Source organism: Methylovulum miyakonense HT12, assembly GCF_000384075.1.
Classification (GTDB): domain Bacteria; phylum Pseudomonadota; class Gammaproteobacteria; order Methylococcales; family Methylomonadaceae; genus Methylovulum; species Methylovulum miyakonense.
This window is the reverse complement of the sequence record NZ_KB913025.1, coordinates 3,576,159-3,691,501: the sequence shown is the minus strand read 5'-3', so window position 1 is coordinate 3,691,501 and position 115,343 is coordinate 3,576,159. Positions and strand designations below refer to the sequence as shown.

General features: G+C 51.0%; 103 protein-coding genes, 1 tRNA gene and 1 CRISPR repeat array (2 of these 105 cut by a window edge). Of the genes, 53 read left to right on the top strand and 51 right to left on the bottom strand.

Annotated elements, in window-relative coordinates; translation table 11 throughout:
- The 8 genes from METMI_RS0118170 to METMI_RS0118130 all read left to right on the top strand — a co-directional run.
- Positions 1-837, top strand: partial view of a catalase gene (locus tag METMI_RS0118170; RefSeq protein WP_019867729.1) — the 3' end only. The gene continues 1,254 nt to the left of window position 1, outside the view; the window shows 837 of its 2,091 coding nt (coding positions 1,255-2,091); its start codon lies beyond the left edge, outside the window; the stop codon is at positions 835-837.
- A 41-nt stretch (positions 838-878) separates the two neighbouring features.
- The gene (locus METMI_RS0118165) at positions 879-3,434 is read left to right on the top strand and encodes a hybrid sensor histidine kinase/response regulator (RefSeq protein ID WP_019867728.1); all 2,556 of its coding nucleotides are present in this window, start codon (positions 879-881) and stop codon (positions 3,432-3,434) included.
- Entirely contained in the window at positions 3,431-4,495 is a 1,065-nt protein-coding gene (locus METMI_RS0118160) for an HD domain-containing phosphohydrolase (RefSeq protein WP_019867727.1), read from the top strand. The genes METMI_RS0118165 and METMI_RS0118160 overlap by 4 nt, the downstream gene beginning before the upstream one ends.
- Positions 4,496-5,062: 567 nt before the next feature.
- Positions 5,063-5,260 carry a DUF883 family protein gene (locus METMI_RS0118150; RefSeq protein WP_019867726.1) on the top strand — a complete coding sequence of 66 codons (198 nt, stop codon included), beginning with the start codon at positions 5,063-5,065 and terminating at the stop codon, positions 5,258-5,260.
- 142 nt (positions 5,261-5,402) lie between these two features.
- Complete coding sequence (locus METMI_RS0118145) at positions 5,403-5,810, top strand: BON domain-containing protein (protein WP_029151789.1); 408 nt, start codon at positions 5,403-5,405, stop codon at positions 5,808-5,810.
- Positions 5,811-5,827: 17 nt separating this feature from the next.
- A complete protein-coding gene (locus METMI_RS0118140; RefSeq protein ID WP_019867724.1) occupies positions 5,828-6,349 on the top strand; it encodes a hypothetical protein in 522 nt (173 codons plus the stop codon).
- A gap of 51 nt (positions 6,350-6,400) precedes the next feature.
- Entirely contained in the window at positions 6,401-6,841 is a 441-nt protein-coding gene (locus METMI_RS0118135) for a DUF2383 domain-containing protein (RefSeq protein ID WP_019867723.1), read from the top strand.
- A 200-nt stretch (positions 6,842-7,041) separates the two neighbouring features.
- Positions 7,042-7,560 (top strand): peroxiredoxin, encoded by a 519-nt coding sequence (locus tag METMI_RS0118130; protein ID WP_019867722.1) that lies wholly within the window; start codon positions 7,042-7,044, stop codon positions 7,558-7,560.
- 28 nt (positions 7,561-7,588) lie between these two features.
- On the opposite strand, the gene METMI_RS0118125 is transcribed toward METMI_RS0118130, so the two are convergent.
- The 7 genes from METMI_RS0118125 to METMI_RS0118095 form a co-directional block, all read right to left on the bottom strand.
- Positions 7,589-8,566, bottom strand: coding sequence for a hypothetical protein (locus METMI_RS0118125; protein ID WP_019867721.1), 978 nt, complete (start codon positions 8,564-8,566; stop codon positions 7,589-7,591).
- 478 nt (positions 8,567-9,044) lie between these two features.
- A complete protein-coding gene (locus tag METMI_RS0118120; protein WP_019867720.1) occupies positions 9,045-9,551 on the bottom strand; it encodes a hypothetical protein in 507 nt (168 codons plus the stop codon).
- 465 nt (positions 9,552-10,016) lie between these two features.
- Entirely contained in the window at positions 10,017-10,223 is a 207-nt protein-coding gene (locus tag METMI_RS0118115) for a DUF1289 domain-containing protein (RefSeq protein WP_029151788.1), read from the bottom strand.
- 231 nt (positions 10,224-10,454) lie between these two features.
- Positions 10,455-11,060: a WG repeat-containing protein gene (locus tag METMI_RS25700; protein ID WP_019867718.1), complete on the bottom strand. Its 606-nt coding sequence runs from the start codon at positions 11,058-11,060 to the stop codon at positions 10,455-10,457.
- Positions 11,057-12,046, bottom strand: coding sequence for a magnesium/cobalt transporter CorA (gene corA / locus METMI_RS0118105; RefSeq protein ID WP_019867717.1), 990 nt, complete (start codon positions 12,044-12,046; stop codon positions 11,057-11,059). Before corA ends, METMI_RS25700 begins: the two co-directional genes overlap by 4 nt.
- 99 nt (positions 12,047-12,145) lie before the next feature.
- Positions 12,146-13,498, bottom strand: coding sequence for a CorA family divalent cation transporter (locus METMI_RS0118100; RefSeq protein WP_019867716.1), 1,353 nt, complete (start codon positions 13,496-13,498; stop codon positions 12,146-12,148).
- Positions 13,499-13,640: 142 nt separating this feature from the next.
- On the bottom strand, positions 13,641-14,672 hold the full coding sequence (locus METMI_RS0118095) for a hypothetical protein (RefSeq protein ID WP_019867715.1): 1,032 nt from the start codon (positions 14,670-14,672) through the stop codon (positions 13,641-13,643).
- Positions 14,673-14,823: 151 nt separating this feature from the next.
- Here METMI_RS0118095 and METMI_RS0118090 point away from each other — a divergent pair, with 151 nt between their 5' ends.
- From METMI_RS0118090 to METMI_RS0118070, 5 genes are all read left to right on the top strand, one after another.
- Entirely contained in the window at positions 14,824-16,056 is a 1,233-nt protein-coding gene (locus METMI_RS0118090) for a multifunctional CCA addition/repair protein (protein WP_019867714.1), read from the top strand.
- A gap of 140 nt (positions 16,057-16,196) precedes the next feature.
- Positions 16,197-16,679 (top strand): YajQ family cyclic di-GMP-binding protein, encoded by a 483-nt coding sequence (locus METMI_RS0118085; protein WP_019867713.1) that lies wholly within the window; start codon positions 16,197-16,199, stop codon positions 16,677-16,679.
- Between the two features lie 340 nt (positions 16,680-17,019).
- A complete protein-coding gene (locus METMI_RS0118080) occupies positions 17,020-17,550 on the top strand; it encodes a M48 metallopeptidase family protein (protein WP_019867712.1) in 531 nt (176 codons plus the stop codon).
- A 91-nt stretch (positions 17,551-17,641) separates the two neighbouring features.
- Entirely contained in the window at positions 17,642-18,817 is a 1,176-nt protein-coding gene (locus METMI_RS0118075; RefSeq protein ID WP_019867711.1) for a YcjF family protein, read from the top strand.
- Between the two features lie 2 nt (positions 18,818-18,819).
- Positions 18,820-20,352 carry a GTPase family protein gene (locus METMI_RS0118070; RefSeq protein WP_019867710.1) on the top strand — a complete coding sequence of 511 codons (1,533 nt, stop codon included), beginning with the start codon at positions 18,820-18,822 and terminating at the stop codon, positions 20,350-20,352.
- A gap of 86 nt (positions 20,353-20,438) precedes the next feature.
- Here METMI_RS0118070 and METMI_RS0118065 read toward each other — a convergent pair whose 3' ends face one another.
- From METMI_RS0118065 to METMI_RS0118045, 5 genes are all read right to left on the bottom strand, one after another.
- Positions 20,439-22,721, bottom strand: a complete 2,283-nt coding sequence (locus tag METMI_RS0118065; RefSeq protein ID WP_019867709.1) for an ATP-binding protein — start codon at positions 22,719-22,721, stop codon at positions 20,439-20,441.
- A gap of 16 nt (positions 22,722-22,737) precedes the next feature.
- The gene (locus METMI_RS0118060; protein WP_019867708.1) at positions 22,738-23,526 is read right to left on the bottom strand and encodes a substrate-binding periplasmic protein; all 789 of its coding nucleotides are present in this window, start codon (positions 23,524-23,526) and stop codon (positions 22,738-22,740) included.
- 13 nt (positions 23,527-23,539) lie between these two features.
- Positions 23,540-24,373, bottom strand: coding sequence for a substrate-binding periplasmic protein (locus tag METMI_RS0118055; RefSeq protein WP_019867707.1), 834 nt, complete (start codon positions 24,371-24,373; stop codon positions 23,540-23,542).
- A 14-nt stretch (positions 24,374-24,387) separates the two neighbouring features.
- On the bottom strand, positions 24,388-25,713 hold the full coding sequence (locus METMI_RS0118050) for a serine hydrolase domain-containing protein (protein WP_019867706.1): 1,326 nt from the start codon (positions 25,711-25,713) through the stop codon (positions 24,388-24,390).
- Between the two features lie 111 nt (positions 25,714-25,824).
- Complete coding sequence (locus tag METMI_RS0118045; protein WP_029151785.1) at positions 25,825-26,874, bottom strand: response regulator; 1,050 nt, start codon at positions 26,872-26,874, stop codon at positions 25,825-25,827.
- A gap of 575 nt (positions 26,875-27,449) precedes the next feature.
- On the opposite strand from METMI_RS0118045, the gene METMI_RS0118030 reads away from it, so the two are divergent.
- The 4 genes from METMI_RS0118030 to METMI_RS0118015 all read left to right on the top strand — a co-directional run bounded on the left by METMI_RS0118030 (position 27,450) and on the right by METMI_RS0118015 (position 38,461).
- Positions 27,450-28,418, top strand: a complete 969-nt coding sequence (locus METMI_RS0118030) for an MASE1 domain-containing protein (RefSeq protein ID WP_198007942.1) — start codon at positions 27,450-27,452, stop codon at positions 28,416-28,418.
- Positions 28,419-28,430: 12 nt separating this feature from the next.
- Positions 28,431-35,888 carry a Rossmann-fold NAD(P)-binding domain-containing protein gene (locus METMI_RS0118025; RefSeq protein WP_019867701.1) on the top strand — a complete coding sequence of 2,486 codons (7,458 nt, stop codon included), beginning with the start codon at positions 28,431-28,433 and terminating at the stop codon, positions 35,886-35,888.
- Positions 35,872-37,365 carry a hypothetical protein gene (locus tag METMI_RS0118020; protein WP_019867700.1) on the top strand — a complete coding sequence of 498 codons (1,494 nt, stop codon included), beginning with the start codon at positions 35,872-35,874 and terminating at the stop codon, positions 37,363-37,365. Before METMI_RS0118025 ends, METMI_RS0118020 begins: the two co-directional genes overlap by 17 nt.
- A gap of 85 nt (positions 37,366-37,450) precedes the next feature.
- A complete protein-coding gene (locus tag METMI_RS0118015) occupies positions 37,451-38,461 on the top strand; it encodes a mevalonate kinase family protein (RefSeq protein WP_019867699.1) in 1,011 nt (336 codons plus the stop codon).
- A 69-nt stretch (positions 38,462-38,530) separates the two neighbouring features.
- Here the strand turns inward: METMI_RS0118015 and METMI_RS24540 are convergent, their stop codons facing one another.
- Complete coding sequence (locus tag METMI_RS24540) at positions 38,531-39,100, bottom strand: bacteriohemerythrin (RefSeq protein WP_019867698.1); 570 nt, start codon at positions 39,098-39,100, stop codon at positions 38,531-38,533.
- A 275-nt stretch (positions 39,101-39,375) separates the two neighbouring features.
- On the opposite strand from METMI_RS24540, the gene METMI_RS0118005 reads away from it, so the two are divergent.
- Together METMI_RS0118005 and METMI_RS0117995 are read left to right on the top strand one after the other, a co-directional pair.
- Complete coding sequence (locus METMI_RS0118005) at positions 39,376-40,605, top strand: nucleoside recognition domain-containing protein (RefSeq protein WP_019867697.1); 1,230 nt, start codon at positions 39,376-39,378, stop codon at positions 40,603-40,605.
- A gap of 371 nt (positions 40,606-40,976) precedes the next feature.
- A complete protein-coding gene (locus METMI_RS0117995; RefSeq protein ID WP_232215250.1) occupies positions 40,977-43,577 on the top strand; it encodes a putative bifunctional diguanylate cyclase/phosphodiesterase in 2,601 nt (866 codons plus the stop codon).
- On the opposite strand, the gene METMI_RS0117990 is transcribed toward METMI_RS0117995, so the two are convergent.
- From METMI_RS0117990 to hflD, 4 genes are read right to left on the bottom strand one after another with little or no spacing between them, the layout of a single operon-like run.
- Entirely contained in the window at positions 43,524-44,804 is a 1,281-nt protein-coding gene (locus METMI_RS0117990) for a GldG family protein (protein WP_019867694.1), read from the bottom strand. The genes METMI_RS0117995 and METMI_RS0117990 overlap by 54 nt on opposite strands.
- Positions 44,801-45,553, bottom strand: coding sequence for an ABC transporter permease (locus tag METMI_RS0117985; protein ID WP_019867693.1), 753 nt, complete (start codon positions 45,551-45,553; stop codon positions 44,801-44,803). The genes METMI_RS0117990 and METMI_RS0117985 overlap by 4 nt, the downstream gene beginning before the upstream one ends.
- Positions 45,550-46,476: an ABC transporter ATP-binding protein gene (locus tag METMI_RS0117980; RefSeq protein ID WP_019867692.1), complete on the bottom strand. Its 927-nt coding sequence runs from the start codon at positions 46,474-46,476 to the stop codon at positions 45,550-45,552. Before METMI_RS0117980 ends, METMI_RS0117985 begins: the two co-directional genes overlap by 4 nt.
- A gap of 6 nt (positions 46,477-46,482) precedes the next feature.
- Entirely contained in the window at positions 46,483-47,106 is a 624-nt protein-coding gene (gene hflD, locus METMI_RS0117975) for a high frequency lysogenization protein HflD (RefSeq protein ID WP_019867691.1), read from the bottom strand.
- A gap of 164 nt (positions 47,107-47,270) precedes the next feature.
- Here hflD and METMI_RS0117970 point away from each other — a divergent pair, with 164 nt between their 5' ends.
- From METMI_RS0117970 to ttcA, 11 genes are all read left to right on the top strand, one after another.
- Positions 47,271-47,486, top strand: a complete 216-nt coding sequence (locus tag METMI_RS0117970; protein ID WP_019867690.1) for a heavy-metal-associated domain-containing protein — start codon at positions 47,271-47,273, stop codon at positions 47,484-47,486.
- Between the two features lie 19 nt (positions 47,487-47,505).
- On the top strand, positions 47,506-49,737 hold the full coding sequence (locus tag METMI_RS0117965) for a heavy metal translocating P-type ATPase (RefSeq protein WP_019867689.1): 2,232 nt from the start codon (positions 47,506-47,508) through the stop codon (positions 49,735-49,737).
- 175 nt (positions 49,738-49,912) lie between these two features.
- The gene (gene pssA / locus METMI_RS0117960; RefSeq protein WP_029151783.1) at positions 49,913-50,653 is read left to right on the top strand and encodes a CDP-diacylglycerol--serine O-phosphatidyltransferase; all 741 of its coding nucleotides are present in this window, start codon (positions 49,913-49,915) and stop codon (positions 50,651-50,653) included.
- A 221-nt stretch (positions 50,654-50,874) separates the two neighbouring features.
- Positions 50,875-51,357, top strand: coding sequence for a DUF6169 family protein (locus tag METMI_RS0117950; protein WP_019867687.1), 483 nt, complete (start codon positions 50,875-50,877; stop codon positions 51,355-51,357).
- Between the two features lie 162 nt (positions 51,358-51,519).
- Positions 51,520-53,064: a 2-isopropylmalate synthase gene (locus METMI_RS0117945; protein WP_019867686.1), complete on the top strand. Its 1,545-nt coding sequence runs from the start codon at positions 51,520-51,522 to the stop codon at positions 53,062-53,064.
- Between the two features lie 11 nt (positions 53,065-53,075).
- On the top strand, positions 53,076-53,756 hold the full coding sequence (locus tag METMI_RS0117940) for a uracil-DNA glycosylase (protein ID WP_019867685.1): 681 nt from the start codon (positions 53,076-53,078) through the stop codon (positions 53,754-53,756).
- 19 nt (positions 53,757-53,775) lie between these two features.
- On the top strand, positions 53,776-54,315 hold the full coding sequence (gene rimI, locus METMI_RS0117935) for a ribosomal protein S18-alanine N-acetyltransferase (protein ID WP_019867684.1): 540 nt from the start codon (positions 53,776-53,778) through the stop codon (positions 54,313-54,315).
- Positions 54,316-54,520: 205 nt separating this feature from the next.
- Positions 54,521-56,434, top strand: a complete 1,914-nt coding sequence (locus METMI_RS0117930) for a transglycosylase SLT domain-containing protein (RefSeq protein ID WP_019867683.1) — start codon at positions 54,521-54,523, stop codon at positions 56,432-56,434.
- A gap of 85 nt (positions 56,435-56,519) precedes the next feature.
- Positions 56,520-57,035, top strand: a complete 516-nt coding sequence (gene fabA / locus METMI_RS0117925) for a 3-hydroxyacyl-[acyl-carrier-protein] dehydratase FabA (RefSeq protein WP_019867682.1) — start codon at positions 56,520-56,522, stop codon at positions 57,033-57,035.
- Between the two features lie 11 nt (positions 57,036-57,046).
- Complete coding sequence (fabB, locus tag METMI_RS0117920) at positions 57,047-58,267, top strand: beta-ketoacyl-ACP synthase I (protein WP_019867681.1); 1,221 nt, start codon at positions 57,047-57,049, stop codon at positions 58,265-58,267.
- Positions 58,268-58,356: 89 nt separating this feature from the next.
- Positions 58,357-59,220, top strand: a complete 864-nt coding sequence (gene ttcA, locus METMI_RS0117915; RefSeq protein ID WP_019867680.1) for a tRNA 2-thiocytidine(32) synthetase TtcA — start codon at positions 58,357-58,359, stop codon at positions 59,218-59,220.
- A 39-nt stretch (positions 59,221-59,259) separates the two neighbouring features.
- On the opposite strand, the gene METMI_RS24535 is transcribed toward ttcA, so the two are convergent.
- On the bottom strand, positions 59,260-59,577 hold the full coding sequence (locus tag METMI_RS24535; RefSeq protein WP_019867679.1) for a GIY-YIG nuclease family protein: 318 nt from the start codon (positions 59,575-59,577) through the stop codon (positions 59,260-59,262).
- Positions 59,578-59,604: 27 nt separating this feature from the next.
- On the opposite strand from METMI_RS24535, the gene METMI_RS0117905 reads away from it, so the two are divergent.
- A complete protein-coding gene (locus METMI_RS0117905) occupies positions 59,605-60,063 on the top strand; it encodes an ATP-dependent zinc protease family protein (RefSeq protein WP_019867678.1) in 459 nt (152 codons plus the stop codon).
- A 54-nt stretch (positions 60,064-60,117) separates the two neighbouring features.
- Here the strand turns inward: METMI_RS0117905 and nhaD are convergent, their stop codons facing one another.
- On the bottom strand, positions 60,118-61,494 hold the full coding sequence (nhaD, locus tag METMI_RS0117900) for a sodium:proton antiporter NhaD (RefSeq protein ID WP_232215248.1): 1,377 nt from the start codon (positions 61,492-61,494) through the stop codon (positions 60,118-60,120).
- Between the two features lie 787 nt (positions 61,495-62,281).
- Here nhaD and METMI_RS25695 point away from each other — a divergent pair.
- The 7 genes from METMI_RS25695 to METMI_RS0117865 all read left to right on the top strand — a co-directional run bounded on the left by METMI_RS25695 (position 62,282) and on the right by METMI_RS0117865 (position 68,809).
- Positions 62,282-63,022: a class I SAM-dependent methyltransferase gene (locus tag METMI_RS25695; RefSeq protein ID WP_019867675.1), complete on the top strand. Its 741-nt coding sequence runs from the start codon at positions 62,282-62,284 to the stop codon at positions 63,020-63,022.
- Between the two features lie 52 nt (positions 63,023-63,074).
- Positions 63,075-64,010 carry an NAD-dependent epimerase/dehydratase family protein gene (locus tag METMI_RS0117890; RefSeq protein WP_029151780.1) on the top strand — a complete coding sequence of 312 codons (936 nt, stop codon included), beginning with the start codon at positions 63,075-63,077 and terminating at the stop codon, positions 64,008-64,010.
- A 50-nt stretch (positions 64,011-64,060) separates the two neighbouring features.
- On the top strand, positions 64,061-65,320 hold the full coding sequence (locus METMI_RS0117885; RefSeq protein ID WP_019867673.1) for a glycosyltransferase: 1,260 nt from the start codon (positions 64,061-64,063) through the stop codon (positions 65,318-65,320).
- A gap of 82 nt (positions 65,321-65,402) precedes the next feature.
- Positions 65,403-66,029, top strand: coding sequence for a paraquat-inducible protein A (locus METMI_RS0117880; RefSeq protein ID WP_019867672.1), 627 nt, complete (start codon positions 65,403-65,405; stop codon positions 66,027-66,029).
- Entirely contained in the window at positions 66,016-66,636 is a 621-nt protein-coding gene (locus METMI_RS0117875) for a paraquat-inducible protein A (RefSeq protein WP_019867671.1), read from the top strand. Before METMI_RS0117880 ends, METMI_RS0117875 begins: the two co-directional genes overlap by 14 nt.
- Positions 66,633-68,225, top strand: coding sequence for a PqiB family protein (locus METMI_RS0117870; protein ID WP_019867670.1), 1,593 nt, complete (start codon positions 66,633-66,635; stop codon positions 68,223-68,225). The genes METMI_RS0117875 and METMI_RS0117870 overlap by 4 nt, the downstream gene beginning before the upstream one ends.
- Positions 68,226-68,227: 2 nt before the next feature.
- A complete protein-coding gene (locus tag METMI_RS0117865; protein ID WP_019867669.1) occupies positions 68,228-68,809 on the top strand; it encodes a PqiC family protein in 582 nt (193 codons plus the stop codon).
- Between the two features lie 132 nt (positions 68,810-68,941).
- Here METMI_RS0117865 and pntB read toward each other — a convergent pair whose 3' ends face one another.
- The 3 genes from pntB to METMI_RS0117850 form a co-directional block, all read right to left on the bottom strand.
- The gene (gene pntB, locus METMI_RS0117860) at positions 68,942-70,366 is read right to left on the bottom strand and encodes a Re/Si-specific NAD(P)(+) transhydrogenase subunit beta (RefSeq protein ID WP_019867668.1); all 1,425 of its coding nucleotides are present in this window, start codon (positions 70,364-70,366) and stop codon (positions 68,942-68,944) included.
- 13 nt (positions 70,367-70,379) lie between these two features.
- Positions 70,380-71,927, bottom strand: coding sequence for a Re/Si-specific NAD(P)(+) transhydrogenase subunit alpha (locus tag METMI_RS0117855; protein ID WP_019867667.1), 1,548 nt, complete (start codon positions 71,925-71,927; stop codon positions 70,380-70,382).
- A 121-nt stretch (positions 71,928-72,048) separates the two neighbouring features.
- Positions 72,049-72,834 (bottom strand): DUF5765 domain-containing protein, encoded by a 786-nt coding sequence (locus tag METMI_RS0117850; RefSeq protein ID WP_019867666.1) that lies wholly within the window; start codon positions 72,832-72,834, stop codon positions 72,049-72,051.
- Between the two features lie 346 nt (positions 72,835-73,180).
- Between METMI_RS0117850 and METMI_RS0117845 the strand changes: the two genes are divergently transcribed.
- The 3 genes from METMI_RS0117845 to rsfS are packed head-to-tail and all read left to right on the top strand — an operon-like array spanning position 73,181 to position 75,481.
- Positions 73,181-74,437, top strand: coding sequence for a glutamate-5-semialdehyde dehydrogenase (locus METMI_RS0117845; protein WP_029151779.1), 1,257 nt, complete (start codon positions 73,181-73,183; stop codon positions 74,435-74,437).
- The gene (nadD, locus tag METMI_RS0117840; RefSeq protein WP_019867664.1) at positions 74,437-75,075 is read left to right on the top strand and encodes a nicotinate-nucleotide adenylyltransferase; all 639 of its coding nucleotides are present in this window, start codon (positions 74,437-74,439) and stop codon (positions 75,073-75,075) included. Before METMI_RS0117845 ends, nadD begins: the two co-directional genes overlap by 1 nt.
- 52 nt (positions 75,076-75,127) lie before the next feature.
- On the top strand, positions 75,128-75,481 hold the full coding sequence (gene rsfS, locus METMI_RS0117835; protein WP_019867663.1) for a ribosome silencing factor: 354 nt from the start codon (positions 75,128-75,130) through the stop codon (positions 75,479-75,481).
- A 162-nt stretch (positions 75,482-75,643) separates the two neighbouring features.
- Here rsfS and ntrC read toward each other — a convergent pair whose 3' ends face one another.
- From ntrC to METMI_RS0117770, 12 genes are all read right to left on the bottom strand, one after another.
- Positions 75,644-77,053: a nitrogen regulation protein NR(I) gene (ntrC, locus tag METMI_RS0117830; RefSeq protein WP_019867662.1), complete on the bottom strand. Its 1,410-nt coding sequence runs from the start codon at positions 77,051-77,053 to the stop codon at positions 75,644-75,646.
- Entirely contained in the window at positions 77,046-78,095 is a 1,050-nt protein-coding gene (gene glnL, locus METMI_RS0117825) for a nitrogen regulation protein NR(II) (protein ID WP_029151778.1), read from the bottom strand. Before glnL ends, ntrC begins: the two co-directional genes overlap by 8 nt.
- Positions 78,096-78,548: 453 nt before the next feature.
- Positions 78,549-79,265, bottom strand: coding sequence for a YebC/PmpR family DNA-binding transcriptional regulator (locus tag METMI_RS0117820; RefSeq protein WP_019867660.1), 717 nt, complete (start codon positions 79,263-79,265; stop codon positions 78,549-78,551).
- 393 nt (positions 79,266-79,658) lie between these two features.
- Positions 79,659-80,258 (bottom strand): hypothetical protein, encoded by a 600-nt coding sequence (locus tag METMI_RS0117810; RefSeq protein ID WP_019867658.1) that lies wholly within the window; start codon positions 80,256-80,258, stop codon positions 79,659-79,661.
- Positions 80,259-80,349: 91 nt separating this feature from the next.
- Complete coding sequence (locus METMI_RS0117805) at positions 80,350-80,577, bottom strand: helix-turn-helix domain-containing protein (protein WP_019867657.1); 228 nt, start codon at positions 80,575-80,577, stop codon at positions 80,350-80,352.
- A complete protein-coding gene (locus tag METMI_RS0117800; RefSeq protein WP_019867656.1) occupies positions 80,561-80,860 on the bottom strand; it encodes a Mor transcription activator family protein in 300 nt (99 codons plus the stop codon). The genes METMI_RS0117805 and METMI_RS0117800 overlap by 17 nt, the downstream gene beginning before the upstream one ends.
- Before the next feature lie 761 nt (positions 80,861-81,621).
- The gene (locus METMI_RS0117790) at positions 81,622-82,359 is read right to left on the bottom strand and encodes an HIRAN domain-containing protein (RefSeq protein ID WP_029151776.1); all 738 of its coding nucleotides are present in this window, start codon (positions 82,357-82,359) and stop codon (positions 81,622-81,624) included.
- Positions 82,356-83,261: a HipA domain-containing protein gene (locus METMI_RS0117785; RefSeq protein ID WP_019867652.1), complete on the bottom strand. Its 906-nt coding sequence runs from the start codon at positions 83,259-83,261 to the stop codon at positions 82,356-82,358. Before METMI_RS0117785 ends, METMI_RS0117790 begins: the two co-directional genes overlap by 4 nt.
- Before the next feature lie 41 nt (positions 83,262-83,302).
- Positions 83,303-84,910, bottom strand: coding sequence for a type ISP restriction/modification enzyme (locus METMI_RS27525; protein ID WP_083930389.1), 1,608 nt, complete (start codon positions 84,908-84,910; stop codon positions 83,303-83,305).
- Positions 84,873-85,037, bottom strand: a complete 165-nt coding sequence (locus METMI_RS27520; protein WP_019867651.1) for a hypothetical protein — start codon at positions 85,035-85,037, stop codon at positions 84,873-84,875. Before METMI_RS27520 ends, METMI_RS27525 begins: the two co-directional genes overlap by 38 nt.
- Before the next feature lie 12 nt (positions 85,038-85,049).
- Positions 85,050-88,292 carry a restriction endonuclease gene (locus METMI_RS27515; protein ID WP_019867650.1) on the bottom strand — a complete coding sequence of 1,081 codons (3,243 nt, stop codon included), beginning with the start codon at positions 88,290-88,292 and terminating at the stop codon, positions 85,050-85,052.
- Between the two features lie 946 nt (positions 88,293-89,238).
- Positions 89,239-89,577 (bottom strand): hypothetical protein, encoded by a 339-nt coding sequence (locus tag METMI_RS0117770; RefSeq protein WP_019867648.1) that lies wholly within the window; start codon positions 89,575-89,577, stop codon positions 89,239-89,241.
- Between the two features lie 127 nt (positions 89,578-89,704).
- Here METMI_RS0117770 and METMI_RS0117765 point away from each other — a divergent pair, with 127 nt between their 5' ends.
- Positions 89,705-90,454, top strand: coding sequence for a hypothetical protein (locus METMI_RS0117765; protein WP_156829890.1), 750 nt, complete (start codon positions 89,705-89,707; stop codon positions 90,452-90,454).
- A 179-nt stretch (positions 90,455-90,633) separates the two neighbouring features.
- Complete coding sequence (locus tag METMI_RS25690; RefSeq protein WP_019867646.1) at positions 90,634-91,374, top strand: hypothetical protein; 741 nt, start codon at positions 90,634-90,636, stop codon at positions 91,372-91,374.
- A gap of 754 nt (positions 91,375-92,128) precedes the next feature.
- Here the strand turns inward: METMI_RS25690 and METMI_RS0117745 are convergent.
- From METMI_RS0117745 to glnA, 11 genes are all read right to left on the bottom strand, one after another.
- Positions 92,129-92,410, bottom strand: a complete 282-nt coding sequence (locus METMI_RS0117745; protein ID WP_019867643.1) for a hypothetical protein — start codon at positions 92,408-92,410, stop codon at positions 92,129-92,131.
- On the bottom strand, positions 92,407-92,739 hold the full coding sequence (locus METMI_RS0117740) for a hypothetical protein (protein ID WP_019867642.1): 333 nt from the start codon (positions 92,737-92,739) through the stop codon (positions 92,407-92,409). Before METMI_RS0117740 ends, METMI_RS0117745 begins: the two co-directional genes overlap by 4 nt.
- Complete coding sequence (locus METMI_RS24515; RefSeq protein ID WP_019867641.1) at positions 92,736-94,655, bottom strand: hypothetical protein; 1,920 nt, start codon at positions 94,653-94,655, stop codon at positions 92,736-92,738. Before METMI_RS24515 ends, METMI_RS0117740 begins: the two co-directional genes overlap by 4 nt.
- Entirely contained in the window at positions 94,652-95,500 is an 849-nt protein-coding gene (locus tag METMI_RS0117730; protein WP_019867640.1) for a toprim domain-containing protein, read from the bottom strand. Before METMI_RS0117730 ends, METMI_RS24515 begins: the two co-directional genes overlap by 4 nt.
- A gap of 145 nt (positions 95,501-95,645) precedes the next feature.
- Positions 95,646-96,614 (bottom strand): IS1595 family transposase, encoded by a 969-nt coding sequence (locus tag METMI_RS0117725; protein WP_019867639.1) that lies wholly within the window; start codon positions 96,612-96,614, stop codon positions 95,646-95,648.
- Positions 96,615-96,678: 64 nt separating this feature from the next.
- Positions 96,679-96,918 (bottom strand): hypothetical protein, encoded by a 240-nt coding sequence (locus METMI_RS0117720; protein WP_019867638.1) that lies wholly within the window; start codon positions 96,916-96,918, stop codon positions 96,679-96,681.
- On the bottom strand, positions 96,915-97,436 hold the full coding sequence (locus METMI_RS0117715) for a hypothetical protein (RefSeq protein ID WP_019867637.1): 522 nt from the start codon (positions 97,434-97,436) through the stop codon (positions 96,915-96,917). The genes METMI_RS0117720 and METMI_RS0117715 overlap by 4 nt, the downstream gene beginning before the upstream one ends.
- A complete protein-coding gene (locus tag METMI_RS0117710; protein ID WP_019867636.1) occupies positions 97,436-97,699 on the bottom strand; it encodes a helix-turn-helix transcriptional regulator in 264 nt (87 codons plus the stop codon). The genes METMI_RS0117715 and METMI_RS0117710 overlap by 1 nt, the downstream gene beginning before the upstream one ends.
- 105 nt (positions 97,700-97,804) lie before the next feature.
- A complete protein-coding gene (locus tag METMI_RS0117705) occupies positions 97,805-98,338 on the bottom strand; it encodes a hypothetical protein (RefSeq protein WP_019867635.1) in 534 nt (177 codons plus the stop codon).
- A gap of 96 nt (positions 98,339-98,434) precedes the next feature.
- Positions 98,435-99,718 (bottom strand): tyrosine-type recombinase/integrase, encoded by a 1,284-nt coding sequence (locus METMI_RS0117700; RefSeq protein ID WP_019867634.1) that lies wholly within the window; start codon positions 99,716-99,718, stop codon positions 98,435-98,437.
- A gap of 188 nt (positions 99,719-99,906) precedes the next feature.
- The gene (gene glnA, locus METMI_RS0117695; RefSeq protein ID WP_019867633.1) at positions 99,907-101,316 is read right to left on the bottom strand and encodes a glutamate--ammonia ligase; all 1,410 of its coding nucleotides are present in this window, start codon (positions 101,314-101,316) and stop codon (positions 99,907-99,909) included.
- Positions 101,317-101,807: 491 nt separating this feature from the next.
- Here glnA and METMI_RS0117685 point away from each other — a divergent pair, with 491 nt between their 5' ends.
- Positions 101,808-103,169 carry a porin gene (locus tag METMI_RS0117685; protein WP_019867631.1) on the top strand — a complete coding sequence of 454 codons (1,362 nt, stop codon included), beginning with the start codon at positions 101,808-101,810 and terminating at the stop codon, positions 103,167-103,169.
- 122 nt (positions 103,170-103,291) lie between these two features.
- Here the strand turns inward: METMI_RS0117685 and METMI_RS0117680 are convergent, their stop codons facing one another.
- Complete coding sequence (locus METMI_RS0117680) at positions 103,292-103,558, bottom strand: hypothetical protein (protein WP_019867630.1); 267 nt, start codon at positions 103,556-103,558, stop codon at positions 103,292-103,294.
- A gap of 235 nt (positions 103,559-103,793) precedes the next feature.
- On the opposite strand from METMI_RS0117680, the gene METMI_RS0117675 reads away from it, so the two are divergent.
- The 7 genes from METMI_RS0117675 to METMI_RS0117640 all read left to right on the top strand — a co-directional run bounded on the left by METMI_RS0117675 (position 103,794) and on the right by METMI_RS0117640 (position 109,692).
- Complete coding sequence (locus METMI_RS0117675; RefSeq protein ID WP_019867629.1) at positions 103,794-104,132, top strand: P-II family nitrogen regulator; 339 nt, start codon at positions 103,794-103,796, stop codon at positions 104,130-104,132.
- A 14-nt stretch (positions 104,133-104,146) separates the two neighbouring features.
- On the top strand, positions 104,147-105,550 hold the full coding sequence (locus METMI_RS0117670) for an ammonium transporter (RefSeq protein ID WP_019867628.1): 1,404 nt from the start codon (positions 104,147-104,149) through the stop codon (positions 105,548-105,550).
- Positions 105,551-105,960: 410 nt separating this feature from the next.
- Positions 105,961-106,050, top strand: a tRNA-Ser gene (locus METMI_RS0117665).
- A 246-nt stretch (positions 106,051-106,296) separates the two neighbouring features.
- Positions 106,297-106,626, top strand: coding sequence for an Arm DNA-binding domain-containing protein (locus tag METMI_RS28240; protein WP_019867627.1), 330 nt, complete (start codon positions 106,297-106,299; stop codon positions 106,624-106,626).
- Between the two features lie 20 nt (positions 106,627-106,646).
- The gene (locus METMI_RS0117655) at positions 106,647-108,230 is read left to right on the top strand and encodes an HD domain-containing phosphohydrolase (protein WP_019867626.1); all 1,584 of its coding nucleotides are present in this window, start codon (positions 106,647-106,649) and stop codon (positions 108,228-108,230) included.
- Positions 108,231-108,354: 124 nt separating this feature from the next.
- Positions 108,355-108,717, top strand: coding sequence for a Crp/Fnr family transcriptional regulator (locus METMI_RS0117650; protein ID WP_019867625.1), 363 nt, complete (start codon positions 108,355-108,357; stop codon positions 108,715-108,717).
- 468 nt (positions 108,718-109,185) lie between these two features.
- The gene (locus METMI_RS0117640; RefSeq protein WP_019867623.1) at positions 109,186-109,692 is read left to right on the top strand and encodes a hypothetical protein; all 507 of its coding nucleotides are present in this window, start codon (positions 109,186-109,188) and stop codon (positions 109,690-109,692) included.
- A gap of 204 nt (positions 109,693-109,896) precedes the next feature.
- On the opposite strand, the gene METMI_RS0117635 is transcribed toward METMI_RS0117640, so the two are convergent.
- The 3 genes from METMI_RS0117635 to METMI_RS0117625 form a co-directional block, all read right to left on the bottom strand.
- Entirely contained in the window at positions 109,897-111,234 is a 1,338-nt protein-coding gene (locus METMI_RS0117635; RefSeq protein ID WP_019867622.1) for a leucine-rich repeat-containing protein kinase family protein, read from the bottom strand.
- A 77-nt stretch (positions 111,235-111,311) separates the two neighbouring features.
- On the bottom strand, positions 111,312-111,854 hold the full coding sequence (locus tag METMI_RS25685; protein WP_019867621.1) for a RebB family R body protein: 543 nt from the start codon (positions 111,852-111,854) through the stop codon (positions 111,312-111,314).
- A 354-nt stretch (positions 111,855-112,208) separates the two neighbouring features.
- On the bottom strand, positions 112,209-113,087 hold the full coding sequence (locus METMI_RS0117625) for an AraC family transcriptional regulator (protein WP_083930387.1): 879 nt from the start codon (positions 113,085-113,087) through the stop codon (positions 112,209-112,211).
- A gap of 749 nt (positions 113,088-113,836) precedes the next feature.
- Between METMI_RS0117625 and METMI_RS28195 the strand changes: the two genes are divergently transcribed.
- Both METMI_RS28195 and METMI_RS28190 read left to right on the top strand, forming a co-directional pair.
- Entirely contained in the window at positions 113,837-114,034 is a 198-nt protein-coding gene (locus METMI_RS28195) for a Uma2 family endonuclease (protein ID WP_269634463.1), read from the top strand.
- Positions 114,035-114,080: 46 nt separating this feature from the next.
- Complete coding sequence (locus METMI_RS28190) at positions 114,081-114,407, top strand: Uma2 family endonuclease (RefSeq protein ID WP_269634462.1); 327 nt, start codon at positions 114,081-114,083, stop codon at positions 114,405-114,407.
- Between the two features lie 76 nt (positions 114,408-114,483).
- Positions 114,484-114,783: a CRISPR direct-repeat array (repeat unit 36 nt; unit sequence GTTGTGATTTGTGGGTAAGCCTTAGTCGGTTACACT).
- Between the two features lie 69 nt (positions 114,784-114,852).
- Here the strand turns inward: METMI_RS28190 and cas2 are convergent.
- Together cas2 and cas1 are read right to left on the bottom strand one after the other, a co-directional pair.
- Positions 114,853-115,140 (bottom strand): CRISPR-associated endonuclease Cas2, encoded by a 288-nt coding sequence (gene cas2 / locus METMI_RS0117610; protein WP_029151774.1) that lies wholly within the window; start codon positions 115,138-115,140, stop codon positions 114,853-114,855.
- A gap of 20 nt (positions 115,141-115,160) precedes the next feature.
- Positions 115,161-115,343, bottom strand: partial view of a type II CRISPR-associated endonuclease Cas1 gene (gene cas1, locus METMI_RS0117605; protein WP_019867617.1) — the end only. 717 nt of this gene lie beyond the right edge of the window; 183 of the gene's 900 nt are visible here — the last part of the coding sequence; the start codon falls outside the window, past its right edge; its stop codon occupies positions 115,161-115,163.

Genomic DNA, 115,343 nt, shown 5'->3' with positions numbered 1-115,343 from the left:
AATACCTTGGCGGCGGATTCCCCACACGAACAACCGGCCCTGGGGTTCCATAGCGCGGAGGTGGGGGAAACTGGCGCGAAGGGGCGCATTCGTGCAGAGAGTTTTGCCGACCATTACAGCCAGGCGCGGCAGTTTTATCTGAGCCAAAGCGCTTACGAACAGGCGCATTTGGCCTCCGCCTTGGTGTTTGAATTGTCAAAAGTCGAGCATCCGCATATCCGTGTGGCCATGGTCGGTCACTTGCGCCATATCAACGAAAACCTTGCCATACGGGTTGCTTCCGGGCTTGGTATTAAAGAACTGCCGCCCGCGCCCTTGGTGGCTATGGCCGTACAAGATTTAGAGCTATCCCCCGCATTGCAACTCATCGGCAAAATGAAAGCCACGCTTGAAGGCCGTGCCGTCGCGATACTGATTGCGGATGGCTCAGACGCGGCAAGCATCGTTGCGGTCAAAAAGGCGGTCACTGCCGCCGGTGCAAAAGTGAAAATGGTTGCAGCGAAAATAGGCAACGCGATACTTGCCGATGGTTCGGTTTTGCCAGTCGATAGCCAATTGGCTGGCACGCCGTCAGTCCTGTTCGATGCGGTCGCCGTCATCCTTTCCGAAGAAGCCGCCACTTTATTGGGTAAGGAAGCGGCCGCCATTGATTTCGTGCGTGATGCTTTCGGCCATCTGAAAGCCATTGCGGTTGATAAAGGCGGCGCGGCTTTACTGAAGCTAGCGGGTACCCAACAGGATGCGGGGGTCATTGCAATTGACATCTTAGGTAGTTTCGTTACCGCAGCAAAGACGCGCCAATGGGGTAGGGAAGCGGGCGTCAGGGGGCTTGCTTGATCCGTCACCAGATTTTTTTACGATTTGCACGAAGGTAAGCCATGTTCAAAAATATCCTTAAGCCTTCCTTTCTTAACCCTACTGGCACACCTGAGGGCAGCGTTGAACTGCGCCGCCAAGAGGCATTACTTAAAGCGGGGGCTTTGCAGGACGCCATCCTCAACAGCCAAAATTTTTCTAGTATCGCCACTGACGAAAAAGGGGTCATCCAGTTATTCAATGTAGGTGCCGAGCGTATGCTGGGCTACGAAGCCGATGAGGTCGTGAACAAAATTACCCCGGCCGACATTTCCGATCCGCAGGAAGTGGTCGCCCGCGCCGAAGCGTTGAGCATAGAACTGGGAACCCCGATCACGCCGGGCTTTGAGGCTTTGGTGTTCAAGGCCTCACGCGGTATTGAAGACATTTACGAGCTGACCTACTTCCGTAAGGATGGCAGCCGCTTCCCGGCGGTGGTGTCGGTCACCGCGTTGCGTGACGCGCAAGACGCCATCATCGGTTACTTGCTGATCGGCACGGACAACACCGCCCGCAAGCAAGCGGAAGAGGCCCTGCTCAAGGCCGGGGCTTTGCAGAATGCGATTTTCAATAGCGCCAATTTCTCAAGCATCGCCACCGACGCGAAAGGCGTCATCCAAATTTTCAATGTCGGTGCTGAGCGTATGCTGGGGTACTTGGCTGACGATGTGATGAACAAGATCACCCCCGCCGACATTTCTGATCCGTTGGAAGTTGTCGTCCGTGCCAAGGCCTTGAGCGCCGAGCTCGGAACGCCGATCACGCCGGGCTTTGAGGCTTTGGTGTTCAAGGCCTCACGCGGCATCGAGGACATTTACGAACTGACCTATATCCGCAAGGATGGCAGCCGTTTTCCGGCCATTGTGTCGGTCACGGCGCTACGCGACGATCAGGACGCCATTATCGGCTACCTGCTGATCGGCACGGACAACACCGCCCGCAAGCAGGTCGAAGAAGAGCAGAAAAAGCTCGACCAGCGTTTGCGCGACCAGCAGTTTTACACGCGCTCGCTCATTGAGTCCAACATCGACGCGATCATGACCACCGATCCGGCCGGCATCATCACCGATGTCAACAAGCAGATGGAGGCGCTCACCGATTGCACTCGCGACGAGTTGATCGGGGCGCCGTTCAAAAATTACTTCACCGACCCTGAACGGGCCGAGACGGGCATCAAGCGGGTGCTCAGCGAAAAGAAAATCACCAACTACGAACTCACGGTACGAGCCAGGGACGGTATGGAAACCGTGGTGTCCTACAATGCGACCACCTTTTATGACCGGGACCGCAAGCTACAGGGCGTGTTCGCCGCCGCCCGCGATGTCACCGAACGCAAACGCCTGGACCAGGTGTTGCAGGAAAAGAATGTCGAACTGGAAATTGCCAAGTCTGTGGCGGAAAAAGCCAATCTCGCCAAGTCTGAATTCCTGTCCAGCATGAGCCATGAATTGCGCAGCCCGCTCAATGCCATACTTGGCTTCTCGCAACTCATGGAATCCGATTCCCCGCCGCCGACCACCAGCCAAAAGGAAAGCATTGCCAAGATCCTTCAGGCGGGCTGGCATCTGCTGAAGTTGATTGATGAAATCCTCGACCTCGCCAAAGTCGAGTCCGGGCATGTGCCGCTGTCGCAGGAGCCGGTGTCGCTGGCCGAGGTCATGCTCGAATGCCAGGGCATGATCGAACCGCAGGCGCAACAGCGCGACATCCAGATGACTTTCCCCCCGCCCGACATCCCCTATTTTGTCCGTGCCGATAGGACCCGGGTGAAGCAAGTCCTCATCAACCTACTTTCCAACGCGATTAAATACAACATCATGCACGGGACAGTCGGGGTGGAATGCACCCAAAATTCGCCCGGACACATCCGGGTGAGCATCAGGGACACGGGCGGGGGGTTGGCTCCGGAGAAGCTGGCGCAGCTGTTCCAGCCCTTCAACCGGCTTGGGCAAGAGAACGGCGTGGAGGAGGGCACGGGTATCGGCCTAGTGGTCGCCAAGCGGCTGGTCGAACTGATGGGCGGGGTCATCGGGGTGGAAAGCGCCGTCGGGGTGGGCAGCGTGTTCTGGTTTGAGTTGCTCGCGATTGCCGGCCCCCACCTTTCCGAAGTGGACAGCGAGGCGGAGGCATTGGCGCAGCAACCATCGCCAATCCGCAGGGAGCGGCACCATACCTTGCTTTATGTTGAGGACAACCCCGCCAACCTCAATCTGGTCGAACAAATCATCGCCCGCCACCCTGATATTCGCCTGCTGACTGCTGTAAACGGGAGGAGCGGCATCGACATTGCCTGCTCATCCCAGCCTGATACGATCCTGATGGACATTAATTTGCCCGGCATCAATGGCTTCGAGGCATTGAAAATCCTGCGCTCAGACCCCGCCACGGCACACATCCCGGTCATCGCCCTCAGTGCCAATGCCATGCCGCTTGACATTGATAATGGCCTGAAGGCAGGGTTTTTCCGCTATATCACCAAGCCAATCAAAGTCAAAGAGTTTATGGAAGCGATAGATATGGCAATGGCGTCTGCAGGAAAACCATCTGAAGGCACAAACAAGGTAACGGAATACCCATGATAAATTCATCTGACATTCTTCAAGGCAAAATCCTGATTGTCGACGACCAGGAGGCTAATGTCCTTTTGCTCAAACAGATACTGCACGGGGCCGGCTATGTTGCCATCACCTCCACGATGGATCCGGCCGAGGTCTGCGAACTTCACCGCAAGCACCGTTACGACCTGATCCTGCTCGACCTTAAGATGCCCGGACTGGACGGGTTCCAAGTGATGGAAGGCCTAAAGGAAATCGAAACGGTTGATTACCTGCCGGTCATCGTGATAACTGCCCAACCGGACCAAAAGTTGCCTGCACTGAAAGCCGGAGCCAAGGATTTCATCAGCAAGCCGTTTGAACTGTCCGAAGTGCTGTTACGGGCACGCAATATGCTGGAGGTGCGCTTGTTGCACAAGGAGTTGCACCATTCCAACGACATGCTGGAACAACGCGTACAGGAGCGGACCGCCGATCTTCAGGGTAGCTATATGGAAACTATTTTCACATTGACCCGCGCGGCCGAGCACAAGGATGAAGACACGGGATCCCATGTCCAACGCATCAGTTATTACAGTTGCGAACTGGCCAAAATGCTGGGTCTGGATGATGCCTTTATCGACAAGATTTTTTTTGCCAGCCCCATGCATGACATAGGCAAAATAGGCATCCCTGACCATATCCTGCTCAAACCCGGCAGCTTCACGCCCGATGAATGGGAGATCATGAAGGGGCATGCCGCCATGGGTGCAAAGATCCTTGGTAACAGCAAGTCGCCCTACCTCATGATGGGGGCTGAAATCGCGCTCAACCACCACGAGTGTTGGGATGGCAGTGGCTATCCTCATGGCAAACGGGGTGAAGCCATCCCATTGGCGGCGCGTATCATGAGCATCTGCGATGTTTATGACGCCCTACGCAGCAAGCGGCCCTACAAGCCCGCTTTCGAGCATTTGAAGGCGGTGGACATCATCACGCATGGCGATGGGCGCACCTGGCCAGCGCATTTTGACCCGTTCGTTCTTACGGCTTTCGCGCAAAACCACCAAACATTCCGCAATATTTTCGAAAGATACGCGGCATAGGTTTTGATGGTGGCGGATTAGGTTTGTAATTTTATCTGTGGGCAATGCTGTTCTGCCCACCGTTTTATCTGGCCTTAAGGTTTCAACATATCTATAGGCGCTCAAAATATTACGGAACAGGTTGCAAACCCGTTCCGGCTGTGGGCCGCTTATTCGAAGTTGTTATGGCTGAAAGACCTGTATCAAAAAATGGATTGAGTCCAGTCAATTAAAACCATTTATCACCTACGTGCGACACCGTACCGATCTTAAGCCGCTTTTTCGGTATGCTCCTTATCAACTTACATCCAGAAACAATTGACGGCTGTTTTGAATGTAAGCCGATGCCTATAAAAGGCAATTATTATAAGGATACATAAGCGGTGAGGTGTCATGGGTAAGTATTTCATAGGCTGGCTGATGGGTGTGCCAGTGATCGTCCTGGCCATCATTTATATATTTTTCAACCATTAATTGTTCATACCTTAGGTTGTTTTGGCAAATACTGCGGTGGTTTTTGTCGTTGGTGTTTTTTAACCATAGCCTGTTCAAATTTACCTAAGACTTATTTTTCAAAGGAAACCAAATATGAAAACAAAAGATAAATTAGCCCATGCAAGCAGTCAGGCAGTAGACCTGTTCAGTGAAAAAACCGGGCAACTAAAAAATGCCGAACAGCATTTAGTGGACAACTGCCGTGGTTATGTCCACGACAACCCGCTTATTTCGTTAGGTATAGCCGTAGGGTTGGGCTTTCTTTTTAGCCGGTTATTGGGTAACCGTTAGCCACTCCGTTTTACTGCACAAAAAATTAAGCCCACTTCCCATTAATGTTAGATACATAGCCTAGTTATTGTGGGTTTAGAACCGTAAAACAGGCATGGACGCCGTTTGATTATGTTGAAAAAACTCACTTGAGGAGACCACTATGTCTACACGCTTAGGATTAATTATGTTCACGTTAGCTGGCAGTTTACTAATAACCGCTGGCATTGCCCGTGCCAACCATGATACCGCCATTTATTTGGCGGGTAGCTCGGCATTGGAAAATACCCGGATCAACATCCGCGATAAGGATGGCACGACTTTAACCCCGGAAGAACAGAAAGAAACCAAGACGGATATAAAAATCACAGCACATATCCGTAAAACCTTGGTTAAAGATGAGTCACTCTCAACTGATGCGCAGAATGTAAAAATCATCACCCGTAATGGGGTGGTGACTTTGCGCGGGCCTGTTAAAAGTGAAGCTGAAAGCATGAATCTGCAAAAAATCGCCCAGAAAACGCATGGCGTAACGCGGGTGGACAACCAACTTGAATTTAACACGCCATAAAGGCCTAGGAGAACGTCATGACTAAAGCAGTTTTTTGTATCACCCAAACTATGGATCAGACAGAAATTATTGTTAACCATCTGAAGATGGCTGATTTTTCAAACAATGACATCTCAGTGCTGTTCCCCGACAAATCCACCAGCCAAGATTTCGCCCATGAAAAGCATACCAAAGCCCCCGAAGGGGCTGCCATTGGCGGGACGGTGGGTTTAGGTGCGGGTGCTGTGTTCGGCTGGTTAGCGGGGATAGGCAGTTTGGCTATCCCTGGTGTCGGCCCGTTTATCGCCGCAGGGCCCATTATGGGTGCATTGAGCGGCGCGGCGGTCGGTGCCGCTACGGGAGGTTTGACAGGCGCATTGATCGGGATTGGAATCCCCGAATATGAAGCCAAACGTTATGAAGGGAAAATCAAGGGCGGCAGCGCCTTGATTTCGGTACGTGCGACAACCAGCGATGAGCGTGATATCGCGAAAAAAATCTTCGAGCGGGCCCACGCAGAAGACATTTCCATTACCGGGGAAGCCTCAATCAGCGCTTAAGCCTGATGATGCCATTACCTGTATACAAACCAATCACAGAGGAATTTTGTTATGCATCACATTGAACAAATAGAAAAATTGCTGAAAGACGAATTGTCAGCAACCGAAACCTACCTACAGGCTTTAGATAAATTTAAGGAAGATGTCGGACTAGGTGAAGCGGAGCATTTAATACCCATTTATGAAGACCATAAAGATGCCGTTTCCAGTTTACAGGCACTGACCCTTCGGTTGGGAGGGACGCCTGCTGAAGATTCAGGTGCGTGGGGGGCTTGGGCGAAAATAATCCTGGGTGGTGCGAGCATGCTGGGTAAGGAATCTGTATTACGGACTTTACAGGAAGGCGAAATAAATGGTGCCGAGGATTATCGGCGGGCGTTAGAGGATACCGAGTTGCTTGCTGATATTCGTGCTTTGATAGAAACGCAACTGTTGCCCGCCCAACAAGGGCATATCAATGCTTTAGAACGGCTGTTAGCTGTCGAAGCTTAGGCTTTTTCTATAGCATGTAAATTTTTGATTGATGACAGTATGGGTCTTCAGAGGAACATACTGTCATTTTTTCCAGCGCTACCCAATTCGACCGCCCTGTTACCATTCCCTTAACCCGCTTCTACTGATGGCCGCACCACGCGTCCGCCAGTGTTTTCCCATCAACTTACATCCTAACCGATATACCTAGGAGATCCGACATGGTTTCAACTGTACCAGACGTCATTTTTAAAACGCGGGCCCGCGATGAAAGTATCCCGGGCGATAACCCCTTCCGTTGGCAGGATGTCAGCACCGATGATGTTTTTAAAGGGAAAAAAATTATTGTTTTGTCCCTTCCAGGCGCGTACACACCGACTTGCTCAAACAAACATTTGCCTGGCTTTGAAGCCAAGTATCAGGAGTTTATTGATCAAGGTGTCGATGAGGTTTATTGCGTGAGCGTTAATGATGCTTTTGTCATGTATCAATGGGGCAAGCATTTAGGCATTAAGCATGTAAAGATGCTGCCCGATGGCAATGGCGATTTTACAAGGGCTATGGGCATGTTAGTGGAAAAAAGGAATGTTGGTTTTGGTAGCCGGTCATGGCGTTATTCGATGCTTGTCGATGATAAAAAAATCCTCCAAATATTCAGCGAACCCGGCCAAGCTGATAATAGCCCTAACGATCCCTTTACGGTAAGCGATGCCGACACTATGTTGAATTATTTGGGTTAAACGGGATTTGCGCCAAGGCCCGTTGAAATCAAGTCGGCAAAAAAATGCCTTTCAATTCTTCTGGCACTAGCGCGTAATTTCTCCAGATACGTTCCACATCTTCTTGATGATGCAGCCCAAAGCGGTCCGGGAATTTTTTTAGCAAGGCCACACCATTGGCCACTTGTGCCCGATGCAAAGACGCAACCGCTTGGATCACCAGCAACAAATTGTCATCAGCGATGGGCGCGTCCCGTTCCAAATAATCATTAACCATAGCGGCAAGCTCGATTGACGGCATTTGCACGGGGAGGAAAAGCAGCCATTTTTCGATTTCATGGTCTGATGTGGTGCGCATCACATCGGCCAGTATTTTGTACATGGGTTTTTCGCACCGGGAATAAGCCCAAATATAATTGAGCACCCAACCCCTGTCCTCATCCGTCAAGTTGCCCAAGTGTAAAATGGGTTCCGCTTGGCGGAGCAGTTCGTCAGATAGCTCGGTGAGTTGATATTTGCCGATAAAGTCACTGGCAAGGTATTTCAAATTCTTATGGCTTTTGGGTTCTATCCAAGTGCCGAGGATTTTGACGATTTCTTTGGGCTGCATTTTTACCAGCGTGTCGAAAAAGTCCATACTTTCGGTAAATGTGCATTCGCCGCTATTGGGCCGTGCCGGATATAGCAGGGTAGGGGTCTGGTCAATTTGGCTGGCTATTTCTTTCAATAAGCGGAAAACTTCAACGGGCGTGAGCACGTTATAGGCCTTGAGGGCTTGGTAAACCTGCTCTTGGCTCTCGTGCAGCAAGTTTTTAAGGATCTCTTCGCGAAAAAGGTGTGAGGTGTACTCATACGTCAAACCGATGACCACGGCAACAATCAAGGCAATTGACAAGTGTTCGGCCCAATTTTGCAAAATATCAGGAAGCATGGGTTGGAAATACTTCAAGAAAAAGGCGGTTGTCAAAATTATCCCGAAGATCAAAAAGGGGATGGCGGCATAATTCTTGGTTTTTGGGTGTGGCATAGTTTTAATCCAAAAGGCGCCGGATATGAAGGGAGGGGCTGCCTCACTGCCATTAAGTTAATAATTTAATGTAAATTTAAACAATGTATTACGAATTCGTAGGTCGGGTTAGCGTCAGCGTAACCCGACATTTTGGGTGCTGGCAGCGTCGGGTTACGCTATCGCTAACCCGACCTACGATTGACGTGTGCTAGAGATTGGAGGAACGGTCAAGTCTTCGGCTTTTACAATCCACGGTAGGGTACGCTGTGCGTACCCTACCTAAAAACCGAAAACTTGACCGTTCACAGCATAGGCTCTTAGCCAATCTGATGTAAAAACGTTAGCCAACAAGAGGAGCGTGTAGGTGTCCCTATTTTCCTGGACGGTTACCCGTAAGGACGCGCACGAATTAAGCTTGGCAATTTAAAAACCCTTTGAAGCACAACCTAAATTTGTACTTCTGGCCTACGGGACTTTACGGGCCTTATGCTTGGATTTAATACCCGCCCAAGTTATTGATCACTTCCGTCACTATGCCCGTCCCGATAGTAATCAATAAAATATCGGAGGCAACCCGCACTAAACGATAACCTGGAGGCGGTGGCCCGAGGGTAGTCAGCATTTCCGGAGGTAAATCGTAGAACACCACGTTCCTGGGTAAAGGTTGCCCCATAACCCATCTTTTAGCTTGTCCTGGAGGCATGCACCCGTTGTGTTTTTTTACCAAACCTGGAGGGCAACGGCCGGATTGATATTTATTGACATAGTAGTCCCGGACAATTGTCCGATGTTGGTCGTTGATGAAATACCTGTTGCCAGGGTTATGTCCGTCCCCATCGCGGTCATGGTTGTCGTCACTATTGTTCCGTTGGTCATTGTGCTCTTGGTGGTGCCCTTTATGCCCATTATTGTTGTCTTTGTCGGCAATTGCCGACCCCGCCGTAAAAATCACCACGGCGCTTAAAACAAGCTTGGCGATTAGTGAAGCTTTAAATTGTGTCATATCTTGCCGCCTTTTATTATTGGATTATTGGGGTAATTATGAAAGCTCTAAGTAGGGCGTTTTTTGCCGGAAAATTAGCTAGGTAGAATGCTTTGCTTTGTATACAGACCTAAGGTGTAACCGCTTTTCATGGCGACCTATTTCCAAGTCCTGAAAGAAAATATAGTGGAGTTCCCGCTAACTGTCTGTTCGATACCGTACAAACTTATTGTGCAAGTGCCTAATCTGTCGGAAATTAGGTGGGGATTGGGTACGGATGGCGCTCGGGTGGGTGGCGGCCAGAAAACCCTTCGTCCTCATAGGTTACCCGTATAAAAATTGTGCAGGTACCTATGCCCCACCGCCTTTGTCCAAAGGGGAATTGCTGCTGGACAAAGGCCTCTCCATGCCCTTTGAGTTGTGCGTGGGGAATGGTCGCCTTTGCGTAACCTCGGCGACAAGGCCTGGCAAACACAACCATCGGGATCAGGTGGTTTTCAACAATTTCTTACGTACCTTCTTGCTGACCATATCAATGAAATCATCGCTGTTTTCATATTCTTGGGCTTTGATAAAATCAACAATCGACGCCACCAGCGCTTTAGTTTTGGCTATTTCTTCATGTGAGCGCCCACAGCCTTCGCAATGGGTGCCATCTTTTGTGCATAAGTCAGCACAAGGGTTAAATCTCATAGGTTTTCTCAGGTTGGTTTGGTTTAGGCTTCCAAATGAGGCCTTGCGGCCTGCAATTATAAAACCGATATTATGTGGCCCATAATTTTTACAATTCAATAGGGACGCCTGGTTGGCCTTAATGGATGCCCAGGTACGCAATGCAAAACCGGTGTGCTATGTTGACTTTGCTGGGAAACCACGGCCACCAGGGCTTGCTGGCGCGACCAATCGCTAGGTACGGCGGCGCTTTTATCTCTGGAGCCCGTCTTTAACCAAAGGCCTAATCTCCTCGGCAGGATATTTAAGGTCGTATTTGATGTTACCCAACGGATCCACCGCTCCCCACAGCCCCCCAACCCACATTTTATGCTCCCCGTCCGGCTGCTCCACGCAACCCTTACAAACAATGGCGTAACCGCCGTCAAATGGGAAGCCAAAATCATAGAGGGGGGGAATGACGATTTTTAGCGATTTATCGATATAGCCTATTTTTCCGTTTTTCCGGATCCGGGCAAGGCCTTCGGCAAAAACATCAGGGCCATTATCGTAGCTAAGGGTTTTTCTGGCATAACCGTCGCTGGTCACATATAAAAAACTGTCTTGTGTCCGGACATAAGCTAGGCCGTCGGCATCATAGGCCAATCCAATGGCCACTTTTTTATTGATGAGCGCCTCATCTTGCAAGCCGCCCCCGCCCAAAAAAAGCAGGCATTGATTTTCATGCGCCTCATCATTTCCTGTGCTTGGGAAATACCAGCATTCGGTAAAATCATTTGCTGAAGAGAAGCCTGGGACAGCCAATAAGAGGAAAAACAGCCAACGGTAAAAACCCAATTTTTGGGTATGCCCACTCATAACCACCCCGCACGTTTTAAACGAAGATATAAAAGCGCACTGCCGAAAATCACCCCGCCAACGACCAGCGGGTAACTGTATTCCCAGTTCAATTCAGGCATGTGTTTGAAATTCATACCGTACCAACTAAACACCATGGTGGGGATGGCGAGTATCGCCCCCCAACCTGCCAGACGTTTGACCACTTCGTTTTGCCTGACGGTCTCGAAGGTCAAATGGACGTGCATCGCTGAGATCAGCATTTCCCGGGTGCTGTCTATGGCTTGGTCCACGCGTTTGATATGGTCGGCTATGTCACGGAAATACACCCGCACGTCTTTGGGGATAATGCCGTTGTGGAAGCGCATCAACTCATTGCAAATATCAATCACTGGCATGATCGCGCCTTTCAGCAACAACAGTTCGCGTTTGAGCTCGTACAAATCTTCCATTGTCTTACGGCTGGGCCGGTTCTCAAAAATGGCCAATTCCAACAATTCGAAACGTTCCTGCAAGCCGTCAATGACAGGCACATAATTATCGACAATAAAGTCCATGATGGCATACAGCACAAAGCCGGGGCCTTTGGCCAGCTGATGGGGCATGGATTCGCAGCGCGCCCTGATCTTGCGGTGGTCCAGCGCCGAACCATGCCTAACCGTAACCACGAACTGGCTGCCGACAAAAATATGGGTTTCGCCAAAATCGACGCTGTCTTCGCTTAAGGCGGCGGTGTGCAAGACCATAAACAAGGACTCGCCGTATTCTTCCAATTTAGGCCGCTGGTGGGCGGCGCAAGCGTCTTCAATGGACAATTCATGCAGGCCAAATTCTTCCTGGATCTTCAGCAATAGTTCGGTGTCCGCCTCACGTAGGCCCAGCCAAACAAAGGTTTCAGGGTGTTTAAGCACTTCGCTGATGTCTTCAATGGTGACATCGCCAAGGCTGATGCCGTGTTTATAAGCCACACATTTCATAACCATGCTGGTGTCGGTTTCCAAGCTCAAAAAGCCTCCTTATGATGTTGTTTAAAAACGCCGCCAACCCATGGGCCGTATTCCGGGCCGGATGCGCATGAGGAAAAAGGGACTAAGCAGGTTTGTGCCTCAGGGAATGCCGGTTTTGGGCTGGCGCTTGTCGGATTTTTGGTGTTCGTGGTTTTCAAGGATCCGTAAGATGATAAACGTGAGCCAGCCGACAATGACCAAACCCAGGGTGAAAATGCTATAAGAGATGGGCCAAGGTATGTTTTTTGTCATCATTGAAAATTCGGACATGCCGCCGATGCCCGCCAAGACATTGAGCGGCATAAACACCACGCTGACCACGGTCAAGCGTTTGACGACCTTGTTTTGGTTGATGTTGATGAAACCCACCGACGCGTCCATCAAAAAGTTGATTTTGTCGAACAGGAATGCGGTGTGGCCGTCCAGCGATTCGATGTCACGCAGAATCTGCTGTGAGTATTCCAGCTGGTCTTTGGCAAGGAATTTGCCACGCATCAGGAATGAAACCGCCCGCCGCGTATCCATCACATTACGGCGTATCCGCCCGTTCAGATCCTCCTCATTGGCGATGTCAACCAATATCTTGGCGGCTTCTTCATCGCTCATGGGTTTGCTCAGCACATGGGTGCCGACCACTTCCAACGCCAGATAGACATCTTCCAGCGCGTCAGCCGAATACTCGGCGTTGGCGGCATACAAATCTAGCAAAATATCCCTGGCGTTGGCGACAAAATCCGGTTGGCTCAGGGCCCGCAAACGCTGGAGCCGGAACACCGGCAGCTCTTCCTTGCGTATCGAGAACAGGATGTCCTGGTACAGGATAAAGGCGACGGCGATGTTGCGGGACACGTCATCCTTGTCGAGCAAGAAATCCGAATGCAAGTGGATTTCACCGTTTTCTTCCACATAGAAGCGCGCGCTGGATTCCAGATCACTCAATTTGTCCGGGTCAGGGAATTCGATGCCAAAAATATCGCCGACCCAGATCCGGTCTTCAAAGGTTGGCGCCACCAAGTCTATCCAAATGGGTTTGGCTTTACGCAAGTCTTTGGGGGTATCCAGCGTAATTTCGTGCAACCGGCCTTCCCGTAAATCAAAGGCTTTGATCCGGGATTTTTCAGTTTTGTAATCTTGTTTGCCCAGTATTTGCAAAACAGAAATCGGGGCTTCCAGCAAAATGGGCTGTTTATGCTCGTCATCCAGTTGCTCCCAAATGAGCAGCTGGTCTTCTAACGGCAAACCTTCCAAAATATGGGCGATTTCCGCAGAAGGCAAATGGTTGAGTATCTGCTGCAATTGCGCCATGTTTTCTTTGCGCACCAGCGACTCCACCAGGTCATGGTGGGGCATATCCTGTTTATGCACCAAATCTGCAATCAGCTTTTGCTTGAGCAATATATCCAATACGGCTTGCTGGCTATTACGGTATTTGGCTGATGGCTCTTTTTGCATGTCAGAAAGTGAGGGTAGAGTGTTAAATGAACCGGGCGGGAGACCGTAATTGTGAAGCCCATGCAATTTTACCAAAGGTTTGTATGATACGCTGTTGCCCTAAACCATTTCATACAAACCTTTTGATAGGGTTAGGCCCTGGTCAATTTCCCTGCACAAACACAGGCTGGAAACTAAACACATCCGGGTTGTTAATGTCCACCGACACCTTGACCCAATGCAAATTCGGGCTACCGAAAGTTTCTATGCGGGTGAGGTTTTTTATTAAATGGGCTTGGTCAATCAAGGGTTTGTCGACTTTATAAAAATGCGTGTCGCCATGCACCAACAACACTTGGCCATTAAATGCCGTGGTTTCTGCGACCAAGGCCGCCAAAAAGTTGTCGTAACCATCAAAACCGGCTTTTTTCCTTTCATTATCCGCCTCGGTTTCCGGTAAGTCGAAGCCAGGGTCGGCCTGCATGACCACCGCCAACCCCACCGCCTGTTGCTGTTTGGCGATGTGGAAAGACTCACGCAGAAACGCGGTGTTAGCGGCATCACGGGCCAGGTATTCGGCGTTATCCGCAGCACAATCGGCTAGTGTGCGGGCGCTTTTATCGTTGAGGCAACGGCCGTCATGGACTTTATTGTTGTTGCTGCCAGGCACGTTCAAGCCTACAAAAACCACGCCGCCTTTCAGCCAACGGACATTTTCCGCATACAGCCCCCGCGCCGGGCCTTGGCGGTGCAAGGGCATTTTGGTTTGGCCAAAACTAAAACCGTCAGCAAACAAGGTCTTACGCAAATAATCCAGCCGTTCCAATGCGTTATAGCCGCCGTTGTTCAGGCGATGGCAATCCGCCCATTCATTGTCGCCCGGCACATAAACTGTGGGCGCTTTGATTTTGTTGAACAAATCCATCGTTTCTTGGCCAATCGCATTGTCCGTGCAGGGTGAGGAGCCATCCTTGGTGTCGCCATCAAACACGGTAAAAGCCAGCTCCACCGCGTTCATGCTGGCAACCAGACGGGCCATTTTTTCACCGTCTTTGGCGCCGTCGCCATTCCTGGCATAGGGCATGTCGCCCCAAAGGGCAAATGAATAGGTGTGGCGGTTTGCCAGCATTACCGCCGAAAATGCGGCGGCTAAAACCAGCATTAGTAGGCCTGTCAATTTTAAGGCTTTAGTCATGGGTATGTCCTTGGGTCAGAAAATGGCCAGCCCAGCTTATCACATGGATGGAAGGGGATTGCTGTTGAATTTATAGCCCCACGCAGACCCAAAAAATCGGCAAAAGCTATGTTATCCTAAGCCCCACCCCTTAATCAGCCAAGATCAAACCATGGAAATATATCTCGTCGGCGGTGCAGTGCGTGATAAGTTGCTGGGCCTTCCCGTGACCGAACAGGATTGGGTGGTGCTGGGCGAAACCCCGGACAGCTTGCTGAAACAAGGCTTCCGCCCGGTCGGCAAGGATTTCCCGGTGTTTTTGCATCCACAAACCCAAGAGGAATACGCGCTGGCGCGGACGGAGCGGAAAACCACGCATGGTTACAAAGGTTTTAGTATCTACAGTGCGCCGGATGTGACGCTGGAAGAAGACCTGATCCGCCGTGACCTGACCATCAATGCGATGGCGATGGCGCCGGACGGCCGTGTCATCGACCCTTACCACGGCCAACGGGATTTGCAGCAGCGTATATTCCGCCATGTCTCGCCCGCGTTTGCCGAAGACCCCGTGCGGATCCTCCGGGTGGCGCGGTTTGCCGCCCGTTACGGTGCCATGGGCTTTACCTTGGCGGAGGAAACCCTAGGGCTGATGCAGGCCATGGTGGGCGCGGGCGAAGTGGATTATTTGGTGTCCGAGCGGGTGTGGGCGGAATTGGCCAAAGCCCTTAACGAGAAGACACCAGCGGCTTTTTTCACGACCCTAAAAGCCTGTGGCGCGTTAGCGAAGATTTTCCCTGAGTTGGACAACCTGTTCGGGGTACCGCAGCCTGCGCAATACCATCCTGAGATTGACACGGGCATCCATAGCCTGATGTGCCTGGAGCAGGCGGCTGCGTTGTCCGCCAGCCCCGAAGTGCGTTTTGCCGCTTTGGTGCATGACTTGGGCAAGGCGCTCTCGCCGAAAGATAATTTGCCGCATCATTACGGGCATGAAACCAGTGGCTTGCCGCTTTTGGAAGCGATGTGCGGACGCTTGCGGATCCCCAACAGTTTTAAGGCCTTGGCGCAACATGTCATGCAGTACCACACGCATTGCCACAAAGCCGCCGATTTGCGCCCGTCCACCTTGACTGACACCCTGGCGGCCTTGGGTGCGTTTAAACCCGCCAATACCTTGGAAAGCTTTTTGCTGGCTTGCGAAGCCGATGCGCGGGGGCGGACGGGGTTTGAAAACCGCCCTTATCCGCAAGCGGGATTGTTCAGGGCGGCGGCTAAGGCGGCGGTATCCATTGACATTTCCACCATCGTCAACGGCAAGCTGCAGGGTGCAAAAATCGGTGAGGCGATACGCCAATTACGGATACTAGCGGTCACTGACGCTATCAATACTTACAAATCGTTGTAAAATAACGGCGAACCTTATCCGTTTAACAACCCGCAAAGCACACGAAGGCCACGAAGTTTTATGCAATGCTTCGTGGCCTTCGTGTTCTTCGAGATGTTAAAAAAACCACACAAACCATTTATTTGCCAAAACCTAACGCTATGCCAACCTTTGATATTGTTTCTGAATTTGATAAACACGAAGTAAAAAACGCCATTGACCAAGCCAGCAAAGAAGTGGACACCCGCTTTGATTTTAAAGGCACGGATTCCTCGGTGGAGCTGACCGATGAAAAAATTGTGATGGTTTCCGGGTCCAACTTCCAATTGCAGCAAATTTTCAGCATCGTCTGCGCCAAGTTGAGCCGGCGCGGGATAGACATCGCCTGTATGGAAGTCGGCGAAGCCAAAGGCAGCGGCAAGTCCCTACGCCAGGAAATTACCTTAAAGCAAGGCTTGGATTCGGCGATGGCCAAAAAAATCGTCAAATTGATCAAAGACAAAAAATTGAAGGTGCAAGCGGCGATACAAGGCGAACAAGTCCGCGTGACCGGCAAAAAACGCGATGATTTACAGGAAGTGATCCAAATGCTGCGCGAAGAAAAACTGGAAAGGCCCTTGCAGTTTGAGAATTTCCGGGATTGACCCGCTTGATGATGCCTAGGGCAGGATGGGGATTGAAACCAATGCCGTTAAATTAATAAATAAGATAATAAAATCATTCTGTTGTTAGATTATGTAGGTTGGGTTAGCAATAGCGTAACCCAACGGTTGCCGCTCGGATGTTGTCGGGTTACGTTACCGCTACCAACAGTTGGCGCATTTAGGCGACCTGACCTACCCGAAAAATATCTACATAAATAGGCCGTAAGTGTCGTAGGCTGGATGAAGCGATAGCGCAATCCCAGCACCACAAGCCACTCTGCTGGGTGTCATAATGAGAATTGCTTGATGATGCCCGCTTTCCCCCATAAAGGCCGCACCTATGGCCTTTGGCTCCGGTATTGAAAATATGGACACCTTAAAATATTTGGCCGGATACCCGGCCAATGTCACAGACCAAGTGCAAGGGCTGCTGGACAGCGATAAATTGGCTGGCCTGTTGTTAAAAAAATATCCGGTTGTCCATGATGTCAGGACAGACAAAGCCTTATACAACTATACGGTGGAGCTGAAAAACCAGTTCCTCCGGCAATCCAACCCGTTGAGCAAGGTGGCCTACGACGACAAGCTGGATGTGCTGCACCAGGCCTTAGGCATGCATACCTTTGTATCCAGGGTGCAGGGCGGTAATTTGAAAGCGAAACATGAAATCCGTGTCGGTTCGGTTTTTAAACAGTCGCCACCTGAATTTCTGAGGATGATCGTCGTGCATGAATTGGCGCATTTACGCGAAAAGCAGCACAACAAGGCGTTTTATAACTTATGCAAGTATATGGAACCCGGCTACCATCAATTGGAATTTGATATGCGGCTGTATCTGACTTACCTGGATTTGGTGGGGAAGCTTTATTGAAATACCCTCCGTTTTACTTAACCCCAAAGCTATCAGGCGGGTAGCCGCTTGCCGCTACTGTTTCCAAATATCACCTGTTAAAGCAACCAGTATGAATATGATCGGCAATTGGACGTGGAAAGGTTTAAGCGACGCGCTTTTTAGCCCAAAAGCCAGCGGCGTGGATCCGAAAATCAACGAAGTCAGGCAACGCTTGCCGATTCCGGTGTTTTGGTTATTGGGCAAAACCCAATCGGGGAAAACCTCGTTGATCCGCGCCTTGACGGGCAATGGGGCGGCGGAAATTGGCAATGGTTTCCAGGCCTGTACGAAACGCTCGCAATTTTATGATTTTCCATCGGCTAGCCATCCGATGCTGCGTTTTCTGGACACGCGCGGCTTAGGCGAAACGGCTTATGACCCTGGCGAAGATTTGGCTTGGTGCGCCCGGCAGGCGCATTTATTGGTCGTGGTGCTCCGCGCTTTGGACATGAACCAGGCCGGGGTGGTCGATAGCGTGCTGGGCATCCACAAGCAACACCCGGACTGGCCCATCATCGTGGTGCAAACCGTTTTGCATGAAGGCTATGCCCGGGGTGCCGGGCATTTGCAACCTTATCCTTTTCAACAATCCCCGTTCCCGCCGCAAGTGCCCCATGCCTTGGCACAAGCGCTGTTGCATCAGCGTGATTGGTTTAAAACCGTGCCGGCACATTTTGTCCCTGTCGATTTCACTTTGCCCGACGATGGTTTTGAACCTGCCGATTATGGCCTGGATGCCTTATGGGACGCGGTTGAAAACGCGTTGCCCATAGGCGTGATCGGCTTATTGCGCGGGACTGAACACCACAAGGCCTTGCTGGATTTTCATGCCAGGCAAGCCCATCCGCATCTGATCGGTTATGCCGTGTTGAATGTCGGTTTGGGTGCAGTCCCTTTGGCAGGTTTGCCTTTGGTGCTGGCGGTGCAAGCGAAACTGTTCCATAGCATCGCGTCCATTTATGGTTTGGAATTGACCCGCAGGCTGTACGCCGAATTCACCAGCCTGATCGGTGTCAGTGCTGGCTTTGGTTTTTTAGGGCGGGAATTGCTGAAACTGGTGCCTGTGTACGGTGCGGCGGTGGCGGGCGTTTATTCGGGAGCGATGACTTACGCGTTGGGCAAAGCCTTTTGCGTGTATTTGTATGGTGTCGGGCGCGGGGCCCTGCCTGATCATGCGCTGTTAAAACAAGCGTATGACGAAGCCTTCGCCCAAGCCCGGCAATTTCTCAACAGAAGGGGAGATTAACGATGCCCATGTCACTGACGCGCTTTGGTTTCTTGGTCACCGTGCTGTTGGTATTGCCCTGGCTGGCGTTGGCCGGTTTGGGCGGTTATTGGTTATGGCAACAGGGTTGGCTTTACGAAGGTATGGGCATGTTATCCGCCAATATCGCGCTGGTGTACGGCTTGCTGCACTGGCGCAGCCGTAGCGCCAAGCCGGTGTTCATAGAGCCGTTTACCGTCCAAGCAAATCCTAACTGGCCGGATAAAGCCCAATTGGCTTGGCAAGACCTTCAGCCTTTGGCCGAGCGTTGGCAAACCGAAACGGGGGTATTGACCGACACCCGCAAGGCCCTAAAACTGACCAACGAAGTGTTGACGCTGGTGGCTCGGCATTTCCATGCGGATTCCCCATATCCTGTATTGGAATTTCCGTTGCCGTATTTGCTCAAGCTGATCGTCTTGGTGTGCGGGGACATCCAGCACGAGGTCCTGGACAAAATCCCCGGCAGCCATGCCGTGCTGGTCGGCGACTTGCTACGCGCCAAGCAGGCGGTCGATACCCTGAATAAATTCAAATCGGCCTTCAGTATCGGGAACTGGTTGTTCAACTGGTCTGGCGCGGCACTGGCGAAAGCGCGGGGGTTGTTGGTTGCCAAAGGCCTGAATACCGTGACGGACGAGCTGTCGAAACGCCTGGTTAGTGCTTATATCAACAAATTGGGCTATTACGCGATCCAGCTTTATAGCGGCCAATTGACTTTGGATGATATGGTTCCGACCGGGATGTTAAGCACCGCCTCAAGGCAAGACATCGCTGAAAGCGCCACGCATGGGTTATCAATGGAACCGCTGCGTTTCCTGGTTTTAGGCCAAGTCAGCAGCGGTAAGTCCAGTTTGATCAATGCCTTGTTTGGCGAGATCAAAAGTGCGGAAGGCGTCCTGCCAACCACCGCAGGGATTGTCCCCTATTTGTTGGAGCGGGATGGCTTGCAACAAGCCATTATCTTAGATAGTGCGGGTTACGGCGGATTGGCCCACGGGCAGAGTTCCGAAGCCTTAAAACAAGAATGGGCGAAGGTCGACGTCATTTTAATGGTGTGCCATGCCGCGCAAGCCGCCCGGCTAGCCGATGTGCAACAGCTGGAGGCCATACGCCAGTATTTCCAGGAACAATGCCCCAACCAGACGTTACCGGTCATCATTGCCGTGGCAACGCAAATCGACCGCTTGCGCCCCGTGCGGGAATGGCAACCGCCTTACAATATCCAACAGCCGGACAACGCCAAAGCCCACACTATCCGGCAGGCGTGTGAAGCGATCGCCCACGAGTTAAGCCTGCCTTTAGACTGCGTTGTGCCCGTATGCCTCGCCGCCGGGCAGGCTGCCTACAATGTGGAAGATGGCCTGATGCCACTGATCCATGAGCACTTGGATGCCGCCCAACGGGTGCGGTATCTACGCTGTTTACGCCAGCAACAAACGGCCAGTTATTGGCGGCAATGGCGCAAGCAAGCATCGCAAGCGGGGCAATTGATTTTAAAAATAGCTGATCCGTAAATAATGGGGCGGATGGGGGCATAGGCCGGTTGGGGGGGCGGGAAGTCCGACCTGGGCGGCAGCGCTCGCCTTTAGCATGGCCTCCCTTACAATAGCTTTAACAAACCTTCAAAATCAAATTGGTTGACTAATGCCTGTAACTGCCTGGATAACGCCGGGTCAACCGGATCCGTCTGGTGGATAAGCTCCAAACATTGTTCGACATCCAGTTCAACCGCCGCTGTTTGTAATGCCCTTAGCCAGTCTTTAGGCAGCGCTTCCAGCTTCTTGGCCAGTTCGTCGTGGCTCAAGCTGTCATCCATGACGGGCTTGCCCTGGCCTTCCTCATAGAGGTAGCGGACACCCAATTGCTGGGCCATGCAATCAAAAATTTCTTCATTGCGGTAGGGTTTATTGATAATCGCACAGGCACCGGCTTGGAATAAGGCCTGCCGGTCTTCCAAAAACACTGAAGCGGTTATCGCCGCGATCTTGACGTTTTTCGCCTCCGGTAAGGCTAAAATCGTCCGGGTGGCTTCTATCCCGTCCATCACTGGCATACGCCGGTCCATCCAGATAAAATCGGGATGCCAACGCTTAAAGGCTTCCACAGCTTCCAGGCCATTGGTGGCTTCAAGCACCGGAAAACCGGCCGACTCCAGGATTTTTTTCAATAACAAGCGGTTTTCGGCCCGGTCTTCGACGATCAGTATCTTGTAATCGGGTTGTCCGGGTTCTAGGCCGACCACTCGGCTTGCGATGGAGCCATGGAAGCTTTCTATGGTCGATTCGGGTACGCGGGCCGCCGGAATTTCAACCCGGAATAGCGAGCCTTTACCGGGCTGGCTGCTGACCGTAATCGACCCGCCCATCAGTTCCACATATTGCTTGGTGATGACCAGCCCCAAACCGGTGCCATGTTGGTCCGTCAGCTTGCCGACCTGGACGAACGCATGGAAAATTTGTGATAAATCCTGCCCGGAAATGCCAATACCGGTGTCTTCGACTTCGCAAACCAGAACCAACGAGCCGTCCTGTGATGGCGCTTGCGTGCCCAGCCTCAGGATCACTTGGCCCTGTAGGGTATATTTGATCGCGTTGCCCAGCAGGTTGATCAGGATATGCCGCAGCTTGCTGGCATCGGCACTGACGAAGCGCGGAAATGACGAGCCTTGGTCTATGTTTAAGCTGAGCCCTTTTGATTCGGCGCGTTCGTGCATCATGTCAATGATGTCGCGGATCACCGCACCCAGGTCAAACGGCGCATTTTCGACAACTATGCGCCCCGACTCGATTTTGGCCATATCCAGCACTTGGTTGATCAAATCCAGCAAATGGTTGCCGCTGCGGTTGATGATGTCGAGGTTTTCACGTTGCGACGCGGTCAGCCCTTCATCGCCTTGCATCAGCCGGGAAAAACCCAGCACGGCATTCATCGGTGTGCGCAATTCATGGCTCATGTTGGCGAGAAAAATGCTTTTCGCCCGATTGGCGGCTTCGGCGTCGTTTTTGGCTTTTTCAAGCACCGCCCCCATTTCTTGCAGGTGCCGGTTGCTCACCTGCAAATCCGTTGTCCGTTCCTGTATGCGTTGCTCCAAGGTTTCATTCAATTCTTTCAGCGCGGCTTGCGCTTTGGTGCGCTCCTGTAATTCCCATTCCAGCCGCTGGTTGGCCTGTTGCAATCCGGCGGTGGCAAGGTCACGTTCGGTTTCACGCAAGCGCAGGTTTTCCAGCATCAGGGTGATCCCCGATGCCAGCACCCCCAGTTCATCGTTACGTTGCTCGGAAAAGGTGACATCATACTTGCCGCTGGCGATGGCGTTGACCACGTCCAAAATCCGGAACAGCGGTTTGACCACCAGTTGGTTCACGGCCATCCTTAAAAACAGCACGATCAAACAAATCAGCGCCGCCGCCCGGGTCACCGCCGCCAACGCTTCGTTCCGCAATTGCCCCTGTAGGCTATGTTTGCTGAGATAAAGCTGCACATGGCCAATTGGGGTGCCGTCGTGCAAGACCTCTTGCTGGCGCACGACGAAATCGCCGGTTATGGGAGGGTTGCCGCCTTTGACCACTTGCCAGCGCCCGTCCCTCATCCGGGAGACGAAGACAGGCCCGCCGCCGCTGACCTGGACGGCATAGGCGTTGTTGTCCATCATCTCCACGTCGACCATCTTGCCTATCCATTCCTCATCCATTTCCCACAGCGGAATGATCAGGTTTTCTTTCAGGCGCAGTATTTTCCTATCGGCTTGGTTTTCCAATTCGCCGTGCAGGCGCTGTTCAACCTGGATATAGTTCAGTATTTCGTAAGGGGCCAAGCCGATCACGACAACCGCCAGCAACCAAACGGTGATACGGGTTTTGATGCTTTTCGGACGTTTTTTCATGCGCTACCCGTATCGGTTAGAAAGCATACAGCTGCTGGAAGCGCTGTAAATGGGCGAACCAACCGGGGGGCAATTGCCCGTCCGGGTAGTATTTTTCGGCAATTTGCCGATAGCGGCCATTGGCGATGATCGCCGCCAAGCCTTTCCGGTATTGCGCCGCTATTTCGTTGGCCTGCGGGTATTCGGCGTCGATCATGATGGCGATGGGGGAAATGCTGTTGGGCAACGGTTGCCGGACAAAATCATTTTTTTGTCCAGGAAACAATTGGGCAAGGATTTGTTGGCCAACCAAGTCAATTTCAAACACCAGATCGACCCTGCCCAGCTTAAGTTTTTTGAACAACGAGCTTTGGGCATAGCTGGATTCAAAATGCAGCCCCATTTGTTCAAACGCCCGCCGGTCGATCAGGGTGCCTTTCAACACGCCGATTTTGTATTGTTTCAAATCGTCAAAACTGTTGATTTTCGGTGGCGGGCCGTGGCGGGGGCGGTAATAAAAAATCGCCGCTTCCGACACCGCAATCGGGATGACCGCGGCGAACTCCTGTTGCGCCATATAAAATTCGGGGTTGCCCAAATCGTTGTTGCCCCGATCTTCTATCATCCTCGACAAGGGCACAAAGTCGATCCGGGTTTGCAGGCCTGCGGCTTCGGAAACCGCCTGCACCAATTCGCTGCCTAGCCCCCCGCCGGGCAGGGATTTGCTCCAATACGGCGGGCTTTCGTTGGCTTCCAGCACGATGGTGCCGGCCTGAGCAGGCCCTCCCGGAAACAGCAGCAACAGCAAAAGGCACAGGCGTATCATGGCTTGCCGCCCGTTATTGCAGCGGCAGGCTGTAGCGGCTGACGGCGTCACCGCCCCCCAACTGTTTTTCTAGCAACGCCTGATATTGGCCATTGGCGATGAGGGCTGCGAGGCCTTTCTTAAATTGCTTAGCCAAGGTTTCGCCTTGCGGATGCTTTTTGTTGAAGATAATAAATAGCGTCCCTTCACCGGCATTGGGCTCCAACTTGCTGAACTTGTCTTTGTCAGCCGCAAAGTTCCTGTCCAGATACCAATTGATCGCCAGTTCCGGGCCGCCAATAAAATCGACCTGCCCGGCCTTTAGTTTTTCCAACAAGGTCAAGGTGTTGCCGGTTTCGACTTTGACCCCGGCTTGTTGGTAGGCGGCCACGTCTTCTTTCTGGTTGGCGCCATAGACGTATGTTGCCAAGGCCTTCAAGTCCCCTTGCCAAGGCAGGCCTTGGGGATGTTTGGGCCGGTAAACATAGTAGTGTTCTTGTAGGCGCAACAGCGGCACGAAGACCAGTGACTTCTGCTCTTCGGCCGTAAAATGCAAATGGCCGCCGACTGCCGCCAAGGCCTTTTCCTGCAAAATATAGTAGGCCAGCATCCGGGGTGACGGCAGGGTGTTGATCGGGGCGTTGATTTTTTCCGCTTGCAGCACCGTGTTCACTAGCTCAATGGCGATGCCGCCGCCCGCCAGTTCCGTGGTGATGAACGGCGGGAAATCCAGCGCATAAATGACGTTGGCGTTGGGCGTGAACAAATCTTGCTTGATGCGGGGCCCGGTGGCCCAAACACTGGCGGGGCAAACCGCTATGGCCAACAACAAGACCGCCAGCCGTGCGGGCCGTTTTTTAATATCCATCGAAATACCTCCGTTCAATCGTTAATCGCCGAACCCGACAACACCAGCAATTTATCCCACAAATTGAAATGCAGGTTAAACGGTGAGGTTTGCGACATGAAAATGGTGATTTTGTCTTCTTTAGGGTCGACGCTGAAACGGGTCGAATAAATCCCCGCCCATTCAAACACGCCCACATCGCCGGCATCGACATCATGCGCGCGGTCTTGCTGGATCGCAAAACCCAGGCCGAATTTCCAGCCGTGGTCATGCAGGAAGGTCGCGTCGAAGTTGCCGATATGGTTGGTCGCGGTCATCAGTTCCACGGTTTTGCGGCTGAGCAGGCGCACGCCGTCCAGCTCGCCTTTGTTGAGCAGCATTTGCGCGAAGCGGTAATAGTCGTAAGCCGTTGACAACACATTGCCGCCGCCAGTCAGGTATTTGCCGGACAAGGCATAGGCGTCGGACGGGCACAGCGCCAGATCGCGGTCTATCATCGGCCCGGTCACTTTGTTTAGCGAGCCTTGCCAATCACTTTTCCAGACTGCGGCCACGCGCCCCAATTTTTCTTTCGGGATGTAAAAATGGCTGTCGCGCATTTTCAGCGGCCCGAAAACCCGTTTCTGCATGAATTGATCGAACGGCATCCCGGACACCACCTCGACCAGGTAGCCCAGCACGTCGCTGGCCAGGCTGTAATCCCAGACTTCGCCCGGATGTTTGTACAGCGGCAAACGCGCCAGCCGTTTGACCATGTCGCCGATGGTCTCGTTAGGGCGGCAAAAACCGTCGGTAATCCCGGCTTCCTTATAAAAATCGACCACCAGTTGCCGTTCGCGCTCGTGGTAATAATTGTTGGGGAACAGATAGAGCAGGCCGGAGGTATGAGTGAGCAGGTCGCGGATGCTGATCTCACGGTGCGCAGGCACTAGCTTGTATTCGGATGCCGAGCCTTCCGGTTGCAGTTCCAGCACCTTCGGACCCTTGAATTCGGGGATGTATTTGGAGACCGGATCAGACAGCAATAGCTTGCCTTCCTCATACAGCAGCATGATGGCGGTGCTGGTGAGCGGCTTGGTCATGGACACGACCCTGAAAATGGTGTCCTTTTGCATCGGCTTGCCGGTGTCGGCCAGCCCGGCTTCGCGAAAATAGGCGATCTTGCCTTTGCGCGCCACCAGCACCACCGCACCGGCAATTTTCTTTTCCCCGATATGCTGGTCGATCAGGCGGTCAATGTTCCGCAAACGCGGCGCAGACAGGCCTACCGATTCCGGTTTGACGGTGCTTGGCGGGCCTTTGCCAAACCCTGTGGTTTGCGCCAAAAATAGCGCCAGAAATAGCCAAAGCCGTTTGTTCATGGATGCTCCTTCGCCGATTAAATTCAGCCGGGTGGTGATGGGGGTCAACGGCAGACCAGCCGCCCGGCTAGGTCCGCACCGTTTCGGCAGGGGGCAGGCCCTTGTCGGGCTTCAGTCATGCTCAAATTGCCGGTAGTGTTCAATGATGGCCAAAAACTGGTCGAGATGATTGAAAAACAAGTCGATTAACGCCGGATCAAAATGCTTGCCCCGTTCTTCCTTAAACAAGGCCAAAATCTTGTCGAGTTCCCAAGCGGGCTTATAACAACGCTTATGGCCTAAAGCATCCAGGACATCGGCAATGGCGGTCACCCGCCCGGCGATGTGGATATCTTCACCTTTCAGGCCTTGCGGGTAGCCGCTGCCATCCCATTTCTCATGATGCTGGTGGGCGATGATCGCCGCCAAATTAAGCAGCGGGCGGCTGGACACCGATAGCATCTGGAAACCTAGTTGGCTATGGGTTTTCATGATTTCCCATTCATCCGGGGTCAATGGGCCGGGTTTGTTGAGGATGCGGTCCGGTATCGCCACTTTGCCTATGTCGTGCATAGGCGAGGCTTGTTTGATCAGTTCGGCGTCGGCGCAGCCAGACAGTTGCGCCAGCAAGTAGGAATAGTCCGCCACCCGTTTGACATGCAGGCCGGTTTCATGGGAGCGTGTCTCGCAAATTTCGCCCAGGGTCAGGATCACTTCGCGTTGGGTGTCAAGGATTTCCTGGTTAAGCGCCTGGATCTTGTTGATGCCTTCTTCAATCTTCTGCTCCATTTGGTTTTGCAAGGCCTTCAATTGCAGGTGGGTGGAAACCCTGGCCTTCACTTCTTCAAATTGGAAGGGTTTGCTGATGTAATCAAGGCCGCCGACACTAAAGGCCTTGAGTTTGTCATTGACGTCGGTCAGGGCGCTGATGAATAGCACGGGGATAGGTGCGGTGAGCGGGTTGCCCTTCAGTGCCGCACAGACTTCGTAACCGTCCATTTCCGGCATTTTGATGTCGAGCAGGATCAGGTCAGGTAGCCTTTTGGCGATGGCGTCCAGGGCTATCCTGCCGCTGGACGCCGGGCGGACTTTGTAACCCTCATCCTTGAGTATGCCCGCCAGCAACTGCAAGTTTGCAGGGGTGTCATCAACAATCAATATTTCAACGTTTTTCGTATCCATGAGCATCAGGGCCATAGTTAAAGTTTTGTCATGTCCTATGACATACATCTGCAAAACGCCAACTCCCGTCGTTAGGCGGCAAAGGTGCTTTGGGCCGGTGTTGATTGGGGATGATGGAGGGATCAAGAATGCAGCCGTGCCTTCCCATTGTAGCTGATGTTAAGCGCCCGCTACAAACTGCCAAAGCCATGTCCATTGGTTGGTTTATCCTTCTTTGGAATTGGATTTGACACTGATGGCTCCAGTCCGGCGCAAAGGCGGCCTATCAATAATTTTAGGATAACGCGGGTAAGGGCCAGAAAATTGCCGTTCAACATCCGCGGGCTTAAGCGAAGCTGCCTAGCCTTAATAAAAACCAAAACTACAAAACCGCCAATGGGCGGCGTGCCCTTTGATTGGCTTATTGGACATGGCAATACCGCCAAAGCGCAAAAACCACTAAACAAAAATGATAGATGATGGGCCACAAAAAGGGGCGGCCAGATCTACGTTGTCCGATATGAATATCCGTTTGTACAATTTCCATGATCATTGTTAAACTTCAAAAACATCAACTTATCCTACGGTGTGTATGCTTGGATCACATAACAGCTTCTTATAAGCCTTATTTACTCAAATTAGCGCTTCTGGCCGCCGTATACGCAGTATTTGCGAAAATTTCCATCAGTTTTTTTTCCGTTAACGGCTGGGTTTCCATCGTTTGGCCTTGTAGCGGCCTCGCACTCGCCGCATTGCTGATAGGCGGTAAAAAATACTGGCCAGGTGTTTTTATCGGGGCATTGCTTGGCAGCTTCATGACCGGCAATCCACTGGCCATCTCCACCTTTATCGCCTTGGGTAACACCTTGGAAGCATTGGCAGGGTTTTGGCTGTTGGCCCGCAACCGCCATTTTGACCTTGTCCTAAAAGACCCTAAAAATTATTTTATCGTAGGTGCGGCCGGTATGGTCAGCTCATGTGTGAGCGCGGTGATCGGCACGGGCGCCTTACGGTTGTCCGGGCCTTTAACGGCACAGGACTATCTCTCGATCGGGCTTAACTGGTGGCAGGGCGATTTTCTAGGCATCGTTTTGATGGCTCCGCTAATCTTGGTGTGGCGGCAACCGCCTATCGGTTGGTTCAAAGCGGATCGGGTGCTGGAAACCATCGCTTGTTTTGGCTTGAGCTGGCTCTTCGGGCAGATCATTTTTCTTGGCTGGTTTAATGATGTGTTGGAGCCGATGTTGGGTTTTTGGATGTTCGTGTTTTTAGTGTGGGGGGCCGTCCGCTTTGAATCACACGGCGCTTTGCTAATCCTGTTGGTCATAGCGGTACAAGGCTTGTTGGGGCTAATCCGGCATGTCGGTTATTTCGGCGCGGGCGATTTTCACAAAGGCGTGGCCAATTTCTGGTTCTACACGCTCGTGTCATCAGCTATTGGTTCGGTATTGGCCTCCATTTTGCCTCATGCAAGCTTTGGCTCTGGAAAAAACGGTGGGAATGGTTTACACCGGTGCGGGCGGGGAGCCATCTTTTCCCGGCAAATCACCTTACCCTGTTATTAGGAACCGATACGTGTGAATAACTACAACTTCCCCCTGCGTATTGCCGATCAGCTTAATACGGACAACGGGACTTCGCGTGGCCGCCGTGGCGCTGGCGTTGTTGTTGCCCGGGGCGCCTACCGTTTCGGGCAAAATCTTTTGGAAGGGCTGCAAGTCAGCGTTTTCGGCGATACCGGCAGCCGGGTAGCCATTACCGCGCAACTGTGTGGAAACGCCCTGGAACGGATGCTTTCCCGTCTTAAAGCGGATGGCCCCAACATGGACATACTGGAAAAATTGGCCGGGCGCGAGTTGCCTGTCGCCTTTACCGAAGGCCAGGGGCATTTGTTGGAACTTGACAGTGGCGGCGTCCTATTGGTCGCCTGCGACTTGGCCGGGCTTTATGGTGATCCCGATGCAACTTTTCGGGGTGATGAGCCCACCCTTAAGGCGGAAGGCCAGCAAAGTTTGGAAACCTTGCTGATGCTGGGCCACCACCATCTTTTTTTGCGCTGGCTGCTGGATTGTCCGCCGCGTCAGGCGCTTGCCAAAACCGTCAGGCTCTACGCCTCGTTTTCAAAAGCCGAACGCGATAGCCTACATGGCGTGTTGGAGGAAAGCCGCCTGGATAGCGGCAACTTGTTTGGCATTTTCCTGAAACGCGCCGCTTCAACCCCTGCCACCGGCATCGGAAACCTTCAGCCGGAAGTATGGCAAGACCAGCAGATCACCTGGCTGCTGGGGCAGGACAGGATTGACCTGCCTTATCCGCGCCAGGCGGCGTTGGACATCCTGCAGAATGAAACCAACGTGGACGAACAGCGTGCGCGGCTTTACCGTCTGCTGCGCGGTTACGACAAACGCTTGGAACAGCGCAATATTCAACGTATTGCCTCCGAAGTGCGCGCAGCCCGCCAACAACTGGTTTTCGGGCGCATGAGCCGGGCTTTCCACAACCAGGCGACGCTGTTCGCCAACGCGGTATGGCTGACGCCTGCTCCGGGTTGGCGGGAACTGGCGGCTGAATTGCCTGTGCTGGCGCACCAATCCCCGGATTTACAGTCTAGCGCCGGGGCATTGGCGTTGTTGCTGGACAGTGCCACCGAAATCCCGCTGACGGCGCTGGAAGGCGCTTGCGAACGTTTCGAAGCGGCGGTTCTGGACGGGCAAAAAAAGGCTTTGGAGGATGCGCTGATGGGTTCCCGCACCCGGGTGGAAGACCATAGCGACCCGTTGGCCAGGCCATTTCAGCCAATGGCCGCACACGAGGCTATCATGGCGCGGGCAGGGCAGGGCTTGCGTCTGGTCGATGGCATACGCCAGGCATTTTTGGCCGCGGCCAAACGCCCCGCTGCGTATGTCGTCATCAGCCAACGGCCTTCGCCTACCGGATCGCATTTGCTGGTTAAAATCAACGAATTCCAAGACCCGTATCCGGGCAAGTCAGAAAACCTGCGCAAGCTGGTCCGGCTGGCAGGAGACCGCATTTACAGCAGCCCCGATTATGGCTGGCTCGCCGTCGCCGACCATTGGATAGAGGCCATCCCGCTGTTCATCAAGGAAGAAGTGCTGGTGCAGGACGGGCAGGAAACCACCCGTACCGTCATCGACATTTCCGGCATGGAAGTGTCCTTCCGTGAAGAAATGGCTGACTTGTGGGCGGGCAATCTCCGCCAAGTCCTGGACAGCGAGTTGCTTTGTTTGGCGAGAGAATGTGTTGCCGCCGGAAACTTCCCCGGTCTTGATGAAGACGGCCTGCGCCAGCGTTTGCGCGAAGCAGGTGATGGTGACGAAATTGCCGCCGTGGCGGTGTTTCTTGCCGACGTTTACCAAGCGCGTATCCGTGACATCCAGGCACTGGTTGAAGCCGAAGAGCTTGCGCCGTTCGAGGCCCTGCGCCAAATCCTGCTGGCCGACGGCCGTTTGATGCCGCTGGAGCAACATCAGCGCATTACCGGTTCCTGGACGGCATCGGTTAAGGCGTTACTGCAAAACGACGGTTTCGACCAGCAGTGTTCCCGGTTTAAAGCCCAAGCCTTCAAGCCCCGGCGTCCGTTGCCGACCCTGCATGTGCTGACCACCCAATCGGCGGGCATGACCGAAGGCTACATCCGCACTTGGCTGGAAGAGTCGATGGCTTTGTTCAACATCGCCGAAGACTTGCAGTTGCACGGGCAAATAGCCGGACGCGAGGCATTTTTTGCCGCCCGTATCCTGAGTTTGGGCGAGAAAGTCATCCGCGAGCTGGGTGTTTGGATAGAAGTCGAAGAGTTATGCGCCAGCGAGCAAATCCCGCAAACCGCCGCCGTATTAAGGGTCATCAACCGGAACCGCCTGATCCAGGATGAACTGTCCTGCCTGGGGGCCTTGCTGGAATTTGAGGAAACCCGGCAAGGCCGCAAAAACGCCGAAGACTGTGATGAGCCGGAAGCGGTGGAAGATTATTTGCGTAAGCATACCGAAGCCTTGCAGGAAGCGGCGCTGGCACAGGTTATCGCCCGCAACCGCGACATGTTGGCTAGCCAGACGGATGGGGATTGCACCGACGATGCCTTGCGCCGCAGGGTTTTGGCGGATGAATATTACCGTGAAGACCTGCAAGCCTACACGCGCCAAACTGCCCGCCGCCGGGTATTGGCGGCTTTGGATGCCGAATACCCGGAACGGCATCTAAACGGATGCCGCGAAACCTATCTGCGCCGTTTCCAACAGTTGCGCAAAACCACCGCCCGCAAGGAGATTATTGCCGAGGGCGGCCTGAACCACCTGACGCTGAGCCCGCTGTATTACTTCAAAGCCAGCGGCGGCGGTAAACGTTATCATCTGATTTACACCCCCAGCCGCGTGGATTTGGGCAAACGCGAGCGCGAGTCCGTGGAAACCTGGGCGCAATGGGTGGGCGGTGCCGACCGCGCCGCCGCCCAAGTGGGGCGGCAAATCTACAGCCTGATCAATAAAGATGTGCGTTGTTTTGAAAGCCTGACCGAGCCGGAAATACTGAAAACGGGTGAAAATGCGTCTATGGCTTCGCATTTCGGTTTTTCCAATGCCTTGGGCATGATGGTGACGGCATCGGCGCACGGCGATTTCGAGGCGATGGCGGATTTGATGAACCAGCGTTCCGACCGTTTTATCCATCCCGCTGGAGAAGGTTACGGCGGTTATTGTGTGCCCAAGGACGGGTTGTTCCTGGAATTCGTGTTGACCTTGAACCGGACGGAAAAACTACGCCAGATCGGTTTGCCCGAAATGTACCATCAAGCCGTTGTCGCGCTGGCCAACCGTTTGCTCGACCGCAAACCGGAATTTGCCAGCCCATTGGAATGGGAACACTGGGCCGCCGGACAATTGCAGCGGCAAGATTGCCTGAAACCTTATTTCAGCGTCAGCCGTGGCCTGCCGGTGTTCCAGATCACCCGTATCGCGCATGTCCTGGAGCATTTGGGCAAACCGCAGCTGCGTGATCCTTATCGGGTCGCCTCCGGCCTGGCCGCCGGTTGGGGCTTGCATAAAATGGTGACTGGCGGCGAGCAGGTCAACCGCTTCATGCCCTTCTTCAAATCCTGGCTGATCCGCCAGGGCGTTGCCGAAGCCGCCCGCCGCCGTCCTGACATTGCCATCAATTTTGAAAACTGCGTGGTCGTGCTGACCGCCGAATACAAACCCGACACCCAGGATGCCCGTTTCGCCACCGGTTTGCGCAAGTTTGAAATCTTGGCGGGTACCGGCGGGCATTTGCTGCACGCCCTTGACCTGGATGGCCGCATGGTTGCCGTGCTAATGAACGAAGGCTTTGCCAGTGTGCGGCAGCGCGGTTGGGATGGCCGTATCCGGGACATGATGGGGATAAACGGAGATGACCAGGCCGCCATCGCCCAGTTGCCCCCGTTGTTCCCGCCCGCCAAGCCGCCTGCGGAAATCCGCATGGTTTCGCCGACAGGCTTGTCCACCCAGGATTTGCTGAATTACACCAGCGACACCCGGCTTGAAGCCATCGCCGATGCAACCCGCCGGGAGTTGCTGGCGCTGGGCTTGAGCGATAAGGAAATCGAAGCCAATTTGCGCACCTGGGGCGGCCGCTTGGGCCGATGGGATTATCGTTCGGTGCTTGGCGCGGATTTACAGGAGCGGCTGGGCGGACGTATCCATGCGCTGGCGCTAGCCGTGTTGGGGCCGGATCGGCATTACGGATACGCCGTGCAGGGCGCGGATGTCATCGACACCGGCATTCCCCACCGCAGCCTGCTGGAATTGCTGGCCGACCCCGCCCGGCTTTGCCGCCTGATGTTGGAAGGAAACCCGAACAGCGCCCTGGTGATTGCCGATGGCGCAGCCGGGGCTAGGCATCGGGCGATGAACCGTGGCGATGTCATGCTCTGGTTTGCCGCCGCCGAACGCCTGGGCAAAGAATCCATCTATTTAAGCGTGGGCGTGGGCCAGCAAACCGTCGAAGCCTGGCGTTCGGACATGCGCCGTCGCCGTCGTCGCGCCGAACGGCTTTGGCAAGCTTTAACTTCCCAAAATCTTACGCTTGCCAACCAGCTTTACGCGCGTGTTGTCGGCGAAATCCAGCAGGATCATGAAATCCAGTCGGCCTTAACTGAAACCGATAAGCTAGGCCGTTTCGGCCGTGACAGCGGACGCGACCGGATGCTGGTGGAAGCCTTAGTGCGTATCGGCAGCGGTTTGACCTTGGCGGAGTTGGATTTTATTGGTTTTCTGGCCTTGGGTGGATTGTATTTGTTTGTCGGCGCAGACGAAAACGAAATCCATGCCGCGATGACGGGCTTTGCCAACGGTATTGCATCGTTGGGTGGCAGCGCAGGCGATATGGATGAAAGCCTTGTTGCCCAATTGTTATCGGCACAGCGGCAGGGGCTGGTGGCCGGATTCCGTCAGGAAAAAGGCATAGAAAGCTCCAACAAAGCGATGGATGAGCGGCCTGCGGTGGCGTTGGAAACCCGCCGCCAGTTGGCCGCCCGCATTGCCCAGGCCCGTGCCCTGAACCAGCGCCAAACCGGTTTTGCGACGGCGCAAGCCGAGTCCGACCGTTTTTCCGATAATTACCGCCAGGCCATTGAAACCCTGGGCAACGGCGGTCAGCCAGTGTCCGAAGCGGCTTTCGGTGCGTTCCTGAAATTTGCCCGCAATGCGCTGACAGCCTTGGCCAAAGCCTATCAGGACGACGGTCATCCCGAACACACGCAAGCCATGCTGGCCAGTCTGGAGCCATTGTTTTCAGGCCGGCAAATCGACGAACAGGTTTACCAGCGCATCGCTGGCGGCTATGAAGACATCGGCGATTTTGGCCGTTTGGCGCAAAATGTCCGTGAACGCGCCCGGCAAGGCAAAATCGACGCGGCAAGCAAGGATCAGGCCTTACGCTGCATAGCCCAGGGCGGCGAACTGTTTTACATCGTTTTGGCGGTTGATAGCACCATCGCTTATACCCATCAGGAACCGGCGGCGGTCGATGCCGTGCCTTTATGGCGGGCGCTGTCCGGTTTCTTCGCCCAAACCCTCAACGACCACAGTTATGAATACCGGCCCTGGCTGTATAGCCGTGGCACCGGTTATGCCGATTACCACGGTGAAGCGCTGTATCGGTTGGCAGTGGAACATCACCAGTGGTTGTACCGTTACCTGCGTTTTGTGTTGACCTGTTACACCGAGCTGAGGGCGTTGCCCGAAGCAGAGCAGGATATGCTGTTGGGCAATTTTCTGGACGGCAACGCGATGGAAGCCATCGGTGCTGGCGCGGACGGGGATGCGGAAAAAATCTGGCGGGCTTATGGGCAGTTGCGGGAGTTGGCGTTTATATGCAACGACGGTTTTGCTGTGCCAGAAGTCTTTCCTGAATTCGATCCCGAACTTATCCATGACCGTACCAGGGTCAACCACGTCATTGCCGCGCCAGTCGGCCGCACCCATTTTTCGCGTATGCTCTGCGAAGGCCCCAGTCTGGCGCGGGAATTGGAAACGCAAGGCCAGCGTGGCGGCAACCTGATTATCACCCGAAAAGTCAATATTCTTGAACAGCCAGAATATCCACGTCCGGTGGCGTTGATCGGCAGCGGCCATTTTTATCTGGATGCCGCCAGCTATAAACAAGCCTTGATAAAGCATAAAGGCTGTTCCGAACAGGAAGCCGACCATCTGGCATCCCGCATACCGCCCAAGGGCATACGGGTGGCGGCGCATTTCTCCCGGCCGGTGCTGGCCGCGCTGGTGTATCCCTTCCACGGTGACCCTGTCTACACCCAGGGTAAGCTTGAAGCCTGCGGCTTGCCGTATACGGTGCAATCGTTGTTCCACACCTGGACGACCTACGACAAGGCCAAATACCGGGATATTTTTGCTGGCAGCGCAGTGGACATGCCGGAGGAAATCAATTGGCTAGCCGATGACACCGCCCGCAGTGCGGAAAAATCCGTGGTTAAAGGCTGGATCAAAAATGGTTGGGCGGAAACGGGCTATCCCGGTTTACTGGCGTTTTCCCGATGCCATCCCTTAGTCATGATTAAGGACGCCGCCGAATCCGGTGGCCGCAACGCCCAGGCTTTCCTGCTGGTAGGCCCTGACGGCGGCCTGGATGACGGGCAAATCGGGCAGGCGGTGGATTTTATTTATCAAATCTCGCTGAAACACCATGTCTGTATTCAGGAAGTGATCCTGAGTTCACCAGAACACTGGGCCACCGAGGCATTCATGCAGGGTTTTGTGCATAGGCAAATCGTTGAGTGGGGTAGCGCCGTGAACCGGCAACGGTTGCCTTATACGCCGATTTTTGGATCGCACCGGATTATCCTGTCCACGGGCCATCCGGACGAAGCGGATGCCGATAAAAAATGGCATATTTCCCATTGGATCACGCTTAACAGCAAGCAATTGATCACCAATGTCGGCCGGGGCGGAACCTTGGATTTGCTGTTGCCGGAAACCATACGTCCCGAATACCGGCAAACCATTCTCGGCAAACTGGCCGAAGCCGGCCGGCAGGTGATGGAGGCGCTGGCCGCCTACGAAGCCTGCGGCGCGGCGGCGTATACCCAGGAAACCGGGCGGATGGTGGGTAGCGATTTAACCGGCGTTTCCTACGGCATGCCCCGCTATATGATGCTGGATTTTTTGATTACGCCAGTGTTCGGTGAGGAAGGCCAGTTAGTTGAAATCGAACCGATGTTTGATGGCAACGGTTGCCGCGTAGGCTCGCGCTTTATCTTACAACAAGGCTTACATCGTTTTCCGGGCACGGTTGTTGATTGGCGTATCGTGCTGATCGAGCCGAATATCGGCGTGGGCTTGTGGGACCGCGTGGCCTTGCGCGAGGAGCATCACGAATTGGAACGTGCCCGTGACGCAGGCATCGACCCTGACTGGAACCGCATCGGTGAGAACGCCAGGATAGTGCTGAGGGATTTGAACCGTGCCGGGGAGGCGTATCTTGACGCGCTCAAGGCCAAGAAGCTGTCCGATGCCTTATTTTCCTGATCCCCGGCAAATACAAAACGCCCGCGAACGGACAGGCGATGCGCTAGGGATTGAAGCTGATTCCCCGCTCACTATGCTTGAGGCCAGTGTGTTCCTTAAGTATCTCCTGTTGGAAGGATTGGGCGGCGGGGAAATCCGTTACTGGCGTGCCCATTGGCAAACCGATGCAGGCATCGCGTTACGCAGGCGGTTGGAGGCATTGCTAAGCGATATGCTGGCAGGCATGGGCGCCATCAATAATCTGCCGGAGATGGAATGGGGTCTATTGGCGGAAGCATCGCTTTATCGGCAACGCCTGGTTGACCTGGCTTTGGAAACTGTACTCAGCGAGCCGTTGGCGCCGGAACTTTGTCTCCAATCAAGCCCTGCCTCAGCGCCTGGATTCCCGGCGGTGTTGCCCGGAGACGGCATCCATGTGGTCTTGTTCGCCTCCGCCGTATTTTTCACCCATGAATTTTACCCGTTGGCTGTCGATGCCTACGAGCATGATTGCGGGCGTTATGGTGGGCCGCGCACCCATGTTTTTGGGGCGCATATGGGTTGGCTTGCCGAAAACGGCGCTTTGCGGCGTGCCATTTATCTTGATGTTGCGTCAGGGCGGCTGGTCGAAACCGATCTGGCCGTGCCCCTGCATCCCGATAGCGTACAGTTCCTTTGCTTGGGTAAGCAGGAGCAAGCACACCACGCAGCCTTATCCCAACGCTACCATTGCTTACAGGTCAATCCGGCATCGCCGTCAAGGCTGGCCGATGATAAAGCCGCCACTTTGGCGGGTTGGGTGGCTTTGGGATTGGACGTGCCGGTTTGGCAAACTGTTGCGCCGGGGGATTGGGAAACGGCGTTTAGTTTTTTTGAGCGTTGTGCCGAAATCGTGGTGAAACCGAATCAGGCCACCGAAGGCGAGTTGGTGGCTTTTTTCCAACGGGGTGATGGTCAGGCCAAAGCTTTGCTGGAAACGCATCTGCAACGCTGCTGGATGCAGGGTGCCGCCATCATGCAACAACGCTGCGATGGCGTGGGCTTCCTGAACCCGCTCAGCGGTATCCGGCAAACCTTGGCTTTGCGCCTCAATTTGGCTTTCGACGGGCAACGGTATGGGCTGGAATCGGGTTATGCGCAATTGGGGCGGGACTGGCAACATCCTGCGTCCTGTGGGCGCGGCGGGGGCATTATGCCTATTGATGAAGCCATTTCCGGCTTAGATTATGACGGCAAGCCCGTCCGTCTTGATGCCCAAGACTGGCGCCGTATCTGCACGCAGGCCGGGCGGGCGGCCAGTTTGTTCGAGGGCCTGCTGCTGATGGGGCTGGACGTTTTGCTTGATTGCGGCCAGGACGGCAAGATTATTCCGGTGTTTTTGGAGGCAAACCCACGGCCTGCGGGTTTGGGCCACTCCCGGTTATTGGCGGATGACCCTTCCGTACCTGCCTGGATGGGGGTCAGCCTTAAATTATGGGGCAATTTGGGTCTTGCCTAATCCGATTATGTGCCCACGGACAGCACGGAAGACATGAAAACTTTCGTTTTGCGTATTGTTTGTGGGTCTGCCTGAAGGAATCCACATGAACATCATCGTAACCCGTTCCTACCCGCGCGCCGCGTTGGTCGGGAACCCTTCCGACGGTTATTTCGGCAAGACGCTTGCGTTTGTGTTCAGTAATTTCCATGCTGAAGTTAGCCTGACTGAATCGGAGCGGCTGGAAATTTTGCCTAATGACCGGGACAAACTGGTGTTTGCCTCGATGGCGCAGCTGGTCGGGGATATTCAGGCTTACGGTTATTACGGCGGCGTCCGCCTGTTGAAAGCGGCCATCAAGCGTTTTCACGAGTATTGCCTGAGCCAAGCCATAGCGCCCGATAACCGGAATTTTACGTTGGGTTACGGCACGACCATCCCGCAGCGGCTAGGGCTGGCAGGATCCAGTGCGATTGTCACCGCCTGCCTGCGCGGGCTGATGCAGTTTTATGGCGTTAGCATTCCGAAACCGCAGTTGGCGAACCTGATACTCTCCGTTGAAAAGGATGAATTGCTGATTGGGGCGGGGCTACAGGATAGGGTGGCGCAGGTCTACCAGGGGCTGGTTTATATGGATTTTGATAAAACCCTGATGGAGCGGCAAGGCTATGGCGATTATGTGAATCTGGATATAAAACTGTTGCCGAACCTTTACCTAGCCTACCGTAGCGATTTGGCCGAAGGTTCGGAAACCACCCACAATGACCTTAGGGAACGTTATGGCCGGGGGGATACGGACGTGGTTAATGCCATGGCGGAGTGCGCGGACTTGGCCGTACAGGCCAAAGCCTTGCTGGAAGCGGGCAGGGGGGGCGAGATAGCCGGATTGGTTGACCGCAATTTTGATGTAAGGAAACGTATTTTGAAAATCAGCGGCGGCAATCTGCGCATGGTCGAAGCCGCCAGAAGCGTGGGAGCCAGCGCAAACTTTACCGGTTCAGGGGGAGCCATTATCGGGACTTATACCGATGACGCGATGTACCGGCGCTTGGACGCGGCACTGTCGGCCATTGGCATCAAAGTGCTCAAACCTGACCTTGTCGGGGCGGCCGGTTAATGGTGGGCGAACCCGGAATTGACGTGGCGCAAGGCCTAATGCGCGTGGACCGTTTGCCAGGTGGTATGGTTAAGGGTTTTCCAACGCCGCCAATTTAGTTTCTAGCCTATGGCAGCGATCCATAGACATGTGCCACAAATCCAGCACAGAATCCAACATTAAATGGGTGGTTGCCGAGTCATATTTGATGGTATGGCGCAACTCATAGGCTTGCTCTGGAGTTTCGCCATGGTGGATGGCAAAAATTTGAAGCGCCATAACTTGGTCTATCCCAAGGATGTGGTATGTCAACCATGAAGTGACAAAACGCACGAGCTTTTCTGAAACTTCCGTCAAATCTTCTTCCAAGGACAAGTGCTCCCACATGTTCTGAACATCATACATAAAGGATTTGTGTTCCATACGGTGGACGTTGATATGTCTGGGATCCAAGTGATGGTGTGCCATCAGTAGTTCTTCATCGACGAAATGCTTGTCGGCATAAGCCATTAATTCTTTTAATATGGAATCTATCATCTCCGGATCAGGCCTGCCTGATGCAACACATTCGGGTAAGCGGTTTAGTAGTTCAAATAATTTTTTATGTTGTGTATCAACGATTTCTATTTTTGTCGCAAAACTGTCTGACCAAACTAACATTTCTTTCTCCAGATAACTTAACTTCGATTAATGAAATAAACAGATAAAAACAGTTGCGGCCTAATATATTTACCTGTTAACTGGCGGCGGTGATAGCCAACGTATTTTACCGTTTATCGCCATTTCCACACCTAAGTTTAAAAATCCTTTTAACGGTGCAGTGTTATGGGAGGGCCATTTATGTGTGTGGCATAAACACTTAACCCGGCTATCCGTGGTTTTTCAACCCCGATTTGCAATCGCCATCAATAGGCGGCTTTTTCCTTGGCACTTTCATGCTCAATATTATCTGGATCGGTTTTTTCCTCGTCGCTTTCCTTATCGCGTCCATCAAATGGCTTTTTTTCGGTGACCCGCAGGTTTTTGCCGACATTATGGCGGCTATGTTCACGCAGTCCAAGTCCGCGTTTGAAATTTCCCTAGGGCTGGCAGGCATTTTGGCTTTGTGGCTGGGGATTATGCGCGTGGGTGAAAGGGGCGGCTTTATCCTGTTGTTGACCCGTGGGCTGATCCCTTTGTTTAGCCGCCTGATGCCGGAGGTGCCAAGCAACCATCCGGCTTTGGGGGCGATGGTGATGAATATCTCGGCCAATATGTTGGGGCTGGATAATGCCGCGACCCCGTTGGGCATTAAGGCGATGCAGGAGTTGCAAACACTCAATCCCAAGCCGGATACGGCGAGTTCCGCGCAAATCCTGTTTTTGGTGATCAATAGCTCCAGCGTCACCTTGTTTCCGGTGACGATTTTCAGTTATCGGGCGCAATTGGGTGCGCTCAACCCTACCGATGTGTTTATCCCTATCCTGATCGCGACTTATATTTCCACATTGGCGGGGTTGCTGGCGGTTGCTTATGCCCAGAAAATCAATCTACTGGACAAGGTGGTGTTGGCTTATTTGGGCGGTTTGACGCTCATGGTGGGCGGCCTGCTGGGGTATTTTTCGGCCTTGCCGCAACAGGAGATGCTGGAGCAATCGGCGACCTTAAGCCATGTCTTGCTGTTCTCGTTGGTGGCGGCCTTTATTGCCGGTGCCGTTTATAAAAACGTGAATGCTTATGAGGCGTTTATTGACGGTGCAAAAGACGGTTTCCAGACGGCGGTGACAATTGTCCCTTATCTGGTGGCGATGCTGGTGGCCATTGGGGTGTTCCGTGCCAGCGGCGCGTTCGGGTTGTTGTCCAGCGGCATCCGCGCTTTAGCCGACGGGTTGGCCATTGACAACCGTTTTGTCGACGCGTTGCCAACCGCCTTGATTAAGCCGTTTAGCGGCAGCGGGGCGCGGGCGATGATGCTGGACACGATGAAAACCTTGGGGGCGGATTCGTTTGCCGGGCGTTTGGCGTGTATAGTCCAAGGCAGCACCGAAACGACTTTTTATGTGCTGGCGGTGTATTTGGGGGCGGTCGGGGTCAGGTATAGCCGCTATGCGGTCGCTTGCGGTTTGCTTGCCGACGGGGCAGGGGTGGTGGCGAGCATGTTCGTGGCTTATTGGTTTTTTGGCTGATGGTTATTGGGCTTGGCCATGACCGGCCGCATCCGAGCCAGATGCCCAGGGCAATTTAGGCGCATAAGAAATTGTCAGCAAATAACAATTTTTGTCAGCTGCGCGGCCAAGGCTAAAACTGGCCCTGTATATAAAATAAGGTGGCGCCATATTTTTTCATAAAAGCTTATATTAATCAAAAAATGGCCTAATTAATGCTAAAATCTGGGCGGTTTTAACTTTTCGACCCAAAGCCAATAGGCCACTAAAATTTATCAATAGGTTGCATAAGCCCATTAAATAACGTAGATAATGTCTTAATATAGCGATGGGGTTGAAGGACGGGCGTAATGCAAGGTTTTCTCGATTTTATATTGCCAGGCAGTACCCTTATGCCCCATGGGTTTTGTTTCCTGTGGCGGCCAGATTTGCTTTGGCTGTTTGTGGTGTCCCATCTGAGTATTGCCTTAGCCTATTTTTCAATCCCTATCGCACTTGCCTATTTCATCAAAAAACGTAAAGACATTGCTTTTAAAGGTATTTTTTGGTTATTCAGCACGTTTATCCTGTGTTGTGGCATTACCCATCTCTTCGCCATCGTCACTATCTGGAAGCCTTACTATGCTTGGGAAGGCTTGGTTTTGGCCGGCACTGCTGCCGTTTCCCTGCTGACGGCGGTCGTTTTATGGCCGTTGATCCCCAAAGCCTTGTTAATCCCCAACCCCTCGGAACTGTTGCATGCAAACCGGCAATTGCAAGATGAAATCCTGTTCCACATGCAAACCCGGGACCAACTGAAACAAATCAATATCGACTTGGATAAGGCGGTCACCCTGTTGAAGGCCAGTAACCGGGCCTATCAGGATAGTGAAAACCGTTTTAAATTGGTGGTCAATTTAAGCCCGGCGGCCATATACACGTCCGTGTTCACCGATGACCCGCGTTATTTGTTGCTGAACACCTTCATCAGCGATGCGTTTTTGCCGATTACTGGTTATACGCCTGATGAGTGGTACAGCGACCACCTGTTGTGGGTCAACCATGTCCATCCCCAAGACCGTGACCGTTTGTTGGCGGAAATAAATTCCTTAAGGGAAACCCGAAACTTGAATATGCAGTACCGTTTCCTGCATAAAGACGGCTCTTACCGTTGGATACACGATAAGGTCAAATTTTTATCTTCGGTCGATGGCGGCCAAGATGAAATCATGGGTGCATGGATGGACATCACCGAGTTTAAAAAACATGAGGAGGAAATGCGCCTGGCCGCGATCACCTTCAATAGCTTGCAAGGCATAATGATCACCGATGCCGATACCCATATTTTGCGGGTCAATCAGGCGTTCACCAATATTACGGGGTATTCGCAGGAAGAGGTGCTGGGCAAAAAGCCAAATATCCTCCGTTCAGGCATCCATGATGATGCTTTTTATGATGATTTATGGGAGAAGCTGGACATTGACGGGCGCTTTGAAGGTGAGGTGATTGATCGCCGTAAAGATGGCACCATTTTCACCAAGTGGCAAAGCATCACCGCGCTGACCGACAGTGATGGTGTGGTCACCAATTATGTGTCGATGTTCACCGATATTAGTGAAAAAAAGGAATTTGAGGAACATATCAAACAGCTGGCATTTTATGACCCCTTGACCAATCTGCCTAACCGGCGTTTGTTGGAACAAAGGATTGCCCAGGCCATTGGCAATACCCGGGGGGAGCCTAGTTATATGGCCATCCTGTTCCTGGACCTTGACCATTTCAAATGGCTTAATGATTCGCTAGGCCACCAGATTGGGGATGAATTGTTAAAATTGGTCGCGATACGTCTAAGGAACGCGGTTCAGGACGAAGGCATTTCAGCACGTTTGGGCGGCGATGAATTTGTTATTTTACTGGACACCCATACTTCACAGTGGCTTGGCGCAACCAATTTCGTACTCAACCGCGCCGAGAGGGTGATGCAGTCCTTGAACCAACCGTACACCTTAAACGATAGCGAGCATTATTTTTCCGCCAGCATCGGAGCCACGCTATTTTCTGGCGAATCCGCCTGTGGCCCCCAGGAATTGTTGCAACAGGCGGATACCGCCATGTACCGTTCCAAAACGAAAGGCCGCAACACCATCAGTTTTTTTGATGCCAGTATGCAAGAGGCGGCAGACCAGCATTTGCAGCTGGAACGCAATTTGAGGGCCGCACTTGAGCAACGGCAGTTTGCCTTGCATTACCAGCCCCAAGTGGATGCCGGGGGCAACTTGGTCAGTGCGGAAGCTTTGATACATTGGGACCACCCCCTGAACGGCGTTATCCCGCCCGTCAATTTTATTCCGGTTGCCGAGGATACCGGGCTGATATTGCCGATAGGCCATTGGGCCGTTAGGGAAGCTTGCCAGCAGATAAAAAAATGGTCGGAACAAGGTTTCGAGTTTTCGCATATCGCCATCAATGTCAGTGCCCGGCAATTCCAGCAGACTGATTTTGTCGCAGGGATTGCACAGGCGATCACGGACATTGGCATCATCCCTAGCCAACTCATGCTGGAGTTGACCGAAAGCGGGTTGATGGACCATAGCGAGGAAGCGGTCGGTAAGATGTTGGCGTTGAAGGCGCTGGGGGTCGCCATTAGCATCGACGATTTCGGTACCGGCTACTCGTCTTTGGCGTATTTGACCGCGTTCCCTATCAGCCAGTTAAAAATTGACCGAAGTTTCGTCAAAGATATTTTTGAGAACCGCAGCAATGAGGTGGTTGTGGAAACGATCATCAACATGGCGAATAATCTGGGGTTGGCGGTGGTTGCGGAAGGGGTGGAGACCGAAAGGCAATTGGCATTTTTGGTCGAGAAAGGCTGCCTGCTGTTTCAAGGCTATCATTTTAGCCGCCCGGTGACAGCGGGTGAACTGACGGAAAAGTGGCTGAAGAAAGCCAATAAGGGCCGGTTAGCGCCGCTTGCGTTTACGCCAGATGACAAATCCCGTAATGGCCAGCCCTAGCGGCAAGCCCAGCAAGAACCCAAAACCAATGACGGCGACGGCGGGCGCGCTCAAGGCCAGGTGTTTGTCGGTTGCCGTGTTTGCCGGAATGTCGACAAACCCGTCATTTTGGAGCAGCCAATTGATGATGCGTATCCCCACATCCAAATTTCCGACATTGCCCAAGTAGGCGTTCGACAAAAAATCACTGTCGCCGACGACCACGACCCGTTGCTGTTTCCTGGCCAGGTCGCGGGTGAGCGCGTAAGCAAAAATTTGGCTGCCGTTGGCTTTGGAGGCCAAGCTTTGGCCCGTGGTTTCAAGTAAGGGTTTCGCTTGGAATGGCCCGCTTTTGTCGGCAGTGAGCGCCGCCGCTAACGGGTAAAGGCTAATCAGTTGTAGCCCCCGCGTGATCGGATGCGACGGGTAACTGCTGGCGATGACAAAACGGGGGTCGTCGATGCCATACATCCGGGTGCTGTCATCAAGGATCGGGACGGTTGCTTGGCGGATGCCAAGTTGCCCCTGCAAGGCAACAAGGTGCGTGCTGTCCGGCTCACCCAGTAACAACAGGTTGCCGCCATTTTGGACATAGCGCTTGACGGTCTCGATTTCGCCAGGAAGCAGCCCTACCGTGGGGGCGGCAATGACCAATAAGGCGGAATTGTCCGGGATGGTGGGCACCGTTGCCAAGTTGATGGTCAAGGCGGTGACCTTACGCAAGGCCAGTTCCTTTCCAAATTGCCCCCACGAAAAATTGGCGATGCCGTCCGGTGCGCGTTCGCCGTGCCCGGTCAAAAAGCTCACCCACCGCCGCTCCGCATGCGCCACTTGCAGCAAGGCATTGGTCAACGTGGATTCATCGACAAACGTCAGTTTTTCGGTGTGCCCGCGATATTCAACGAGCACCGCCCCTTCAGGGCCAATTTCCAATTCGCGGGTTTTTTCCGGTTGGCTATCGGGGTCGACAAATTCCAAAGACAGATCCGCTTTATAACGGCGGTATCGGTCTAGCAATTGCGCAATTTGCAAGCGTACCGGCAAGCCTTTTTTAAGGTAGGCGGTGATTTTGATGCTATCCGGCATGGCCTGCAACAGTTTTTGCGAAGCTGCCGACAAGGTGTTGTTCGACGCGGCGGTGATGTCAACTTGCCAGGGGTGGCGGGTGCTTGACCAAGCCAGCCCTAGCAATAAAGACAGGGCCGCCAGGGTCTTTAGGGTGTTTATCCTACGGATGGATGGCTTCATTTTTGCCACCGCAACTTATCCAAACTCCGGATGCTAAGTAAGATAAAAATGCTGATGAACACTAAAAAATAAACCACATCAACCGAGTTGATCAAGCCGCTTTGCAGGTTCTGGAAATGCCGTAACAGCGACAAATATTCCAGCCATTCATTGCGATGGTCGCGCATTTGCGAACCAGTGTCCAATAGCCATAAAACCAACGACAAGCCGAAACTGCCTATGCCCGCGACGACAGGATGCTGGGTGATGCAGGACAAATACAAGCCGGTGGCGGTCAAGGCGGAGACCAGCATCAATAAAGCCAGGACATTGGCGGACAGCTTGCCAAAATCCAATTCGCCACCCAGCAATAACGACAGGGGCATTGCCGTAACCAAGCCAATGACAATAACCAGCAAGCCCAAACAGCCCAAAAATTTGCCGAGGATAATTTCAGCGTTGGTAAGTGGCGCGGACAACAATAGCGGTAGGGTTTTGTTGCGGCGTTCTTCGGCGATCAGGCGCATGGTCAACAGCGGCACGGCCAGCAACAAGATGATTGCGGCATTGCCGAACAACGGCGGTACGACGATATCGGTCAAGCCGGGGCTATTGGGGATGGCCGCCAGTTTGGGTTGCAGCACCATGAAGGTTTCCACTTGTTTCAAAAACAAATAAGCCAAAATAAATTGCAGCACCGCCAGCAGGCTCCAAGCGACCGGCGATAAAAACAAGGCCTTAAATTCCCGAATGGCGATGGTGGAGATCATGGGGCGTCATCTTGGGTTAGGCCGATAAAAATGTCTTCCATCGATTTTTTTATCGGCGTGAGCTCTTGCAATCCCCAACCTTTAGCCATAATCGTTTCCGTGATTTTTTGCTTGGGATTGTCACTGGTGCGGTAATGGATTTGCAACCGCAAGTCCGTCAAAGGTTTGATTCGGGTGACCCCGGGGATGGCGGCCAACACCGACAAATCAGCCGCAAGCCGTGTCGTCACTTCCAGGCTACCGGCCTCCAACTGTTGGTTAAGCCCCGCGACATTTTCCCGCAGTATCAATTGGCCTTGATGGATAATTTGCACATGTGTGCAGGATTCTTGGACTTCGCTGAGGATATGGGTGGATAAGATCACCCCATGCCCTTGCCCCAATTCACGGATCAAGGCGCGGATTTCACGGATTTGCAAAGGGTCCAGCCCAACCGTGGGCTCGTCGAGGATGATCACGTCGGGGTTATGCAGGATGGCTTGGGCAATGCCTAGGCGTTGCTGGAAACCTTTGGACAGCTGCCCGATCAGGCGATGCGTGGCTTCCTGCAAACCGCAGCGGTCTTGGGCTTGGGTGATGGCACGGGCAATCTGCGGTTTGGCCATGCCGTGCAGTTGCCCGCAATAGCGTAAGAACTCCTGCACGGTCAAATCTTTATAGAGCGGCGGTGTGTCGGGCAAATAGCCTAGCGACTGTTTGGCAAGTTTGGGGTGGCTTAACAAGTCAATGCCATTGATTTTAATGGTTCCGGTATCGGGCGCCAGCAATCCGCAGAGCATCTGCAGGGTGGTGGTTTTGCCGGCACCGTTAGGCCCCAAAAAACCCAGCACTTCGCCACGCGAGAGGGTAAAACTGACGTCATTGACTGCACAGCGCTTGCCGTAATGGCGGTATAGGTGGTCTGCTTCTAGCAATAGGGTCATTCGCCGTCACACCTGTTTTAACAGCTTTTCTAATTCGGTTTGGATTTTTTTACGGTAAAACAAAAATTTCCAGCGCGTGCCGCCGCATTGCCGCCATAAGGTCACCGAACGGATGCCCGCCAGCAAGCAGGCGCGTATCTTGTCGGCGATGTGTGGGTTCGTCAGGTAATCGCTTTCGCCATTGACCATGATTTTGGGTTGTAATTTGCTGGCGGTGTTGCTGTAAATGTCCGCCAAATTTGCCAGGACATTATCATGCAACAACCCAAAGTGCTCCACTTGCAGTTGGGCTTTTTCAATGCCTTCGGAGATGGTTTTCAGCATTTTCGGCTGTTTGGACAGCTGGTTTTCTAAAAACACCAACGAGGCGGAATAACGCGCCTGTTCCGCATTGGCAATTTTATAGTTGGTCATTTGCTGTTTCAAATGCCCAAGCCCAAGTTGGAGCCCGGCTAAGCTACCGTAAACTTCGATCACCGTGTCCGCGTCGATTTTTAAGACACTACCAATACTCGCTTCCATAGCGGCGCTATCTGCAGTTCCAGTGGTCGCCAGCTGTTGCACCAAAGCGGCCGCTTGGGCAACTCCGGCTAGCGCGATAGTTTGATGGGTGATGGTTTGTAATTGCATAGTTATTGCTAGGGTTGGGTCGGGGCATTATCGTACCAAGAATAAACACCCTTGTTCAATTTAGTTTAGGCCATAAAGGGCGTAATATAGCCCTGTTAAGCCTTTTACAACGTATGGGTTGAAATTGCCCATAAAACCATCAGCTATCATCAGGAGAAAAGATCATGAGCGAATCTGTCATCTTAAATGTCACCGGCATGAAATGCGGGGGCTGCGAGGCCAATGTGACAGGCAAATTGGGCGAATTGGACGGGGTCATTTCCGCCAAGGCGTCCAGCCAAGGGCAAACGGTGCAAGTTGACTTTAACCCCGAAAAAATTTCCCTGGCCATCATTAAAGACGCCATTGCCGATGCGGGTTATACCGTAGTTTCGGTTTAGCCGCCGGTTCGGGTGACACATGAATACAGAAGAACATGACGACGCGATACTCTTGTCCATTGCAGGTATGCGTTGTGCGGGGTGTGTCAGTGCGGTCGAAAGTGCATTGGCGGCGGTTGCAGGCGTCACGTCCGTTAGCGTGAATTTTGCCGACCATTCGGCTTCGGTTACTGGGCAGGTGGATGCCGGGTTGTTGGCCCAAGCCGTCAAACAAGCCGGCTATGATGCGGCGGTTATGGAAAGCCTGGAAGACCCTAGCGCACAGGAAGGGCAAGAATTGCTAAGGTACCGCCAGTTACTGAAAAAAGCCGGGGTGGCGGGGGGCTTCGGGCTATTGTTGATGCTGGGCGAGCATTGGCAATGGTTGCCGGAAATAGGTTCGGAGACGGGCTTATGGTTATGGCCTGAGCTGGCGTTGATTACCTTAGGGATCATGCTCTATTCCGGTTGGCATTATTACAGCGGCGCGGTCAAATCGCTCCTGTTGGGCCAAGCCAATATGGACACATTGATTGCCTTGGGCACGGGTTCGGCGTGGCTATATTCCTGTATTGTCATCGACTATCACGCCATGTTGCCGTCGCTGGCAAAAAACGCCTATTTTGAAGCGGCGGTGGTGATCCTGGCGTTTATCAATCTGGGGACCGCACTGGAAACCCGCGCCAGGGGCAAAACCTCCAGTGCGATCCGCCAGTTAATTGGTTTGCAACCACGTACGGCCAGGGTTATCAGGAATGGCGAAGAGATTGACATTGCCATAGAACTGGTCGGATTAAGCGAAACCGTCCGGGTCCGGCCTGGCGAGAAAATCCCGGTGGACGGGGTATTGACCGAAGGCCATTCATCAGTCGATGAATCCATGCTGACCGGTGAACCCTTGCCCGTTGAAAAAAGCGTGGGCTCCAAAGTGGTCGCCGGAACCTTTAACCAAACGGGCAGTTTTTTGTTCACCGCAACCCGCATAGGCCGCGACACCGCCCTGGCGCAAATCATTAAAAGCGTGCGGCAAGCGCAAAACAGCAAACCCGATATTGCGCGTTTGGCCGATAAGATTTCTGGCGTGTTCGTGCCGATAGTGGTGGCCATTTCTGTATTCACTTTTATCGTTTGGAATGTGTTCGGGCCTGAACCTTCCTTGGGGTATGCCTTTGCAACGGCGATGACCGTACTGGTCATCGCTTGCCCTTGTGCCTTAGGGTTGGCGACACCCATTTCGATCATGGTGGCGGTAGGGCGGGCGGCACAAGCCGGAATCCTAATCCGCAATGGTGATGCGCTGCAAACGGCCGGTAAACTGACCTGCCTGGTTGTCGATAAAACCGGGACGGTGACGGAAGGCAAGCCAACGGTCGCCAGTGTTGAAACGATGAGCGATTTAAGCGAGGACACTTTATTGCAATTGGCCGCGAGCATTGAAGCGGCTTCCGAGCATCCGTTGGCGGCGAGCATTGTCGCGGCGGCGGAACAAAAGCGGCTGCCCCTAAAAACGGTGACGGATTTTTCTGCGCTGGCGGGGTTTGGGGTTAGCGCGAGATGTGAAGGCCAGCGCCTGTTATTCGGGAATAAAGCCCTGATGGACAAAGAAGGGGTTAAATTCACCCGCTATAACAATAAATTGGAAAAACTTTCGGCATTAGGCCAAACGCCCATGTTACTGGCGGTGGACGATAAGGTGGTCGGTTTGGTTGCGGTTGCCGATGCCTTGAAAAAAGATTCTCCGGCGGCGATTGCGCAATTGCAGCAGCTAGGTATCCGCATCATTATGGTGACCGGCGATAACCAAATCACCGCCCATGCGATTGCCAAGCAAGCCGGGATCACCGAAGTCAACGCCCAAGTGTTGCCGCAAGATAAGGCCGCCTTGATCAAAGCCTTGCAAGACCAGGGCGAAATTGTCGGTATGGTCGGTGATGGCATCAACGACGCCCCCGCGCTCGCACAAGCGGATGTCGGTTTGGCGATAGGCACGGGGACCGATGTGGCGATAGAAAGCGCCGATGTGGTGATCTTGCAAGGCTCACTGTTAAAAGTGCCCGAAACGATTGCCTTGTCCAAAGCGACCGTCACTAATATCCGGCAAAACCTAACCGGTGCGTTTTTTTACAATGTCCTCAGTATCCCGGTGGCCGCTGGTTTGTTGTACCCGTTCTTTGGCATCTTGTTAAACCCCATGATCGCCGGCGCGGCCATGGCGATGTCGTCTTTGACCGTTGTCACCAATGCCAACCGTTTGCGCTGGATGAAGTGGTGATCAAAAAACAAGGCCCAATTGTTGATGCGGTATTGGCGCTACAGGATAAGCTGGCTGTTAAGTACGGTTAAATTTAACGGCAATTATGTGAAAAATTGTAAAAATCAGCCATTGCCAGGATGACCCATTGTATAATTCAAAGGAATAACGATTTCATCAAGGAATTAATTGCAGTATGGCATCTAATAAGACTTCTATGCGCCGTCGAGGCATTTATTTATTACCCAATTTATTTACGACTGGTGCGTTGTTCGCGGGCTTTTACGCAATCACCTCGGCGATGAACGGGCATTTTGAAACCGCCGTGGTTTCTGTTTTTGTCGCGATGATCCTTGATGGTTTGGACGGGCGCGTGGCGCGTCTGACCAATACCCAAAGCGAGTTTGGCGCCCAATACGATAGCTTGTCGGACATGGTGTCATTCGGTGTCGCCCCGGCCTTGGTCATGTACTTGTGGGCGTTTTCTAGCCTGGGCCGCCTAGGCCTGTTCGCGGCCTTTGTCCATACCGCCGGAGCGGCCTTGCGGTTGGCGCGCTTCAACACCCAGTTGGAAACTGCAGACAAACGCTATTTCCAAGGTTTGGCCAGCCCTGCGGCGGCGGCGATCCTGGCCGGTTTTATCTGGATTTGCCTGGAGCACCAATATCCTATTGATATGGTCAAATATGTGGCGATTGCTTTGACGATCAGCACAGGCTTGTTGATGGTCAGCAATTTCCGCTACACCAGTTTCAAGAGCATAGACCTGAAAGGCAAAGTGCCGTTTTTTGTCGCCATTGCCATGATGCTGGGCATCGCCTTCGTGATGGCGCAACCGCAAACCATGCTGTTTTTGCTGTTCCTGGCTTATGCGATTTCCGGGCCGGTCATTACCCTGGTGCAGCGCAAACGGATTTTGCAAGAGCGTAAGGGGTGAGCCAAACTTGAGCATGTATTGGCATTCGGGTATATTCTTTGGCATTAACTAATTGTTCGGATAAATAATGATGAACACACGCCCACACCCAAGCAAAACAGTCCGTTACTTTAAACAAACACCGCCATTTGTTAAGCGTATGGCGGAAGATAAGCGTTGTCTCCAAGCGTATATGCGTGGGGAAATGACCAAAGAAGAGCTGTTGCAAAGAGGTATTAAGCTTGCCAAGCCCCTATGATTGGTCGTTTGATAAGATATTGGGGGTATTTCGGTTTCAAGGAAACAATGGCGCAGACTATGAAGTTGCCTTGAAAGAAGCAGGTGATGTCTATTTTTCAAATTTCCCTGAAATAAAATCATTAAGCTATGAAATCGCTTTTGAATCTTCCCGAGCTTCTTCCCATTATGACGAGAGGGTTAGTTTAACGATTGTTGAAATTGTCAAAGCAATCTTACAAAAAGGGAACATTATTATTTTTGTTTGTGAGAGTAGGGATGAAAAACAGAACGCTAGGCATAAGCTGTTTGCTAACTGGTTTAAGAAACATGGCGACGGTTTTGAAAAATATGATTTTGAATTTGATGACGAGCGTCCTTACTACTTATCATTGTTGCTGGATGCAAACAAACACACAAGACCCCAATTGATAATTGATGAATTTGAACGGACAATTGATGAATACTGCGGTTATAAAAATACTTAATGGATTTGTCGACAAGTTTATCTTGATATTTTTTATGTTGCATGTCTACGTACTTCTCTAGGATTACTGCTCTGGCGGGCGGCTAATTTATCTTTATCTTCCACAATCCATTTTTCCACGCATTAACATGTATGTTGATGCTTCTTCGTGTATGGCATTTTTATGAAAGACCACTTAATTATATTTGACACCACCTTGCGCGATGGCGAACAAAGCCCGGGCGCGTCCATGACCCGCGACGAAAAAGTCCGCATAGCCAGGGCCTTGGAGCGTCTTCGGGTTGATGTCATTGAAGCCGGGTTTCCGGCAGCCAGCCCGGGCGATTTTGAAGCCGTCCAGGCGGTGGCGAAAATCATCAAAGACAGCACCGTCTGCGGTTTGGCGCGGGCTTTGGACAAGGACATCGACCGTGCGGGCGAAGCGCTGAAACACGCCGAACGCCGCCGCATCCATACCTTTATCGCCACGTCACCGATACACATGCAAATGAAGCTGAACATGTCGCCGGAACAGGTGATAGAACATGCGGTCAAGGCGGTAAAACGGGCGCGGCAATACACTGACGATGTCGAATTTTCACCGGAAGACGCCGGACGTTCGGAAGAGGATTTTTTGTGCCGGATTTTGGAGGCGGTGATAGACGCAGGTGCGACCACCCTGAACATCCCTGATACGGTCGGTTATAGCATCCCGCAGCAATTCGGCGCGACCATTGCTAGCCTAATTGCACGCATCCCCAATTCCGGCAAGGCGATTTTTTCCGTGCATTGCCATAATGACTTGGGTCTGGCGGTGGCGAATTCCTTATCGGCGGTGATGAACGGCGCACGCCAAGTCGAATGCACCATCAATGGCTTGGGAGAGAGGGCCGGTAATGCGTCCTTGGAAGAAGTGGTGATGGCGGTGCGTACCCGTCATGACGTCTTCAGTTGCCAAACCCGCGTCGACACCCGCGAAATTTTGACTTGCTCAAAGTTGGTCTCCACCATCACGGGCTTCCCGGTGCAGCCCAACAAGGCCATTGTCGGCGCGAATGCCTTTGCCCACGAAGCGGGCATCCATCAGGACGGTGTGCTGAAAAGCCGCGAAACCTATGAAATCATGCGGGCGGAAGATGTCGGCTGGTCGGCGAACCGGATGGTGTTGGGCAAACATTCAGGCCGTAATGCGTTCAAGAGCCGCATCACGGAGTTGGGTTTTGAATTCGCTTCCGAAGAAGAAATCAACGATGCGTTCATGCGCTTCAAACAACTTGCCGATAAAAAGCACGAGATTTTTGACGAAGATTTGCAAGCCTTGATTTCGGAAAGCAGCATTGACGCCGAAGACGAGCGCGTCAAATTGATTTCTTTAAAAGTTTGCTCCGAAACGGGGGAAACGCCTAATGCCAAGGTGACCTTGCGCATCGACAATAAGGAAGCCATTGGCTGTGCCGAAGGCGGCGGTGTGGTTGACGCCACCTTAAAAGCCATCGAGCAATTGGTGCAAACCCATGCGACCTTGGCATTGTATTCTGTCAACAACATCACCAACGGCACGGATTCGCAAGGTGAAGTCACCGTGCGCCTGGAAAAAGCCGGACGTATTGTCAACGGCTTGGGTGCGGACACGGATATAGTCGTGGCCTCGGCCAAGGCATATATCAACGCCGTCAATAAACTGCACCATCCCAATAAGCGCCAACACCCGCAGAAAGGTGATGTTTAGCAGGTAAGGTTGTGGACAACGCACTGCGTTTGCAGTATCTGGAGGCGATGGGAATCACCTCTTGGGTCTCCAGGGAGCCACCCCAGGATGAACTAGCACCCGGCCCGTTTGACGGGCTAGCGGTGAGTCCCCAAGTAGCTGACGACTGGGAAGCACTGCAAGCCGAAGTCGCCAATTGCACAAAATGTGGCCTCTGCACCACCCGCAAAAACACAGTTTTTGGTTCCGGCAATAAAATCGCCGATTGGCTGTTTATCGGCGAAGGCCCGGGCCAGCATGAAGACGAGCAAGGTTTGCCGTTTGTCGGCAATGCCGGGCAATTGTTGACGGAAATGATCCGCGCCCTTGGTTTGGGCCGCGATGAGGTGTATATCGCCAATATCGTCAAATGCCGCCCGCCCAACAACCGTGACCCGCATGCCGATGAAGTGGCGAGCTGCCATGACTACCTGCAACGGCAAATCGCCCTGGTCCAACCGAAGATCATCTTGGCGGTGGGCCGTATCGCCGCGCAAACCCTGCTTAACACGGATGCGCCTTTGTCCAAACTACGGGGCAAGGTGCATACGTTAAACGCGACACCACTAATCGTCATTTATCACCCCGCGTACTTGCTCAGGTCTTTGTTGGAAAAGCGCAAAGCTTGGCAAGACCTGCAATTTGCAATGCGCACCCTACAAGAACAACAATAATAAGAAAAGGAGGCCACCCATGCGTGAACTGTTCGATAAGCTTAAATCGTTGGTTGTTTACGATGCCGACAAAGAGTTTTATGCCAAAATTTTCCCCGATTCGGTGCCGCGTAAGGATTTGTTCCGTATGCGGCGCATGACCATGGCGGATTTGCCAGCAGTGTTGGCTATTGAAAACAAAAACTATCCCTTTCCGTGGGAAGAAGATATTTTTGAAGATTGCCTTAAGGGTAGCTATGGCTGTTGGGTATGTGAAGAAATGGACAGGGTGTTGGGTTATTGCCTTATCTCCATTGCGGTTGGCGAAGCGCATATCCTGAATATTTCCGTGGATCCCGCCGAGCAAAAACAAGGCATAGGCCGGAAAATGCTCAAGCATTTAATTGACTTGGCCAGGGGCAGGGCGGAGACCGTATTTCTCGAAGTCCGCCCCTCCAATACCGTCGCCATCGCCTTATACGAAGACATGGGCTTTAATGAAATTGGTATCAGAAAAAATTACTATCCCGCTGAAAATGGCCGTGAAGATGCCATTATGCTGGCGCTGCAGTTATTTTGAACACTAGGCCAGGGCACAGGGGATATGCTAGGTTTCAGGGTCATGGCGCACTAAGCCAGTGACACCCTTGATATTGCGCATAGCCAGTGCCGCCGTTTGCCCCAGCCAATTTATTTTCCGTTTCTTTTTTTTCCTGCCACAATACCGGCCATTTTTGACCCAATGGGTTATTGGTCCTTCGTGCGGATAAAGGGTTGGGGGCAGTATGGCGGTTAACTATTTCTATAAGCTGGTGTTGGTCGCCGTCCTGTTTTTTTTGACAAAATGGTTTCCCACCGAACCGATTGTTGAACAGCGGCCGGATTTTTTACGCGCCGAGCAATTGTTGGAGCAGGGTCATGATGAAGCGTTCTTGGAGTTAGGCGATACCCTGGCCGATTACCCGTTGTATCCGCATTTGTTGTACGAATGGTTAAAAAAGCATTTGCAGAAAACCGATAAGGTGGCCGATTTTTTGTCGCGCTATGAAAAGACCCGCTATGCGCCATTGTTACGCGCGAAATGGTTGGATTATCTTGCGAAACATGGGCGTTGGAAGGAGTATGCCAAATATTATCAGGGCGGCGAAAATGCAGCCCGCGAATGCCATTACCTTTGGGCCTTACACGAAACAGGCGATAAACAAAAAGCGTTAGGCGAAGCGCAACGCCTGTGGCTGACCGGGGTGAGCCAACCGCAAGCATGTGATGCCTTGTTTGCGGAGTTCATGCAATCGCCTATGTTTGGCAGCGACTTAATTTGGCAGCGTTTTGAATTGGCTATTGATCAGGAAAATTGGCCATTAGTCGAATATTTGCGCCGTTTGCTAGATAAAACGGCGCAAAAAACCGCCGATTTTTGGCTGCAAGTTTATAAAAATCCATATTTGGTCAAGGATAGCGGCCTGTGGGTCAGCAACGATGCGATGACCGGACGCATTTTTGCCGAGGGGGTGGCTAGGCTGGCCCTTTCTGATGTGGGAATGGCCTTGCAGCTGTGGGACGGGCGCAAGCAGTATCTGTCCCTAGATGATAAGGTTATTGACAAGGTCGATAAGAAGCTGGCGTTGGTCTTGTTTAGCCATCGGGATCATCGGGCTTACCAGCGTTTACAGCAAGTGCGTGTGCCTGACGATAAAGTGCGTGAGGCAAAAATCAGGGCGGCCTTATTGGAACAAAATTGGCAGCATGTCAATGAGGCGCTGATAAGCTTGCCTTGGGCGGTGCAACAGGAACCCGCCTGGCAATATTGGCGGGGGCGGGCGCTAACCATGATGGGTAGGGTTCAGGAAGCGCAAACCATCTACCAAAAATTGTCCGACGATAGAAGTTTTTATGGATTTTTAGCCGCAGATAAGTTGGGTAGCGGCTATACTATTGGCGATAAACCCGTTTTGGTGGCTGATGGCCAGTTTGAAGCTTTGCTTAAACAGCCGGGATTTAGGGCTATAGAAGAATGGCGGTTGCTGGGCCGGGATCTGGAAGCACGGCGGCAATGGTGGTTTGCCATAGAAAGTTTGGACAAAGAGCGGCTGATGATTGCCGCTAAGCTTGCGCAGCAATGGCAATGGGATCAAGTTGCCATTATGACTTTGGTGAAGGCCGGCTATTGGGATGATGTGGCGTTACGCTTCCCGTTGCGTTACGTTGATGATGTGCGCCGTAACGCGACACGGCAAAACCTTGATCCGGCTATTATCTTAGGGTTGATGCGACAGGAAAGCATGCTCGACAGCAAGGCGTTATCAGCGGTTGGCGCGAAAGGGCTGATGCAGATGATGCCGGCAACCGCAGAGCAAGTGGCAAATAAACTGGACGAAAATTGGCTGGGTGACCAGCAGTTATTTATGCCTGCCGTTAATATCCGTTATGGCAGTTATTATTTTGCCGAACTTTTGCAGCGCTTTGACGGGCATGCCGCCCTGGCTATCGCCGCTTATAATGCCGGCCCTAACCGTGTGGCAAAATGGCTGCCTGTCAATGGGCATGTGCCGGCCGATATTTGGATTGAGACCATCCCTTATAAGGAAACCCGGAAATATGTGACTTCGGTATTGTCTTACGCAATTATTTATCAACACCGTTTGCAGACGAATGGCCTGAAATTAAAAAATATGCTGGCGGAATTATCAGGTAATTAAAAAATTGAGCTGATTTTTCCTAAGGTATGTTAGATAATATTGGGTTACATTATAAAAATAATCACTAAAGGTTGAAGGGTGCACAATGGGTAAACAACACAGTTTTACGCGTGAAGAGTTGTTAATGTCTGGACGGGGGGAATTATACGGCCCTAAAAACGCGCAACTACCTCTACCCAACATGCTCATGATGGATCGGATTACCCTTATTACGGAAGAAGGCGGTTTGTATGGCAAGGGCGAAATGGTGGCTGAACTCGATATCACCCCGGATTTATGGTTTTTTGCCTGCCACTTCCAAGGCGACCCGGTCATGCCAGGTTGTTTGGGCTTGGATGCCATGTGGCAGTTGGTGGGTTTTTATTTGTGTTGGATGGGAGGCCCCGGCAAAGGCCGTGCGCTAGGCGTGGGTGAAGTTAAGTTTACAGGGCAAGTTTTGCCCACCGCTAAAAAAGTCACTTACCGCGTCAGCCTAAAACGCCTGATTATGCGTAAGTTAGTCATGGGGATCGCCGACGCGACCATGGATGTTGACGGTAAAGTCATTTATGAAGCAACTGATTTGCGGGTTGGTTTGTTTACATCTACAGAAGATTTTTAGAGGCTATAGCAATGAAAAGAGTCGTGGTAACCGGTTTAGGAATTGTTTCCAGCATCGGCAACAACCAAACTGAGGTTATCGGTTCCCTACGGGAAGGCCGGTCAGGAATCGTATTTGCAGACATTTATAAGGAGCTTGGGTTTAGGAGCCAGATCCACGGTGCCATCAACATTGATTTCGATGAATTCATCGACCGTAAAATCAAACGTTTTATGGGGGATGGTGCGGCGTTCAATTATATTGCGATGCAGCAAGCCATTGATGATTCGGGTTTGGAAGAATCCGAGGTGTCGAATGTTAGGACGGGCTTGGTGATGGGTTCGGGCGGGCCTTCAACCTCCAATCTGGTTGAAGCCGCTGATATTTTGCGTAGCAAAGGCGTAAAAAAAGTCGGCCCTTATATGGTCCCCCGCGCCATGTCCAGCACCAACACCGCGTGTTTGGCAACGCCTTATAAAATCAAGGGCGTCAATTATTCCATCACATCCGCTTGCGCGACCAGTGCGCATTGCATCGGCCATGCGATGGAGCTGATCCAAATGGGCAAACAAGATGTGGTGTTTGCGGGCGGTGGCGAAGAAGTCCATTGGACCATGTCGGTGTTGTTTGATGCGATGGGTGCGATGTCTTCCAAATACAACGACACGCCAGCTACGGCATCACGGCCTTATGACCAGACCCGTGATGGTTTTGTCATTTCCGGCGGCGGCGGGGTGTTGGTCATCGAAGAATTGGAACACGCCAAAGCCCGTGGTGCGAAAATCTACGCCGAATTGACTGGCTACGGCGCAACCTCTGATGGTTACGACATGGTGCAACCTTCCGGTGAAGGGGCGGTCCGCTGTATGCAGCAGGCGATGGCGACCGTCCACAACAAAATTGACTATGTCAACGCGCATGGCACGAGCACGCCCGTTGGCGACACTAAAGAACTGGGTGCATTGCGTACGGTGTTTGCTGAAGAAACTATGCCCTGGGTCAGTTCGACCAAATCCTTGACGGGCCATGCCTTAGGTGCGGCGGGTGTCAATGAGGCAATTTATTCTTTGTTGATGATGCAAGGAAACTTTTTGAGCGCGTCCGCCAATATCACAGAATTGGATTCCGGCGCGGCAGGCATCCCTATTGTCCGCGAGCTTCAAGAAAACGTGACGCTTAACACCATCATGTCCAATAGCTTTGGTTTTGGCGGCACTAACGCCACCTTGATTTTTGAGCGCTATAACGGCTAAACAATAAAACACGAAGTTGGTGGCGATGCCAACTTCGTGTTTGCCAAGAACCCATCCTGCAGCCCCACTTCCCCCTATTATTGCTGACCATGTCAGACGACAACTTCTCGCAAAAATCCCGTACCCAATTCAATAAACTACAAAAACGCTTACGGCATTATGTCGGCGACGCCATTGCCGACTACAAAATGATCGAAAACGGCGACAAAGTCATGGTGTGCTTGTCCGGAGGCAAAGACTCTTACACCTTGCTGGATATTTTATTGAATTTGCAAAAAACCGCGCCCGTCAGCTTTGAGGTGATCGCCGTCAATCTTGACCAAAAACAACCGGGGTTCCCTGAACATGTGCTGCCTGAATATCTGGCATCTTTGGGGGTGCCGTACCACATCATCGAGAAAGACACTTACAGCGTCGTCAAGCGCGTGATCCCCGAAGGCCAAACCACCTGTGGCCTATGTTCGCGATTGCGGCGAGGCACCTTGTACGGTTATGCGGAAGCCAACGGCGTGACCAAAATCGCCTTAGGCCATCACCGTGACGATATTTTGGAAACGTTTTTCCTGAACATTTTCTACGGTGGCAAGCTTAAAGCCATGCCGCCCAAGTTATTGAGCGATGACAAAAAAAACATCGTCATTAGGCCATTGGCCTATTGCCGGGAAAAGGATATAGAGCGCTACAGCGCGTTCCGTAAGTTTCCGATCATTCCTTGCAATTTGTGTGGTTCACAAGAAAACCTCCAGCGGGCGGCGATGAAAGTCATGTTAAAAGGCTGGGACAAACAGTTTCCGGGACGCTTGGAGACCATATTCACTAGCTTGCAAAATGTCGCCCCGTCACAACTTGCCGACCCTAAAATATTTGACTTTGTCGGCCTAACGCTCGGTAGGGATTTGATAAGCCAAGAACCCGATTTTTTTGATAGCGGATTGGAAGTGTTGGCGCAATAGGGAAAAATATCAAGATCAACCGGCCTTCAGTGGTTTTTTTTAATCCCCAGTGCATATAAGTGTCGTCTTTCCAGTGCCATTGTGGTAATTTCTCACAGCGGTCAATTGGTTACATTCAGAATTGACCAGCCGCCATTTTTCCACCCGGTTTAATTTCTTGATCCTATTTTCACGTTGGCTCGCGGAACTGCGGTTATGGTTGGTTTCAACATAAAGCACTTGCAGCGGTTGCCGCCCACGAAAATATTTCGCCCCTTGCTGGTTGGCATGTTCAGCAAAGCGTCTCGATACATCGGTAGTAATCCCGGTATAAAGCGAATTATCAGTACACAAAATTATATAAACAAACCAATTCATAGAACAACGGGAAGAGGGGAGAGGAGAATGCCGGAGCTTTTGACAGATTTACCTATGTTGGGTTGGCGTGAATGGGTGGGTTTGCCAAATTTCAATATCATGCAAATTAAGGCTAAAATCGACACAGGCGCGCGTTCGTCGGCCTTGCATGCCTTTGCCATAGACCCGTATAGAAAAGGCGGTGAGCGTTGGGTCATGTTTGCAATCCATCCTATCCAAAAAAATACCGACGTTGCGATAGAATGCCATGCACCCGTTAAAGACCGGCGGGTCGTTTCGGATTCCGGCGGGCACAAACAGCTGCGTTATGTGATAGATACCCAGTTGGTGGTCGGGCAATCGGTGATCACCGCCGAAATGACGTTGACTAACCGCGATAGCATGCTGTTTAGGCTATTGATTGGGCGCACTGCATTGGATAAACGCTTTATCATCGCGCCTAATGCCTCTTATTTGCAGGGCAAGCCCCAATTGGACTTACCCTAGCTTATCCATAGGGATGTTGCGGGTAGGACAAACCCAAGCGGCATCCCGGCCCCCTTAAAAAAATCGTTGGTTCAGCAAAAAGTGCACGCCTATGCTGCCAAAATAACCGATTAAAATGAGTGGCATCCATTTTAAATGCGTACTAAAGCTATAAAGCCCTTTCGCCTGCCCCATCAAACCAACTCCGGCAGCCGACCCGATCGCCAGTAAACTCCCCCCCACCCCTGCAGTTAACGTCACCAACAACCATTGGCCTTGTGAAATATCCGGGTGCATCGTTAAAACGGCATACATGATCGTCCCATTGTCGATGAAGGCCGAAAAAATTCCGACCAAAATATTCGCTACCGTCGGGTCGATTTGGTCATAGAGGAAGTTTGAAGCGAAACCTAAGTACCCAAGAAAACTCAGGCCAGCGACGCTCATCATCACGCCGTAAAAAAACAGCAACGTATCCCATTCCAAATGCGCAACTTTTTCAAACACGTCAAAATCGTGCTTGTCTTGTTTGCCGAGCAAGTCCGGCGGCATTTCCATCTGGTCAGCGTATAGCCGGTTTTGTTGGTCGGTAAATTTATCCGCTGTCATTTGCAGGTAATAGCTAAAAAATTTCAGATAAGTCAACCCCATCAGCATACCTGCCGCAGGAGGCAAATGGAGGAAGTTCTCGAAGCAAACCGCGGTGATGATGGTCAGCAAAAACAATACGATCATGATGATGCCGCCACGTTTCATCATGGGTTCTTCAATCGCCGCCGCAGGTTGCTCTTTGGGCACCCAAAAGTGCATCAACCCCGCAGGTAAGGCGAAATTGACCATCGCAGGGATTAACAAAGAATAAAAACTAGTGAATGGGACTACGCCTTTTTGCCAGACCAACAACGTCGTTATATCGCCAAACGGGCTGAAAGACCCCCCCGCATTGGTGGCGACAACAATATTGACGCAGGCGATACCTACGAAACGTTTATTGCCTTTGCCCATTGCCAACACCACTGCCCCCATCAATAGCGCAGTGGTCAGGTTGTTGCACACCGAAGACAAGAAAAAGGACATCCAGCCGGTAATCCAGAATAATTGCCGGTAACTAAAGCTTTTGCTTAACAGCCATATCCGCAAGTTTTCGAAAATCCCCCGGTCTTCCATGGCGTTAAGATAGGCCATGGACACCATGATAAACAAAAACAGCTCGGCGAAACCTTCAAGCGCCATGCGGAAAGATTGGCCTGACAACTCGCTCATGCCGTTATTGACGTAAATCACCGAAATGAAAGCCCAAATCAAACTGGCGGCCAGCACCATCGGTTTCGATTTGCGTAATTCCGTGACTTCTTCCAGCATCGCCAACACATAAGCAATAGAAAAAATGGCAATGGCAAGATAGCCGACCCAATGTCCGGTAAGGTTCATGGGGGTGGTTGCCACAGCCATATTTTCGCCAGCGAAAGCGGATGCCGGGATACCTAAGATAACGCTAAAAAATATAATATTGGATATAAAACGTCTGGCCATACGGGTTTTGAAAAGGCTAATAAATAAGCCACACTTTACTGGAATAACCTTTGCACGGCTAGCAAAAATGCAGGGAAATCACCATCTCCAGGGCTTATTTGTGCAGCCAGTTTGCTAGCTGGATCAGGAAAAAGCGTGTTTACAAGGGGATAGGGGGAAGGCAAAATCTTTAAGGGGCCATAATAGCCCTAAGAAACGCTGTCCGGCATCTCCATGATTTTCCAGATAGGGCGGGTAAATTGGGTAGGGTATGGATACACTTGGATTCGGCTACGCAAGCGGGGCTCTGGCCCCATTGTCTAAAAACTTGTCAAGTTGCAGGAATCACAATGCAAGCAATTAGGATGCACAAATAGCCTCACTCTTGGCAATATTGAATAACTAAATGTCCAGTGGATGCCTTTGGTGATAAAATCCCCCGGTTATATCCTTTGTGGATGTGCCGGGATGTTCATTAGATCCCTCTGAAAGGCTAGCTGGACAGCTATTCAAATATCGTCCGCTACCATGGGGAATATCTCCATAGCTGACTTGAGCAAAAAATGTGGCGGCAATTATTCGCAAATACGCTACGGAACCATTGCTTAGGATAGTTTTTTGGGTGGACGTAGGGAACTCTTCGGGCTGATCTGCTTACGGCTTTGACGGCGACAATCTGATTAGCCTGGCAAAATTAGCCAATTACCTTGAAAATTAGTGGACTTTTATGAGCCGGCCTACCATTATTGAACGACAAGTGTATCAGCCCACCCTTCCTGTTGAAGAATTTATGGTGCCCTTGCTCCGGGACGGCATTGAGCAAGTATTACACGCGTTATCGGCCGATTCGACGGGATTCAAGGTGCTAGATATGGGATGCGGGGGGCAACCGTTCCGGGGGTTGCTTGAGCAGCGTGGCTATCAATATGTCAGTGCAGATACCCAGGATCCGTTGGGCATAGTGCATCATATTGCCGAGATAGACAAAGACCTGCCGCTTGGCTTGCTTAACGAGGCCCCTTTCGATTTTATCCTATGCACTGAGGTTATGGAGCATGTCGCCCTGTGGGATAAGGCCTTTTCCAACTTTGCGGCCCTGTTAAAACCCGGAGGCACCCTACTCATTACTTGCCCCCACGTCTATATCCTGCATGAACAACCCTATGATTTCTGGCGGCCTACCGTCCACGCGATCCGGTTCTACGCGCAACGTCATGGTCTTCGCGAGCATTCGATAAGACGGCTGGGTTCGGCTTGGGACGTGCTGGGCACTGTCCTAGGCGCCACTTACAGCGGCACCAGCCCTAAGGACGGACGTGGCTCTAAAATTGTCTCAAAGTTCTTGTCGGTGATGGTCAGGGTTGTGTACAAATTATTAAAGGCCCGATGGTTGCAAGACCGATACGTGTTAAATGACGACAGGTATCCGGTTTACCTGTCGAATTTGGCCGTGCTTGGAAAGCCATAATGGCGGCCAATTCCAGCTATTTCGGGACAAACGCGCCCTTAATGGGCTTCCTGTGAAATGTGTCATTTTCGGGGGTGGGGGTTTCATTGGCTCCCATGTCACCGATGCCTTTGTCGCTAGGGGCCATGATGTCCGGGTTTTTGACCGCTTAAGTTCAGATACACGCAATCATATCGGTATCCCTTCTCAAATCGAGGCCATCCATGGCGACTTTTTCAATGAAAAAGACTTGGCCCTGGCACTTTCCGGGGTTGAGGTTGCGGTCCATTTGGTCACCACCACTATTCCCAGCAGTTCCAATGAAAATATGGCCTACGATGTGCAGACCAATTTGGCCGGCACTTTGCGTATGCTGGATTGCGCGCTCAGTGCAGGGGTAAGGAAAATTGTCTTCGCATCGTCAGGGGGCACGGTTTACGGGAGGCCCACCATTTTTCCCATTCCTGAAAACCACCCGACAGAACCGCTTTGCTCTTATGGGATAACCAAGCTGGCGATTGAGAAATACCTTCAGCTTTACCAACACCTCTATGGGCTTGAATACATTATTCTCCGCCTTGCCAACCCTTTTGGCGAACGCCAAAATCCGCTTAGCGGCCAAGGGGCGGTCACAACTTTCCTTGCAAAGGTGGCTGAGGGGGCGTCCGTGACCGTATGGGGTGACGGCCATGTCCGGCGTGATTATTTTTATGTGGGCGACCTGGTTAGCGCGTTTGTGAAGGCGGCCGAACAATCCCCCCGATCGAAGATATTCAACATCGGAAGCGGGAGCAGTTTAAGTATCAACGAGCTGCTTTCAATCATCCGCGACGTGACCGGAAAAAACATTGATGTCGTTTATTCACCGTCACGCAAGCTGGATGTCCCGGTAAATTGCTTGGATACCCGGCTCGCAGGGGATGAACTGGGCTGGTTCCGGCAAACCACGATCACTGAAGGCATAGCAAGAACGTGGGCATGGATGAACGCCGGAACACTAAAAGACTAACTGATGGCTGACCGCATTTATCCGTTCTGGCAATAAAACAAGTAAGAGAAATGACCGCTATTAAACCCGGAAAAATTTTGTTCATATCACATGATGCGACACGGACTGGTGCGCCTTTTTTGTTGCTGCATTTCTTAAGGTGGTTTAAGGGGCATGCTGACCTGCCATTTTGCATCCTACTGAAAAGGGGAGGCGCCCTTGAGCCGGAGTTTGAAGCTTTAGCCCCAACAATCACCCTATCCCGCGAAATGTCATACGGAAGCGGGATAGTCGAGCGTTTAGCCAGCATTATGGGTTTCAATAGTTTTGTAGAGGCCAGGGCGCAGGCAAGGCTCAAGAAATTTTTCGCCAAGGAAAGTATAAGCCTTGTGTATTCGAATACGGCAACCAATGGTGAGGTGCTGGCATGGTTGCGTGATTTGGGCGTCCCGATCATTTCCCATATCCACGAATTGGAACACTTGATGCGGCATCATATCAGCGGGTTGGCATTACACCAGCTGTTTGCAAACACTGACTATTTCGTCGCCGGTTCGGAAATTGTCAGGCTTAACTTGGTGCAAAACCATGGTGTCGCCCCTGAACGGGTGGAAACCATTTACGAATTCATTCCGGTAACCCCGGACAAAGGCATTCAACCCGGCGTCCAGGGCAGAATCCGGGCGCAACTGGGGATACCGGACAGCGCGCCTATTGTCGGCGCTGCCGGAACCATCGAATGGCGGAAAGGTTATGACCTTTTCATTCAGTTGGCGCAGGTAACCTATAAACTGGCGCCAGAACTGCAAGCCCATTTTGTATGGGTCGGAGGGGTTCACACAGGTGCCGTTATCGACGAAATAACCCATGACATTGCCAACTTAGGCCTTGGCGATGCCATACATTTTATTGGTTCACAGACGAACTACCTTGAATACATCGCTAGCTTCGATGTGTTTTCACTCATGTCACGTGAAGACCCTTTCCCGCTCGTGGTATTGGAGGCGGCGATGCTCAACAAACCCATCCTCTGTTTTGATAAAGGTGGCGGTGCGGGTGAATTTGTCCAAGACGATTCAGGTTATATTGTCCCCTACCTTGATATCGGACTGATGGGGGAACGTCTGGTCACCCTTTTAAAAGACCCCGGTCTGCGGCAATGTCTTGGGGAACGCGCAGCCGAAAAGGTCAAGAGTTATGATGTGGGGGCCATTGCCCCGCAAATTTTCCAGGTTATCCATAGGATCCTGGCTATGCCGGCCCCTACGGTGATGGCCGACACAAACGCCGGCACTCTGGCCAAGCAAGATGCCGGAACCCTTATATCTTGATCCTGCCTTCCCAAAGCGACAGAATCAAGATATGGTATTTACATTTTGCAGATCCGTATACCCGATTGAACACCTCCTTCCCATGACCCATCCGCCAGACGCTTGCCCCGAATGCGATTTGTTGCTACGGCCCTCCCGCCCGATTGTCGGTGAAAAAATCGTATGCCCCCGTTGCGGCTATTTGTTGCATAGTCCCCGGGAGCAAAGCGTCGAGCGCGTGTTGGCTTTGTCCGTCGCCGGCTTGATTTTGGCGGGTCCCGCTAATTTTTTACCGTTGATTGGCATCACTTTTCTAGGCAATAGCCATGAAGGGACTTTATGGGCGGGTACGGCGGGATTGTTCGCCGAGGGTTTTTGGCTGGTCGCGGCGCTGGTGTTCTTGTCCAGCATTTTTGTGCCTTTGCTGAATATTTCCCTCGCGCTCTTAATCAGCTTGCACCTGCATTTTAACCGTCCGCACCATCTTCTTGCGCATTGGATGCGTTGGTTGCAACATTTGGAAGAATGGGCCATGCTGGAAGTGTATATGTTAGGCATCATTGTCGCTTGCGTGAAACTCTCTGACACTGCCGATGTGCAACTGGGTTTTGGTTTGTATGCGTTTGTCGCGCTGTTGCTGGTTAATGTGATGCTGACGGGCAGCCTTGACGGGTACTTGTTTTGGCAGCGGATCGCCGAATTACGCAGGAAACTTCATGGGCAAGGCTGAACGCGGCGCCTTAGCCCAAGGCTTGGTGCGTTGCCACGCGTGCGGCCACCTGGCCAAGCTGCGCCGTGCCCGCCATTGCCCGGTGTGCGGTGGTGTGCTGCATGCCCGGAGGCCGCACAGTTTACAGCACACCTTGGCCTTGCTGATCAGCAGTTACGCGCTCTATATCCCCGCCAATATTTTCCCCATCATGACCGTCAACCAATTTGGCGTGATAGAACGCCATACCATCATCGGCGGCATTTTTGCCTTGGTCGAAAAAGACATGGCCCCGATTGCGGCATTGGTTTTCATAGCCAGCATTATGGTGCCGCTGTTAAAATTACTGGGGCTTAGCGCGTTGTTGCTCAACGTCCGGTTACGTTGGCAACGCCATCCGCAGTGGTGGATGCGCATGTACCGGCTGATTGTGTTTGTCGGACGATGGTCCATGTTAGATATTTTTATGATTTCCATTCTGGTCGCCGTAGTGGATTTAAGCGGCGGCGTTTCCCAAGTGATCGCAGGTCCGGCGGCGACGGCGTTTGCGGCGGTGGTGGTGTTGACCATGCTGGCGGCAAAAAGCCTTGACCCGCGTCTGATCTGGGATAAGCAAAATAAGTTATGAACGATTTTTCCGACCCCGACATTTATCAGGCCGAAGAGCCTGCCATTGATAAAAAAGCCCGTTTTCCGTTGATTTGGTTGTTGCCGCTAATCGCCGTGATTGTCAGCGGATGGCTGGTGTACAAGTCCATCGCCGCCAAAGGCCCGCAAATCACCATCAGCTTCCCTAATGCGGAAGGGTTGGAAGTCGATAAGACCAAAATCAAGTACTTGAATGTCGAAGTGGGCAAGGTGACCGACATCAGCATCAGCGATGATTTAAAAACCATTGTCGTGAACGCGCAAATGCACAGCGAAGCGGAACCTTACCTGAAAGACCAGACCAGCTTTTGGGTGGTCAGGCCACAAGTCGGTTTGGGTGGCGTGTCAGGCCTGGGCACGCTGTTTTCCGGCCCGTATATTGAAATCAAGCCGGGCGGCGGGCGTGATAAGACGGACTTTGTCGGCTTGACCACGCCGCCGTTATTAAAGACCAACGCCGAGGGCCGGCAATTTACATTGGAAACCAATAACTTGGGTTCGCTCCATGCCGGTACGCCGATCAGTTTTCATGGCATCAATGTCGGCGAAGTGTTGAGCCACGAATTGTCGCCGACCGCCGATGCCATTAAGTTAAAAATATTCATCAACCGGCCTTACGGGCAATTTGTCAGAAAAAACACCCGTTTTTGGATAGACAGCGGCGTGGATTTGTCCGCCAGCGCGGATGGTTTTAAAGTCAGGACGGGGCCGCTGATTTCTTTGCTGAGTGGCGGCATTGCTTTCCGTACCTCGCCTTATGACAAACCTAGCGATGTGCAGCCGGAAAACAGCGAGTTCGAGTTGTACGACAATTACGAAAAATCCGAGGAAGTGTTTTCCGGCAACACCTTGAAATATGTCATGTATTTCAATGGTTCCGTGCGCGGTTTGACGGAAGGGGCGCCTGTGCAACTGCGGGGCATACCCATCGGTAAGGTCACCCACATCAAATTGGAACTGGATGAAAAAACCGCCGAGATACGTATTCCGGTGACGGTTGAATTGGAGCTAAACCGCATTGAATCCGTCAATAATTTGCCCGAAGTCAGCCATAAGAACATCATGGCGGAACTGATAAACAAAGGCCTGCGGGCGCAATTGCAAACGGGCAGCTTGTTGACCGGGCAGTTGCTGGTCGATTTGGATTTTCACCCGAAAAACAAAATTACGCTGGCCGCAAACAATTCCAGTGTTTATCCTGAATTTCCGACCATCCCCAGCTCGTTGGACCAGTTCGCCCATTCCGCGCAAACCATCATGGACAAGGTCGCCAAACTGCCTTTGGAGGAAATGGGCGCGGAAACCACGAAAACCTTACAAACCTTACAAACGACTTCGAAAGCCGCGACCGATACGCTGGTCAGCGCCAAAGCGGCGTTGGCCAACACGGACAAAACCATGGTGTCCGCACACCAACTCTTAAACTCACTGGAACCCGGTTCCACCACCCATTATGAATTGGACCAATTGCTACAGGAACTCACCCAAACCGCCAGCTCGGTCAAACAACTTGCCGATTATTTGCAACAACACCCGGACACGTTAATTCGCGGGAAAAAGGCCGATTAGTCATGATCAAGAAACCCCTAACGTTTATGGCGGTATTGTTGTTGGCGGCTTGCGCATCGACGCCTGCAACCAATTTTTATGTTTTGGAAGCCGTCAGCCAAGCCCCGCCTCAAGCCAGCAAAAACCTGAAAAAACGCCTGGTTGGCGTTGGCCCCATCACCCTACCGCCGTTGCTGGACCGCAAACAAATCGTCACCCGCACCTTGATGAACGGCATCGAAGTCGCGGAATTCCACCAATGGGCATCACCGTTAAAAGACAATGTCTTGGAAGCGTTGACGCAGAACCTGACCCAATTGCAACCGGAAAGCTTTATCCGCCCTTATCCGTGGAGCGCTTATGGTACGGTCAATTACCGGGTGTTGGTTGATGTCATCCGTTTCGACACCCGGCCCGGCATCTCCGTTAATTTTGAGGCGACTTGGGCGGTTATGGACGAAAGCAACCACCGCATCATTGACCATGGGCGCAGCAAAATCAGCCACGCGCTGATAGATAAGTCATATCCGGCAACGGTGCATGCGCTCAGCCAAGTGTTGGGGCAGTTTAGTGCCGAACTGGCTTTGGTTTTGCAAAAATTGTGAGGGCTGTAGGGCGGGCATTGTTGTTTATGCCCGCCCTACGCATGTTTGGAGAGGGGGATCGGTTTTTCTGTCGACCCCCTTATAAAATATCAAAAACGGGCAATGGTAATACCGGCCGCCCTGATTCTAGGCTTAGCCTTTCAAGGCCTTCAAAACCGCCTGCATGGTTGCATTGGCGTCACCAAACAACATACGGGTGTTCTCCAGGACAAACAGCGGGTTGCCCACGCCCGCATAACCGGAAGCCATGCTGCGTTTGAGGACAATGGTGGTTTTTCCGTGCCAGCATTCCAGCACGGGCATTCCGGCGATGGGGCTGTTCGGGTCATCTAAAGCGGATGGGTTGACGATGTCGTTGGCGCCGATGACGATGGAAACATCGACATTGGCGAAGTCTTCGTTGATTTCCTCCATTTCAAAGACGATGTCATACGGCACTTTGGCTTCCGCCAGCAAGACGTTCATGTGGCCTGGCATGCGGCCTGCGACGGGATGGATGCCGAAACGCACTTTTTTGCCTTTTTCGCGCAGGAACTTGGTGATTTCGTAGACCGTGTGCTGGGCTTGCGCAACCGCCATGCCGTAACCCGGGATGATCATGATGTTCTTCGCCGCCAACAACAATTGCGCGGTTTCATCGGCATCAATCGGTTGCACTTCGCCTTCGATGACAGCCGCCGCCCCGCCGGAAGCGGTGCCAAAACCACCGGCGATGACGCTGATAAAATTACGGTTCATCGCACGGCACATGATGTAGCTCAGGATCGCGCCGCTGCTGCCGACCAATGCGCCCGTGACGATGAGCAAGTCATTGCTTAACATAAAGCCTGTCGCCGCCGCCGCCCAACCGGAATAGCTATTGAGCATGGACACCACTACCGGCATGTCCGCACCGCCTATCGCCATGACCATGTGGACACCAAAGGTCAGGCCAATGACGGTCATGATCAATAATGGCAAGGCACCGCTGTGGTCGAGGAACAACATTGGCAAGTTGCCGCCACCGCCTTCGGTTTGTTGCAGGAATTGGGCGCCGAGCACGAATACGGCGACCAGCAAGAGCAGGTTAAACCAATGGCGGGCAGGCAGCAGCAACGGTTTGCCGCTGATTTTTTCACTCAATTTGCAAAACGCGATCACCGAACCGGAAAAGGTGATGGCGCCGATCAAAATACCGATATAAATTTCGATTTCATGGATGGTTTTTTCGGCTCCGGCCAAGCCGCTGGAACTGTCCATAAAATTGGCGAAACCGACCAGCACCGCCGCCATCCCCACCAAGCTGTGCATGATGGCGACCAATTCCGGCATTTGGGTCATGGCGACTTTCGAGGCCAACATCGCGCCTATCGAACCGCCTATCAGGACGGCAATGATTAAAATGGCATAGGCGGTGACGGTGCCGCTTAAGGCAGTCGCGATAATCGCGATGGCCATACCCGCCATGCCGTAATAATTGCCGCGACGGGATGTTTCTTGGTTGCTTAAACCGCTCAAGCTCAGAATGAACAGGATGGCGGCAATGATGTAAGACATCGTGGTTAAACTGTGGGACATTTCGCTACTCCGCTTATTTTCTGAACATGTCTAACATGCGGCGCGTGACTAAAAAGCCGCCCGCGATGTTGATTGAGGCAATCAGTGTCGCCAATCCTGCCAGTAAGCCGACAGTGGGGGATGACACTTGCACAATCGCGCCGATGACAATGATGCCGCTGATGGCGTTGGTGACGCTCATCAATGGCGTATGTAAGGATGGCGAGACATTCCATATCACCTGATAACCAACGAAACACGCCAGGACAAATACGGTGAAGTGGGTCATGAATGATTCGGGGGCGACCGAACCAATGCTGAACAAGGCTAGCCCCGCGATGATTAGCGGCAACAGCTGTTTGATGACGGAGGGTTTTACAGGGGCTTTAGCGGTTGTTTCGGCAACTGCCGCTGGTTTCGCCGCAGGTGCGGCCGATAGTTTAGGTGGGGGAGGTGGCCAGGTGATTTTGCCTTCCTTGATGACCGTCGCACCACGGATCACTTCATCATCCATATTGACGTTGAGAATGCCATCTTTATTCGGGCAAAGTTCGGTGAGCAAATGCCGTAAGTTGGTGGCGTACAATTGGCTGGATTGGTTGGCCAAGCGGCTAGGGAGGTTGGTGTAGCCGATGATGGTGACGGAGTGGGCGACCACGACCTTGTCTTTCTCGGTCAACTCGCAGTTGCCGCCCTGTTCCGCCGCCAAATCGACAATCACGCTGCCCGCTTTCATGGATTGCACCATTTCGGCGGTGATCAGTTTCGGCGCGGGTTTGCCAGGGATCAGCGCGGTGGTGACGATAATATCGACTTCTTTGGCTTGTTCGGCGAATAAGGCCATTTCAGCGGCGATAAATTCCGGTGACATCGTTTTGGCATAACCGCCGACACCTGAGCCTTCTTCTTTGAAATCTAGCATCAGGAATTCGGCGTCCATGCTTTCGATTTGCTCTTTGACTTCAGGGCGGGTGTCAAAGGCCCGCACGATAGCCCCCATGCCTTTAGCCGCACCGATGGCCGCCAATCCGGCGACACCGGCACCGATGACCAAGACTTTGGCAGGCGGGATTTTGCCGGCGGCGGTGATTTGTCCGGTGAAAAAGCGTCCGAAATGTTGGGCGGCTTCGACAATGGCGCGGTATCCGGCAATGTTGGCCATGGAGCTGAGGGCGTCCATTTTTTGCGCCCGGGACATGCGCGGCACGCTGTCCATAGCCAGCACGGTGGTGTTTTTTGCCGCTAAGGTTTGCATTAGCTCTTCATTTTGTGCCGGCCAGATAAAGCTGATGATGGTTTGGCCTTCACGGAATAAATTCAATTCGTTCCTATTCGGGTTTGGGCGCCATTCAGGGGCCCGGACTTTGAGCATGATATCTGACTGGTCCCAGAGCAATTTTATATCGTTAACGATTTCTACGCCTACCGCCTGATAGGCCTCATCGGAAATATTGGCCCCCAGTCCCGCCCCGCTTTCTATGGATACGGTAAAGCCCAATTGTATAATTTGCGCGGCTGCTTCCGGGGTGGTGGCGACCCGTTTTTCACCACGGTGCATTTCTTTAGGTATACCAATCTTCATACAGTCTCCTGTGATAGTGAGTTAAGGCATTGCCAAAAGTTTGCCGCATAGGCAAAACCTTTGGCTTTGAGGATAAAAGATTAACCCTCGGTTTTCAATTAAAAATCAAGCAAGTCGCTAATCAATCTGGCTGGATTGTAACAGATACGCCCGTTTCAAGCGGTTTATTGGCCGCATTGTTGTAAAACGGCCAGCTTTTTACATGTAAATGCTTTCTGATCGGGGTCTTGATCACCGATACGCACAAGGCAATTGAAAACAGGCACCAAACGGCTGCGTATTCATTAGGGTCGTCGGTGGTCACATCGGAAATCCACGGGCCAATCACATAATGGAAGCCCACGAACCGCCAGGAGCCATAAATGACCGGGAGGCAAAAAGCTACGACGATATAGGTTAGGGCATGCAAGCCCCAGCTAAAATCGAACAGCCAGGTGACCGGGTCGGATAACAGCCCGTTCAAAGGCATGTGCCAAGCGATATGCCAAGCACCGTGGGTGGAGCAGACTTCAGGGCCGCAAAAACCTTCAGTACCGACGTTGCAAGTCCCTGCCCAAGCGAAGGGGTACATCTTTACCAGCATGGCCAATGAACCGATCGCACAAATCGTGTAAACGGCAGTGCGTATCTTTAATTTGACCGCTTCGGGGATAAAATACATCGCCACCATATTGACAAAAAACGGCTGGAACGCGACGTGCAGATAGCCAAATAAGGTGAGTATCTGATTGTTCGGGTTGTCGCACAAGTCGATATAGACATAAGTGAACGCTTGCAACAATTCCATTAGCGCGAAATAAGTCAATGGGATCCATAGTTCTTTGGACTCCCCTTTCATGGCAACATAAACGGCGGTGCTCAGACCTGCGGCGGCTAATACGCCTGACGCTTCTCCACTCCAACACATAAAACTTGACCTCTATATTTATTATTATTTATGCCGTTATCGCAAGCATCCATCCAAAATGGGCTATCCGTTTGCAACAACAGTAACATTTTAAAGTTGCGTCGATTGATGATTGATCCACGCGTTGCGTTTTGCCGCTTATCCAGCTAGTCAGCCCAATGGCAAAACTGCATTATTCTATTACAAACCCAGGCCAATTGAGAAATAACGTAAAACGTCTGTTCCGGGTTGTAAGGCATAAACATTAAAAAATTCAAAATCAGTGACTTAACAAATATCCACGCTGTTAATGGGCGGCATTAACCGTTATAATCGCGGGTCAACTTCCAACCTGTTTGGTGAGAACATGGATATTAAAAATTATATGCAACAGCTTGGGCGTAACGCCAGGCAAGCTGGACGAGAACTCAGCCGCACTGAATCAGGGAAAAAAAACCGTGCTTTGCTGGAGATTGCCAACGCGATTGAAAATAACCGTGGCTTGTTGGCAACGGAAAATGAAAAGGATTTGCTGGCGGGTAAGGAAAACGGCTTGGATTCCGCTTCATTGGATAGGCTGGCGTTAACGCCAAAAGCGCTGAACGCCATGATAGAAGGCCTGAAACAAGTTGCCGCACTGCCTGACCCGGTCGGTGAAATCACGGGCTTAAGTTACCGTCCCAGCGGGATTCAGGTGGGGCAAATGCGGGTGCCTTTGGGGGTGATTGGCATTATCTATGAATCACGCCCGAATGTGACTGTTGATGCGGCGGCGTTATGCCTAAAGTCGGGTAATGCCTGTATCCTGCGTGGTGGCTCGGAAGCCATACATTCCAACCAGGCGATAGCGGCCTGCATCACCCAAGGTTTGGAGGCGGCGGGCTTGCCCGCCACCGCCGTGCAAATTGTCGCCACGGCTGACCGGGACGCGGTCGGCGAGCTGATTACAATGGACACTTACGTTGACATCATCGTCCCCCGTGGCGGCAAAAGCCTGATCGGGCGCATTTCAAAAGAAGCGACCATTCCGGTCATCAAGCATTTGGATGGCATTTGCCATGTTTATATTGATGGACAGGCAGATATGGACAAAGCCGTGGCGATTGCCGACAACGCCAAAACCCACCGTTACGGGGTCTGCAACGCGATGGAAACCTTGCTGGTGGCGGAAAGCATCGCGCACCGGGTATTGCCGTTATTGGCGAAAATTTATCTGGATAAAGGCGTGGAGTTGCGCGGTTGCCTAAAAACCTGTTCGTTCATCCCCGAATGCAAACGCGCTACCGAAGCAGATTGGCATACCGAATACCTTGCGCCCATTTTATCCATCCGGGTTGTCGATGGCATAGACCAGGCGATTGAACATATCAACCACTACAGCTCACAACATACCGAAGCGATAGTGACGGAAAATTACACGCTGGCGAGACGCTTCCTGCGCGAAGTGGATTCCAGTTCGGTGATGGTCAATGCCTCGACACGGTTTGCGGATGGTTTTGAGTATGGCTTAGGGGCGGAAATTGGCATCAGCACCGACAAGCTCCACGCCCGTGGCCCGGTGGGCTTGAATGGGCTGACTTCATTAAAATATATTGTCTTGGGTGACGGCCATATCCGGCAGTAATGATAGGTATTCTTGGCGGGACGTTTAATCCCATACATTATGGGCATTTGCGTTGTGCAATTGAAGTCAAGGGCTTGTTCGGCTTGGAACAAGTCCGGTTAATTCCTAATGCGTATCCGCCGCACAAGGAATCCCCTGAAGTGCCTGCGTTATTACGGGCGCAGATGATTGACCTGGCGATCAAAAACCATCCCGGTTTAGTCTGCGACCGCCGTGAAATTGACCGTTATTTGCAGTCGCCAAGCAAACAATCTTTTATGGTTGATACCCTGGCGTCATTGCGTGAAGATTTTCCGGAGCAGCCATTATTGCTGTTTATCGGCAATGACGCGTTCAACCAGTTGCCAAACTGGCATTGTTGGCAACGGCTTTTTGACTACGCGCATATCGTCGTTATGGCGCGGCCTGGCTGGAAAGCGCAGGCATTTGATGATCTCAAAGCCAGAGTGGCTGAAAATGCCGGTGACTTGGAACAGGCGCAAGCCGGCAAGCTATTTTTTCAAGCGGTGACCTTGCTGGATATCTCGGCCACCGCGATTAGGGAGAGTTTCGCCAAGCAGCAAGACCCGAGTTTTTTATTGCCCGATGTGGTTATAGAATACATCCACCACCACCAGCTTTATCAATCACCTGAATGATTGTTCAAGTGAGATTTTTTTAACGTCACGCCATTTTAATTTAAGGTAGTTAATGCAAACAGAAGAATTATTGAAGATCGTCCAAACTGTTTTGGATGAGCGCAAAGGCCAATACATCACCACATTGGATGTCAGGGGGAAAACCAGTTTCACCGATTACATGGTGCTGGTCACGGGGACATCAGGCCGCCATTTGAAATCCTTATGCGAACATGTCGCCATAGCGGCGAAAGAGCAAGGGTGTGTCCCATTGGGTATGGAAGGTGATCTGGGTTCAGACTGGATATTGCTGGATTTGGGGGATGTGATAGTCCACGCCATGACCGCCCAAACCCGCGAATTTTATCAACTGGAAAAACTGTGGTCGGTTGACGCGCCAAAAGAAAAAACTTACGCGGCCAATTAGGCAAGCCAGCGGGTGCAATTACAGGCGTGCACCTGCCAATGGTTTTTGGTGGTGTCCCAGGCGGGCGGTAACCCGCCTTTTTCATTCTCAGATCCAATCCGTTACATGATCTTTCCGGTGCTAATCGCGGGGGCTTTGTTAACAACCTGCATCAACAGGTCTTTAGTCTTCAATCCCCAATTCCTTAATCTTCCGGGTCAGGGTATTCCTGCCATAACCGAGCAGAATCGCCGCTTCGTGGCGTTTGCCATGGGTAAAATTCAACGCCGATTTGATTAAGATCGCTTCCACCGTAGGGATCGTCTGTTTGGCGACTTCGTTTTCTTTATTGAGCAACTGCTGGTCCACCCAAGTCCTTAGCAGCGATTCCCAATCCGTCCCCGCACTGAATTTTTCTGCCGGCGTGTTGAGTAATTCGGGCGGCAAATCATGGAGATGGATTTCCCGCCCCGATGCCATAACGGTCAGCCAGCGGCAGATATTTTCCAATTGCCTGACATTGCCGGGCCATTCCAAGGTGCTTAAAAACGCCTCCGCCTCAGGTTTTAGGGTTTTTATTTCGGTGTTGAGCTCTTGCGCGGCTTGGTTTAAAAAATGCCGCAATAACAAGGGAATGTCTTGTTTCCTGTCACGCAGGGGAGGGATGTGGATGCGGATGACGTTGAGGCGGTGAAATAAGTCCTCCCGGAAGCGGCCTTGCTGGACTAGCACTTCCAAATTCTGATGGGTGGCGGCAATAATGCGCACATCGACTTTTATCGAAGCATGCCCCCCGACCGGATAAAACTCTCCATCCGCCAGAACCCGTAATAAACGGGTTTGTAGTTCGGCGGGCATGTCACCGATTTCATCAAGGAATAAAGTCCCGCCATTGGCCTGTTCAAAACGCCCGGAACGCCGTGCCGCCGCCCCCGTGAACGCCCCTTTTTCATGGCCAAACAATTCAGATTCCATCAAATCTTTAGGGATCGCCGCCATGTTCAGCGCGATGAAGGGGTTTTTGGCGCGCGGGCTGTGCCGGTGCAGGGCTTTAGCCACGAGCTCTTTGCCAGTCCCGGATTCGCCATTAATCAAGACGGTGATGTGCGATTTCGCTAGCCTTCCGATCGCCCGGAACACTTCCTGCATGGCGGGGGCGGCGCCGATAATTTCCGGTGTGGCTTCCTGGCTAGCTTGTTCGTCAGCGCCGGAATGCTGTTGCCGCCCGTGGATGCAAGCGCGATGCGCGAGGTCAACCACTTCTTTAATATCAAAGGGTTTTGGCAAATATTCAAATGCCCCGCCATGGAAAGCCGAAACCGCGCTTTCCAGATCAGAATGTGCGGTCATGACAATCACGGGCAGGTTGGGGTGGCTGTCTTGGACCCTTTTGAGCAGTTCCAGGCCATCCATGCCGGGCATACGGATATCGGTGATCAAGGCATCAGGGGAATCATGTTCTAATGCGGCCAGCAATTCTTTTGCCCCCGAAAAACAGCGGGTGTTGATGGCGGCTTTTTGTAAGGCTTTTTCAACCACCCAGCGGATAGATTTGTCATCATCAATAATCCAGACGGTTTCGGACTTATTCATTGCCGTTCTCCACGGGTAAAAAGACTGAAAACACGGTGTTTCCAGGTTCACTGTTACATTCAATAATGCCGTTATGTTGATTGATCAACGATTGGGCAATGGACAAACCGAGCCCTGTGCCTTCGGCACGGCCGGTAATCATCGGATAAAAAATCTGGTTTAACATATCGGCGTCTATACCTGGGCCGTCATCAATGACGTCAATTTTTGCGGCTAATTTGTAGTGTTTGCGGCCCACGGTCATGTGCCGGTGTATACGGGTCTTTATGATGATATGCCCTTTACCTTCGGTCGCTTGGACCGCGTTGCGGGTAATGTTCAGCATGGCCTGGATGAGCAGGTCTTTGTCCCCCAAAACATCCGGGATGCTGGGGTCATAGTCATTCTTGATAATTAAGTTGCCGCTAGCTTCAACATGCACCAATTGCCTGACGCGCTCCAATACCTCATGGATATTTAATAACTTTTTATTGGGCAATTTATTGGGGCCGAGCATTTTATCCATTAGCCCTTGCAGGCGGTCAGATTCGGCAATAATAATCTGCGTGTATTCTTTCAGTTCGGGATCGGTCAGCTCCAAGTCCAGCAGTTGCGCCGCCCCCCTTAGGCCGCCTAGGGGATTCTTGATTTCATGTGCCAACCCCCTGACCAGCAATCTTGCGGTATTTTGTTGGGTCAACAGCCGTTCTTCCTTAGAGATCCGCAAATGGGTGTCCACTTGCTGAAGTTCAATCAAGATTTCAATAATTTCTTCCTTATTGAATAACGGCGTTGTGCTTAGGTTAACGGTTACGTTTTGGCTCATGCGGTTGAGGGTCAATGAGCGCTCCACTAGCGGTTCCCCCATAGCCAAGCACTGTTTTAAATTAAGCAGTAACGCCGGGTCGGATGATTTGAACAAGTCGCAGGCATTTTGATCGATCAAATGGTGTGCGCTATCAGCCAGTAAAATTTCCCCGGCCGTATTGATATAAGTTAACGTTAATTCCCGATTAAATAGCAAGATTGCGGTATTAAGATGGTCAAGTATGCGTTTGTACATGAAATATATTGAAATCCATTTGGGTTGCATTGATTGGCTAAGCAATTATTAGACCAATTATTATAGAAGGCCGAAAGCCGTCGTTTGGATAATGCATTGTGTGATGTGCATAACCTTTATCGGAACAAGTATAACCGGGCCCATAAGAAACGCACCAAAATAGGTCGTTTTGGGCTCACCAAATTAGTGCTTAGGGCTGTTTGCGCAGGGTTAAACGAAAAACGCCCCGGTTCGGGGTGTTTTTACGGGCGTCAAGGATTCGCCCGCCTGGTCAATGTAATGGGGTGGAAAACACAAAATGGATGGGTGGAGGAGGGGAGCGCAAACAGATTTAAAAGGCTTTTGCTTGCTTAACCCGAGCCCTTGCCCAGAACTCAGGTTAATCTGGTGGCGGGGATATAAAAAGGGTCGCCGGACTTTAAATGTATCGGTCACAGGCCGCTAAATAAAGCCTTAAACTTCGGCGTCATGATAAATGTTTTGCACATCATCCAATTCATTCAGCATGTCCAAAAATTTGTCAAACAATACCAAGTCATCACCGCTGATCGCCGTGACGCTTCTAGGTAAAAATTGAATCTCATCCACATCAAAATCAATCTCGCCAAAGGCATCGGTTAAGGCCTGCTTCGCCTTAAAATAGTCGGCGGGAGGGGTGAACACGGTGATTTTGCCGTCTTCGCTTTCAATGTCGGAGACATCCACATCGGCCGCCAGCAGGGCTTCCAAGACGGTGTCTTCGTCAGCATGTGCAAAGGCCATGATGGCCGAATGGTCAAACATGTGGCTGACCGCACCTTGGATGCCAATTTTCGCTTTGGTTTTGGTGAAGCATTGGCGCACATCGTTGAAAGTGCGGTTGGGGTTATCGGTCAGGCAGTCGACAATCACCATGCAGCCACCGGGACCAAACCCTTCATAACGGGCAGGGGCGAAATCTTCACCACCACCGCCTTTGGCTTTATCGAGGGCTTTTTCGATAACGTGGGCAGGCACCTGGGCTTTTTTGGCGCGCTCAATCAGGCCACGCAATGCCAAGTTGCCATCCGGGTCGATGCCCCCCGCTTTAGCGCAAACATAAAGTTCACGTCCATACTTACTGTAGACCTTTGCCTTGGCATCAGACGTTTTGGCCATGGACACTTTACGGTTTTGATAGGCTCTACCCATTTGCTTGTCGCTCCTTTGAAAAAGAAAAATTTGCGAATTCTACAGTTAATTCGCGGCATAGGGAAAACTTTTTAGTCACCCTGTCAAATGGCCGGCCTAAAGCAAGAATAACGCGGTTTGGTGTTCCAGTATGAAACGTGCGGGCATAAAAAACCCCGCTAAGCCAGATAACTTGCGGGGTCTTGGGGCCAAGCTATAGTACATGGACTTAGGATTATCAAGGCTTACGGCGGTATAAAATATAAAAAGGGGGCAAAACAGGGGGCTTTGATTCAGGATTTTTGTTTTTGCACCATAAAGCCACCATTTTTACGCTTGCTTGCCGATAATCCCAAAATATCCAAGGCATAAAAAACCGCCCGAAGGCGGCCCTTTAATCGGTTGCCGTTCCCGTTACTGTGCCAACGCCCCCGCCGCCTTGTCAAAATCATCGGCATTGTCCGGTTTCCAGTTTTCGAACAGCGTGCCGATCAATAGCCTCTGGTCATATCGGGGGTAATCGCGGGTAAAGGCGTCCAATGCGCCCAATTCTTTCCTGAGTACGGACAGTTCGGCCTTATGGCTTTCCTCGCAGGGTTTTTCCATTTCATCCTTCAGGAAGTTTGCCACCTGCTCCGATGTATAACCTATTTTCCTTAAATTTTCCTCCTTGTCATCGTAGCGTTGTTGGGCGAACTCGAACCCCTTTTCCTTACCTTCAATCTCGGTGGGTATTTTCAGCATCCGCCGGGCGCAAAGCTTCACCAGTTCCGGCATACATCGGCCTTGTGATGCTGCCTTGTCGTCCGCATAGGCATTAAAAATGGCGTTGCGGATGTAGTCCAGTTCAGCCAGTGCCGTTTTCAGCCTGTCTGGCAAATCCTTGAGCCTTTTATCATGGCTTAGGCTGTCAATTGCTGTTTTTTGATAATTGATAACCTCTATCGCCTGTTTGAGGCCTTGGATAACAGGGTGGCGGGTTTTATAAACGGATTCATAAATGGCGTGTTGCATGATATTGCCTTCTTTATCGGTGGTTGGGGGTTGTTATTAATGGCTTGCCAGTAGCTTGAATAACTGGCAAAGCCCAGTGTTTGTATCAGTGTCATGCCAGTAGCACATATTCGGCGATTTTGTGGTCGCCAAGGCCGCTATTCACCATTCTTCGGTAAGTGACGATGTGGTGGCCTTGCCCTTTGAGTTCCTGAATCCGCGCCGCCGGATGGAACACATCCAGGTTTGTCCTGGCCTCCAAGGTGGTGATGCGCCCATGCTGCTTGAGGTAAGCCAGCAAGCGTTGCTTTTGGCATTGGCTATTAGCTGGCAGGTTCATTTCCAGCCCTCGCTACTAACCGCTTTAACCAAATGGAAGTGATCCGGTATTTCTGGCAAATCGCCATGGTGTTTTTGCCGTCATATTCCGCCACGATCTGCCGATGTTTACGCGCCATCCTCTCGGCGGAGTTATTTTTCAGATAAACCGTTTGGCCTCCATAGCCGTCTGCCAAGCCGTCAATGATGTTTTGGGCAATGCCGCCAGCCAGTCCGTCATCAATGGCATTGGCGGTCAGGTGGGATTGGATGAGTTCGTGCAAGAGCGGGTAAAAGTCATTCATGGGCATGGCCTAGTGAGGGAAAGTGAGGTTATTAAAGCACTTCCCGTAAAGGCGTTTAGGCGGGGTTTTCCTATGTGTGGATGGTTGCGGGACTGGCTTGGATAATGCCCTTTGACCGACTTAAGAGATAACCATCCCAGATGGGGTTCAGAAAATACGTTTAAGTGGACTCAAGAAACTATCTTGGTTAGTCGAGTTTACCCATGAAACAATCACGGTTAAGCCATTGAATGTATTAAGGCTGTAATTTTTGCCACCTGATTTGAAAGGCCGTTTTTGCGTAGCTTTTGCGCAACTTTTGCGCAACTTTTGCGTAGCTTTTGAGTGACATTTGCGTAGTTTTTGCGCAACTTTTGAGTGACATTTTAGTTGCGGTAATGCACGGACAAATTGCGCAACTAATTGATGATAGACAAAATAATCAATTAGTTGTGGTGAAAAAAATGGCTGACAGAATACCGCCTACCTGCACCCAAATATTACCCACTAAACGGCTTTAGCCAAAGCGTGTTGAAAATGGGAAATAACCCGCTTGGATAACTGGGCTTGCCCCTGCTTTCAACGGAAATACCGTATTGATAGGCAAGCCTATACAGGGGGCGCGTTTCACGACCCCTGGCGGATTCATTGGCTAGCCTTGCTTGGCTGCAATATCTAACGGCGGCAAGGCGTTGACGATTTTCAAAGCGGTAATGAACGGTTTCGTAATGCGATCCTTGACGGTGTAAATCAAGGTGTTAAGTAGTCACAACAAACCCTAATCACGCTGCCACAACTTCCCCTCCTAAAAGTTGATATTCATCATCCCCAAACAATGTAAATCCTGGGGGCAATTTAAAAAGAGCCTTGCACAATAAACGAAATTGAATTGGGGCATCATGATTTAAACGTTCTACAGTCAGTTTAATAGTGGTATTTTCCATAATTTGACATAAATCACGGTTTAAATAACGTGGGCAATACCCAACTTTAATGGGTTCATCAGTTTCAATCACTAATGCAAAGCGATCATGTTCATTTTCAGCTTCCCGCCGTAATGCCAAACTGTCACCCATTTGTAATTGCCCAATACGTTGTAGACTGGCTGGATCAAGGTGACGTAAACCGTTGCTAAGGAAAAATAATTCCAATTCCCCCTGATCGTTAGTTTCAGGATGGGTATAAACATACAGCTCATCAGTTGCACGCTCACCACCGGAACGGGCCAACAATTGCATTGGGTCGTTTTCCTTATCAGGATTCATGGCCAACCAACGTACATAATCGGGGTATTCTGGTCGTGAACTGTTTAAAATACGGTTAGCAAATAACGGAAACAGCTCTTGTGAGTAATATGTTTTATATACATCTCTCATTCTGCCCAAATATTTGAAGTGTGGCGAAGCTAGCGCACCTTGGGTATAAGCGAATGTGTATAAATCTCTTTCCCGACTCAATCGCCCCACCGTATGCCAAAGGCGTGACTTTGGGTCTTGCCATGCAATATAAAGGGGATTCATGGTGCTACCTCTAATAATCTCTTTTTGTTTAATTCTAATAACTTCATAGCAAACTCAATCGCCGTTTCACTGATTTCAGACGGCGGTACTCTGTTAAAGACATTTTGACACTGTTCGGGGCTAATGTCGCCTAATCGTTGCAACCACACTTTTGCCGCTTTAGGTCTTTTGGCGGCAAGCAACTGAAACAAACATAATGTAAGCAATGCTTTTTTTTCAGATTTCTTTAAATAAACTGCTGAACGGGCTTTTTTTACGTAGTGGGTGATATGCCGTCCGCTATCTTTAGTAGTTAACAATTCTTTTCGTTTTGCGTCACTTTCGTTTTGTCCCAGTGAGGCGGCATGGTCGTAGGTTGGGGCTAGATAAATTTCATTATGGTGAATGAGACCCCAGTTTTCATGGTGTCGGTCTTGATTAGCAATCCACGCATCCAGCAATAAATATCCTAAAAATACATCAACTGCATTATGTATGGCATCACTGGGTGGCTGCCAATCCATAGGCAATAAAATCTCTGGGTTATTTAATAAGGCAACAATTCGGCCTAACGTGTGATCCTGTACTTTATAGTTTTTCTGTGCTGGATAGGTACTGTGAATTTCCGCTAACAACTCATTGCCCATAACCAATCTCCCATCAGTCGGTACAATCGTTTTAGTGAGAACGCCTTTTATATCCATCCTTACCGCAAACTCATAATGAGCATGGGGCAAACCCAATAAGACACATAATTCACAAGTAACTTTTTCAGCCCAGTTTTCCCCTGTGTTTTCACGGCCAATCTTAAATAAATGCTGCTGTTCATTTAAACACAGCCAATATTTGGTTTTAGTCCCTTGTTGTTCGAGCTGTACGGGCGCATCACCAGGAATTGGGATTATGGGGTAAAAATCAGTCATGTAACCTTTGCTGTTAAAAATGGGATTGTTGATTATTGGGATTACACCACATGTAAATTTATCTCTAATTTTGGCAAGGCGTTGACTATTTTCATCGTCTCAAGGCTGACGGTGATGACGCGCTGGAACAATTCCAGGGGATAACGGGCGTTGCCCATCGTTTCAATGGCCCACGCATTGGCATCGTTTTGGATGCCGCTGTCTTTGTGCTTCGTTACCGCTTGGCGTTCCATCACCCATTCCAGCGCGGGTTTGCCGTTGACGATGTAGGCGTATGCCTCCAGCGGGATATTTTTAATCGTGATTTTCGGGTTATAGACCACGATGGACTTATCGCTTTTGTGGGCGAACTTCATTTGGGTGACGTAAAAATCCGCGTCTTTCAGATCGTCAAACGCCGTGCTGCCGCATTCCATTGTCACGGGGTAAGGCTCTACGGTTTCGTAGTTGATGTGCAGTTCCGCCAACGCCCGCCCTGCTTGGCTGAACGTCCAAAAATCCGCCGCCTTGTTGACGCAGGGGATGCGCGGCAATTCTTTGCTCAGGTTGTCTGCATAGCGGGCTTTGTAGTCTTCGGAATGCAGCAAGCCGTAGATGTAATAAAACAGGTCTTCTTTACTGATGGTTTCGTCAGGATAAGCGGCTTGGAAGTGGGCTAGCCCGACATCGGTGATGCCATCCTTAACGGTATAACGCGGCTGTTCGTCCATTTGCCCAGAAACTGCCGCCGTTGGCGCGATCCGTTCGGTGCTGAACAGGTCGGTTTGTGGTTTTAGGTCGTTGGCTTGTTGGCTGGCATCGGTTGGTGCGGGTTCGTAGAGTTTTAGGGGGAAGCATTGACCCTTTGACACCATTTCCAAATCAATCAAGGTATCGGTGATAAAAGCGCAAAATTCTTTGGTTGCCCCACGTCCAGTTAAGCAAATAACCCGATTATTTATCATTGGATCAGGAAAAAGGCGTGGCATTTGATAAACCATGTCATTCATATACTTGCTAAAGTAAACAAAGGACTTGGTAAATGGTCGGTACAATCCTGTCACTAATGCCGATTCTTGATAGTCGTGCTTTGTGAATCGGCTCAAATCATTTTTAAGCCCGCGATTCCAGCTAATTTTCGTCGTGTCTGGATTGATAAAATGATCTACTGATGGGTATTCGTCTTTGCTTAATCCTTGGCAAGCGGCTTTATAGCGCATCACTTCCGCATTATAAAAATCAATCATTCCATGTATGTTTTTGGCAAGCGTGATTTTTGAAAAGTTGTAACACCAAGCGTCACGATTAGTTTTAACGCCGCTCGAATAATTCTCAAAAATCACCGCCGCATTTTTATCTTTCTTATCCCCCAAACTGATAAATCCGCCAAAGCTATCATCCCGTTGCTTTAGCCAGTCGTTATGCTGGTCGGGTGTGATGGTTTGCCAGCCGTCCGCAGCCGTTACACCGTTCAGGCTTTTAAAGCTGCTAACCTTTTCCAGTTTTTGTTCACGGGTCAGATAGTCGCCAATGTCGTGCAGGTAGATTCTGCCGTGTCTGCTGGCTTCGGGATTTTTGACAAAGATGGTGATAGCAATCGGGGTGCGCGTTCCTTGACCAAATACATTGTCTTTATTCCTTGCGGCGTAATTCGCCGGATGTTCTGGCATTGCCGCGCAAATGAAACACATAAATGCTGCTGAATTCATCCACCAAACATTTACGTAAACCGTCGGCGGTGTTGGCTTCGATAAATCCGGCATTGGTGACAAAGCCAATTACGCCGCTATCGCCCACGCGGTCGCTGGCTCAGCGGATAGCGCGGATGTAGGAATCATACAAGGCGTTTTTGTTGGTGGCGGTGGAGTGCGCCGCGTAAGTTGTGCGGATTTTGTTGTCCAGCGATTCATAGGCCACGTTGGCGTTGTTGTCGTTCGCGCTTTCTTGTCCTGCCGAATACGGTGGATTGCCAATAATGACGCGAATGTCCAAGGCTTTTTGCTTGGTTCGCCGTGCGCTGTTGTCCACCAATATTTGGCTGACCAGGTCGTCTTTTTCGTAGAGCTGGAAGGTGTCGGTTAAGCAAATGCCATTAAAAGGCTGGTAAGAACCGCCAACGATGTCATGGTAAACCGCTTCGATGTTGATGGCAGCTATGTAGTAGGCCAGCAAGACGATTTCATTGGCGTGGATTTCGTGTTGGTATTTGTAGGGCAGTTGTTCGGGGCTAATCAGGCCGCTTTGTAGCAAGCGGGTGATAAACGTGCCGGTGCCCGTGAACGGGTCGATGATGTGGACGTTTTCATCGCCCAGGGTTTGCCCGAATTCGTTTTGTAGCGCGTCGTTGACGCTGTGGATGATGAAGTCCACCACTTCCACGGGCGTGTAGACAATGCCCAGTTTTTCGGTCATGCGCGGGAAGGCGTTGCGGAAAAATTTGTCGTACAGCTCGACGACGATTTTTTGTTTGCCCGCCGCGCTTTCGATTTTGTCCGCCCTCATTTTCACGCTGTCGTAGAAGGCTTTCAGGGTGTCGGCTTCTTTGTCGAGGTGGTGTTCTTGCAATTTGTCCAGGATGTCTTGCATGGCAACCGACATGGGGTTGTGCTGGGCAAAGCTGTAATCTTGGAACAGGGCATCAAATACAGGTTTGGTGATGAGATGCTGGGCCAGCATTTCGACGATTTCGGTGTCGGTGATGGCGTTATTGAGGTCGTCGCGCAGTTCTTCTGCAAAGGCATTGAAAGCGGCGATTTCTTCGGTGTTGGACGGCGTGTCTAAGATGGCTTGGATGCGGGTGATGTGGGTGCGGGCGATTTTGGCAATGTCGTTCGCCCAATCTTCCCAGTGGCTGCGGTTGCCGCATTTTTGCACGACTTTGGCGTAGATGGCGCGTTGGATGTCGTCCACTTCAAAGGTTTCTATGATGTCTTCTTGTTTGGGCTTTTTGACGGTTTCGCCAATGCCGTATTCGCGTTTGGCTTTGGCGGCGGTATTCGCGTTGGTGTCGGCGGGCTTTTTGGCTTTTTTCTGGATTTTGTCGGTGATGGCGATCACTTCCATTTTGCTGGTGTCTTTGCCGATCAAATCCAGTTTGTTAATCATGGCATCAAAGCGGTCATCATGGGCGCGTAAGGCTTGCAGGACTTGCCAGACGACTTTGTAGGTCTTGTTGTCGTCTAAGGCTTTGTCTGGCTCTACGCCAGCGGGGATTACCACAGGCAGGATGATGTAGCCGCGCTTTTTGCCCGGGGCCAGGCGCATAACGCGCCCCACCGATTGCACCACGTCCACTTGCGAATTGCGCGGGGTTAAAAACAGCACGGCATCCAAGGCGGGTACGTCCACGCCTTCGGACAAACAACGGACATTGCTTAAGATGCGGCAGGTGTTGTCGGGCGTTTGCGCTTTTAGCCAAGTGAGCTTGGTTTCTTTTTCGCTGGCGTTCATGCTGCCGTCGATGTGTTCGGCCTCACATTGCAGTTCCAGTGCAGGTTGGGCGATGTTACCCGCTTCGATTTCGGCTTCCCGATAGGCATCCACGACGGCCTTGAACATCTTGGCGATGTTTTTGGAGCTGACTTTGTGGGTTTTGGGATTGGTGGCGGGTTCGATGACTTGGCAAAAGGCCACGGCGCGGCGCATGAACGCGGCATCGTCGGTTAGGTCTTGACTTGCACCTTGTTTGGACAGGGCTTTCCAGCAGCCGACAATTTTGGCGGCATCGTCTACTTTCAGTTGGTTGTTGTCATCCGCCAAGAGTTTTTGCAGGCGTTGGCTGACGTGGGCTTCGTCTATTGCCAACACCAGCACTTTATAATCGACCAATAATTCCTGTTTGACCGCTTCAGAAAAGCTGATGACGTACAGCTCTTTGCCGTACAGGGCTTCATCGTCCATTGAACACAAGGCCGCGTTGGTTTTTTCAGCGGTGGCTTTTGCCATGCCGCCATAGATGCGCGGGGTGGCGGTCATGTACAGGCGTTTGGCGGCTTTGATAAACCCGGCATCGTGGACTTTGACGAAGGTGGATTCGTCATCGTCATCAAAGGTTGCGCCCGTGGTGCGGTGGGCTTCGTCGCAGATTATTAGGTCAAAATCAGCCAAGCCGTGTTCTTTTTGGGCTTTGCTGAGAACTTCAATGGAATGGTAGGTGGAAAACACCACGCTCATGTGATGGCTGTCGTGGTGTTTGGTCATTTCCTTGGCAAGCTGCCCCGCGTGGGTGGTGGCGGGGTAGCGCAATTCGTGGGTGAAGGTCTGCACGATGTCATCGTCTTTTTTGCGCTTGTGGCCTATGTCGCTGTCGGAACACACGGCAAAACTGTGCAGGGGCGTGGCGGATTCTTGCGTCCATTCGGTGAGGCTTTGCGACAACAAGGACAGGCTAGGTACAAGAAACAACACACGCTTGCCTTTTCCCGCCAAACGTTCTGCAATTTTTAGGCTAGTGAAAGTTTTGCCTGTGCCACAGGCCATAATCAGTTTGCCACGGTTGGCGGTTTCTAAGCCTGTCCTAACACCATATAAAGCATTGGTTTGATGTGGCCTTAATTTTTTTTGGGGTTTGAGTACTGGCGGTTTATCTGGCTGATACAGAGACCAGCCAATCTGGCTGTTTTCCAGGTCGTTCAAATCTATTTTGCTGACGGGCGGCTGTTGGTTTTGCAGCGCGTCCTCGGCGTGTTCGCTCCAGTTATCAGTGGTGCTGATGATAATCCGGTGGGTGAAGGGCTTTTTGCCGGAGGCGGTGAAAAAGCTGTCGATGTCGGATTTTTGCACCCGGTGGCCTTCTTCATAGAACTTGCATTGGATGGCATGGTATTCGTCCGTACCTTGGGTTTTCGCCACCAAGTCAATGCCCGTGTCCCGCGCGTCCAAGCCCTGTTCCCGCGCCCAATCGCCATACGTCCACACATCGCTGTACAAATCCTTATAGCTGGCTTCGTTGCGAAGGTAGGTGCAAATCAAGTCTTCAAAATAAGTGCCTTTTTCACGGTGGGTTTGGGCGGCTTCGCGGTAGGTGTTGAGCAGGGTTTGTAGGGCGGTCATGTATTAATGCGGGGTGTGGCTAATAGGATGGGGTAAGTCTATCCTATTTATTCTGGGAAATGGACATTTTGCTTGCGCCGTAACGCTATGGCTATATAGGCAAATAAGGCGGTTGTTTTTGAAAATAGGGTGCTTATTTCAGGCCGAAATCCCCTGATGGTAAAAAATAGTTTCAGAAAAAACCAAAGTAAAACAACGGCTTTTTAGAGGTAGTGGGAAATTCACTATTTTTCAGGTAATCGTTAATATTTTTTGTGACGATTCAATGCTAGTTTTTGAGCCGTTTTTGGAAAATCAAAAAGCGAATTGGCAATGATTGTTCTGAAAAGGATAAAAGCCTGCCAAGATCAAGGGGAAAATTCTGGATGAGGTGTATAAATCAATGGCAAAAATAAGCCCATATCAAAATAATATAGTCTTATTTTATTGATTTATATGAACTTGATAAAAATTTATGCACCTATTTGTGTGTAATTCAATACACCTTTTTAGGTGCCTATTTAGGTGCCTACTTAACGTTATTCCCCACGATCAAGCTTCCCTATTGATATTAAACAAAAAATTGCAAAATTCCGCCAAAAATGCTATTAGTGAAGCGAAGCCGCCTGAAGTGCATAACTGGAAGCGTTGATGCGACCTCAGGCGGCTTCGCTTCACCTACCGGTGTTTTGCAAAATTTGGCGGCATTTTTGTTTATTGGGGTCTGCCCTGTCGCGTGGTATAACAACTCGCTAAAGCACACGATTCCGGTCAGCCCCACACCTTTCAACCAACGGGCAAGCCCCAAATCCCCCTTCCGTTCAGGTCGCCGAGGAATCGGTGCTTAGCTCGAAGTTGGGCGGTCTTAGTCCGGGTGGGTTGGGGGTTGTCCCGAGCTTGTAAATTGGCGGCGGCGTGGGGGCTGTCGGTTGGCTTTGCTTGGTTTCTCTGCGGGTTGGGTTAAGCGTCATCTCTGAATTCTGCGTGCTGGCAACAGGGTCGTCTCCGTATCGGTTTCGCGGGTTGTGGAAGTTGTGGCTTGGGCGGCTTGCCACCGCTGTAAGTTTTTTGTCCGGCATAGGTTTTTGTCGTTCCCTTCATTTCTGGCGGTTTGTTGGCTTTGGGTTTTTGGCGGGTTGTCCGGTTCGTTTTTGCTGTGCGGTTGCCGGTTGGGTTTTCTGGTTTGTGGCTGGCGGTTTTGGTGGTTTCGGGCTGGTTTCAGTTGGGTGTTGTCGGGCCTGGCGGGGTTAGTTTCTTTCCCGTTGTGCGGCAGTGCGGTGCGGCGGGTTTTTCCGATTCGAGCCAAGCGTCATCCTCATGCCCAACAAGCCAGTCAAAGGGACTGCCCGCCGTTCCGGCTGGCGAAGTTAGGTTTTTTCACAGGTGGACGGTTCCGCTGTAGGCCATCACGCGGGCAGCCCCTTACCGTAACGTTGGGCTTATTAAAAATCGTTACAGCTAAATTTCATCAGCAATATGCTTTCATTTATCATTTGACAAAACGGAAATTAACGATGCCTCTAAAAGGATATGATGAAACTCTTGCACAATTTCAACTGGAAAACCTGAAAAGCAGAATTGATCTCCAAGTAAACAAAAACGGTGATTTAGCGATAACTCGTGACGGTGATTTGCAAATGGGTAACATACAATCGAATGCTATATTTAGGCTAGTAGAAAGATGGCGTCAAAGTGAATCCACTATAAATGAATTATTTATCCCAATGCTTCGAGCATCAAGACAGCTTGACGAGTTATCTAAAGCAAGAGAACGGGACGAGGGGCCATCGTTAAGTCGTGAACCGAGAGAATATCACGAAGTAACCAGCAACATACTTGAATGCCAGTCAGTATCTTCAGTTCTAGCAGGCTCAATTTTTGTTGTTCTAAACAATCTTCTTCAGCGGTTTAAGCAAGATTTAAATGTGTCAGACAATGAATGGAAATCGGCTAGTCCAACGATTAAAGGTTTTTCGATTGGTGAAATATTTGCAGCAGCCGCCGCAAATTTTCGACATTACGATGAATGGGCAAGCGTTAAGACTCCAAATAAAAAGCAAATCGTTTCAATGACAGTTCTTTGTGGCTTACTTGATTGCCCTGTTCTGACAGCTCGAGGGTTTCCAACAATTCGAACAAACGAATGCGGAAGCATACTAATGATGGTTAGTAAGGGATCATAGGAAGTGTTAGTTTAGTTGCGGTGTGCTGCTTACAGCCCAACAAGTCAGTCAAAGGGACGCGTCGCCCGTTGGCGGTTTTGAAGTTTGGTTTTTATCAAGGTTCGGGGGCTTCGCTTAAGTCCGCAGATGCGGCGCGCCCCTTACCGTAACGTTAGATGTTGATCGTCGGGACTTAAATCATGGAAATTGCACAAATAACCATAGCATTTCTTTTTGGCGTATCTTTTGTTATTACGCTTCTCGTTGTTGCGGTTAAATATCCAAATCCAACAGCATTTCAATACAACGTCTTTCGTATCATCCTTTCTCTTGCTGCTTCAGGTGTTGCGGCGATGATTCCAGGATTCATAAATCTTGAGCTAAGCACAGGCACGGAACTGCTAATTCGTGCAGGTGGCGCTATTGCAGTGTTTGTAATTATCTTTTTCTTTAATCCTGCTCCGCTCATTTTAAGCAAAACCTTGGAAAACTATAAAAATGAGATTGATCGGCAAAATAAAAACAAAGATAAGGAAGTTGAGAATATATCATTAGTTGTACAAAAAATTAGGGAATGCGATAAAGCATTTAATGCGATGCTTACCGCTTTTGCAAGACAAAGTTGCACCGGACCATTTGAGGACATGGCCGATATTGTTTCAAAAGATGATAATCTAAAAGAGTCATATAGGGCATCTTACCTTGAATCTGTTAACGATTTTGGCTCTAAAACCTCTGAGTTAATGGCAACCGTGAATTCTTGCTCATTTTGGATTGGCGAAGACCTTTCATCTAAGGCAAAAGAAATCGCGGAAGCATATTCATCAATTATTTATGGGATCATTAATAACAATAAAGACGGAAAGGCTTCTGAGGTTGTAAAGAATATAGACGGTATGATTTCTGCCTTTGAAGCTGATGCTAGAAAGCACTTGGTCTAACTCAACGCTCCAGCGGACTCCGCTAACGCTCCGCCGCTGAGCTTTGCGTTGGGCGGCCTTAGTCCGGGCGGGGTTCAGCTTGTCGGCTAGGCTTGTGGGGCGCTGGTGATTTTCGGGCTGTCGGTTGCCGTTGTCTAGTTTTTTTGCGGGTTGGTTTCAGCGTTATCCCTGAATGCTGCGGATTGTTGGCTTTGCCGTTCCCGTATGCGTTTTGCGGGTTGTGTCCCCTTTGGTTTGGGCGGTCGGGTGCTGTAGCGGGTGTGTTGTCCTGCATCGGTGGTTTGCTTGGCCAAGGTTTTGGGTAAAGTTGGGGTTTAGATTTTGCCCGGTGGTTGTCCGGTCGGGTTTCCGGCTTCCACCTTCGGCATGTCGCTGTTTGGGGTTTCCGTCCGGCGGCGGTGGCGCAACCGTCCCCTTCAGTTTTGGCGGTTTGCTTGGTTGGTGTTTTGGGCAAGCTTGAAGCCTTGGCTTTTGCCTGGCGGTTGTCCGGCCGGGTTTCCGGCTTCCACTTCCGGCCTGTCGGGTGCGGCGGGGTTGCCGTCACTGCGGGGCGGCCGGGGTTAGTTTTTGTTTGGGTTGTTGGCGGCTTTAGGGCTTTTGTGCTTCATCATGCCCAACAAGCCGATCAAAGGGACTGCCCGCCATTATGGCTGGCGAAGTTTTTGGTTTTCATTGGTAGGCGGCTCCGCTGTAGGCAACCAACGGGCAGCCCCTTACCGTCACGTTGGGCTTCAAATTCCTCTTAGTTTAATGTTTAATCCAGCACGTTACGCTCCCAAGTAGCGAACACGTCCAGCACCGCCGCCCGCGCTTTATCGCTATACCATTCGTGATTCAAGGCAATGATGGCTAATGGTTTGGTTAGGCTTAAGACTTTACGTGGCGGGCATTCCTGGTCATACCAAAACTGATTGGGATCAATGTTGGCTGCCAAGAAAGTTTCACAGGCCCGTTCCAAGACACGCTTATGAGGTGTCTGAGTAAGTACGCCAATTTCATAACTGGTCAGAAAACTTTCGAAAACTTCGTTGTTCATTTTTTAATTCCTAAGTAAATTGCGCATCGGCGCGGGTGGGTGTCCGCTGGACTGTACCGGGTCGGGCTTGCCTTACATCGGCCTAGGTAATTCAGGTGTTGGCATTCGCTACAATAGTGGCGATCGTCTTCCACCAAGACATGTTCGGGGGCATGGTTATCGTTACTGGCTTTTTCCTGCTTCAACTCTTGGATGATTTCGGCCTTATGGGCTTTGAGGAACAGCACTTGGGGCGGCGTGAGTTTGGAAAACGGACTTACCGCTAAGTCCATCCCGTCCAGCTCCACGACAAATCCAGCGGCCTTGATTTTGGTTAGGGCGTGGCTCATATAACCCCCTTGTCATCATCAAAAACGTGAAGGGTGGGTTTGTAAGCGTCATATCCGTCATAAGTGTCATAGCCCACGCCGTCCGTGGCTTGCGGCTGTTTCCTATCCGTCATGCTATCCGTCATAACTGGCCTATCCGTCATGGATTCAATTCTATCCGTCATGGCTGTAGGCCGCGCCGCCTGTGGGCTGTGGTCATCACATGACGGATATGACGGATATGACGCATAAAAACCCGTATTCACTATTGTGTATTGCCGCGCCGTCATAGTCCGGCTTTCTTCAATGGATATGCCGACTCTACGCAATGAAGGCATCAGCCGTTTTATGGCGTTGCTCAAACCTTTGGGCGATTGTGGCCAGGCTTTCGACCTGGTTTGTGAATCACCCGCAATATCCGCCAAGGCCACCATCAATTCAGTGGGCTTGCCTAGCCACCGCTCACGTTCCGACACCAAGGTCATGATGGCTGAACCGATAGGGCTAGACTCCAAGCCCAATTCGACGGCTTCGTTCTGGTTTTTCTCATGCGCCGCCATGAAACTGCCCACGCTTTCCAAGCCCTGTTCACACGCCGTCACCCATTGCGCCACGTCCGCCATGCGTGGTTTATAAGGGAGTTTGACGCTATCACGGTGATTTAATCCGGCAACCAAGGCATCCAGCAATGCGCCCAATATCAGCGGCTTGGCGGTCTCGAAGGCTTTCCAGAATTCCAGTTCGCCTTTGCGGTCGCTTCCCCCAATCACGGGCTGGTTGATGATAATGGAGCGTTCCGCCAAATCGGGGCGGGTCGCCACATCATCAATACCGTTGATTAACACAGGCCGCTGGATGTCGATCAAAACCTGTTCGTTGTCGGTGAACAGGGCGCGAAGGTCGATACCGCCGCCTGTGCTAAGCCGACAAAGGCAATCGCTCAATTCCGGCGATAGGCCACTGAGATTGTCCAGCACCACGACATGGTTATTGCCTGCCGACACCAACAAGTCACGCGGGTCTTTCGGCGGTGAGCGCAAGGGGACTGTGGACGGGTCAACCAATGAGCGCAACACCCGGCTGGTGGTGCTTTTGCCCGTGCCTTGTTCGCCCTGCAATATCAGGATGGGGTAGGGTTTGACACCCGCCAAGGCACATAATAGCCAGCCTACAACTAAGGGGAGTTGTGCAGCTTCCACATTGATGTATTTGTACAATAACGTGATGTCGCCATGGGTCGAGGGTTCGGGTAAAGCCATCGCACCGCGTTTTCTAAAGAATTTCACGGGCGATCTGTCCAGCGTCCGCCAGCCATCCGCCGTGACTTCGATAACCCGCCAATCCGGGCAACCTGTATCAAGGTAGAGGGACTTGTCCAGATTAGCCACCCGCATATACACGTCGTGCTGAGGGTTGTTGAACTTGGCAATGGATTCAAGCGTGGCTAAGGCATCGGTCAGGGCGTTGGCATTGCAGCCTTTGCCAGTGAGCTTGAAAAAGGCATGGCTGAGGTGTTCCCGAAAATCCCTTGAACGTAAGGCCATGACGGCCTGACAGTCGCCAATCAGCGCGTAGCCGTCCATGTTGGGGCAATGGAACAGGCGGTTTTTCTGCCCCAGCTCAATCAAAAGGGTGGCTTGGGATTTTTTCTTGTCGTCACGGTCAAGCAAATGAACATTTGGCGTGGCTTTTTCCCGTGGGTCGATGGCGGCATCCAAGTCAATGACGGTAACACCGCCAACACCTTCACTTTTTGCGGTGTTACCGTTGGAAGCCCCGCCGTTGCTGGCTGTGCCACCTGTACCACCGATAACCCCCGTTTTTTCTTCAATAGGTTTTGGCTTGGGTTTTCTGCCCCGTTTCTTTGGGGTTTTAGGCGGTTTGTCGATGGTGTCGCCAAGGTCTTCAAACAGGTCATGGTTTGGCAATCCTCTCATACCGTCACCCCCGCGTTGACGGCATCGTTCCAGTCATACCCGATAACAGGCGGTATCAGGTATTTTCCACCACACGCCAAGGCCGCAAAGTGCGCGGCTTTCTGGCCTGTGCGGTTCTCGTCGTTGTCACCCATGATGATAATGTCGGCATCAGGGTTTTTATCCCTGACGATCTTAGCCACGTTGGCAAGGTTGCCCGCGTCAAAGGCAATAAAAACCTGATGGCCCGTGGCTTCACATAAGCTTGCCGCCGTGGCGAAACCCTCGGCAACCAACACGGTGGCGGATTTTTTGCCTAGCCACCAGAAACAGCCACTTTTTTTGCCGCCAGTCAGGAAGCGTTTAGTGCCGTCCGATTGGATGAATTGCAGGTTCACCAGCTTAAGGCTTTCATCGTAAAGAGGAACAATCAGCACACCTTTCAAACTGCCTGAATCGCCCGTTTTCGTGCCGTTGGGCTGCACCTGTTTACGATGCAAATAACCGTTGCCGGCATCGGCATAAATGGCGCGTTTCCAGAGTTTCCGCGCCTTGGTGGCGGCTTGCTGGTGGGCTTGGATAAGGGTTTGTTCCCGTGCCAGTCGGTCACGTTCGCATTGTTCACGGAATGCGGCGCGTTCGGCTTCGGTGTAGGGGCTTTCGCGCTTGGCTTGCCAGACTTCAAAAAGTCCGGTGGTGTAATCTTGAAACCAGCCACCGCGCCGATCATCGAACAAAAGGCAACGCGCCGCCTTGTTGGTTTTGGGTTTGTCCAATCCGGCAAAGGCGATAATTTTGCCTGTTGGGATATGGTCAGGCGGCACTAAACCAGCAGCCCTGATTACGTCTTGAAATTCTTTACACATGTTGGCTATCCTTAATCGCGGGATAGCGTACAGCTAGGCAATCGGGTATAATTACCCTGCTGTTTGATTGCCATAGCCGTACACCAAAGCCCGCTTAATTGTTTAATTTTGCGGGCTTTTTTGTGCCTGTGGGCTTTGTGAAAGGCTATGTCACCGTTGATTGTTGAAAATTCCCCAAGGCGGCATTGAGCAGCCATTGGGGTGTTGGGTTATGGTGCTGCTCAAAGACCCGCCGCCAGCCGAGATAGTGCGGCAAATAGTCGGTGGCGACACCATGAAAGNGGTCTAGCCACAGCTTGAAGCGGCTGTGGTAGGCATTGACGTTCTGTATGTGGTAAGCCCCTTTGACCCGCTGGTGTTGGCTAAGGTTGACGGCTTCGTGGCTGATGCCTTCCGTCCGGCAGAACGCGCTGTAGGTGGGGTTGCCGTCACTGACCAGCAGCGCGTCCGTGGCCAGCAGCCGCTTGAGGGCTTCCGACAAACGCGTCCTGGTCAGCTGGCCGTTGCCGGTGACGAAATCCAGGGTGTGGCCGGAGCGGTCNCGCGCCACCAAGATGCAGACCNGTTCGTNGGAGATGCCGCGCTTCTGGGCGCTGCCCCCACGTTTCCTGGGCTGGCGGCTTAAGTTCCGCTTGCCCTTGTCCGATTCCAGGAGATAGGTTTCATCCGCTTCGGTGATGCCTTCGAGCGCACCGGGGNNGTCCAGGCTGATACCGTCCAGGAACCGGTGCCGCCACCGGAAACTGGTGTTACGGTGGACACCCGCCTCGGCGGCGGACTCGCGCACCGTTTTCGACTCCGCCAACGCCGCCAAGTAACCCGGCCATTTGGGCTTATGGCGCAACCGCGCCAAGGGCGATCCCGTCAGGGCGTTGAAGGTTTTCCGGCAACTTTGGCAACGGTAGCGCTGCAGGCCGCTGGCGAAGCCGTACCTCGACAGCAGGATACCCGCGCAATGCGGACAAGCCGGTTTCAGCTCAAAGCGGGTTTCAACCACTTCTATGACTTCGGGCAGGTCGGTTTGACGGTCAAGTGCGGCCTTGGCCACGTTTCGCTGATGGTGGTTAAGCCCGCACAGGCTTGACAGCAATTCCTTAAAGTCTTCGGCAATCATGGGCTTGTCCTCGTCAAATGGCAGTTAACTGATCAGACAGGGCTTTGGGGGGTTGATTCCATAATTAACGGTGACATAGCCATGTCATGAGGCCGGATGAAAGGCTTTCCGCTTGGAGCTTGGCCTCTTCACCCATACGCGCCAGATAGTGCAATTGGTCGGTGTGTAAATGCCCAGCCGCCGTCTCGAAAAGCATTTCAAAGGCCGTGCTGTTCTTGGGTACGCCGTATCGGGCGCGTGGGGTTTCTTCGGTGGTTTGGTCGTTGCCCGGATTTTGGGCGGAATTTGGCTGAGTGTTGTTCATAGCGGTGACTCCATATCTAGTAGGAATGAACCGCCGCCGATTGTTGAGAATAATCGGGAGGCGGCGCGTAGCGGGTTCTCAACACCGGGATATGGTACCGGCCCGCATTTCTGCGGCCCTCTACGCGCCACCATAATGAATAGACGGCACGAAGCCGCGTAAAAGTGACGAGCAAAAAAATACCGCAAAGGGTAGCGGCGATTTTCGCCATATCTAAACGGGGTTGAGGGCCCGACTGTCACATGTGGTGACAGCGCGGACAGAATAGCCCCACGGTAGCGATCCGTCAAGCCGCGATCAATTTCACTAACAACTTGTACCAGGTTTCGTAAAAGTTCCATCACGCTGTAGCTGTCGCGCTTGCAGACTTTATATGCTTTGATTTTTGCCGGAAATCCTAGGTTGTTGATTGTTCCAACAATCCCCAACGGGGGAAGCCGAATAACCCCGTGTTGGCAATCCGTCAAGCCATTGTAGGCAACGCGCCAGCCTTGGGCGGTGTCGTTGAATCTGTCCATTACGCTACCCTCGCCGCTTCCAGTTCAACAACAAGCTGTTTAATTTCTTCGTCGGATTTTCCGGCAATACGCGCTTGGTTGATTGCCGCCACTTCATTGGCGGGCCATGCCACACGCTCCCCGCCAATTGGCACGGGCTTGGTGAATAGGCCGTTTTTGATTTTGCGGTAGATAGTTGACCGTGAATCGCCCGTTGCCTGTTCGACAATCGGGCGGCGGTACAGAGGGTTTAGGACTGGTAGAACTTGATTTTGCGTAGCCATTTCATACCTGCGAAGGTCTGCGCCCCAGCGGGATGCTGCGGGCATGGCTGTATTATTCGGTCACGGGATTGGGTTGTATTCGGATTTAAATCCGTAAAAACAATTCTATTTTTTTGGTATTTTTGGAAGAATGATTTTTGGAAGCTCCAGCTTGTGAAAATGCTCTGGATTTTCAAGAATAGAATCAATATCTTCGCCCGCTTCCCAAGCGGCCTGTAATCGTTCGGCATCATCGGCTGGCAAAAGCACCCCCATGCCTTTCTCATGTGAATAACCTGCAACAATCAACCTTTTACAGACAAGTTCATTTAATTTGGCAATGGCCTTATCGACAAATGCCCGTGATTTGTATGTCACTTTGGCAATAATTCCCCGCTTCGCCATTTGGGGCATGTCAATACGGTCTAGCATTACCCACAAAATCATTACCTTAAATTTGGTATTCATTGATTCATCACTGCGCGGCCTTCCCCTTGCAAGCGTCTCTTTAGGTGTCACAGGGTTTTTTTTGCGGGGTCTTCCGCGCTTAGGCTTCATTGTGTATTGGTTAGCTAGCCGCCTGATCTCATCAGGAGTTGGGTTGCCTTGCTTGAGTTTTTCCGCCAAGGCATTTGTAAAGTCATCAAGGTTATTGTTCATAACGCCCCATTAAAGCGCAACCCTTACGAAGGGATTAACCGGAAATAGGGTAATGACTCCCACTTGTCGCCCGCTAAAGCTATCCGGTTAAATTGGTTAAACCGCTTTCCTAAATGTCGCCTGTATCACCGTCCGCTCGTTCATCACGGTATCAAGGAAATTACCCCATGATTGCAACATTTCCAGTCGTTGGGTTTTGTATTGAGCATGTGAATATGTGCCAGCCATGCCTGGGATAGCATGGCTTAGTGCGGTTTCCACCACTTCTGGTGAATGCCCTTGTTCTCTTAGGTGTGTCGAGGCGGTGTGACGGTGGTCGTGGATGTTGTAATCTATGATGTCGCCTGCCGCCAGTGCCGCGTTATGTGCGCCATCCAGATTATTGCTGTGCATGGCTCGATTCGGGTCGGTGGGCATGGGCAGAACCCATGGGCTACCGCCACCTAGGCGTTGCAGTTCATAGAGCATTTCTATTGCTTGGGCTGGTAGCATGACTAAGTGGTCTTTTTTGGTTTTCATACGTCCGGCGGGTATTAGCATTTCGCCTTTTTCAAAATCTATTTCACTCCATGCCGCGCCGCATAATTCGCTTTTGCGTAACGCCAGCATTAAAAGCAGGTGCAATGCCAGTTTGTAGCCCCGATAACTGTTAGACTGATAAAGCCCGCTCAGGTAACGCCTGATTTCTGGTGTTGATAGCCAACGGGTGCGCTTCTTGCGGTTGCCGACTCTAGCGGCCTTTATTAATGCGGCGGGGTTGTGTTTGCAATAGTCATGCTCCACGGCATAGCTAAATATCCGATCTGCCCACCCATGACTGGAAAGGGCGGTTGCCACACCTTTATGTTCCCTGATGTCGTAAATCAATTCTCTAAGCAGGGCGACGTCTATTAATTCGAGTGGCATTTTCTCCAGTTTTGGCAGTAAGTGCAGCCTAACGGGTGTCCAGCCTTTATCAGGGTTTTTCCATTTGCTATTTACCCACTCGGTTTTATATTTGTCGGCGGCATCTCCAAAGGTTATCAAGGCTTGGATGGCTTCGGCCTCTTTGGTGGCGGTTATCTTGGCCTCAATCTCTTTTATGCTGTAACCATCAACAATCATTTGCTTTGCTTCGGGGGCATCCAGTAGCGTTGATGGATGTTTGCCAAATTCGACAAGCTGCCTCGCCACCGCATGAATCTTACGCGCATTCTCTAACGTGATTTCCGGGTAATTGCCGTAATGGTATTTGTCTTTTTTAGCATTAAGCCTGAATTCATACCGCCAAGTCTTTGTCCCCTTTTTTCGGACAACCAACGAAAGCCCTTTGCTATCACCCATTTGATAATCTTTTTCTAAGGCTTTGGCTTTCTTGATTTCTGTGTCGGTTAATGCCATTTTTGTCCCCTGTTTTTTCATATTTTTGTCGATTTTACAGGGTTTTTTAAAAAGGGGACATATTGAGGGAGAAAATAACGAGTTTCAGTGGTTTCGTGTGGGAACGTCTGGGCATAAAAAACCCCGCTAAGCCAGTAAACTTGCGGGGTCTTGGGTAGGCTTGAGCCTGCTTGAAACAGGCTTAATCCTTACAAGCTATAGTACATGTCAAACTCAACAGGGTGGGTGCTCATACGCAGACGGGTCACTTCCTGCATTTTCAGTTCGATGTAACCGTCGATCACGTCGTCAGTGAAGACGCCGCCACGAGTCAAGAACTCACGGTCTTTGTCCAATGCATCTAAGGCCTGGTCGAAAGCATGGCAAACTTGTGGGATAGCTTTTTCTTCCTCAGGTGGCAGGTCATACAAATCCTTGTCCATCGCTTCACCTGGATGGATTTTGTTTTGGATGCCGTCCAAACCAGCCATCAACATGGCGGAGAATGCCAGGTAAGGGTTTGCCGTGGAGTCTGGGAAACGCACTTCAATACGGCGGCCTTTAGGGTTGCTGACGAATGGGATACGGATGGATGCGGAACGGTTACGGGCCGAGTAAGCCAACATGACAGGGGCTTCAAAGCCAGGGACCAGGCGTTTGTAGCTGTTGGTTGACGCGTTGGTGAAAGCGTTCAGTGCTTTGGCGTGTTTGATGATGCCACCGATGTAGTACAAGGCAGTTTCAGACAGGCCGCCGTATAAATCGCCAGAGAACAGGTTGACGCCGTCTTTAGCTAAAGATTGGTGGACGTGCATACCGCTGCCGTTGTCGCCGACCATTGGTTTTGGCATGAAAGTCGCTGTCTTACCGTAAGCGTGGGCAATGTTGGCAACCACATATTTCAAGCCCAACACTTCGTCAGCTTTTTTCACCAAGGTGTTGAATTTGACACCGATTTCGCATTGTCCTGCAGTGGCGACTTCATGGTGATGCACTTCAGTCATCATGCCGAACTGTTCCAAAGTCAAACACATGGCGGAACGTATGTCTTGGAAGGAATCGACTGGAGGTACGGGGAAGTAGCCACCTTTTATACCTGGGCGATGGCCGATGTTGCCATCTTCATAGACTTTTTCAGAGTTCCAGCCCGCTTCTTGCGAGTCGATTTTGAAGAACGAACCGCTCATGTCTGAGCCCCAACGGATGTCGTCAAAAATGAAGAACTCGTTTTCTGGGCCGAAAAATGCGGTGTCGGCGATGCCAGTTGATTTTAAGTAAGCTTCAGCACGTTTTGCCAATGAACGCGGGTCACGCTCGTAACCTTGCATGTTTTTTGGCTCGATAATGTCGCAACGGATAATCAACGTGTTGTCATCATAGAAAGGATCCATAACAGCGGTTGATGGATCTGGCATCAAAATCATGTCGGATTCGTTGATGTGTTTCCAGCCCGCGATGGAAGAGCCGTCGAACATATTACCTTCTTCAAAGGTGTCTTCATCGATGGAATGGGCAGGGAAGGTGACATGTTGCTCTTTGCCGCGGGTATCGCAAAAACGAAAATCGACGAATTTAACGTCATTTTCCTGAATCAGTTTTAGTACATGTTTTACAGACATCATTGTCTCCTATTTTGGGTTATCTAACTGTAGTTATTATGAGGTCGGCTTTTATATGCCGGACACTGATAACGATAACATTTTTTTTGTTGTGATAGCCAATAAAAAATGCCCTCCCATGAGTTGCTTGGCAAGGTGATTATTTTGAGGTGGCCCGCTGTTTTTCCTGAAGGTGATCGCTGGGGTGGCCATCGCCAAAACGAATTTTGGGGTTATAAGCAAATCACGCCACTATTGTTGCTATTGTGGCTAATTTACAACTTAATAGCGCACAATAATGGTGATAAAAATAATTATACGCACCATAATAGTTCTAAGTGGGTAATTATTCACACATGAAAAATATATTATATTATTGTTTTTTAAATAAAAAAAAATATGGCATGTAACATGCTTGGTACTAGACAGTGTTTTTATGCTGAAATACTAAAATCGTTGTCTAATTGCAACAAGTCTTAATATTCAGACCTTTTTACGAGGGGACTTCAAAGATGAAAATTATTTTAAAACGTAAGAATCAGATATTGTTTGCAGCTGTAAGCAGTATTTTATCGGCAACAGCAGGAATAACGGACGCGAATGCTAGCGGGGCGTATAAAGAGATAGAAAGTGCTTTAGACCATTATGGTGTTGTTGTGGGGGCTTGGGCTAATGGTGGTGTTACTTACAATGGCAATGAACCCGATGACAACTTTAACGGCCCGGTGACATTTGGGGATAGGGCCAGCGAGTTTCAGTTGAACCAGTTGAATGTGTTCATTCAGCGTGCTGTGGCTACTGAAGGGAGCAAATGGGACTTCGGCGGACGTTTCGACTTTATGTACGGTTCCGATTCTATTTTTACCCAAGCTTACGGTGTGCCTTCATTTGATGTCAATACACAACAATCCCTACAACGGAGCGATTGGGATTTGAGCATGCTTGGCAGTAACTCCAACCGGTTCTACGACATCGCTTTACCGCAGGCTTATTTGGAAAGTTATGTCCCAGTTGGCAATGGCTTGAATTTAAAGGTGGGTCATTTTTATACGCCGATTGGCTATGAAACCGTTCCTGCGCCTGACAATTTCTTTTATACCCATGCTTATACCATGCAATATGGCGAACCTTTTACACACACGGGTGTTATGGGCAATTATACGGTAGATGATAACTGGGCTGTCATGGGCGGCTTGGTTACTGGTAGCGCGACTGGCGGTTGGGATGGTGGTTGGGACCGGCAATTGGGTAATTGGTCGGGCTTGATGGGGGCCACCTATACCACTACTGACAAAGCGACATCTTTGAATATTGCCGGTACTTATGGCGACACCTCCGAGACCAGCAGCGCCCCATGGGCTTTGTATAGCGTGGTTTTGAAGCACAACATTAATGAGAAAACGCATCTGGTTTTGCAACATGACCATGGCTTTGCGGATAAAACTTTCAATTTTACAACCGGGACTCCAAATTCATTGGATGCCGAGTGGTATGGTATCAACTCGCATCTTTACTATGATGTCAGTGATAAAGTTGTGGTGGGCATCCGTGCCGAGTGGTTCCGCGACCAAAATGGCTTGAGGGTTTGCTCACCTGGAAGGGTCGGTGCGGCAACCGATAATCAAGGCGTCAGTTACGCGGCAGCAGGAACTTATCTATCTACCTGCGCCCCTGCAACTTATTACGAGTTCACTGCGGGCGTGACATGGAAACCCAAAGAGTGGTTAAGGCTTCGCCCAAATATCCGCTATGATATTGTTGGCGAATCAAATGGTTACTCACCTTTTGTTGTTCACGGCAATCCCGGCCAACCTGGATCGACTACTGTTACAGATCAGATCACTTTCTCAACCGATTTTACTGTGACGTTTTGATCTTCAGGATTATTCCAGCAAAGAACACGCCTTCGGGTGTGTTTTTTGCGTCTTATAGTTAATCAAGATTGACAGCGGTAGGCGTTAGCCACTGCTATTCCGTTGACCCCCCCCCCACAGGATCAAAGCGCACCCAGATGACAGGTTGCCGCTATCTTCTCTGCTTGGCTAAGTACCGCGTATTTAGCCAGTTTCTGCCAGCTAAAGTTTTTCCCATAACCTGACCCGCCTTCAATTTGCTTAAGATACTGGCAGTTTTTTACGTCTGTTAATTGGGCCACTTGAGGTTGCGCAAAACTATCCAAAGAAAACCCAAGTAAACACATGGTCAACGCCAATGATTTGAGTAGGTGCCGATGATAACCTAAAGCAGTTTTTAACGCGGGCATAAGCTTTTTCCAAGAAGTTAAATGTAGGGGTGCATTATAACTAGTATCGAGCCGAAACTAAATATCCAATTGCACTTATTTGAATCAAAAAATAACAAAACGAACCAATTCAGTGCGATATATGGATGGGTATGACAAAAACTAGCAGACAACAAGCGCGTTAATTCAAGTTTATATTTGGCATACTCCGTGCTTTACGTAATTTCGAATCGTTACTATACGCAAAGAGGATGAAATGAAACTAATAACCGCAATTGTTAAACCATTTAAGCTGGACGATGTCCGTGAGGCCCTTTCGGATATAGGGGTGTCTGGTGTCACCGTAACCGAGGTCAAAGGCTTTGGTCGTCAGAAAGGCCATACCGAACTTTATCGTGGGGCTGAATATGTTGTAGATTTTTTACCGAAAGCCAAAATTGAAGTGGCTGTGGGGGAGGGCTTGGTTGACGCAGCCGTTGAGGCGATCACTAAGGCAGCAAATACAGGCAAAATCGGTGACGGTAAAATATTTGTAACTAATTTAGAGCAAGTGGTTCGGATCCGTACCGGCGAAACTGGCGACGAAGCACTCTAGTCCAAGGAGAGAACATGAAACAACATAAACCACTTATCGCTACATTGTTAGCATTGATTTTGCTTAGTTTTGCCCATTTAGGCTTTGCAGACCCCGCCCCCGCACCGACTGTCAATAAAGGTGATACCGCATGGGTCATGATTTCGACCGTATTGGTCATCCTGATGATCATTCCGGGCTTGGCATTGTTTTATGGCGGCATGGTCCGCGCCAAGAATATGCTTTCAATCTTAATGCAAGTTTTCGTCATTTTTTCGATGACCGCCTTATTGTGGGCCATTTATGGTTACAGTATCGCCTTCACCGAAGGTAACGCCTTCTTTGGGGGGCTTAGCAAGATGTTCTTGGCAGGTGTCACGCCCGACTCAGTGGCGGCGACTTTCAGCAAAGGCGTGGTTATTCCTGAGTATGCCTATATCGCTTTCCAATTGACGTTTGCTGGCATTACCCCTGCTTTGATTATCGGGGCATTTGCTGAACGGGTTAAGTTCTCCGCGATTTTGCTGTATATTTTACTATGGTTCACTTTTGCTTATTTGCCAATGGCGCATATGGTTTGGTATTGGGCGGGTCCGGATGCCTATACTGATGCTGCCGCTGCAGAAACTGCCGGTGCGACTGCCGGGTTCTTGTTCCAGAAAGGCGCGTTGGATTTCGCTGGCGGTACTGTTGTGCATATCAATGCAGGTATTGCCGGCCTAGTTGGCTGTATCATGGTTGGCAAGCGTATAGGTTATAAGAAAGAATCATTAGCCCCGCACAGCGTCACTTTAACGATGGTTGGCGCGTCATTATTGTGGGTGGGCTGGTTTGGTTTTAACGTCGGCTCAAACTTGGAAGCTAACGGTCTCGCGGCCATGGTGTTTGTCAATACCTTGTTGGCGACTGCGGCGGCGACACTGTCTTGGGTCGCGGCGGAATGGCTGATGCGTGGCAAACCCAGCATGTTGGGCGGCGCATCAGGTGCAATTGCTGGTCTGGTTGCGATCACCCCCGCATGTGGCTGGGCTGGCCCCATGGGTTCCATTTTCTTAGGTTTATTGGTTGGTGCGGTCTGTTTCTGGTCGGTCTCCAGCCTAAAAAGCATGCTCGGCTATGATGACTCTTTAGATGCTTTCGGTGTCCACGGTGTTGGCGGTATTATCGGGGCCTTAGGCACTGCTGTGGTTGCTAGTCCTGCTCTGGGCGGTACAGGCATTTGGGATTATGTCACCAATGCGGTGGCTCCTGAATATGACATGGTGGGGCAATTGATCAACCAGGCTTGGGGCGTAGGTGTTGCCGTTGTCTGGTCTGGTGGCGTATCGATAATTGCTTATAAATTGGTCGATATGGTTATTGGCCTGCGTGTCAGCGAAGAAGTCGAACGTATCGGCCTTGACGTTTCAGAACATGGTGAATCAGCTTATCACGATTAATAAATGACAGCAGTGTATTGTTAAAGACGGGCGCAACTTGCGCCCGTTTTCATTTATGTCAGCGTTAGTTATTTGGAAGCCTATGTTTTTTTATCTGGTATAAGAACGTGTTTTGAAAGTGTCGCGAGCGGTTCGAGTGCAACGACTACTGGAGGTAAGGCAACGCAAGAGCAATTGCCGGGGCGCACGGAGCGTAGAAACCGGAGTGCTGGACGTACCTGAGGAAAGCGGGCGCTGCAACGCCGCAACGAACCGCGTGGCAGCGTATAAAACATATTCTAAGTTGTGGCATTGGCTCAAAAATATTCCGTATAAAGCTCCCAGAATCGACTGTGAGGATAATCCGATTTTTAATCAAAAAATTATAAATTGACTCCAATTGGTGTTCTATTTATAATGTGGGGCTTGTTGGAGAGGTGGCAGAGCGGCCGAATGCGGCGGTCTTGAAAACCGTTGAGGGTTGATCCCCTCCCAGGGTTCGAATCCCTGCCTCTCCACCATTTACGCATACAAGCAGATGCAACGAAGTACAGAAACCTGCAAGCCGTAAGGCTTAGCGGGTTTTTTTGTGTCCAACGAAGTGCAAGCAGATACATCGATATACCGCCATTTGTGGCGAAATAAGTGGCGGTACATTCAGATTGACTGGAGTTGATACCGCCTCAAGAACGACGCCAAACCCACGCCAGATAAGGCCTACAAGATGAAAATGGCTTGTATTTGCCAGTCAATCCCAACGGCTCTAAATGCTTCCGCTACACATCCGATTCAATGGCAAGTGCAAAACGTCGGCACTTGGCATTTACCCAGCCACCTCACTTAAAGAAGCGAGGGAAAAGCGAGATACGGCCAAAAAGCAAATAGATGGCGGTATCGACCCCAACGAAAATAAGAAAGCCGGGTGTCCACTAGACCGTGGCAAGATCAGGCACACGTCGCTAAGCCGATGCATATCCCGTTTCAGCCATTATCTTAAACCCGCCATGCTTTACCAGGGTATGTTTAGCGCCCATTACAGCAGTGGGTGGGATCAGAAATGTGCGATATACTCTGGCTCACATTTTGGGCCAAGGTAATAGCGGATCGGTTTAACTATATGAATAATCAAAACATCAACGATCAGCTCGAACAGCTGATAAGCATTGGCATTTCCTTGTCATCTGAAATGAATACCGATTTGTTGCTGGAAATGATATTGCAAGGCGCCAAGCAGATCAGCAATGCCGATGGCGGCACTTTATACCGTATTTATGGCAATGCCATAAAAATGGAGATTGTCCATTCTGATAGCCTGGGTATCAAGTTAGGTGGAAGTTCAGGAACTCCAATAAACATGCCTGACATACCTTTGTTTTTCGACGATGGCTCCCCGAACCTGCAAAATGTCGTTAGCTTTTCCATCCATAACAATAAGACCATTAATATTGTCGATGCCTATAACGATCAAGACTTTGATTTTTCCGGGACTAAAGCTTTTGACCGTCAGAATAATTACCACTCGAAATCCTTTCTTGCGGTACCCATGAAAAACCATGAAGGCGACATCATTGGCATACTGCAACTCATCAATTCAATAGACAAAGAAAACCACGGCGTGACCGGTTTTGATGATATTTCGCAGCATATCACCGAAGCCCTCGCCTCCCAGGCGGCTATCGTGTTGACGAAGCAACGTTTAATTGCGGATCTGGAAAATCTGTTTGAATCATTAATTCAGCTCATCGCCACCGCTATTGACGATAAATCTCCGCATACCGGCGGGCATTGCCGCCGGGTGCCGGAATTGACAATGATGCTTGCCGAAGCGGCGCACAATACCCAGCAAGGTTATCTAAAAGACTTTGCGATGACGGACGCTGACCGCTATGAACTTAAAATTGCCGGTTGGCTACATGATTGCGGAAAAATCACCACGCCTGAGTCCGTCATAGACAAGTCCACCAAGTTGCAAACTATTTATGACCGTATAGGGTTGATTGAAACACGTTTTGAAGTTTTAAAGCGTGACCAGGAAATAGCCATGCTTAAGCAACAGATGCTTGCTTTTCAAAATGGGGAAAAACCGGATGCCGGAATTGGACAACGCTATTTGGAAGCCGTTGCCGAAATTGATGAGGATTTGGCATTCATCAGGCAGTCCAATACGGGCGGCGAGTTCATGTCGCCCGAAGACCAGAGCCGGATAAGTTCATTCGGGCAAAAAACCTGGTGTTTAAACGGCGAGCAGCTGCCGCTATTGTCTGAGAATGAAATATACAATTTAAATATTGCCAGGGGCACATTGACAGCGGAAGAACGGGGCATCATTAACCACCATATTGTCGCCACCATCGCCATGCTGGAAAAAATCACGTTTCCAAAACATCTAAAAAATGTCCCCGAATATGCAGGCGGCCATCACGAAAAAATGGACGGCACGGGTTATCCTAAAGGCTTGCGCCGGGAAGACATGTCCATCCAGGCCAGGGCCATGGCAATAGCCGATATTTTTGAGGCCTTAACCGCGAAAGACAGGCCTTATAAGTTAGGCAAAAAACTGTCTGAAGCCTTGGCCATCTTAAAAAAAATGAAAGAAACCCACCATATCGATCCGGATTTATACGATGCTTTCATCAATCAGAAAGTCTATAGACGTTATGCCGAGCAATTTTTGGATGATTATCAAATTGACGTTGACTGACCGTAATGGGATACAGGGCAATGGACAGGCACTTTGGGTATAAACCGCAGTTTCCCATAGCGTGCTAAAATGCAGCTTTGTCAACCTGGCGTTGTAACGTCCCCACTTTATTCAAGGAAATATCATGTCATTACCCCCTAATTTTAATATCTTAAATAGCGATAAAAATGTCGAAAGCTTTTCCGCAGGACAAAAAATATTCGAATCCGGTCAGGTCGGTGAAGAAATGTACTTCGTCAAATCAGGCGAAGTGACTATCGTGTTGGATGGCAAAGAGTTGATTACCCTAGGGGCAGGCGAGATTTTTGGGGAAATGGCATTGATTGACACCAAAATCAGATACGCTAATGCCATCGCTAAAACGGATTGCGAAGTGGTTGCTATTAATGAAAAATATTTCAACTTCTTAGTCCAAGAACATCCTTATTTTGCTTTGAATGTCATGCGGGTATTGGCTGAGCGCTTACGTAAAAAGACTGAATCTTGAACATTTCTGAACTATTTGCTCCGCCGTTTTGGTACAAGCTTATGTTTTTATCGGCAATGTTTGGTGATCCGTCCAGTTGGCGGATCACTTGACGTGCTAATCCGCCAGCCAAGATGAAACACCAATCAACTGGCCCACATTCCAAAAGAGACAGGCCCGCGATGGATGGTTTTGTCTCTTGCCGAAAAATATCGTCACAGCTTGATATGGGCTAAATAATTGGGTCGAAATTTATCCAATTGATTTGAAATTTTGATACGTCGCCCTTCGGGAATTTCAGCCGCAACTGTCATCTGAGGACAGATGAAAGGTGACGAAATTGAATTCATTCCAGGGGAGCTTGTCGGACTATTGATAATCCTGATGGTTTATGATATTGGCTTTCCAGCGACCTATATCAATTTGAAATAGCTGGCTTACCGGATGCGGTTATCCAACCGTTCTTATAATAACTATAGGGCACACAACATGAGTACAGAAGAAAACACCGTCATTTCCGTATTTGACACGCATTTTGAAGCTGATGAAGCCATTAAGGCCTTGAATAAATTTGGTTTTGATATGCAAAAACTGTCTATCATCGGTAAAGGCTACCAAACTGAGGAACATCCGGTAGGTTTCTATACCAAAGGTGACCGTATCAAAACTTGGGGGGGGATTGGGGCGGTTTGGGGAGGGCTATGGGGTTTGCTATTTGCTCCCGCTGTATTTTTTATTCCTGGTATCGGTTTGGTCGCGCTTGCAGGCCCGATTGTCACTACCTTAGTTGCCGCTTTGGAAAGCTCAATGGTAATGGGTGGCCTATCCGCCCTCGGAGCTGCCTTAATCAGTTCCGGGTTGGAAGAAGATGAGGTTGTTAAATACGAAAGGGATCTTATCGCAGACAAATACTTGCTTATCCTGCATGGTACTGAAGAAGAAATCGCCAAGGCCCGTGAATTGCTCGACAGTATGAAAAAAGACCAATCCGTCTAAGCTAAGGGCTTGTTGCCTAAAGGATCCATGGCTTTCATTACCTTTATGGGTGATGCTAATTCTTTGTAGTCGCCTACTGAATTTTATGGCTATGATTAGCTATGTGTTGATGTGGCATTTATCGAAAACGCGGTAAGGCGCAATAATTCTTAGGGTGCGATAGCCGTGTTGCACCCTGTCGATTACGCCTTACCGCGTTGCCTTTCAATTCAGCCCTCCGATAGCCTCAATCAATCGTCCTGTGATTTCATCAAAAAATGGCCGGCGTCCACTTTCATCGGACAAACAAGCCGATTTCAAATCATTAAGCAAACTAAACACCTGCTGATTGTCAGGCGTTGGCCTGCACCGCTCAAGCAATTCTTCAAGCAGGCAACCAAAAGCCCTTACCTCAAGCCGCTCTAAGCCATCGGCAATTACCCTATCATCAGCCGGGTAAAAAGAGGCCGCGCCGAAATCGCCAATCAATGCCCGTCCCTGGCCACAATGCAGAATGTTATGTCCATAAAGGTCGCCATGCATGATCCCTTGCTTATGCAAATGCCAGGCCGCAGAAGCAATGCCATAGGCTATCTGCAACACCACCGGTAAATCGAAGCGGGTTTCTGAAGGGTAAATGTCGCGGGTGCAAGACGCCAAGCTAGGAGGCCCGGCAAGGTTTTTGAATTCCGGACTAATCAGTTCCATCACCAAGCCGCTGACACCCGATGGATGGCCGCTCACCCTGCCGAGCACATTAATGAGATTCGGATGTTGTCCGGCAGTGATGGCGGCCGCCATTTCAGAATGCGGCAAACCATCACTGGTCACTGCGCCTTTGAACAATTTGACAGCAACGCCATAAGCACTATCGCCAGCATGATGGTAGTTAGCATGATGAATAACCCCGGAAGCGCCTTCGCCTAACAGATGCCCAAGTTCCAGGGCATTCCAAGGAATATCAGCAACTGACGAAGCCGTCAGCATCTTGCTTTCCAATTCAGCCCCAAATGGATTTCCAGAATACGCCAGCCACGATAAGCGAGGCAAAGCCAACAACCAGATGGGTAACTCGTTGAGCCGATTAGCGGCAATGCGGATCAATTCAAGCCGCTTGCAGTTGGCCAGGGAGTCCGGTAGCGCTTGGAGATTATTGCCAGCCAACATTAATTTTTGCAACTGGCTGCAATTCCCCATTGCGTGAGGCAGCTCTTCGATCTCGTTATCCGTCAGGATCAACCAACGTAATGGGGCCGGTAGCGCCTTGGCCGATACCTTGCGGATGCGGTTGGCCTTAAAGCCGATCATGCCCAGCTCAGGGCAACGGCCCAGAACCTCAGGCAACTCCGTGAACTGATTGTCAGAGCAGAAAACGATGCGCAGTTTACCCAGTTGCGCAAAATCATCGGGGAGCTCAGAGAGCGCATTGCCGGAGAGGTCAAGAACCTCCAGCGTATCTGCCAGGCCCATAATTTCGCGCGGAAAGCTGGTTAGGCCGCAGGATAATTTCAGATGGCGACTGCCGGCAAGTTCACCGGAGCGGAGCTGGTCGATTGTTTGCATTGCTGAACCTTAGAGGCTACTTGCCGACATTGATTGTCATGTGTTTATGTAGCGTCCATCGCAATTTTTAATACCACTCAGCGTAAGTTTTTAATGATAGCCAATACGCGTTCGTAGTTTTCGGCCTGTTCCGGCGTTTTGATCAATGCCGCCAAGGAACTGGCGATGGCCGCGAGTTGGATGATACGCAGCATTTGCAAATAAGCCGTCTCGCCAAACTTATCCAATGAGGCAGCGAAGGCTTCACTGATGAGGCGGATGCTGTCGGAAAAATCGTTGGTGGTGGACGAATTGTGGCTGGCATCCAGCAGGGCGGCTGACGGGGTGATGAGGAAGGATTTCATCGCCTCTTCAAGTTCCGTTTGGGTTTGTAAAATCTGTTGCGAGCCGGCGGATGGTGCGGCGCTGTCTAGGGTGTACAAGGCTTCCACGCCCATCGTTGTTGCCGCGAGCATGGTCGTGTAACTCTGTTGTTGCGCGTTGACGGCATTATTGGCGGCGTTGGCCAAAGCTTGCGCAATCGCCATGTACAGGTTGGGCGAGCCGGGCGGGGTTTCACTAGGCGTCATCTGTTTGTTGATGGGTTCAGGGAGTTGGGTGCTTGGGTGGTTCTCGGACATGCTGCATTCCTATCGGTAAGGTTGTGGAGGTTAAGCATCGGGTCAATATTGTACCCCTATCTTGCGTTAAAGATCGATATGTCTGCCTAAGGTCATCTGGCAATTATCAAAAGTACGGGGCGTTATAGGAGGTTTAATAAAATCGCCTTTCGGAACCACATTAGCCGATAATATCCGGGCGTCAGGAACCACATTAATGAAGAATGGCTAAAGTATGCGTAATTGTGCTCATTTGCACACCCCAGCGCATCACTTGCAGGCTCTCGACCATTACAGGCGCACAAGTGACAGGTTTAGGCCGTGCTTGAATCGTAATGAGGCTGGCCACTTATGCTTTAGCCATGATGTAAAAATTCAGGCTCCTTTCAAAGGCAAATAAATATCGGTGATCAACTCATGCTCGGGCACGTCCGGAAACAGGTTCAGATAGTGAAAGAAGCAAGGAAAATCACGTAATTCTTCATTGCTTTCCGGCAGCCATATCCCATATAAAAATCGTATCTTGTCGTCCATAGCTTCATGCGGGCCTAAATGGCGAATCACAGCGCAACGCCCGCCCGGGATTATTTTAGTCATGACACTTTGCGGATTCTCCGGCACGTCCGCTTCGACTGAGCCGCAGAGGTCAAATCTGAATTTTTCAGGAGCCGTGATTTTAGGGTCGTCGTAGGCGAGTCCGTAAGTATTGCTGGTTTTCACTGGGGATAATTGGCTGGTCTTGCGCCATTCGATAAATACCCCGACCGAATCGTTCAATGTCTCAACCGCCCCACGATGCTCCAGTACGGCGACTTTGGTTTCTTTAAATTCCACGATGTTTACTTGCATGTTGGTTTTTCCTCTGGGTATGGGTTGCCGATATTTTTCATGCCAGGACTTCCATTGCGGTTTTTTTCTGAATTGTGAGGGTGTCTGACCAAAGGATTTTTTAAATGCGCGGGCAAACGATTCTGGATTTTCGAATTTGGCATCAAATGCAATATCGATAATCCGTAGATTTTGGCTAAATGCCAACTGGTACGATGCTCGTTTTAAACGTATCAACTGGATAAACCTGAAGACATTAATCCCCATATACTCAGAAAATTGCCGGTGGAAGTGATATTTAGAAAATAGGGCAATCTGGCTTAATCGTTCGACAGATAAATCTTTATCAAGGTTGTCCCGGATGTAGCCACATACTCGCTCCATTCTGTCTTCATATGAACTTATCTGCATAGCAAGGCCAGCCATTGTTCCAGTAATCTCTAATATCTCTTCTAGGTGGGGCTTATTCTGCCATACTCCTGAACGGGTATCCTGACCATAATTGCTATTCTAAAAACCGATATTTTCCTGTAGTCGCGGGCTGGGTGATTGATGCAAACTAGCACAATTGGCGGGCAGCGCGTACGCTTGTCACTGCGCAACTTATAAAATCCTGGGGGCGCATTTGAATGCATTTTTGCAAAGTGCAAAGCCAACATAATCCGGCTGTTTTTGATCAACGAACGTCTATAGCTGATGTTACGCAGCCAATAATTTCTGTAGCTCTTCATAAGCCATTTGGTTGGCCTTAATAAGCCGCTTGGCCCGGATGGCGAAATGGTTGCGCTGGTTCCCAAGCTTCAGCTTCACTGCCATTAAGTTAAGGCTTTAATCAAAATAAAACAATTAATTACGAACGAATTTGTAGGTCGGGTTAGCGATAGCGTAACCCGACCTACGATTGATATGCACCGCAAAAATACAACCATAACTGCATGAATATTAATATTTATTTCTTAACTTAATGGCAGTGAAGCTTCAGCTTGGGAACCCAAGTCTCAGAAGCTCTAGATTTGAGAATGACAGAAAGCTAGAGCTTCCACTCCTGCATTCCAAAGCTGGAGCTTGGGAACGAGGCCACCATTACCATTCATTCATTAATCCCCATTATTTTGGAGTATGATTTGACCTTACCTTACCTACAGCATCCCATGCACACTAATGGAGCGTAAACCATGAATACCGTCCTCAAGCCACGTTTTACTGCCGATGATTATCTACAGTGGGAAAGCGGGCAAAGCGAAAAGCACGAATACTTGGCGGGCGAAGCGTTTGCAATGGCCGGGGCGCGGCGCAAGCATGTCGTGGTCAGCCTGAATATCGCCGCCGCTTTTAAGCAAGCCCTATGCGGAAGCGGTTGCCAAACGACATGAAATTACGGGTCGAGCAAGCGGACGCTTTTTTTATCCTGGCGTGACGGTGTCCTGCTCGGCGCAAGACCACCACGCCGGGCTTTATTTGTCCGAACCCAAACTGATTGTCGAAGTCTTGTCCGATGCCACCGCCGCATTTGACCGGGGCGGTAAATTCGCCGCTTATCGCAGTCTGCCGTCGTTACAAGAATACGTCATCGTCGACATCGCCGACCGCTGCGTGGAATGCTTCCGCCGCACTACCGACAATGGCTGGTTGTTGCAGGATTACATCGGCGAACAGGTTTGTCAGTTTACCAGCATAGGAGTCTCGATGGCGTTGGTTGAGGTTTTTGAAGATGTGGTGGTTGAAGGCGGGGATGCTGTGGGGTAGCCAGAGCAATGGCGCTATACCCAAAAGCCGTCTTTCCGGCACCCGCTAGAACGTGATAGCAAATCCCTACCGCCCCGTTGTGATTTGTGGGTAAGCCTTAGTCGGTTACACTCCCGGTGGGTACGGTGATCCAAACGGTGACGTTGTGATTTGTGGGTAAGCCTTAGTCGGTTACACTCGTATTGTTCGCGTAAATGCGCATCATAGAGTTGTGATTTGTGGGTAAGCCTTAGTCGGTTACACTATCACCTAATTTTAATGCGCTGGCCTCGGCGTTGTGATTTGTGGGTAAGCCTTAGTCGGTTACACTAAAATAACCCCCGGGCAATTCTGCCGTGACGTTGTGATTTGTGGGTAAGCCTTAGTCGGTTACACTACCCCATCAATAACCCACTGAAATATAGTGAGTAACCCCCGCTTTTACTGTCAAAAAAGCGAGAGTTGCTCAGGGGGGGGGTTCAATAGGTCTGCGCTTTTTCCCATAAAACACCTCAATTTTTCCAAACTGCTTGTCTGTTATTTTTACAATCCGCACTTCGCCGTCCGGCGGCAACTTCTGCTTCACCCTTTTTACATGCACCTTGGCGTTTTCATCGCTGCTGCTATGGCGCATGTAAACCGAATATTGCATCATTGTATAACCATCATCCAACAAAAAGCCCCTAAATTTGGTGTATTGCTTGCGGGCTTGCTTGGTGTCGGTCGGCAAATCAAACAAAACGATAATCCACATGGAATTTAAGCCGCCAAAGCTCATAACAGTAGTTCACCCCATTCAGGGTAGTTGATTTTCTGATTTTTATCGTCAAACGCCCGCTTAATGTCCGCCATCAGATAATGGCTGGCAACCATCAGTGGCATGGTTTGTTGGTTCCAGCACACCGATTCGCTTAACAGTTTAAGAAAAGGGAGTTTAGTGGTTTGGTTGACTTCTAA

Coding starts and splice junctions, on each gene's coding strand:
- METMI_RS0118090 (WP_019867714.1), top strand. CDS start 14,824: ATGGAAATATATCTCGTCGGCGGTGCAGTGCGTGATAAGTTGCTGGGC.
- METMI_RS0117820 (WP_019867660.1), bottom strand. CDS start 79,265: ATGGGTAGAGCCTATCAAAACCGTAAAGTGTCCATGGCCAAAACGTCT.
- pssA (WP_029151783.1), top strand. CDS start 49,913: ATGGCATCTAATAAGACTTCTATGCGCCGTCGAGGCATTTATTTATTA.
- METMI_RS0117635 (WP_019867622.1), bottom strand. CDS start 111,234: ATGCAAACAATCGACCAGCTCCGCTCCGGTGAACTTGCCGGCAGTCGC.
- METMI_RS0118065 (WP_019867709.1), bottom strand. CDS start 22,721: ATGAAAAAACGTCCGAAAAGCATCAAAACCCGTATCACCGTTTGGTTG.
- METMI_RS0117700 (WP_019867634.1), bottom strand. CDS start 99,718: ATGGCATTAACCGACACAGAAATCAAGAAAGCCAAAGCCTTAGAAAAA.
- METMI_RS0117990 (WP_019867694.1), bottom strand. CDS start 44,804: ATGAAGCCATCCATCCGTAGGATAAACACCCTAAAGACCCTGGCGGCC.
- METMI_RS0117740 (WP_019867642.1), bottom strand. CDS start 92,739: ATGAGCCACGCCCTAACCAAAATCAAGGCCGCTGGATTTGTCGTGGAG.
- METMI_RS0117785 (WP_019867652.1), bottom strand. CDS start 83,261: ATGACTGATTTTTACCCCATAATCCCAATTCCTGGTGATGCGCCCGTA.
- METMI_RS24515 (WP_019867641.1), bottom strand. CDS start 94,655: ATGAGAGGATTGCCAAACCATGACCTGTTTGAAGACCTTGGCGACACC.
- METMI_RS0117865 (WP_019867669.1), top strand. CDS start 68,228: ATGATCAAGAAACCCCTAACGTTTATGGCGGTATTGTTGTTGGCGGCT.
- METMI_RS0117845 (WP_029151779.1), top strand. CDS start 73,181: ATGGATATTAAAAATTATATGCAACAGCTTGGGCGTAACGCCAGGCAA.
- METMI_RS0118165 (WP_019867728.1), top strand. CDS start 879: ATGTTCAAAAATATCCTTAAGCCTTCCTTTCTTAACCCTACTGGCACA.
- fabB (WP_019867681.1), top strand. CDS start 57,047: ATGAAAAGAGTCGTGGTAACCGGTTTAGGAATTGTTTCCAGCATCGGC.
- METMI_RS0118140 (WP_019867724.1), top strand. CDS start 5,828: ATGACTAAAGCAGTTTTTTGTATCACCCAAACTATGGATCAGACAGAA.
- METMI_RS0117650 (WP_019867625.1), top strand. CDS start 108,355: ATGTCATTACCCCCTAATTTTAATATCTTAAATAGCGATAAAAATGTC.
- METMI_RS25700 (WP_019867718.1), bottom strand. CDS start 11,060: ATGAGTGGGCATACCCAAAAATTGGGTTTTTACCGTTGGCTGTTTTTC.
- METMI_RS25690 (WP_019867646.1), top strand. CDS start 90,634: ATGGAAATTGCACAAATAACCATAGCATTTCTTTTTGGCGTATCTTTT.
- METMI_RS0118095 (WP_019867715.1), bottom strand. CDS start 14,672: ATGACTAAAGCCTTAAAATTGACAGGCCTACTAATGCTGGTTTTAGCC.
- METMI_RS0118125 (WP_019867721.1), bottom strand. CDS start 8,566: ATGCCACACCCAAAAACCAAGAATTATGCCGCCATCCCCTTTTTGATC.
- rsfS (WP_019867663.1), top strand. CDS start 75,128: ATGCAAACAGAAGAATTATTGAAGATCGTCCAAACTGTTTTGGATGAG.
- hflD (WP_019867691.1), bottom strand. CDS start 47,106: ATGCAATTACAAACCATCACCCATCAAACTATCGCGCTAGCCGGAGTT.
- pntB (WP_019867668.1), bottom strand. CDS start 70,366: ATGTCCCACAGTTTAACCACGATGTCTTACATCATTGCCGCCATCCTG.
- METMI_RS0118150 (WP_019867726.1), top strand. CDS start 5,063: ATGAAAACAAAAGATAAATTAGCCCATGCAAGCAGTCAGGCAGTAGAC.
- METMI_RS0117680 (WP_019867630.1), bottom strand. CDS start 103,558: ATGCCCGCGTTAAAAACTGCTTTAGGTTATCATCGGCACCTACTCAAA.
- METMI_RS0117965 (WP_019867689.1), top strand. CDS start 47,506: ATGAATACAGAAGAACATGACGACGCGATACTCTTGTCCATTGCAGGT.
- METMI_RS0117995 (WP_232215250.1), top strand. CDS start 40,977: ATGCCCCATGGGTTTTGTTTCCTGTGGCGGCCAGATTTGCTTTGGCTG.
- METMI_RS0117875 (WP_019867671.1), top strand. CDS start 66,016: ATGGGCAAGGCTGAACGCGGCGCCTTAGCCCAAGGCTTGGTGCGTTGC.
- METMI_RS0117980 (WP_019867692.1), bottom strand. CDS start 46,476: ATGACCCTATTGCTAGAAGCAGACCACCTATACCGCCATTACGGCAAG.
- METMI_RS25685 (WP_019867621.1), bottom strand. CDS start 111,854: ATGTCCGAGAACCACCCAAGCACCCAACTCCCTGAACCCATCAACAAA.
- METMI_RS27515 (WP_019867650.1), bottom strand. CDS start 88,292: ATGACCGCCCTACAAACCCTGCTCAACACCTACCGCGAAGCCGCCCAA.
- METMI_RS0117880 (WP_019867672.1), top strand. CDS start 65,403: ATGACCCATCCGCCAGACGCTTGCCCCGAATGCGATTTGTTGCTACGG.
- METMI_RS0118055 (WP_019867707.1), bottom strand. CDS start 24,373: ATGGATATTAAAAAACGGCCCGCACGGCTGGCGGTCTTGTTGTTGGCC.
- METMI_RS0117710 (WP_019867636.1), bottom strand. CDS start 97,699: ATGGCTACGCAAAATCAAGTTCTACCAGTCCTAAACCCTCTGTACCGC.
- METMI_RS0117850 (WP_019867666.1), bottom strand. CDS start 72,834: ATGTGTTGGAGTGGAGAAGCGTCAGGCGTATTAGCCGCCGCAGGTCTG.
- METMI_RS0117855 (WP_019867667.1), bottom strand. CDS start 71,927: ATGAAGATTGGTATACCTAAAGAAATGCACCGTGGTGAAAAACGGGTC.
- METMI_RS27525 (WP_083930389.1), bottom strand. CDS start 84,910: ATGCCAGAACATCCGGCGAATTACGCCGCAAGGAATAAAGACAATGTA.
- METMI_RS0117885 (WP_019867673.1), top strand. CDS start 64,061: ATGACCGCTATTAAACCCGGAAAAATTTTGTTCATATCACATGATGCG.
- METMI_RS0118045 (WP_029151785.1), bottom strand. CDS start 26,874: ATGGATACGAAAAACGTTGAAATATTGATTGTTGATGACACCCCTGCA.
- METMI_RS0117905 (WP_019867678.1), top strand. CDS start 59,605: ATGCCGGAGCTTTTGACAGATTTACCTATGTTGGGTTGGCGTGAATGG.
- rimI (WP_019867684.1), top strand. CDS start 53,776: ATGCGTGAACTGTTCGATAAGCTTAAATCGTTGGTTGTTTACGATGCC.
- METMI_RS0117625 (WP_083930387.1), bottom strand. CDS start 113,087: ATGGCTGGCCTTGCTATGCAGATAAGTTCATATGAAGACAGAATGGAG.
- METMI_RS0117805 (WP_019867657.1), bottom strand. CDS start 80,577: ATGAACCTGCCAGCTAATAGCCAATGCCAAAAGCAACGCTTGCTGGCT.
- METMI_RS0118060 (WP_019867708.1), bottom strand. CDS start 23,526: ATGATACGCCTGTGCCTTTTGCTGTTGCTGCTGTTTCCGGGAGGGCCT.
- METMI_RS0117675 (WP_019867629.1), top strand. CDS start 103,794: ATGAAACTAATAACCGCAATTGTTAAACCATTTAAGCTGGACGATGTC.
- METMI_RS0118050 (WP_019867706.1), bottom strand. CDS start 25,713: ATGAACAAACGGCTTTGGCTATTTCTGGCGCTATTTTTGGCGCAAACC.
- METMI_RS0117985 (WP_019867693.1), bottom strand. CDS start 45,553: ATGATCTCCACCATCGCCATTCGGGAATTTAAGGCCTTGTTTTTATCG.
- METMI_RS0118130 (WP_019867722.1), top strand. CDS start 7,042: ATGGTTTCAACTGTACCAGACGTCATTTTTAAAACGCGGGCCCGCGAT.
- nadD (WP_019867664.1), top strand. CDS start 74,437: ATGATAGGTATTCTTGGCGGGACGTTTAATCCCATACATTATGGGCAT.
- METMI_RS0117705 (WP_019867635.1), bottom strand. CDS start 98,338: ATGAACAATAACCTTGATGACTTTACAAATGCCTTGGCGGAAAAACTC.
- cas2 (WP_029151774.1), bottom strand. CDS start 115,140: ATGTGGATTATCGTTTTGTTTGATTTGCCGACCGACACCAAGCAAGCC.
- METMI_RS0117800 (WP_019867656.1), bottom strand. CDS start 80,860: ATGAATGACTTTTACCCGCTCTTGCACGAACTCATCCAATCCCACCTG.
- METMI_RS0117640 (WP_019867623.1), top strand. CDS start 109,186: ATGAGTACAGAAGAAAACACCGTCATTTCCGTATTTGACACGCATTTT.
- METMI_RS0118070 (WP_019867710.1), top strand. CDS start 18,820: ATGCCCATGTCACTGACGCGCTTTGGTTTCTTGGTCACCGTGCTGTTG.
- ttcA (WP_019867680.1), top strand. CDS start 58,357: ATGTCAGACGACAACTTCTCGCAAAAATCCCGTACCCAATTCAATAAA.
- METMI_RS0118080 (WP_019867712.1), top strand. CDS start 17,020: ATGGCCTTTGGCTCCGGTATTGAAAATATGGACACCTTAAAATATTTG.
- METMI_RS0117670 (WP_019867628.1), top strand. CDS start 104,147: ATGAAACAACATAAACCACTTATCGCTACATTGTTAGCATTGATTTTG.
- METMI_RS0118120 (WP_019867720.1), bottom strand. CDS start 9,551: ATGACACAATTTAAAGCTTCACTAATCGCCAAGCTTGTTTTAAGCGCC.
- METMI_RS0117790 (WP_029151776.1), bottom strand. CDS start 82,359: ATGAATCCCCTTTATATTGCATGGCAAGACCCAAAGTCACGCCTTTGG.
- METMI_RS24540 (WP_019867698.1), bottom strand. CDS start 39,100: ATGTTAGTTTGGTCAGACAGTTTTGCGACAAAAATAGAAATCGTTGAT.
- METMI_RS0117730 (WP_019867640.1), bottom strand. CDS start 95,500: ATGTGTAAAGAATTTCAAGACGTAATCAGGGCTGCTGGTTTAGTGCCG.
- METMI_RS0117930 (WP_019867683.1), top strand. CDS start 54,521: ATGGCGGTTAACTATTTCTATAAGCTGGTGTTGGTCGCCGTCCTGTTT.
- METMI_RS0117715 (WP_019867637.1), bottom strand. CDS start 97,436: ATGGACAGATTCAACGACACCGCCCAAGGCTGGCGCGTTGCCTACAAT.
- METMI_RS0117810 (WP_019867658.1), bottom strand. CDS start 80,258: ATGCAACACGCCATTTATGAATCCGTTTATAAAACCCGCCACCCTGTT.
- METMI_RS0118015 (WP_019867699.1), top strand. CDS start 37,451: ATGAACATCATCGTAACCCGTTCCTACCCGCGCGCCGCGTTGGTCGGG.
- METMI_RS0117655 (WP_019867626.1), top strand. CDS start 106,647: ATGAATAATCAAAACATCAACGATCAGCTCGAACAGCTGATAAGCATT.
- METMI_RS0118145 (WP_029151789.1), top strand. CDS start 5,403: ATGTCTACACGCTTAGGATTAATTATGTTCACGTTAGCTGGCAGTTTA.
- METMI_RS25695 (WP_019867675.1), top strand. CDS start 62,282: ATGAGCCGGCCTACCATTATTGAACGACAAGTGTATCAGCCCACCCTT.
- METMI_RS28240 (WP_019867627.1), top strand. CDS start 106,297: ATGCTTCCGCTACACATCCGATTCAATGGCAAGTGCAAAACGTCGGCA.
- METMI_RS0118005 (WP_019867697.1), top strand. CDS start 39,376: ATGCTCAATATTATCTGGATCGGTTTTTTCCTCGTCGCTTTCCTTATC.
- fabA (WP_019867682.1), top strand. CDS start 56,520: ATGGGTAAACAACACAGTTTTACGCGTGAAGAGTTGTTAATGTCTGGA.
- METMI_RS0117945 (WP_019867686.1), top strand. CDS start 51,520: ATGAAAGACCACTTAATTATATTTGACACCACCTTGCGCGATGGCGAA.
- METMI_RS0117720 (WP_019867638.1), bottom strand. CDS start 96,918: ATGAACAACACTCAGCCAAATTCCGCCCAAAATCCGGGCAACGACCAA.
- METMI_RS0118020 (WP_019867700.1), top strand. CDS start 35,872: ATGCCTTATTTTCCTGATCCCCGGCAAATACAAAACGCCCGCGAACGG.
- glnA (WP_019867633.1), bottom strand. CDS start 101,316: ATGTCTGTAAAACATGTACTAAAACTGATTCAGGAAAATGACGTTAAA.
- METMI_RS0118115 (WP_029151788.1), bottom strand. CDS start 10,223: ATGAGATTTAACCCTTGTGCTGACTTATGCACAAAAGATGGCACCCAT.
- METMI_RS24535 (WP_019867679.1), bottom strand. CDS start 59,577: ATGAATTGGTTTGTTTATATAATTTTGTGTACTGATAATTCGCTTTAT.
- nhaD (WP_232215248.1), bottom strand. CDS start 61,494: ATGGCTGTGGCAACCACCCCCATGAACCTTACCGGACATTGGGTCGGC.
- METMI_RS0117685 (WP_019867631.1), top strand. CDS start 101,808: ATGAAAATTATTTTAAAACGTAAGAATCAGATATTGTTTGCAGCTGTA.
- METMI_RS0118160 (WP_019867727.1), top strand. CDS start 3,431: ATGATAAATTCATCTGACATTCTTCAAGGCAAAATCCTGATTGTCGAC.
- METMI_RS0117870 (WP_019867670.1), top strand. CDS start 66,633: ATGAACGATTTTTCCGACCCCGACATTTATCAGGCCGAAGAGCCTGCC.
- ntrC (WP_019867662.1), bottom strand. CDS start 77,053: ATGAATAAGTCCGAAACCGTCTGGATTATTGATGATGACAAATCTATC.
- METMI_RS0118135 (WP_019867723.1), top strand. CDS start 6,401: ATGCATCACATTGAACAAATAGAAAAATTGCTGAAAGACGAATTGTCA.
- METMI_RS0118075 (WP_019867711.1), top strand. CDS start 17,642: ATGAATATGATCGGCAATTGGACGTGGAAAGGTTTAAGCGACGCGCTT.
- METMI_RS0117745 (WP_019867643.1), bottom strand. CDS start 92,410: ATGAACAACGAAGTTTTCGAAAGTTTTCTGACCAGTTATGAAATTGGC.
- METMI_RS28195 (WP_269634463.1), top strand. CDS start 113,837: ATGAATACCGTCCTCAAGCCACGTTTTACTGCCGATGATTATCTACAG.
- METMI_RS0118085 (WP_019867713.1), top strand. CDS start 16,197: ATGCCAACCTTTGATATTGTTTCTGAATTTGATAAACACGAAGTAAAA.
- METMI_RS0118100 (WP_019867716.1), bottom strand. CDS start 13,498: ATGCAAAAAGAGCCATCAGCCAAATACCGTAATAGCCAGCAAGCCGTA.
- METMI_RS0117970 (WP_019867690.1), top strand. CDS start 47,271: ATGAGCGAATCTGTCATCTTAAATGTCACCGGCATGAAATGCGGGGGC.
- glnL (WP_029151778.1), bottom strand. CDS start 78,095: ATGTACAAACGCATACTTGACCATCTTAATACCGCAATCTTGCTATTT.